Origin of the sequence: Sphingopyxis panaciterrae, from assembly GCF_011762125.1 — a bacterium.
GTDB lineage: Bacteria > Pseudomonadota > Alphaproteobacteria > Sphingomonadales > Sphingomonadaceae > Sphingopyxis > Sphingopyxis panaciterrae.
The window spans coordinates 627,631-742,973 of sequence record NZ_JAASQN010000001.1; the positions used below are offsets into that span (position 1 = coordinate 627,631).

The following is a 115,343-nucleotide window of genomic DNA, read 5'->3' on the forward strand; positions in this document are numbered from 1 at the left end:
TTGCGCCCGCCGGGATGACGCACTCGACCTTTCGCCAGCAATTGCCGGCACGGCTGGAGCCGTTGCTGGCGAACGGCTATCTGCTGGGATCGGGTAAGCCCGGCAAACCGGAACTGAACAGCTTCGCCCCCGCGGGCGGCCTGGCCGCGTCCGGCGCCGACCTGGGGCGCTTCATGATCGCGCACCTCGACAATGGCGGGGTATTGCTCAAGCCCGAGACCGCGCATCTGATGCACGACAGCATCACGAAAATGATCACGCCGCTCAACGGCATGGCGCTCGGTTTCTACGAACAGAATATCAACGGGCGGAAGGTGCTGTCGCACGCCGGCGATTCGATCGTCTTTCACAGCCAGTTGTGGATGTTCCCGGGCGAGAAGGTCGGCGTCTATATGTCGATGAATGCCGCGGGCGCTGAAAAGCTGTCGGCGGCGATCCGCAGCCATTTGTTCGAAGCCTTCGCCGATCGCTACTTTCCCGCGGTCCAGGCCGACGGGCGCGTCGATGCGGCGATCGCGCGCGACCATGCACGGATGATGGTCGGCACCTATAACAAGACCCGGCGGATCGAGACGAGCTTTCTGAAAGCGATGGAACTCACCGGGCAATATAAGATCGCGCTCGATGCCGACGGCGGCATCCTGTTCAAGGCGGCCCCGACGATTGGCGGCGCGAACCGCAAATGGGTCGAGATCGCTCCGTTCGTCTGGCGCGAAGCCGGCGGCAAGATGCGGCTGGCGGCGGAAGTGAAGGACGGCCGCGTCGTTCGTTTCGGAATCGATTCCTCGTCACCCTTCATGCTTTTCGATCCGGTCCCTTGGTACAGTTCGGCGGCCTGGCTCTCGCCCGCCTTGTTCGCCAGCCTTGCCGCGCTGACGCTGACGGCGCTGTTCTGGCCGGTCACCGCGCTGGTGCGGCATCATTATGGCGTCCGGCCGCAAAGGAGTGTCGCTGAATGGCGGGCCTATCGCCTGACGTGCCTGCTCGGCGCGCTGGCGGTGATCGTCCTCGTTGCCTGGTTGCTGTTCGCGAGCGCGCTGCTGTCCGACTTCTCGTCGATGAACGGCGAGCTCGACCCGGCGCTGATCGTGCTGCGCATCGCGACGCCGCTCATCCTCGGCGGGCTCGTGGTGAGCGCAATGTGGAACCTCGCGCTGGTCTGGAAGGGCGCGCCGGGAAAATTCGCGCGGTTGTGGAGCGTGGTGCTGCTGGCCAGCGCGGCGGTGCTGCTGTGGATCGCCACCGTCTTCCATCTGATCGGCATCGGCACGGCTTTCTGACCGGCCGGGTCATTTAGCGGCGCTCGACCGCAGAATTTTCTTGAAATTTCAAAAATAGAAAATTACTGACCTAATCAGGCTTCAAAGAGCATAGGCAGGATTGTCGCTTTGATGCATGAGTTGTTGGTTCTTGCAAGGTGAAGTCCGTGAACATCGAATCCTCTTTCAAAGTCTCCACCGGATCGCTGAGCTTGCCGCAGCCCTATCTGCTGTTCCTCGGCGACACGACGCAGCGCGGCTATGCCAAAACCGCGCTCGGTCTGCGTGACTGGGCGCCCGAAAAATGCGTCGGCGAATATCGCTTGCCGGGCGCGACGGTCAGCGCGGGTCTCGAACAACTTACTCCTGCGCAGGCAGAGGCGCGGGGCGCGCAATCGCTGCTGATCGGCGTCGCGAACAGCGGCGGCGTGATTGCGGACGGCTGGGTTCCTTCGCTGTTCGAGGCGCTCGAAGCGGGGCTCGACATCGTCAGCGGCATGCATATGCGGCTGGCCGATATTCCCGGCCTCGCGGTCCGGGCGCAGGAGCTTGGCAGGCAGTTGATCGACGTTCGCGATCCGCCGCGCGGACTGCCGGTCGGGACCGGACGCAAGCGTTCGGGCATGCGGCTGCTCACCGTGGGAACCGACTGCGCGCTCGGCAAGAAATATACCGCGCTGGCCATCGCGCGCGCCTTTGCCGCACGCGGGGTCGATGCCGATTTCCGGGCGACCGGCCAGACCGGTATCATGATTGCGGGCGGCGGCGTGCCGATGGACGCGGTGGTTTCGGATTTCGAGGCGGGCGCTGCCGAACTGGTGAGCCCCGATGCGGCGCCCGGTCACTGGGACGTGGTCGAAGGGCAAGGGTCGCTGTTCCACCCCTCCTATGCCGCGGTGTCGCTGGGCCTGCTGCATGGGAGCCAGCCCGATGTCATCGTCGTCTGCCATGAACCCGGGCGCGAAGAGGTGATGGGCCGGCCAGGTTACAAGCTGCCGAGCATCGAGGAGACGATCGAGCTCAACCTGCGTCTCGGCGCACGCACCAATCCGGCGATCCGCTGTGCCGGGGTGTCGTTCAACACCGCGCATATGGACGCCGATGAAGCGGCCGCGCTGATGGCGGCCGAAAGCGAGCGGCTGGGATTGCCGGTCGCCGACCCGATCCGCGGCGGCGAGGCGTTCGACCGCCTTATGGACAGCTGCCTCGCATGAGCGCGGGCGCGGCCACGGCGTCAGGGGCGGGACCGTCGTGGTTCCAGCGCTTCCTGTTGCCGGGCTTTGCGTTCAAGGCCGTCGTGATCGGCGGCGGCTATGCAACGGGGCGCGAGCTGGCCGAATTCTTCCTGCCCAGCGGGCCGTGGGGCGGGCTGGCGGCGATGCTGCTGGCGATGCTGCTATGGAGCATCATCTGCGCCGCGACCTTCGCCTTTGCACGCAAGATCGGGGCGTTCGACTATCGCAGTTTTTTCGAAGGACTGCTTGGCCGGGCCTGGATTTTGTTCGAGGTCGGCTACGTCCTTCTCGTGACGCTGGTGCTGGCGGTGTTCGGCGCCGCGGCGGGCGAGATCGGCGCGTCGATATTCGGCTGGCCGCCGCTGGCCGGAACCGCGCTGCTCGCGGCCTCGATCGCGTTGTTTGTGACCTTTGGCAATGCGTCGGTCGAGGGATTGTTCAAATATGTCTCCTTCCTGCTCTACGGCGTCTACGCGCTGTTCATGGTCTTCGCGCTCAGCAGCTTCGGCGACGAGATTGCGGCGCGCTTTGCGGTGCCGGCGCCGTCGGACGGCTGGATCCTCGGCGGGCTGACCTACACCGGATATAATGTCATCGGCGCGGTGGTGATCCTGCCGGTCATTCGCCATCTGACCAGCCAGCGCGACGCGGTGGTTTCGGGCCTGATCGCGGGGCCGCTCGCCATGGCGCCCGCCATCCTCTTCTTTGTGGCGATGATCGCTTTCTATCCCGGCATCATGAACGAGACGCTGCCGTCGGATTTCATGCTGCGGCAACTCCAGATGCCGCTGTTCCACCTGTTGTTCCAGTTCATGATCTTTGCCGCGCTGCTCGAAAGCGGGGCCGGGTCGGTGCACGCGATCAACGAACGCGTCGACGCGGCGCGCCGGGCAAGAGGCGGGGCGCCGCTCGGCAAAAAGGCGCGAGGGGCAATCGCCGCGGCGCTGCTGATCGGCTGCATGTTCCTTGCCGATCGCTTCGGGCTCGTGACGCTGATCGCCAGCGGATACCGCTTTCTTTCATGGGTTTTTCTGGCGGTTTATGTCGTGCCGCTGCTGACGGTCGGGCTGTTTCGCCTCGTCCGCAGCCAGAATATGGCCGAGGAGCTCCGGTCCGCCGTGCAGGGGAATGTCGAATGACGAAGGTGGCGGGCTGGGCGCGCTTCCGGCGCTGGCTGAAGCGCATATTTCTGGGCCTTCTTGCCCTCTTGATCCTGCTGGTCATCGTGGGCGCGATCTATGAGGCGCTGGGGCGCCGGAACGCGGCGGCCAACTATCCGGCGCCCGGCAAGCTGGTCGATATCGGCGGGCGCAAAATGCACATCGATTGCCGCGGCACGGGATCGCCCACCGTCGTTTTCGAATCGGGACTGGGTACCGGCGGTACTATCGACTGGACGCTGGTCCACGACCAGATCGCGCATTTTACCCGCGCCTGCGCCTATGACCGGGCGGGGATCATGTGGAGCGACCCCAAGGACACGCCGCAGCGCGCCGCCGCGGTCGCCGACGACCTGCATGCCCTGCTGAAGGGGGCCGGGATTTCGGACCAGCTCGTGCTCGTCGGCCATTCGATCGGCGGGCCTTATATACGGACCTATACCGGGCGTTATGGCGATCAGGTCGCGGGGCTGGTGATGGTCGATGCGTCGCATCCCGATCAGGTCGCGCGGCTGGGCAAGGTCGCCAATACCAATGCCCATCCCGGACAGGCGGCGTGGATCATGCACACCGCATCCGCGCTGGCGTGGACGGGCGCCGTGCGCCTGGCGATGGCCAATGCCGGGCAGGGCAAATTGCCGCGCGCCGCCGCGGCGCGAATGGCCGCTTATGCCAGCGCGTCGGTGAAAGGCGCGACCTCCGAACTCGACGGTTTCGACGCCACGATGGACGACGCGCGCGCGGTTCGCAGTTTCGGGAACCGGCCGCTGGTGGTGCTGACCGCGATGGCGCCCTTCAAGCCCGCCGAGCTCAAGGGGCTCGGCATCCGGGCCGAAGACGGGGCGCGGTTCAAGCAGGAATGGAAAGTGCTCCATGCCGAGCAGACCGCGCTTTCGACGCGCGGCCGCCAGCAGATCGTGCCCGACGCGGGTCATTATATTCAGATCGACCGGCCCGACGTGGTGATCGACGCGGTCCGCGAGGTCGTTGGCGAAGTTCGCGCCGACCGGACATCGGCCGGCAAAGGGACCATCCGCTAGCCAGGAATGAAATGGCCGGCCGTGCGCGCCGGCAGGGAGATGAGATGATGAAGCGTAAGATTTTCTTCGGTGCGGCGGCGATGCTGCCGCTGCTGCTCGCCGCCAACACCCCGGCGCCCGACTATGACATCGTCATTCGCGGCAGCCGCGTGCTCGACGGTGCCGGCAATCCCTGGGTCAGCGCCGATGTCGCGGTGAAGGATGGCCGGGTCGTCCGCGTCGGCCAGGTCGCCGGACGCGGGGCGAAGGAGATCGACGCGACGGGACGCTATGTGTCGCCGGGATTCATCGACATGATGGACCAGTCGGGCGGCGTGCTGCTTAAGAACGGCGCGGCCGAGAATAAGCTGCGCATGGGCGTGACGACGGTGATCGCGGGCGAAGGCGGCACGCCGGTGCCCGCCGCCGAGATCCCCTCCTATTTCGGCCGGCTGGAAAAGCAGGGCATTTCGATCAACTTCGGCAGCTATTATTCGGCGACGCAGGCGCGGGTGAAGGTGATGGGCGACGGCGCCGGATCGCCGACCGCGGCGCAGCTCGACGAAATGGGCCGCGAAGTCAAAATCGCGATGCAGAACGGCGCCTTCGGCATCACCAGCGCGTTGATCTATCCGCCGAGCAGTTTCCAGACGACGTCGGACCTTGTCACCTTGGCGAAGGTCGCGGCGCAGTGCGACGGTTTCTACGCGACGCATATGCGCGACGAGAGCGAAGGGCTGGTCCAGGCGATCGAGGAAGCGATCGAGATCGGCGAGAAGGGCGGGGTGAAGGTCGAGATCTTCCACCTCAAAGCCGCCTATGCGCCGGGCTGGGGCAAGCTGATGCCGCAGGCGGTCGCGACGATCAACGCGGCGCGGGCGCGCGGGGTCGATGTCGCGGCGGACATGTATCCCTACACCGCGGGCGGCACCGGGCTGGAGATTATCGCGCCGAGCTGGGTGTGGGCCGACGGGGTCGAGAAGGGAATCGAGCGGCTGCGCGACCCGAAGGTGCGCGAGCGGATGAAGAAAGAGGTCGCGGCGGGGTCGATGCCCGGCTGGTCGAACCTCGTCCATGCGTCGGGCGGTTTCGGCAACGTTCGCCTCGCCAATGGTTTCAGCGAGAAATACAAGCCCTATCACGGCAAGAGCCTGGCCGAGATCGGCGCGGCGCTGAACCGCGATCCCGCCGACGTCGCGTGGGACATCTTGCTCGAAGGCCTGCCCAACCGCTCGGTCGCGCTCTATTTCATGATGAGCGAGCCGGATATCGAGACGGCGCTGAAACAGCCGTGGACCAGCATCGGCAGCGATGCGGCGGCGTCGGAGAAATTCGGCGAGATGGACGCGCTCGGCCTGCCGCACCCGCGCGCCTATGGCACTTTTCCGCGCATCATCGCCGAATATGTGAAGCGCCGTCATGTGCTGTCGCTGGAGGAAGCGGTGCGCAAGATGACCGGCTGGCCGGCGCAGCGCATGGGGCTGTCCGACCGCGGGCTGATCCGTGACGGAATGCGCGCCGATATCGTCGTCTTTGACCTCGACAAGCTCGACGATGTCGCGAGCTGGGAGAAACCGACGGCGTCGCCGACGGGGATCGAAACCGTGATCGTCAATGGCGTCGTCACGCTGGCGGACGGCAAGCACAGCGGCGCCAGGGCGGGTACGGTGCTGCGCCACGGCTGCGCGGGAGCCGCCAAGCCATGACCGCGGCGCTGACGCTGGATTATAAGGTGGAAAGCTTCGCACTCGCGAAGCCGTTCCGCATTTCCGGCCATGTCTTCACCGACTCGCCGGTCGTCGTCGTTACCGTTTCGGACGGCATCCATGAGGGCCGCGGCGAGGCGGCGGGGGTCTATTATCTGAACGACGATGTCGCGGCGATGACCGTTGCCATCGACGGCGTGCGCGATGCGGTCGCCGGCGGCATGACGCGCGATGCCTTGCAGCGGCTGCTGCCCGCGGGCGGCGCCCGCAACGCGATCGATTGCGCGCTGTGGGAACTCGAAGCGCGGCAAAGCGGTACCCCGGTGCACGCCTTGGCGGGCCTGCCCGAACCCCGCCCGCTGCGCACCACCTTCACGCTTGGCGCCGACGATCCCGATGTGATGGCGGCGGGCGCGCGCGACTATGCGCAGGCGCGCGCGCTGAAGCTGAAACTGACCGGCGATCTCGACATGGACATCGCACGCGTCGATGCGGTTCGCGCGGCGCGGCCCGACTGCTGGATCGGCGTCGATGCCAATCAGGGATTTGCGATCGGCGACCTCGATGCGCTGATCACCGCGCTCGCCGCCGCCGATGTGAAGCTGCTCGAACAGCCGCTGGCGCGCGGGCGCGAGGCCGATCTCGACGGCTACCAAAGCCCGATTCCGATCGCCGCCGACGAAAGCGTGTTGACCCTCGCCGATGTCGATGGGCTCGCGGGGCGCTTCGACGTCGTCAACATCAAGCTCGATAAATGCGGCGGGCTGACCGAGGGGCTGGCGATGGCGCGCCGGGCGCGCGAACTCGGCCTTGGCGTCATGGTCGGCAATATGGTCAGCAGCAGCCTCGCCATGGCGCCCGCCTTCATCGTCGGCCAGCTTTGCGACATCGTCGATCTCGACGGCCCGATCTTCCTCGCCGCCGACCGCACGCCCGCGATCGAATATCGCCGCGGCGATGCCTGGTGCGGCGAGGCGATCTGGGGACGCGGATAAACGCACGGAAAAAACCCAAAGAAAAACAGGGGAGAGAAGGACATCATGAAGAAGATCATGCTTGCGGCGATGGCGTCGGCCATGCTGGCCTTGCCGGCGGCGGCCGAGCAGGCGGCAACCTATATTCATGCCGGGCGGCTGCTCGCCGATCCGGCCAGTGGCCGGGTCGAGACGAACAAGACGATCGTCGTCGAGGGCGGCAAGGTCAGCGCCATTCGCGACGGTTTCGTCGGCGAGGGCGCTGTCGTCGACCTGCGCGATGCGTTCGTCATGCCGGGCTTTATCGACAGCCATGTCCACCTGACCTTTGAATCGGGCCCGACGAGCCGGCTCGATGCGGTGACCAAGTCGGCGACCGATCAGGCGTTCGACGGCGTCGTCTTCGCCAAGCGCACGGTGCGTGCGGGGTTCACGACGGTGGTCGACCTGGGGTCGGAGACCGAGGCGATCAACGGACTGCGCGATGCGATCGCGACCGGCAAGGTGGTCGGACCGCGCATCATCGCCGCGGGCGGGGTCGCGGCGCACGGCGGGCATGGCGATATCCACGGCTATCGCCAGGAAATCCTCGACCTGTTCCGTGCCAAGACATTGTGCTCGGGCGCCGACGATTGCGCGCGCGCGGTGCGGCTGGCGGTGCAGCAGGGCGCCGACATCATCAAGACCGCGTCGACCGGCGGGGTGATGTCGAACACCGCCGCAGGTCTGGGCCAGCAGATGAGCGACGCCGAACTGGTCGCGATCGTCGAGACCGCGCACCGGCTGGGCCGCAAGGTCGCGGCGCATGCGCATGGCACCGACGGGGTCAACGCCGCGCTGCGCGCCGGCGTCGATTCGGTCGAGCATGGCACCTATATCGATCCCGAATCGATCCGCCTGTTCAAGGCGAAGGGCAGCTACCTCGTCCCGACATTGCTCGCTGGTCATACGGTGTCGGAGCAGGCCGAGACCGCCGACTGGATGCCCGATGCGGTCCGCGCCAAGGCGCGCACCGTCGGGCCGCTGATGGTCGACGCGCTGCGGCGGGCGCATGAGGGCGGCGTCAAAATCGCCTTCGGCACCGATTCCGCGGTGTCGAAGCATGGCGAGAATGCCCGCGAATTCGCGCTGATGGTCGAAGCCGGGCTGACCCCGCTCGACACGATCCGCGCCGCGACCGTCTGGGCCGCGACGCATGTCGGGCTGGAAAACGAGATCGGGACGCTCGGCACCGGCAAGGCGGCCGACATCGTCGCGGTCAGGGCCGATCCGCTGACCGATGTCCGCGCGCTCGAGACCATGGCGTTCGTGATGAAGGGCGGCGCCGTCGTCCGGGCTGCCGACGAATAATCCATCCGCCCGGTGCGCCCCAACCGGGCCGCCGGGCACAATATTTGGGTCGGGTGCGACAGGGCGGCCCGAAGAGACGAGCCGGGAGATAATCTATGCGATCGTTCAAGCAGTTTATGCTGTTGCCGCTCGTCCTGCTGCTGGGGATTGGCGCCGTGGGGCAGGCGGTTCCGCCCGCCTCGGTCGCGACGAAGAGCGCCCCGGCCGCAACCAACGCCGCCGCCGCCCCGACCGCGGGGCCGGCGCCAGTGGCGGCGCTGACCAAGCAGGACATCGATAGCTGGCTCGACGGCTATATGCCCTTCGCGCTCGAACGCGGCGACCTGGCGGGCGCGGTCGTCGTCGTGGTCAAGGATGGGCAGGTGCTGACCCAGCGCGGCTTCGGCTATGCCGACCTTGCCAAGCGGGCGCCGGTCGATCCCGAGCGCACGCTGTTCCGCCCCGGATCGGTATCGAAGCTGTTCACCTGGACCGCGGTGATGCAGGAGGTGGAGGCAGGCCGGATCGACCTCGACAAGGACGTCAACGCCTATCTTGATTTCAAGATCGCTCCCTATCGGGGCAAGCCCGTCACCATGCGCCAGCTGATGACGCACACGTCGGGGTTCGAGGAACATGGCAAGCGGACCATGTTCGAGGATCCGAAGTTCCAGATTTCGCTGGGCGATTATGTGAAGACGCCGCCGAAGCGCATCTATGCGCCGGGGACGACGCCGTCCTATTCCAACTATGGCACCGCATTGGCGGGCTATATCGTCGAGCGCGTGTCGAAGACGCCCTTCGACACCTATGTCGAACGGCGGATATTCCAGCCGCTCGGCATGACGCGGTCGACCTTTCGCCAGCCGCTGCCGTCGGCGTTCGCGCCGTGGATGGCGACGGGATATCGCAAGGGGTCGGCCGGACCCTCGAAATTCGAGATCGTCGGACCAGGACCGGCCGGGGCGCTGTCGGCGACCGGCGCCGACATGGGCAAGTTCATGATCGCGCATCTGGCGCAGGGGGCGGGGCTGATGAAACCCGAAACCGCGCGGATGATGCACGACACGCCGCTGACCATCCTGCCGCCGCTCAACCGTATGGAACTCGGATTTTTCGAAACCAACATCAACGGGCGCCAGGTGATCGCGCATCTGGGCGATACCCAGCTTTTCCACACCGCGCTTCACCTGTTCACCAACGAGAATATCGGCATCTATATGTCGTTCAACGCGACCGGCGAGCAGGCATCGGTCGGTCCGGTGCGCCGCGCGCTGTTCGAACAATTCGCCGATCGCTACCTTCCCGGCAATGAAATGCCCGCGACGCGGGTCGATGCGAAGACGTCGGCCGAACATGCCAAAATGCTCGCCGGCAACTGGCTCAACAGCCGCCGGGCGGAATCGAATTTCTATGCGCTGGCCTCGTTCATCGGCCAGATGACGGTGAGCGTCGATGCCAAGGGCAATCTGATCGTTCCGGCAGCGCGCGACCTGAATGGCGTGCCGGCGAAATGGGTCGAGACCGCGCCGTTCGTCTGGCACAATGCCAATGGCCATGGGCGGCTCGCCGCGCAGATCGTCGACGGCAAGGCCGTGCGCTGGAGCATCGACGGCATTTCGCCCTTCATGGTGTTCGACCGCGCCCCCGCGTCGAAATCGGCGGCGTGGTTGAAGCCCGCGCTCTACGCTGGTTTCGCGATATTGCTGATCACCTTGCTGCAATGGCCGGTGTCGGCGCTGATCCGCCGCCATTACAAGGCACCGCTGGCGCTGCAGCGCCGGTCGCTGCTGGCCTATCGCGGCGTGCGGGTTGCGGCGGCGCTGGTGCTCGCGATGATCGCCGGGTGGGTGATCAGCCTGTCGACGATGAAGGCGCTGCCATCCTTCGATCCGTGGCTGTGGTTCCTGCAGATCGCCGGGCTGATCGTGTTCGTCGGCGGCGTGGCTGTCGCGGTCTGGAACCTGCGCCTCGTCCGCCGGGAAAAGCGCGGCTGGTTTCGCACGCTATGGGCGGCGCTCATCCTGCTGGCGATGCTGCTGACACTGTACACCGCCTGGACCTTTGGCTTGATCGCGATGACGGTGAATTACTGATGGCACGCTTGAAACTCGGGGTTTCGGTCGAAAAGCTCAAACTGGCCGCGCCATTCCGTATCGCCAGCCGGACCTTCGACAGCGCCGATGCCATCGTCGTCACCCTCGACGACGGGTCGCATGTGGGCCGGGGCGAGGCGACCGGCGTCTATTATCTCGGCGACGATCTTGCCCATATGCTGGCGGCGCTCGAGCAGGCGCACGACGCGATCGAGGACGGGCCGTCGCGCGAAGAACTGCGGTCGATCCTGCCCGCGGGCGGTGCCCGCAACGCGGTCGACGCCGCATTGTGGGAGCTTGAATCGAAGCGCTCGGGCTTGCCCGTCTGGGCGCTGGCGGGCCTCGCCGCGCCGCGTCCGCTGCGCACGACCTTCACCGTCGGTGCCGACGAGCCGGCGCGGATGGCCGAAGCGGCGCGGGCCTATGCGCACGCCCGCTCGATCAAGATCAAGCTGACCGGCGACCTCGACCTCGACATCGCGCGGGTGTCGGCGATCCGTGCCGCGCGCCCCGATGTCTGGATCGGGGTCGATGCCAATCAGGGCTTCGCGATCGGCGACCTCGACGCGCTCGTCGCGGCGATGGTGGCGGCCGATGTGGCGCTGATCGAACAGCCGCTGGCGCGCGGGCGCGAGGCCGACCTCGACGGGTATCGCTCGCCGATCCCGCTCGCCGCGGACGAAAGCGCGCTGACGCTGGACGACGTCCCGGCGCTGAACGGCCGGTTCGACGTCTTCAACATCAAGCTCGACAAATGCGGCGGGCTGACCGAGGCGCTGATGATCGCAGAGGCGGCGCGCAAGGCGGACCTCGGCGTCATGGTCGGCTGCATGGTGTCGAGCAGCCTCGGCATCGCGCCGGGCTTCGTCGTCGGCCAGCATTGCGACATCGTCGACCTCGACGGGCCGCTCTTCCTGGCACAGGATCGCGCGCCCGGGCTCGTCTACCGCGACGGCACGATCTGGTGCGACGAAGCGGTGTGGGGCGCCCGCACGGCCGTCGCGGCATGACCACCGCACCGGAGCCGACCTGGTTCGGCCAGCCGCGCGGGCTGACCGTGCTGTTCCTGACCAATATGTGGGAGCAATTCTCCTACTATGGCATGCGCGCGCTGCTGGTCTATTATATGACCAAGGAGCTGCTGCTGACGCAGGGCCATTCGTCCTTCGTCTATGGCGCTTATACCGCCTGCGCCTATTTCACTCCGATCGTCGGCGGCGTGATCGCCGACCGCCTGCTCGGCAAGCGCCGCGCCGTCATCCTGGGCGCGACGATCATGGCGATCGGCCATTTCATGATGGCGTTCGAGCCGCTTTTCTATGCCGCGCTCGCGACGATCGCGATCGGCAACGGGCTGTTCCTCCCCAGCCTGCCGAGCCAGATCAACGACCTCTACACCGCCGGCGACGCCCGGCGCGGCTGGGCGTACAACGTCTATTATGTCGGCATCAACATCGGCGGTTTCCTGGCGCCCCTGATCTGCGGGACATTGGGCGAGCTTTACGGCTGGCATTACGGGTTCGGCGCCGCCGGCGTCGGCATGTTCGCGGGGCTGATCATCTATGTCTGGGGGCAGCGCTACCTGCCGCCCGAACCGCCGCGCGCGCCGACGGCCGACATGCCGCCGATGCGCTGGGCCGATCACAAGGGCACCTTCATGGTGCTGGCCGCCGTCGCGCTGTCGGTCACCGTCTTCCGCGGCGCTTATGAACAGGTCGGCAATACGGTCGCGCTGTGGGCCGACACCGGGCTCGATCGCGCGATCGGCGGGTGGACGATCCCGATGACCTGGTTCCAGTCGCTCAACCCGCTGCTCGTGATGCTGATGACGCCGCCGCTGCTCGCCTATTGGCGCCGCCGCGCCGATGCCGGGCACGATATGGCGCCGGCGCGGCGCATGGCGCTGGGCGCGCTCGTCGTCGCCGGCGCCTATCTGCTGCTCGCGGCGGTCGAATGGGGCAGCGGCGAGGCGAAGGCGCCCTGGTTCTGGTTCGCGATCTTTTTCGCCATCTTCACCTTTGGCGAGCTTTTAATCCTGCCGACCGGCCTTGGCCTCTTCGCGCGGCTGGCGCCGCCGCGGCTCGGCGCGACGACCGTTGCGGCCTGGTATCTCGCGATCTTCTCGGGCAGCCTGTCGGCGGGGCTTGTCGGGATGCTGTGGAGCCACACCGGCCATGCCGCCTTCTTCGCACTGCTGAGCGGTATCGCGGTCGCCGCGGCGCTGCTGCTGCGCTCGCTCGACCGCGCTGTCCGGCGGGTCGATCCGACGTGGGTTGCGAAGGCCGACTGACCGGCGCTGCCGGCGCTTTCGACTTCGCTCGATACGAACGCGATTGAGGATGGCGGGTATCGGCCGGGAGTTGCCGTCCCGTCCATCGTCACCCCGGACTTGATCCGGGGTCCCGCTGGACGTCGAAACCTGCGTTACCCTCAAAAAGCGGGATCCCGGGTCAAGCCCGGGATGACGAAGCTGTAGAAAGCGATGCCTGCTTCCCACCCCAAAGCGGCCGTCCACGGTGCGAACACAAAAAAGGGAGGCAGCGGCGGTACCGCGGCCTCCCGTCAGTAAGAGCGGACGATGTCCGTCGCTTCGTCAGAAATTGAGCTTCACGCCGCCCGAGACATAGCGGCCGATCACGTCATAGTTCGGCGTGATATAGGGGGTGAACGGCGGGTCGACGTCGAACAGGTTGTTGACGTTGCCGAACAGGGTGAACGGCCCCGCCTTGAACTGCAGCCCCAGGTCGACATAGGTGCGGCTGCCGTTGCGGTTGTTGACGATCGCTTCCTGCGTCGGGCCCAGCTGGGTGTTGTAGACGCCGCCGTCGACGTAACGAACGCGCAGGTTCGCGCCGATATCGTCGTTGTCGAAGGCGACCGTCGCCGAACCGCGCCATTTCGGGGTCGAGAAGGCGGTTTCGCCGCCGACGATGCCAGACACGTCGGTGCCGTTGATCTTCAGGTGGAAGACATGGTTGGCCAGCGCGCGGAAGGTCAGCTTTCCGTTGCCCAGCGCCATCCGGTACGATGCTTCGATATCGAGGCCGGTGGTGTTGTAATTGGCGAGGTTGCGATAGGTGTTCGTCATCGATTCGATGCTGCCGTTCGGCAGGCGGGTGATGACGCCGCCGCACGTCCGGTCGTTCGGATTGGCCGCATAGCATTGACGCAGCAGATCCTGCGCGGTCACCGTCGTGATCACATTGTCGATGTCGATCTCATAATAATCGACCGACAGGTTGAGCCCGGGAATATAGTGCGGCGAATAAGAACCGCCGAGCGTCAGCGTGTGCGAGATTTCGGGCGTCAGATTCTTGTTGCCGCCGCCATAGACGACGACATTGGCCTGCGGCGTGTTGACCGCGCCGCTGGCATCGGGGAACGGATCGATGACGTTGCCGATGTTGGTCGACCGGGTGAGGAAATATTCGGTGATGCTGGGCGAGCGGATGTCGCGCGAATAGACGGCGCGCAGCAGCAGGTCATTGACGACGCGCAGGGTGCCGCCGGTCTTCCACGACCAGATGCCGCCGCTGGTGCTGTAGTCCGAATAGCGCGCGGCGCCGTTGATATCGAGCTTCACCGTGCCGTCGACGTCGATCAGCGGCACGTTCACTTCGGCGAACGCTTCCTTGACGTTGAAGCTGCCGCCGGTGGCCGACGAATTGAGGGTTCCGAGCGCGTTCGCGAGCGACAGCGGATCGACATAGTTGGTCGTCTGCTTTTCCCAGCGCGCGTCGGCGCCGACCGCGATATCGACGGCGCCCGCCCAGGTCGAGAAGGGCTGGCCCGATAGGCTGGCGCCGACGGCGTCGAGCTTGGTCGTGGAGATCAGCTGCGATCCGCCGAAAGCCCAGGCAACCGCGTCGTCGGAGATATTGCCGTTGCCGAACAGGTTGATCGGCACGCAATTGGGATCGTCGTTGGCGGTCGATGCGTCGGCGTTGATCCGGCACACCGGCGCATTGTTCACCAGCACGGAATCGACACCCGCGTTGAAGCGCGCCTTGATCCGCTGGTTGTTCAGCCGCTGGTTGATCCGGATTTCGCCATGATCATAATAGGCATTGTAGCTCCAGCCGTTGCCGAATGTTCCCTCGAGCCCGATCGCGCCTTCGAGGTTGCGGCGGTTGAACTTGAATTTCAGCATCTTGTCGGGACCGACATCGTCGAGGACGCGGCCGAGGATGAATGGGCCGGTGACGCCGGCCGCCGCGAGCTGGTCGCGGTTCTGCTGGGTCAGGAAGGCGTTGTCGGGCATGATCACCGCAGTCGGCGTTTCAGGGAAGAAGCCGTAATTGCCGGTCATGCGATGATAGCTGAAATTGGCCCAGATCTTGAGCGAGTCGGTGATGTCGTAGCTGGCGCGGGCGAAACCGTTGATGCGTTCATACGGCGTGCTGACCGCGACATAGTCATAGATGTTCTGGCCGCCACCGCCGACGGTCGTCACGCCCTGGGTCACCTCGCCGAACGGAAATCCGCCGATATTGCCGTCGGGATTGAAGACGAGATTATAGGGGGCGCCGGTCAGGCCGAGGATCGAGCCGCCGTTATAGAGCTGGGTCGAATTGGGATCATTCACCAGTTCCAGCCGGCCGTCGGGGCGGAGAAATACGCCCGATTCAAGCTGCGGGCGGCTCTTGCGGTTGAGGATGCCGCGTTCGTTCATATAGTCGGCGGCGACCATGAAGTGGCCGCGGCCACCCGCGAAATCGGTGCCCCACGCGATATCGGCGCCATAGCGCGCGCCATCGCCGCGCGACGATACGCCGGTCTGCGCGCCCAGGCGCCAGCCGGTGAAATCATCGTCGAGGATGATGTTGACCACGCCCGCGACGGCGCCCGAGCCCCAGGCCGCGGAAGCGCCGCCGGTCACGACGTCGATGCGCTTGACCAGGCTCTGCGGTACGGTGTTGAGATCGGCGGCGCCCGAAAAGCGGTGCCCATCGAGCAACGTCAGCGTGCGGACCGGGCCGAGCCCGCGCATGTCGGCGGTCGAGACGCCGCTGCTGGTATTGCCGGTCGTCGTCGTCGGCGTCGATGTGGGGCGGAATTGCGGGGTATCGTTGAGCACCTGGGCAATGCTCGGGCGGTTGCCCAGCGCCAGTTCGGCCTCGCCGATCACCGTGGTCGGCGTCGGCGCGTCGAAGCCCGAACGCTGAATACGCGAACCCGTCACCACGATATCCTCGTCGCTGACCGCGAGCGGCGCTGCCGTTTCGGGCGCGGTCTGAGCATGGGCCGGGCTGTGGCATGCGATGGCTGTGAGCGCGGTGCTGGCGAGCCAGCCCAGTTGAACAATTTTCATAGAAATCCCCTTCACCGTCCTGGTGGCAACGCGGGCGAGCCCCGGCCGTGTCGTTTTTCCGAACGGTCCTGAATGAGACTGCTGCTTGCCGATATCCATAAGCGCAGACAAAATAGAAAATTTCAAGCCAGAAAGAGAAAAAATTTCAAAATCTGAAAAATCAGCGTTGCGAGATGGATATGGGCAAGCGGCGCGGGTTTCGCGCCGGCGCCGTCATCCTGTCGTCGATCGGGGACCCGCCGCGGTGGATGGGGTAGGGCCTATTCCTCGGCGAGGAGGTCGATTGCAAACCTAAATGAACAATGTCGGCTTTGGGGTGGGGAGCCGCCATTCGCTAACCATCCATAACCGTCGCCCCCGCGAAGGCGGGGGCCGCAATCGGCCGAGCGCAAGGCTGCCAGCGGCCCCCGCCTTCGCGGGGGCGACGGTTATTTGGCTAGCGTCCGCAATCGGCCGTCAGCAGACATTCCTGTCCCCGGTACACACGTCAGCGGAGGCAAGGTCCAAGTTGCTGTTTTTTATGTATGGCAGGTGACAAGTTTGACAAGTTTAGCAACACGCCGGACGTCGGAAGGGGTTGCCGCCAAGGCCGGATTGCTGATCGGTAATTTCCCGCCCATGTCGTCGACATATGACGGCCGATACAGCCGCTTCGCCGGCCGATGAAGGATCGCACGCCCTTGCCCAATTCCCGCGCCGACCTCGATGAACGGACCTGCCGGCTGATCTGCCCGATCGCCGCGGCGATGGTCGGGGTGTGCCTGACCGGCATCGGCATATTGCAGGTCAGCGTCAGCCTGGCGCGGCAGACGACGCTGGCCGACGACCTGCTGGCGATCGACGCGCTGCTGTTCCTCACCGCGATGCTGTCATCCTATTTCGCCTTGCGGCTCGATTCAGCGCGGCGGCTGCACCGGCTCGAACAGCTGGCGGATACCAGTTTCATTGGTGCGATGCTGCTCATGACGTGCGCCTGTTTCGTCATCACCTACGCCGTCCATATCTAGGAGACGACCGGCAGGGTCAGCCGGACGCGCAGCCCGTGCGGCGGATTGGGTCCGAGATGCATCGTGCCGCCGTGCAGATGCGCGATGGTTTCGACGAGCGACAGGCCCAGCCCCGCACCCGCGCCGCCGCGCGCCGGGTCGAGGCGGACAAAGCGCCGTGCCGCATCCGCTCGCTCGCGCTCGCTGAGCCCGGCGCCATCGTCGCTTGCGGTCAGGGTGATCCGGTTGCCGCCGATATCCTGCGCGTCGATCCGGATCGCCGATCCGCCGGCGGCATATTTGAGGGCGTTGTCGACGAGGTTCGAAAGCGCTCGCACCAGGAGTTCGCGGTGCGCGAAGATCGCCAGTTCGGACGGCGCATCGACGGCGATCGTAAAACCGCGGTCTTCGGCGAGGGGGCCATAGACTTCGGCCAGATCGTCGAGCATCGGGCGCAGCGCGAAGCGGGTGAACTGGTCGCGGCCGATGCCGGCTTCGGCACGGCTGATCTCGAGCGCCGTGTCGAGCAGCCGGTGCAGGCTGTCGGCCTCCTCAATCGCGTCGGCGATCGCCGCCTGCGCCGCGGGCTCGTCCGTGCGCCCAAGTCCTTGTTCGAGGCGGGCCTTCAGCCGCGACACTGGCGAGCGCAGGTCGTGCGCCATCGAATCGGTCACCATGCGCAATTCGCGCACCAGCCCGGCGATCCGGCCGAACATCGCGTTGATCGAAACCGCGAGCCGGTCAAAGGCATCGCCGGTTTCGTCGCGTTCGACGCGCGTATCGAGCTTGCCGCCGACGAATGCATGGGCGGCGCGTGAGAAGACGTCGATGCGGCGTGCCAGGATCCATGCGACGAGTATCGCCATCAGCGCCGCGATCACGATGCCGACGGCGAGGGCGTAGAGAAAGGCGGTCTCGCTGGCGCGCGCCAGTTGGCGCTCGGCGTCGAGTATCTCTCCGGTCAGCAAGGCGTAGCCGCCGGGCAGCCGCGTCGTCACCACGCCCAGCGATTCGGGTGCCGTCGCACCGGAGCGATAGAGCTGGATCCGCTGCCAGCGCGCGGTGTCGGCGACCGTGGACGGCCATTGGCGCAGATTGCCCGTCAAACGGCGGCCGTCGGGGCCCTTGAGCAGGACGATGAAATTGCGATCGTCGCGCGCTTTTAACCGATAGTCGATCGCCTCGACGAGGCCGGGCAGGCCTTGCTGGCGGTAATCGTCGACCAGATCGTCGCGGGCGACCTCGGCCGCCGTGCGCGCGTCGGACAGCAACGTCGCCGAGGTGAAGCGGTGGACGACGGTCAAACCGAGCGCCAGCGCTGCGACCTGCGCGAGCACAAGCAGCAGCGTCAGGCGAACGATCGTGCCATGGCTCCATCGCATCGCGTTCGGACCCTAATCCGGATGGCCGAGCATATAGCCGGCGCCGCGAATGGTGTGGACGAGCGGCTTGTCGAAATCATCGTCGATCTTGCGGCGCAGGCGGCTCACATGGACGTCGACGACATTGGTGCCGGGATCGAAATGATACTCCCAGACGCCCTCCAGCATCATCGTCCGGGTCACGACCTGGTCCTTGTGGCGCAGCAGATATTCGAGCAGCCGGAACTCGCGCGGCTGCAGCTCGATGCGCTTGCCGGCGCGGGTCACGCGCCGGTTGAGCAGGTTCATTTCGAGATCCTCGCATGCCAGCATCGTTTCGGCCGCGATGCCACCCGACGGACGCGCCATCAGCAGCTTTAACCGCGCGAGCAGTTCCGAAAAGGCGAACGGTTTGGTCAGATAATCATTGGCGCCCGAGGTCAGCCCCTCGACCCGCGCATCGACGGCGCCCAGCGAGGAGAGGATGATGATCGGGGTCGCGATATGGGCGGCGCGCACCGCGGCGAGGACCGCCATGCCGTCGATGCCCGGCAGCATGCGGTCGAGGACGATCGCGTCGTAGCTGCCGTCGGTCGCGTGGAACAGGCCGTCGCGCCCGTCGGCGACATGGTCGACGAGAAAGCCTTCTCCCGTCAGCCCCTTGCAGACAAAGTCCGCGGTCGTCCGGTCGTCCTCGATCACCAATATCTTCTGCGACATAGCGAAACTTTCCAGCCCGCAGGCATAGGTCCGGTTACTGTCTATAGCCGCTTGTACCGTCATGGCGAAGATGGCGCGGCGTGCGCGGGCTCGCGCGGCGTCCCGGCGGCGTCGGCGCGGCTCCCGCGGGCGCGAACCGGGCGCGAGACGATCTGGTGGAGCGCGGTCATGCCGCTGGCAAAGGCCATGCCGCGCGGCCCGGCAATATAGCGCGGTTCCCAATGGGTCGCGAACTTGGCCTTATAGTTTCTGAGGCCCTGGAAACCATAGAGCATTTCGCCATGCCGGAACAGAAAAGCGGCGCTGCGCGCCCAGGCCGGCGCCAGCCTGCGCCCGTCGATTCCGGCCAGCGGCGCGATCCCCAGGGTGAACCATCGATACGCCTCGGTCTGCGCGTGCTGGATCAGGCGAAGGAACAGGAAATCCATCACGCCATAGGGGACATCGTGCGCGTGGCGCATCAGGTCGACCGACATTTCCTCGTGGTTCGGGGTCGCGAGGATATTGGCAAAGGCGATGATGCGCCCGCCGACGCGCACGACGGCGCAGGGGAAATGCACCATATAGGCGGGATCGAAGCTGCCGAGGCTGAAGGCCTTTTCGCGCTGTTTCTTCGCCGCGAGCCATTCGTCCGACACGGCCTTGAGTTCGGGCAGATGCCGTTCGACCGCGGCCGGGGGGATGATCGCGAAGGTCGCGCCCGCCTCGATCGCGCGGCGCTCGGCGTGGCGCAGCGACTTGGCCTGCGGGCCCGCCAGCGAAAAGGCGGCGAGTTCGACGCGTGCTTCCTCGCCATATTTGACGATCGACAGGCCAAGGTCGATCGCCGGGGGCAGGCAGGCGGCGCTGATCTGATAGATCAGGATGCGGCCCTGCGCGGCATCGGCGCGTTCGCGCAATTTCCAGAGCAGGTCGGCCCAGCGTTCCTCGCGCCCCACGGGGTCGCCCATCACGATCCAGTTCGCGCCCTGCACCCGGTACATCAGGAAGGCGTCGCCTTCCTCGGCGAGCAGGAAATGCTTGTCGCCGGTGAAGGCGAGGAAGGCATCGCTATGGCCGGCGAGCGCCAAGGCCGGCGCGAGCCGGTCGAGCGCGACGCTGTCGTTACCCGCTGCACGCGAAGAGGGTATGAGCAGGCGCCAGAGCGCCAGACCGGCGATCAGCACGGCGATGCCGAACAGGGCACGCAGGAAGCGCGGGGCGTCGCCGTTCAGGCTGAACTGCCACCACAGGCTGTTGGTATAGGCGACATGCTTGTAAGCGAAGAAGCCTGCGAAAGCGGAGGAGAGCAGCGCGGTCATCGCGGCGACGGTCCAGCCGGTCGACAGCGGTGCGTCGAGCAGCGACGTGGTGCGATAGAAAGCGGGCCGGCTCCATTGCAGCGCGGCGCAGATTGCCGACAGGATCAGCGCTTCCTCATAATCGAACCCCTTGGCGAGCGAGAACAGGATGGCGGCAAGCAGCAGCGCGCGCGTCGCGGCGAAGGCGCCGTCGAGGCGGCGCAGCAATCCGGGCGCAAGGAAGAGCAGCAGCGCCCCCGACAGGCTGGCGGCAATATGCGAAGCCTCGACGAAGGGCAGTGGTACGATATGCCGCAAATCGTGCATGCGGCCCGTCTCGGCGGGGGTCGCACTCGACAGGAGCAGGATCAGCCCGCCGGCGAAGGCCAGCGCGGCGAGCAGCGGCGGTGCCAGTTCGCGAAGCAGCGACTGGCCGGCTTGCGCAACCTCCTTTGCCGGCCGCCGCCAGGCCTTGCCTTCGTGCAGCGCCAGCAGCAGCGCCGCGAGCAGGAGCGGCAGGAGATAATAGATCACCCGATACGCCAGCAGCGCGGCGAGCAGCTGCGCCTTGTCGCCGGGGACGGCCGCGATCACCACCGCCTCGAACACGCCGAGGCCGCCGGGCACATGGCTGATCAGCGCTGCGATGATCGCGAGTGCATAGCCGAGGAAGAAAGCGGGATAAGCCGCCGGGTCGGGGGCGGGAAGCAGGACGTAAAGCGCCGCGCTGGCGGCGGCGAGATCGAGCGCGGCGATGGCGGTCATCGCGGCGCTGCGCTTCAGGTCCGGAAGCGGGGTGCGCCAGCCGCCGATGGCGACCGCCTCGACCCCGAAATGACGCAGCAGCAGGGGGACGAGGCACAGGGTCATGACCACCAGGCCGGCGATATGCAGCCAGTGCAGCGACACGCCCCAATCGAAGAGCGGCAATATCTGCGTGCTCGTCATCGCGGCCAGCCCGGCGAGGAGGATGACGCCGTTCCAGAAGCTGAGGCTGGCGAGCGCGATCACGCTGCCGACCTCGCCGCCGCTGAGGCCCGCCGCGCGATAGATGCGATAGCGCGCCGATCCGCCGGTGAGCAGCGCCAGCCCGAGGTTATGGCTGAGCGTGTAGCTGGTGAACGAGGCGAGCGCATAGGTCCGCCAGGGCAGGCCCCGGCCGATGACCCGCAGCGCGAACCGATCGTAAAGGGTGAGCATCAAATAGCTCGCCGCGGTCAGCAGCAGCGCCGCGGCGACCTGTCCGGCCGAGAGTGCGTCGAAGGCGTGGCGGATCTGGTGCGGGCGAACCGAATGGAGCAGCTTCGACAGCGCGGTCAGGCCGAGCATGGCGACGAGCAGCGCCGCGCCGATCGACAGCAATTGCCGGTGGCGCCCGCCCCATGTCATGGCGTTCGTGAACATCGTCACCGCCGCGTCCACAACTGATGCTTGCAGATGAGACCGCCCAAGATGCAGCCCGATATGCGCAGGCTGTCCGGTGTTTTTTGTTCGATCGTGGAATAAAAGCGGCGCCCCTGATCGGGGACATAGACCTGTCCCGTCCAGTGGCCCGCACCGCTCGCGCGGTAATCGCTGAGCAATTCGGTGCCCACGAGCGCGGTCACCCCGGCGTCGCGTGCGTCGGCGATCGCCTTGGGACCGGCCCAGACGATATGGCCGCAGAGGAGCTGCCCGCAGCTGTGCGTGCGGACGAGGATCGTGCCCTTGGGATTCTGCCACAGCCCGAACGGCGTCGGGGCGGGCACCGCGCCGGCGCTGCCGGACAGCGCCAGAAGCAGCGCCATGGCCAAAAGCCTCATCTCATTCGCTCCTTGCTGTTCGGGCGTCGCGGATCGCGGGCCAGATCGCCGCATCGAGGGCGCGATCGTCCGAATTCAGCCGGTGTCCGCCCGGCAGGGTGATGCGCCGGACATTCGGCATCTGCAGTTCGGGGCACAGGCTTCCCGCTTCGTCGGCGCCGTGGACGCAGGTCACAGGCACCCAGCGGAGGCTTGATGCGGTGGGATAGGCGCGCTGGTCGGGAATCTCGAAGCCGGCAAGTTCGATCGGCGAGGCGCGAAAGATGATATCCTCGCCGGGTACGATCAGGATGACCGACCGGACCGGATGGCGTGCGGCGGCGGAGAATTGCGCGAGGCCTGCGTGCAGCATGTCGGCGCCGAACGACTGACCGATCAGCACGACATGATCGGTCTTCCCCAGCTTCATCGCATGCACCATGGCCGTCTTGACCAGTTCGGCGGCTTCCTGCGGCGTCCGGCGCGGCGAGAAATAGGTCAGCGAATTGACGGTGACGACGGCATAGCCGCGGGCGTGCAGCCGGGCCGAAATCCGGGGGGTCATGCCGACGCGGTTACCGAGGTCGCCCGACAGCATGACGATCGCGGGCCGCGATGGGCCGGGGGCCGCCGCCGCCATGTCGTGGAACAGCGGGCCGTTATAATAGCCGGCGTGCAGATAGGCGGCCGAAGCGACGACGAATGCGATGAGCAGGGCGATGAGCCAAGCCTTGCCGGCGACTCTCTTGCTGGGGATTTTCTTCGCGATCGGGATGGTCATCGCACCTGGCTTTCGCTTCCGGACGGACGGAAGATAGGCGGTTGCGTCCGGCCGGAAGCTGGCCCGAGGATTACGATATTGTCATGTTGCGGCCATGCCCCGGTTGGATCGCCGGTCCTAGAAGGAAGGGGTCCAAGGCGGGACCATCCCCCGGCTCCCTGTTGCCTCCGGCCTCCGCCTGGACAATCCGGTTCGTTCCGTCCGCGCTTGCGTGGATGCTATGGAGTAAAGAATATGGCACGCTTTCATACGCTTATCGGTCTCGGCATTGCATCGACGATGATGATCTCGGCGCCGGTCTTTGCCGCGACGTCCACGGCTCCGGCGACTGCCAAGCCCGCAACGCAGCAGGCCGCGGCTTCGAAGCACGTCGTGTCGGCACGGCACGCGCACCCCGCGAAGACCGCCAAGAAGGCCGCTCACTGACGAAGAACACGCAGCCTGCGAGGGCATGACCCCGGCACAAGCCGCCCTGAAGCAGTCCGCTGTCCGGCCAGTTTCCCGATCCCGGGGAACTGGCCGGTTTCGTATGTCGTGTCGAGATTAGATGGGGAAAGCCACTCGGGTCATTTCTTCGCGTCGGGTGCGGCAAAACTGCCGATGCCGAAAATCGAACGACCCGGATATTGCGGCATCCGGTCGACGAGCAGGTCGACGCCACGGTCACCCTTGTACCGCGCGAAATGGTCGCCCAGTTCCATCAGTCCGGGCGCGGCGGTGGCGAAGCGCGGCCAGTGCGGCAGGTCGCCGCCATTGGGGTCGCCGCGCTTGACGAAATTGACCCAATAGCCGGACATGCGCCGCGCAATCTCCCGATCCACATCCGTGAACGGGCGTCCGGGCGATGCGTGCAGGCTATCGAAGACATAGGGTATTTCGGCCGAATGAAAGGCGCCGAACATCGCCGACCCCGGCCCGGGTTCGGGATGGGTAAAATAATAAGCGAACAGCGGCGCGTGATGATCCGCCGCCCAGTCGATGACCGAGGCTTGCCCATAGAGGCGGGTCAGGCGGCGATTGGCGGCGATTGCCGCCCCATCGTCCGCTGGGGTCGTGCCGAGAAGCTGTGCCGCGGATGCGGTGTCGCCGGCCATCCGCGCCGCTCGCGCCGTCACCTCCGCCGCCGTCGTGCGGAAATAATCGGGGTTGAGGACGCCTTCGTCGGCGGTCAGCCCGACCATGACCGGTACGGCGCGCCGCCGGCCTTCGGCTTCGAGCGCGGCGATTTGTCCGGGGACGATCGTGCCGTCGACGACCGGGCCCAGCAGGGGCATGCCGCCGACGTCTGCGGTTCCGGCAAGCGGCCCGGCGTCGAGGAGCGCCATCACCTGTTCGGCGGGCAGCTGCCTGAGCGCGCCGACATCGGCAAGCTTGGCGCGCGCGAGCAGGTCGTCGCCGCGGCGATAGGCATCGTCGCGCTGCGGCAATGGCGTTTCGATGATACCGCTCTGTGCAATCGCGCGCGCGAAAAGGCCGTCGGCTTGCGGTGAAAGCAGCAGCATATGCACCGCCATCGCCCCCGCCGACTGACCCGCGACGGTCACCTGCCCGGGGTCGCCGCCAAAGGCGCCGATATTGCGCTGCGTCCAGCGGAGTGCGGCCAAGATATCCTGCAGCCCGAAATTGGTGCCGCTGCCCGGGTCTCCCGCCCCTGCGTGGAAACCCGCGAAGCCGAAGACGCCGAGCCGGTAATTGATCGAGACGACGACGATGCCCTGCCGCGCAAGCGCCGCGCCATCATAGATCGGGACCGAATTCGACCCCGACATGAAGGCGCCGCCATGGATCCACAGCATCACCGGCAGCGGCCGGGCGCCCCGCTTTTCCGGCGCCCAGACATTGAGCGTCAGGCAATCCTCCGAAACCGGAGCGGGGGTCACATATTCGCTTGTCCACGGACCGAAGCCGTCGGGGGTGATCGGCTGCATGCAGGCGGCGCCGTGCGTTGTTGCATCGCGGCTGCCCTGCCATGCGGGCGGCGCTTCGGGCGGGGCCCAGCGCCGTTCGCCGACCGGCGGCGCGGCATAGGGGATGCCGAGGAAGCGGACGACGCCATCGTCGACCGCGCCGTGCAGCGCGCCGCTCTCGACCCTGGCCTCCTGCGCATCGACGGCCGGCGCCAGCAGCCAGGCGCACGCGAGGAGGGTTAGCCGTACCGCTGTTCGCGCGCTCTTCATGGCTTGCTGGCCGCTTTGGCTGCGTTTGCCACGCCTTCGACGAAGTCGAGCCGCGGACGGATCGGGTCGGCCCGTTCGCGCGCGCCGGCGGCATCGAAGATCATGATATTATCGGCAGCCGGGCCGTAGCGCGCCCATGCTCCGCCCGCGGCTGAAGACGGCACGCCGGTTTTAGCGAAATTCACCCAATAATCATGGACGATCCGCGCCGCCGCGCGGTCGCGGTCGGTGGTTGCGGCGCCGTGGCGCACCTCGACGGTGTCGAAGACGAAGGGAAGTTCGCTGGCGTGTAGCGCGCCGGGCAGCTTGCTGCGCAGATATTCGGGGACATAGCCGAAGCGATAGGTGAAGACCGGCTGGCCGCGTCCGGCGATGATCTTTGCGACATGGCGCGCGGGTTCGAGGAAGGTGAGGTCGGCCGAAACCGCGACGCCGATGTGCGCTGCGTCCTGCTTCCCCTCGGGATCATAGACTTTCTCGGCGGCGGCACGCACCGGGGCGAGCGGCGCGTAAGCGGCGTCGATGCCGCCGCCGAAGAAGAAGCCGTCGGCGTCGTTGGCGCCGATGACAATCGGCACCGCCGCGCCGTCGCCCGCCGCATAAGCATCGTCGACCGACTTTTGGACGATCTGACCGTCGGCGAACAGCGGGGTGAAATCCTTCGCGCCGAACAGGCTCATCAGGTTGAGCCCGCTCATCACGCTGTCGGCGGGCAGGGCGCGCAGCGCCGCCAGCGCGGCACCATCGCTGCCCTCGACGCCCTTGGTGCGCGCGAACTCGCTGCCGGTCGCTTCGGCGTCGGCGGCGCTCTGCAGTGGACCCATCAGGTCGCGCCCGCCGCCCGACAGGACGATCGCCTTGTGAAACAGGCCGCGTGCGAGCGGGGTCGTCATCAGCGCATGGACCGAAGCCCCCCCCGCCGATTCGCCGAAAATCGTGACATTGTCCGGGTCGCCGCCGAACGCCGCGATATTATCGCGTACCCACTGCAACGCCGCGATCTGGTCGAGGATCGCGTAATTGCCTGATGGAGCGCCCGCCGCCTCCTGCGTCAAAGCGGGGTGGGCGAAGAAGCCGAAGCGGCCGAGGCGATAGTTGAAACTGACGAAGACGACATCGGCCTCGGCGAACTTTGTGCCGGCATAAACGGGCGGCGAACTGCCGCCGTTGACGAAGCCGCCGCCGTAGATCCACACCATCACCGGGCGCGGCTTCGCCGCGGAGGCCGCAGGCTTCCAGACGTTGAGATAGAGGCAATCCTCGGCCGGCTTCACCCCCAGCGGCGCGGCGTCAGCCTTATAGGGGATTTGCATGCAGTCGGGGCCATAGCGATCGGCGGCGCGGACGCCGGGCCAGCGGTCGACCGGCTGCGGCGCGCGCCAGCGCAGGTCGCCGACGGGCGGCTGGGCGAAGGGGATGCCCTTGAAAGCGAGCACGGCGCCTTCGGTGATCCCGGCAACGCGTCCGCCGTGCGTTTCGACCTCGGTCTGGGCCATCGCCGGATGGGTGATCGCCGAGGTCGCCAGCGCGGCGGAGATCAACATGGCGTGAAAGCGTCGCATCGTGTGACGATCCTTTTTCTGCGATTATCGGGGCGAGCGGGGGCAGGCGGGCTGATCGCTGCCGAGGTCGAGGCAATGGCCATCGGTCGCCGCGGCCGGCGCGACCCGCGCCAGCGCGGCCAGCGTCGGGGCAAGGTCAACGACCGCGACGGGCAGCGCGCGCTCCTGATGCGGCGCGCCGGGCCACCAGAAGAGCATCGGCACGCGGCGGTTGAAATCGCTCGGCCCCGAATGCCCCATCATGAACAGGCCGGGCAGCGGCGGCGCGGGCACCTTCAGCGGGTCGGCCGCAAGCAGGACGTCGCCGCTGCGGCCCGCAAAGACCGAGAGCGCCATCCGGTCCGCGACCGGCAGCAGGTCGGGTGAAACGCCGGCGGGCACCTTGCGCGCGGCAAGCTCGCTTGCGGTCCAAGCCGCCGCGATGCCGGGCAGGGTTCGCGCGCGCGCCGCCGCGGCGTCGGCGATCCGCTTCTTGAGCGCCTTGTCGGCAAGGGCGCGGCCGTCGGTGCCGATGATGACGAGTTGGGTTGGGTCGAAGAAGGCGGGGCGCAGCGCGTCCCAGTCGATCCCGGCGGCGGATCGCACCGCCGCATTGAGGTCGGCGAGCATCGCCCGGGTGTCGATCCGGCCCGCGTCGGCATAGCCGCGCGCCGCCAGCCGCTCGGGAATGTCGGCGCCGCCGTGGTCGGCGGTCAGCGCCACGACGAAGGGAATGCCGAGCGCCTCGACGCGCTTCAGCAGCCGCGCGATCTGGGCGTCGACGCGCGCCATCTGGTCGCACATTTCGGGACCCTGTGTCCCATAGGCGTGGCCGACCATGTCGGTCGCCGACAGCCCGACCGCAAGCAGATCGGTGCCCGATGCCCGGCCGAGCCGCTGGCCGTCGATCAGGTCGATCGCGGCGTCGACGGTGACGTCGTCATAATAATATGGCGGCAATGCCGGACCCGATGCCGCGGGCTGGCCGGGGATCGACGCCGGGGTGCCGGGGGGCAGCTGGGCGCGAAACACGCGCCCGCCCCCCAGCGGAAACTGCGCCTCGCGCACGCGGCAGCCTTCATTGGCATAAGTCCAGACGGGCGGCTTTCCCGCCAGCCGCTTCTCCAGCGCGGTATTGAGCGTGGCGAGCGGCGCGAGGCGGTTCTTGGCTTCCGCGACGCTTGCGCCCCAGCTGTCGAACCCCTGTTTGCCGTCGAACCAGTAGGCGCCGTCGGGCCGGTGCCCGCCCATCATGATCGCCGAGCGATCCTTGCCCGCGACCGAAAAGACTCGGTTCGCCGGCGAGGCGGCCTTGAGCCAGTCGCCGAGGGTCGAAACTTCGAGCATCCCTGGGCCGACGCCCAGCCTGCGCGTTGCGCGCGCCGCGACATGCGTGCCGTCGTCGGTGCAATAGCGGTCGACCGAGGCCGACTGGTCGTACCATTGGTTGGCGATGATCCCGGTTGCATTGGGATGCCGCCCGCTCGCGATGACGGCATGACCGGCGCAGGTTTCGGTGACGCCATGGACGTGGAAGGCGTTCGAATAGACGACGCCCTGCGACAGCGTGCGCAGCCCGCCGTGAAATTCGGCGCGAAAGCTGTTGAAGAGGTCGGCCGAAAACTGGTCGACCGAGATGAGGAGGATCAGCCGCGGCGACGGCGGGGCATCGTCGGCATGCGCGGCGGACGCGGCGGCGGCGATCGCGAGCGCCATCGCCGCCCCGGCAGCGCGGAGCCATCGCCGCGCCCCGCGCGCGCGGCGGGCATGGGTGCCGGACCGCATCCGGAACAGACCGCCCGGCACCCCGCCCACTAGAAGCGCCCTTCGAGCGACAGGCCGAGCGTCCGGAACGAGGACAGCCCGAACATATGATAATAATCGCCGCGCGATTGCGAGTTGGAGTTGATGAAGGTCGGCTGGCGTTTGTCGAAGCAGTTCCGGCAGAAGAGCGTCAGCTTGTATTTGTCGTCGATCTGCTTGATCCCGATGCTCGCGTCGAACAGCGAATAGCCGGGCAGTTCGGTGTTCGGATCCTCGGTCGAGCTGAAGTTCGATTTGGTGCGGGCATAAAGCGCGCCCTGCATGAACACCGCCATGCTCTCGCTGACCGGGGTCTCGTAGCGGCCGGTCAGGCTGACCGTCCATTTGGGCACGTTCGGCAGGCGGTTGCCCGAGGAATCGATCGTGCCGTTGGCGCGGCAACCCGGCTGGAACGGATAGCAGCGGTCGGCCTGGAAGTCCGAGAAATAGGCGTCGACATAGCTGACCCCCAGGTTGAACACGAGCCCCTCGGCGGGCAGCGCCGACGCCTCGATCTCGAATCCGCGCGACTTCAGCGCCCCCGCGTTGAGCAGCACATAACCGTTGCTCGCGGTATCGAACGCCTGCGCCTGGAAATTCTTGAAGGTCGAGGTGTAGCCCGAGAGGTTGAAGATCAGGTGGCGGTCGAGCAGCGTCGACTTGATCCCCGCTTCGTACGATGTCGGGATTTCGGGCATGATCAGCGGTGCGCGCGGATCGATCGTCAGGTTGAAGCCCGGACCCTTGTATCCGCGCGCGACCGAAGCATAGGCCATGACGTCGTCGGTGAGGTCATATTGCGCGCCGACGCGCCACGAGAAATTCTCTTCGCTGATCCGCTGGTCTCGCGAACCCGCCGCGCTGAGCGGGACGACAAAGTCGGAAACATCGCTGATCGAGCGCAGCTTGAGCTTGTCATGGGTATAACGGCCGCCAAAGGTGAGGCGGAGCGCGTCGGACAGATTGAGCGTGCCCTGGCCGAAGGCGGCATAGCTTTTCGAGGTCATCGACCCCGTCGAAACCGCACCGACCCACGCGTCGAAACCGGCGGGCGGCGGCGTGGTCAAGCCGTTGGCGCCAGCGGCCGTGATATCGGAATCGCTCTTCGCGTCATAATAATAGAGGCCGAGCTGATATTCGAAGAATTGGCCGGTAGGCGAAGCCAGCCGCAGCTCTTCGGTGAACTGGCTGATCGTCGAAAGCTGGTGGTTGGTGTCGAGCAGGTTGACGCGGTGTTTGTCCGAATCGAACAGATTGTCGGCGTCGAACTTCCGCCAAGCGGTGATGCTGGTCAGCGAATGGCCGCTCGCGAATTCATAATCGATATTAGCCTGCAATCCGCCGACGTTGAAGCTCGCGCGGGTCGGCGCACCATAGCTTGAATAGAAATTATCGGGCCCGGCGACGATGCCGAGGTCGGCATTTTCGGCGGCGAAGCGGCTGGTCGGCCGCACGATGCGATCGGCGCTGCCGCCCGATCCGACGCCCGACGAATGGGCGTAGTCGCCCGCGATGAAGATGCTGAGATCGGGGGTCGCCTCCCAGAGCAGCTTGGCGCGCAGGCTCGTCTGGTTCTGGCCATATTGGCTGCCGGGAACGTCGACCAGATTGGTGATGACCGGATCGGTGTGCGTCTGCGATGCGCTGACGCGCAGCGCCGCGGTCTCGCCCAGCGGTATGTTGACGATGCCCTGCAGGCGATAGAGCAGCCCGTCGCCCGGCACTTTCATCTGCGCGATTTCGCCCAGCACCTGCCCGTCGAAGCGGCCGAGTTCGGGGCGCCGCGTCGTGATGTTGACGAGGCCCGCCGAGGCATTCTTGCCGAACAACATGCCCTGCGGCCCGTTCAGTACTTCGATCTGGGCAAGGTCGAGATAGTTCATGAAGCCGAGCGACGGGTTGCCCATTACCACCCCGTCGATCACCGAGGTGACGCTTGCCTCGATCGTGTTCGAAAAACTGAGCGTGCCGACGCCGCGTACCGAGAAATTCGATGCGCCGAGCGCGGCATTGAAGCTTTTGACCTGCAGGCTCGGCGCGACCAGTTGCAGCTGCGACGGGTCGAAGATCTGCCGCGCCGCAAGCTGGTCGGCGTTCACGACGGTTGCCGATATCGGCACCTCCTGAAGATTTTCGGCGCGCTTCTGTGCGGTCACGATGATCTCGCCGAAACCGCCGCTGTCGCTCTGCGCTTCTGCGGTGTCCTGTGCGTAAGCGGGCGCGGCGAGCATGAGCATCGTCGTCATGGCCGCGGCCGAAGTCCAAATCCTGTTCATATCCATCCCCTTGTTTTGTCTTATTTTGCGTAGTTCCAGGTCCTTCCGGCGATCGGGACGCTGACGTCCTCCAGCAGCTCTTCCGACGACGCGCCGAGCGCGAAGCGATAGGTGCCGGGCGCGATGCTCCAGCCCTTCGGCGTCCAGTCGGCGAGCAGGCGCGGATCGATCGGCACCTCGATGGTGCGCGCTTCGCCGGGTTTCAGTTCGGCGCGCGCGAAGGCGACGAGGCGCCGCGTCTTGCCGCGCGGCGTTTCGACCAGATAGACCTGCCCGATGTCGGCGCCGCCCCGCGCGCCGCTGTTGCGCAACGTGAAGGTCGCGGCGGGTGCCGCGCCGCTGGTGACCGACAGGCCCGAGCGTTCGAAGCTGGTGTAGCTGAGCCCGAAACCGAACGGATAAAGCGGCTTTTCCGCCTTGCGCGCGAACCAGCGATAGCCGACGTCGGCGCCTTCGACATTATAGTCGATGTCGAGCGTCTGGCCGGGCTTGCCGTGGCCGGCGAAGCTCGGTTCGACTGTCTCGGCGCCGGGCAGGTCGGGGCGCGGCAATTGCGCGACCGACGCCGGGAAGGTGACGGGCAGGCGGCCCGACGGGTTCACGTCGCCGAACAGCACGGCGGCGATCGCTTCGCCGCCGCGCGCGCCGGGATACCAGGCCTCGACGATCGCCGCGACGTCGCTCTGCCATGGCATCGCGACGGGGCCCCCGGTTTCGAGAACGACGATCGTCTTCGGGTTCGCCTTGGCCACCGCCGCGATCACGTCATCCTGCCCCTGCGGCAGCGACAGGTCGGGGACATCCAGCCCCTCGGTCAGCCACTGGGTTCCAAAGACGATGACGAGGTCGGCATGTTTTGCCGCCAGCGCCGCCTCGGCCGGGTAACGGCCGTCGCGGAAGCTGACTTCGGCCTGCGGGGCGCGGGCGCGGATGGCGTCGAGCGGCGCGGAGCGATGGTAGTTTTGCGCCATCAGCGCCGTGAACAGGCCGTCCTTCATCGTTGGTAGCGAAACGGCGGGGCCGCCCTGGCCCTGCGCCTGCGACGATCCAGCCCCCGACAGGACCCCCGCATCGGCATAGCCGCCGACGACGAGGATTTTCTTCGCCGAGGCGGCGAGCGGCAGGATGGCATCGCGGTTCTGGAGCAGGACGATGCCCTTTTCGGCGATGTCCTGCGCCACTGCCGCGCCCGCGGCGACATCGATTGCGGCCTTGCGCGGCGGGTTCTTGTCGACCCCGACGGCATAGATCGACCGCAGGATGCGGCGGCTCATGTCGGCGACGCGGGTGCGATAGCGCTTGTCGCTGTTCGCGGCATCGAGCAGCGGCGCGCCGAAATGGACCGCGGCGTCGAGCTGCGACCCCGACTGCTGGTCGAGCCCGGCGAGCGCGAAATCGGTCGCGCGGACCGACCCCCAGTCGGACATCACCCAGCCCTTATATCCCCAGTCTTTCTTGAGGATGCCGTTGAGCAGCCGGTCGTTGCCGCATGCCTGCGCGCCATTGACCTTGTTATAGGCGCACATGACCGATCCCGGCTGTCCCTGTTCGATCGCGATTTCGAAGGCGAGCAGGTCGCTCATCCGCAGCGCGCTCTCTTCGAGGATGCCGTTGTGGAACTGGCGTCCGATCTCGGTCGGGTTGAGCGCGAAATGCTTGATGGTCGAAATGACATTCTGCGACTGGATGCCCGCAACGGCTGCGCCGCCGAGCAGGCCCGAATGCAGCGGGTCTTCGCCCAGATATTCAAAGACGCGTCCGCCGCGCGGGTCGCGGACGAGGTTGATCCCGCCGGCAAGCAGGACATTGAAGCCCTTGGCATGCGCTTCCGATGCGATCAGCGCGCCGCCCGCGCGCATCAATTCGGGGCTCCAGGTCGACCCCATCGCCATACCCGAGGGCAGGGCGGTCGCGCCATCGCCGCGCAGACCGCCAAGATAGGATACGCCGAGGCTGGCGTCGGTCTCGGTCAGCGCCGGGACGTCGAGGCGGGGGACGCCGGGGATATAGCCGGCGCCAAGCGGCGCGCCCTCCGGAATTTTGGTGTCGCCCAGCGGCATGGCGAGGATGCCGTTCAGCATTCCGACACGCTCGGCATTGGTCATCTCGGCTTCGGTGGTGGCGGCGCGGCGATCGGCATCGCTCGATGCATCGATGCCCGATCCTGTCTGAGCCAGCGCCTGCGTCGAACTGGCGGCAAGCAGCACCGCGCAGCAAAGCCACGATCTCATATCTCTCTCCCCTGTTTTGTCTGTTCTCGACTCGATAGCTATCTAATCATGTCAGCGCTGACAATGAGAAAATGTCAGCGCTGACATTCGGGGCTGGACTGGGTACGTATTCGGTGGCTAACAAGGTGCGATGAAGCCTATCGATACCGCCGTGAGAAAGCCTGCGACCCTGGACGATGTAGCGGCGATTGCCGGGGTGTCGGCGAAGACCGTGTCGCGTGTCGTCAATCGCAATGCCAACGTCAGCGCCGCGACGCGCGAGCGTATCGAGGCGGCGATCCGCGAAACCGGATACCATGTGAACCAGGCCGCCCGCTCACTCGCGGCGTCGCGATCCTTCCTGATCGGCGCCTTCATGCCGCATCTCTCATCCTTCTATTTCGCGGAGATTTTCCGCGGGGCGGCGAAGGCGTGCCGCCAATATGGCTATCATCTGGTCGTCGAGGAATTCGACCATGGCGTCGATACGATGGTCGACCGTTATGAACAGGGATTGCGCAGCGCCCGCTGCGACGCGCTGATCCTGACCCCGCCGGTCTGCGACGACGAAAGACTGCTCGCAGCTCTCGACCGTGACGGCATGCCCTATGTCCGGATCGCGCCGGGCATCCGCCCCGGCGTTTCGGCGGCGCTGAGTGCGGACGATGCCCAGGGGGTGCAGCAACTTGCCCGACATTTATGGGCATCGGGCCGCCGCCGCTTCGCGATCATCGCGGGACCCGCCGACCACGCCGCCGCCATGATCCGCGAAAACAGCTTCGTCGAGACGCTCGCCGGACTGGGCGGCGATCCCGAGGGGATATTGCTCACGCGGATCGAGTTGCACGAAAGCATTTCGGAATCCGGTCGCGCGGCGACGCTCGACCTGCTCCGCCGCGTCGATCCGCTGCCCGATGCGATTTTTGCGTTCAACGACGAAGTCGCGATCGGCGCCATGGCGGCGGCGCGCGAACTGGGCCTGACGGTTCCGGGCGATGTCGCGATCGCCGGCTTCGACGACAGCTATATCGCGCAGCTCGCCTGGCCGCCGCTGACCACGATCCACCAACCGATCGCCGATCTCGCATTTCAGGCCGTCGGTGTCGTGGCGAGTGGCGAGAGCTTCGCGGCCAGCCAGATATTGTTGCCTACCAGCCTCGTGGTCCGCGGGACGGCGTAGAAGCCGGAAGGACCGGCGCGGCCGCGACATCGCGCGCTGCGATCTTCACCATCATCGATGACCATCGGCCGCTTCCATAGGCCGGGCGGCGATCGGCGCCCGTCTGGCGGAAAGAAAAACCTGAAGGGGTTGTGATATGAGATAACGTCTCATATACGCCCGGCGTCCAGAGAAGAAAGGGGTTTTTGTGAAGTTTCGAGCTCTCCTCCTGTCCGCTGCGGTTCCGGCGGCTGTTCCATATGCCGCCATGGCAGCCGAATCGGTACCGCCCGTCCGGCATGCCGATCGCGACGCCGGTTTCATGCAGGCGGGCAGCACCGCCGACCCGGAAATCGTCGTATCGGCGAATGTCCTGGGGCTGCGCGCCGATGAAACGGCGACGCCGGTCATCACGCTGACCGGCGACGAGCTGGCTCATCGCCGTCAGGCGACGCTGGGCGATACGCTTGCCGGGCAGCCCGGCATCCATTTCGACAATTTCGGCGGCGGTGCGAGCCGCCCGGTGATCCGCGGGCAGACCGCGCCGCGGGTTCAGGCACTCTCGGATGGCGCGAGCATCCAGGATGCATCGGCGATTTCGCCCGATCATGCGGTCACGACCGAGCCGTTGCTGCTGCGCGGGATCGAGGTGCTGCGCGGGCCGGCGGCCTTGCTCTATGGCGGCAGCGCGATTGGCGGCGCGATCAACCTGCTCGACGAGAAGGTGCCGACCTCGATCCCCGAAGGCGGCATTGCGGGCATGGCCGAAGGACGGATCGGAACCGCCGATGACGAGCGGTCGCTCGTCGGCGGCATCACGATCGGCGGGCAGGGGCTGGCGCTACGCGTCGAAGGCGTCCACCGCTCGTCGAACGACTATCGCGTTCCCAAGGGTTTCGGCGAGCGCCATGTCGATGGATCATATAACGACACCTCGACCTTCAGCGTCGGCGGCTCATGGGTCGGCCCCGGCGGCTATCTCGGCGTCGCTTACACCCGCCAGCGCAGCGAATATGGCCTGCCGGGGCACAGCCATGACTATGAGGGCTGCCATCCCCACGGCAGCAGCCTGCACTGCGGCAGCCACGGGCACGACGACGAGGATCATGACCACGACCATGATCACGACCACGAACATGAAGAAGTGCCATTCGTGAAATTGCGGAGCGAGCGCTTCGACATCCGCAGCGAATATGAAGACCCGCTGCCCGGGTTCGAGAAGGTGCGTTTCCGGCTGTCGTTCACCGACTATGAACATGACGAGATCGAGCATGACGAGGTCGCGACGACGTTCAGCAACAAGGCGTATGACCTGCGCTTCGAACTCGCGCACAAGCCGATCGGGGGGCTGCGCGGCGTCGTCGGCGTGCAGCATTGGGAAAGCAAGTTCAGCGCCGTCGGCGAAGAGGCCTTTCTGCCCGCAAGCGAGACGCGCAATACCGCGCTGTTTCTGATGGAAACGCTCGATGCCGGGCCGGTGCGTCTCGAACTGGCCGCGCGTCAGGAATGGCAGCAGGTCGAAACGACGCTGAACCGCGAAGTGCGCCACAAGCCTTTCTCGATCTCCGGCGCGGCGATCTGGGACATCGGCGGAGACTATTCGCTCGCGCTGTCGATCGCCCGTTCGCAGCGGGCGCCCAATGTTCAGGAACTTTACGCGCGCGGCATCCACCTCGCGACGAACAGCTATGAACTCGGCACCGCGACGCTGGGCAAGGAAACCGGCAGGTCGGTCGACTTGACCTTTCGCAAGACGGCCGGGGCGACGACCTTCACGATCGGTGCCTATCATCAGGATTTCGACGATTATATCTTCGCGAACACGCTGGATCGGTTCGAGGATTTCAGGCTGATCCGCTATACCGCCGCGGACGCGACCTTCACGGGTGTCGACGGGGAAGTGCGCCATCGATTCGGCAATGTCGGGGTGTCGCTATTCGGCGACTATGTCCGTGCGAAGCTGAAGGGTGACCTGGGTAATCTGCCGCGAATCCCCGCCGGCCGTCTCGGCGCGCGCGCCGATGGGCAATGGGGCGCGCTGTCGGGCGACGTCGAATATTATCATGTGTTCGAACAGGACCGGATCGCGGCGTTCGAGACGCGGACGCCCGGCTATGACATGCTCAATGCGACGCTCGCCTATAAGCTCGAACTCGGGCCGAAAACCGGCGCCGAACTGTTCGTGCGGGCGAATAATCTGACGAACGAACTCGCCTATAATCACGCATCCTTCATCAAGAACGCATCGCCGTTGCGCGGACGGAATTTCGTCTTCGGCTTGCGGACGAGCTTCTGAACCAAAGGGGGCCGGAAAGGAGGGGCGCTCGGTTCCGCGCCCCTTCTTTCCGATATTCGTCCGTCAGGCGGGTTCGGCCGCCAGAACATAGTCGAAGCCATGGCGCAGGCTTCCCTCGCGCTCGATCCGGCCGAGTGCCCGGTCACGCAGAGCTTCGCCGTGGGCGGCCAGCGACCGGGCGAGGTCGCGGTCGGCGATCTTTGCGAGGCGCGGGGCGCACATGTCGATCTGGCTGTTCACGAACCGCTGCTTGTACCGGTTCGCAAAGCGCTTCGCCGCGACGACGCGATACCCCGATGCTTCCAGATGGTCGACGGTCCATTGCGCGGGATATTCGCGATAGGGCTGTTCGCCGGCCAACAGCAGGCAGGCGTCGCGAAAGCGGCCGATCTCCCGGATGATGCGGCTTTCCTCCGTGCCGGGATCGACGGTGACATAGGGTTCGAGCCCGACGATATAGAGGCGACGCCCGACCAGCGGCAGCAAGCGCGCGAACAGGCGGTGCTGGAAATAGGGAGCGAAACCGTCGATCGCGCCGAGCAGATAATCGGCGAGCACGGTGTCGTAGGTCTCACCAGCGAGAAGGTCCGGATCCTGCCAATTGCCGACGATGATGCGATCGCCCTCGCGGCGTCGCGGCGCAATCGCGTCCCGGACCTGAACGGCATGGGCCTCGGCGCCGGTCACCGCGGTCCATTGCTCCGTCACGAGGGATCCGACCCAGCCTATCGAATGCGTGCCGGTTCCGGCATCGAGCAGGCGACCCCACGGTTTTCCAGCCTGAATGGTCTCGATTTCCCGGAATAGCCCGGAAGCGGGTCGTCGTACTTCGGATTGATCGGTCATCGGAATGATATAAAGTATCATTCCGGCAATATCAAATCCTGTCCTCCGGGATACAGCGATCCAACGCTCGCCCCGGCTCGCTCGGCGACTCGCGCGGTGGTAAACCGGTGCGCACCCGCGGCCGTCAAAACCTGAACAGCGGCGTCGAGCACAGCCGAAACCAGCCCGGTCGAGCGACCCTGCTGCGGCTGTTTTCGCGAGGAAACCTTGGCGGTTCGGCGGTGAGGCACCGGATGCTCCGGAGAATGCGAATAGGAAATGCGACTGATTATTCGTATTTTCCCGGTCGGGCACCATTCCTTTGCCCGACCATCGGAGAAACCACATGACCACGCTTGTCAGCGCCCCCGTGGCGCCTCTTCTCGATCGCCTGTTTGACGAGGCCGATGCGGCATCGCCGCTCGCCAGCCCGGCCTTTGCGGCCCTGTCCGACGACCAGCGCCACCGGCTGATGCGGAGCAAGGAGGATTACCGCGAACTCTATGCGAACCTGAAAGACTATGCGCTGCCGGTATCGCGCGAAACCGGCCGCCTGCTCTATATGCTTGGCCGCGCGACGCGCGCGAAATCGATCGTCGAGTTCGGAACCTCGTTCGGTTTGTCGACCTTGCACCTGGCTTCGGCGCTCCGCGACAATGGCGGCGGGCGGTTGATCACCAGCGAGTTCGAACCGGCGAAGATCGCGCGGGCAAGGGAAAATCTCGTCGCCGGCGGTCTTGCCGACCTGGTCGAATTTCGCGAGGGCGATGCGCTTCAGACGCTCGCTGTCCAATTGCCCGAGAAAGTCGACCTCCTCCTGCTCGACGGCGCCAAGTCACTTTATCGCGATATCCTCGATCTGGTCGAGAGCCGGCTTCGTCCCGGAGCGGTGATCGTCGCCGATAACAGCGATTATTGCCCTGAATATCGGGACCATGTCGGCTCGATCGCGAACGGCTATATCACGATGCCCTTTGGTGACGACGTCGAATTGTCCATCTGGCTTGGCTGAGCCGGATTGTCTCCCATCGTCAGAAGGCCACGTCGATCCGGATCGTGTCGCTGTAGCTGCCGGCCGGCGGGGTGATCTGCCCGGGTAGAATCGCGGCGCGATAGGTATAGCCCTGCGTCGTCGTCGAATCATAGATGCCGGCATTGGTGTCGGCACTTGCGCTGCTACGCCGCGCGGTGCCGACGGCCCCCCAACGATCGGCGGACGCGGCGGTTTTGTAAAGTTCGTAGCGCAGATAGTTGGTGCCGCTGCGCATCCGCCGCACGCCATTGTCGGCGTTGTCGCCGTCATTGAGCCCGACGGTATAGGCCGCGCCCGCGCTGCAGCGGATGAGGATGGTGCGGGTGACGGGATTGAAGGCGCCGGCGAGCGGGGCCGAACCGAAAGCGACGTTTGGCGCGGTGATGATGCAGTCGTTCTGGACGGTCAGTTGGACATTGACGCGCACCGGGACCCCGGCTCCCCAGACCGTCGCCGGCCCCAGCAGCGGCCGGACAAAGCCCGGGCTCGACGAATAGGCAAGGCACACCGCGACGCCGAGCGAGCAGACCGAATAATACCAGCGAAGGTCGATGAAGCCATTGTAGGCTCCCGCACGCAGACCGGCCGCAGCACTGGTGCGAAAATAGATCGGCACGCTGTTGTTCGTCCCCGACAGCAGGCTGACGAGGCTGAGCGACGAGAGGTCAAGCACATTACCGACCGCCAGCGGCGTGCCGCCGGACGTGAGCGATGCGGTATAGGGGATCGTCTGCCCCGTCGGCCCGGTAAGCTGGAAGGTCGATGCCTCGACGCGCAGCCCGATATAATGGGTGGTCAGCGCCGCAAGGAGGATGTCGCACTGAAGGCCGGCCAATCCGCTGCCCTGCTGCGGTGTCGTGGCGATCGTATAGGAGCTGAAGCTGCCGAGATTCGTGTTCGTGGTGGCGGTGGTACAGGCGGACGCGGCCTCGGGCATCAGCATCGCGGCGGTGGACACCAAGGATGCGCGGACAAGGCGGGTCAGGGTCGGCATGTCAAATTCCCCAGTTCGATGATGTCGTCGGCCTTCGGGTCGGCGGTAAAAGCGGCGTGGCAGCTTCCGCCATCGGGCAGGCTGACCTCAACCCGATTTTCCGCCGCGGCCTGTTCGATAAAGAGCAGGCCGTCCCAGCCGACATAAGTCGATACGCTCTTGTTGATCGTCACCGCCGCGCCCGCCGGGATCACCGCACCCGTGGTGTCGCGGAGCGTCGCGCGCGCCGCCGCCCTGTGAGTCACGGGGAAACGGACGACATGCCCGCTGCCCGCGGCGATCGCGACGCGCTGGCTGACGAGCGGCGTCTGGACGTTCGCGGGCAGGTCGAGCGTATCGATGTCGTAGCGCGCGGGATAATAGGCGCTGGCCGAGGGGACGAGCAGTTGGCCCTTTTCGTTGGTCGTACCGATCAGCTGATTTTCATAGCGCACCGGAATTCCCGGCTCGCCATTGGTGCTGACGACGGCGAAGGCGTCGGAAACGCGGTTGGCGGCAAAGAGAGCGCCATCCATGAAGACGAGCGAGCCGCTGGCGCCGAACCAGCCGGTGATATCGCTGCGGCCATAGGCGCCGGCGCGCAGCTGGACCGGCTGCGTCCGCCAGATCACATCGCCGCGCAAATAGGGGCTGCGGCCGTCCTCGCTGACCGCGCTGGCGTTCCAGCCGAAGCCGCCTTCGGTCGGGACGGGCTGCGAATAGTCGGCGCGCGCGCCGGTGCGTCCCCTCGGATCCTGTGCGACGCCGGCGTTGAGCGTCCCGCCGCCGAGCGCAATGCTCAGCGTCAGTGCGCCCGACCAGCTGCGGTCGATGAAATCGCGCGACAGCGAGGCATAGACGCGGCTTTCGCCCCACAGCGGGATTGCCCAGGCGAGGTTCGCCAGCCGCGCATCGCGTCCGCGCTCCTGCCGCAGTTCGAAATAGCCGACGCCGAGTGTCCCCGCTCCGCCCAGCGAAATACTCGCTGTCGCGGCGCTCAGCCGTTCCCAGCCCACGTCGTCGCCGCGATCGAGAAGGCCGAGATCGACGTAGCCGCCGCCCCGCCGCGTGTGGCGCAGCCCGACCGAAAAGCCGCGCGCCTGATATTCATAGCCAAGGTCGAGCTGGCCGCCATCGGCATCCTTGCCGAAGCTGCGGCTATAGGCTGCGCTCACCGTCCCGAAATTGCCGAGCTTCACGACCGCGCCGCCGCCGGCGAGGCGCATGTCGTCGGCGACCTCGGCGCGCACCTCCAGTGTCACGCCGGGAGTCACGCCATGGCGCGCCGAGGCGCTGGCCGCGACGCCGCCATAATCGAAATTGCGGGTGCCGTAATTGCGGCGGAACACGCCCGCCGCGACCGAATAGTCGGTCAGGCCCGGGCGGAGCAGCGCGCTGCTGATATAGAAGGGCAGCGCCGTCGCGACGCTGCGTCCATGCATGTCGGTGACGATCAGATTGGCCTGGCCATAGCCGTTGATCGGCGGCAGCGTGCCGAGCGTGAAGGGGCCGGGATTGACGCGGCTGCCCGCGATCCGCTGACCATCGACGACCAGATCGACGGTGGAAGGCAGCGCGGCGTTGCCGGCGAATTCGGGAAGCGGGTAGGTGATGATGTCGGGCCGCACCGAAAAATCGCGCGACACCTGGATGCCGCCCAGACGGACCGCGGGCGCATAGGGCAGGGTCCGCGTGATGATGTCGCCCGCCTCGACGGTCGTCATGCTCCGCTCGTCGGACCAGCGCCAATAGCTGTCGAAGCGAACGTAGCGCTTCGCGCCGCCTGTCCGCAGCGCGCCGGTGGTCGAAAAAATGCCGGCGGGACCGAATACGCGCGCTTCGTGCCATAGCGATGCCTGCACCGGCCCCCGGTTGCCCCCGGTTACATAGACATCGTAATTGAGCAGCGCCCCCATATCATATTGTGCCGGCCGGAATTCGCGGCTGCCGCCGCCGATCCGCTGGATAGGCAGATATTCGGGCGACACGGTCAGGTGCAGTTGCTGGGCGAGCGCGTCATAGTCGGCGCGTACGCCGTCGAGACTGTCGATAAACAGCATGTCGCCGGGCGCCTTGAACAACAGCCCGGCGCGGTGCAGGTCGGCGGCGCGCATCTGGAACCTGCCGCCTTGCTTGACGACCGGCGCGACGATGCCGGTCCGCATGCCGTTGATGAAAAGTTCAAGTTCGAGCCGCTGGTCGGCGGTCAGATCGGCGATCTCGCTCCGCTGTGGCGGCGGGGGCAGGTCGGCATAGCCGTCGAGACGGGCATCGGCATATGCGGCAGATGCGGCACCGGGGAACCAGAGCGCCGCGACGAACGCCGGCGCCCAGCGAAGCCGCCCCGGCGAAAAGAGCGCGCGCGCCACCGCCCGTCATTCCGGCAGATGCTCGATACGCGCGCTCGTCTGTCCGTTCACCGCCGCCGACAGCTCGCCCGACGTCGCGGTTCCTTGCGGCAGCGGCCAGCGCATCGTGGCGCCGGGAAGCACATAGCCGAACAGCCCGTCGGCCAACGGTGACCGGCCGCTGCCGGTCACAAGGGCGACGTCGGTGAGCCGCGCGTGACCAGCGCCTTTGTTGCGGACCTCTATGAATCGGCCGCTTGCGTCCGAGCCGAGGCGCCAGCCGAGCGCCGGTTCCGGCAGGGCCGCTTTCGCCTTGTCCTTCCGGCGCGCGCCTTGGGCATAGGAGAAGAGCGGCAACGAATAGCGCATCCGGAAACTGACTGCGGCGCCGGGCGCGGCAGGCGCGTCGCTCGTCGGAATTTCGTCGACGATGACGCGATAGGGCTTTTCGGCGACGGCCGGCGGCGGTGTCGTGCGGGTCAGGCGGACCAGTTGCCGCTCGCCAGGCTGGATGCTGACGATCGGCGGCGTTCCGAGAACCTCGTCTTGCGGGGCATAGGCATCGCGGCCGTCCTGCTGCGCCCAGGCATAGACGCGAACCTGCAAGGTGACGGCTGTTTTGCCCGGATTTTCGAGCCACAGCGCAGCGGCGCGATCGTCGCCCTCGATCACCGGATTGATTGGCCAGATCAGAATCGAACCCGGCTGCTGCGCCGCAGCGGGACGGGGCGCGATGGCAAGCAATATGATCGCAAGGATCAACAGGACGGCGGGGAGCAAGGCGCGTTTCATGGACCAGTCCTTGAAAGGGGCGATCACCATGTCAGCGTGACCGTCAGCGTGTCGGTGTAGGGGCCCGGCGGCCGCGTTCCGGGCAAGGTGAGCGAGCCGTAGATCGGCAGCCGCACATCCTCGCTATTCGTTCCGGATACGGGGACCGCGTAGGCTGTTCCGATCGCGATCGGCTGGGTGCATCCGATGTCGCGACATAGACTATAGGCGATGCGCGCGCTGCTGTTGGCGCCGAGCTGGAGATTGCGGACGCCGACGGCGGCATGGCTGCCGCCGTCGATGCTCATCATCAGATTGGCGCCGGGGGTGCAGCGCAGGCGGATCGCCTGCCCGCCGGTGGTCGTCGCGGTGTGGGTTGCGGTCGAGAAGGTCGAATCGACGCCGAAATCGAGCTCCCCGATCCGCCCCGCATTGCCGCTGGCGCCGAGGCCATCGACGAGGCATCCGGCGGTGATCGTCGCCGATACGTCGAACTGCGCCGTGGTTTCGGCCTGGGCGGAGCCGCCGATCCCGCATGCGACGAGCACTGCGAGGGCCGCAAATGCAGTCGACGGGCGGGGGGCAGGCATGGCTGCGAGCCGGCGTCCGCCCTAAAGCTCGACCACCACCGTGACGACGTCGGCATAGACGCCCGGCGTCAGCCCGGCTTCGCCGAATGCGCGGCCGTAGACGTTGACCGTCTGCACCGATCCGTCACCGGCGAGGACGATATCCCCGCCGACCGGGATGATCGCCGTGCGACCCGCATCCGAATAGAGATTATAGGTCACGAATTGCCCGGCGGCGGTCTGATGTTCCATCGCGTGAAGGCCGGTGCCAGCGCCCGACCCGTCATTCTGCCCCGCGTTGAAGGACAGGGTGGGGGTGACGCCGTTGCTGCACTGGATCGTGAAGCCGGTCGCGCCGCTCAGCACCTCCGCATCGGTCTGCGTGAACAATGTGTTCTGGGTGCCGAAATCGAGCGTGCCGAAATCGACGCCGGTCGAACCATCGTCGTAATTCTGGCCGTTGATGATGCAGCCGGCTTCGAGCGTGATCGTCGCATCGATTGTTCCCGTGATATCGGCGTGCGCCGGGACCGAGAAAATCAGGGCGGAGAGACCAAGAAGGTAATAAAATTTCCTCTTTTGCACGATGACAACTCCTGAATTGCCCCTCTGTTTCGGAGAGAAGCTTTTTCCAATAAGCAAGATGCTTATACTATTGCGGAGTTAACAAGTTGCTATTTATAGAATAAATCATTTTTATAAGTAATAATGCTTAAACTTCGCGCATGATATTTTAAGTGTAGCCGATGACGCGAATTTGTCACGAGGAGACTGTTCCGATTCCGGAGGTTCTCCGATCGAAACGGGTGCGGAGAGAAGCGAGGGAGGAAGCGGGCTGTCCGCAACCGGACCACTCGAGCCTATCGAATAAGTCGCGTGATAACGGTCCGTAGCACGCCCGACTCGAGTTTGCGCTTCGTAACGGCCGCGTTCCACGCGAGCGATGACAGGATGACCAGAACCTCGTCGAGATCGAGCGGAAGCCCGGTCTGAGGGGGGAGCGAGCCGACGGCTTCCAATGCGCCGCGGACATAAGCACGGCGCTCTCGCAGGCCTTGTTGCAGGCGCTCATAGACGTCGGGTTTGGCGTTATACTCGCCGATCAGGAAGCCGATCGCAGGCGCGATGCGCGGGTCCGAGTAGGAGCGCTCGAGCGACAGCGCGAATTCGAAAAGATATTCGACCGGGTCGTTCGAATGCGGCGGGGAGTGGAATTCGAAGGCTGAGTTAATTGCCGCGGCGAGCGCCTCGGCCGGGCTCGGATAGCGACGGTAGAAGGTCGCGCGGCTGATACCGGCCCGCTCGCATATCTCGTTGACGGTGACGCCCGAAAAACCCTTCTCGGAGACGACGTCGAGCGTTTCCCGCTCGATGCGCCGGTCGACGTCCGCCGATCGCGGACGGCCCATTTGCGGCTTGTCCAACGCGTGTGGGCTTTTGGTCGTGGCAGCGGCGGTCCGGGGCATGGTGCCTTGTGGCGCAAGCGGTCGCCGAAGGGAAGTGTCAGGCGAGCGCGGCATAGACTTTGCGCTTCAGCCAGTCCTGGAAACCATAGGCTGTGGCGGGAAGGAGCTGGGTCAGAAACAGAACCGTGAGGTTGCGCGCCGGGTCGACCCACCAGATGGTCGTTGCGGCGCCGCCCCAGTAAAAATCGCCCTGCGCGGGAACACCTGCGCGGCTCTCGTCGAGCGTTGTCGCGAAGCCGAGGCCGAAGCCCATGGCCTCCGGGACAAGGCGAGGGTCCGCAATAAGCGCGAGGTCCTTGAGTTCGCGGCCGCCGGGAAGCTGGTTTGCGATCATTTGCGCGAATGTGTCTGCCGACAGGACCGGGCGGCCTTTCCTGCGAAGCATTTCGGCGAAGCGGCCATAGTCATCCATCGTGGAGACGAGGCCGCCGCCGCTGGACTCGAAGGCCGGCGAGGCAAGGTAGGTGCTGGTCGCCGGATCGTCGGCGAGCCGCATCGAGCCGTCCGGCGTCGTGATATAGCAGGCAGCAAGGCGATGCAGCTTGTTCCGGGGAACGTGAAAGCCGGTGTCTTCCATCCCGAGCGGCTCGAATATCGTCTCGGCGAGTTGCTCGCCCAGCGGCTTGCCCGCGAGGATCTCGACGACGGCGCCCACGATATCGGTCGCGACCGAATACATCCAGCGGGTGCCCGGCTGATATCGCAGCGGGAGGCGGCCGATCGCCCGGGCATAGGCCTGGAGCCCGTGAGCTGCGGCAATGTCGGCCGCCGCATAGAGCAGCGCGACGGGATCTTCGACGCGGGCGCCGCCGACGGCGGCGAGCCTCGTGCCATAGGTCAAGCCGGCGGTGTGGGTGAGGAGATGGCGGAGCGTGACCGGCCGGGCCGCGGGTTCGGTGATCGGATTTGAACCGTCGCCCGCCGTCCGGACGCGCTGATCGAGCCAGCCGGGAAGAAAATCCGACACCGGTTGATCGAGCCGCGCCGTCCCGCGCTCGATCTGCATCATCAGCGCCGCGGAAACGATCGGCTTGGTCATCGAGTAGATGCGGACGATCGCATCATCCCGCCAAGGGTGCTCGCGCTCGATGTCCATCATCCCCATGCAGCGGTCGAAGATCGTCTCTCCGTGCTGGACGATACGCAGATGTCCGCCCGGGAAGCGTCCGGTGGCGACAAAATCGGCCTCGATCGCTTGCGCGACCGAGGCCAGTTTCCGAGAGGAAAGGGTGGTCAGAAACCGGCCCTCAGGGTGATGCCATAGGTGCGCGGGGCGCCGAGAAAGGCATTGATGCTGCCCGACTGGAACGGGGCGTCGAAACTGTTCTGCATATACAGCTTGTTGGTGAGGTTGTTTGCCCAGAGCTCGATGCCCCAGTTCTTGTCCTCATCGCCGATGCCGATGCGCGCATTGATGACGGCATAGCTTTTCTGGAGTTTCAGCGGATTGAGGTCAGTGCCCGCATTATATGACGAACTGTAGCGCATGGTCGCGTTCGAACGCAGCAGCAGTCCGCTGCCGAGCGGAAGTTCGTGAGTCACCGAGAGCGAGGCCGACCACAGCGGCGCGAGGTTGAGACGCTCGCCGGGCAGGCGCGCGGTCGAAGGCGTCAGCGACAGGAGCGCACGGTTTTTCTCCGAATAGCGCGTGTCGGCATAGGTGACGCCGCCCTGCAGGGTGAAGGCGCTGCTCGGACGCCAGAGAATATCGGCATCGACGCCTTTCGAGATAACTTCGGGAACCGGGAAAACCGAGAAGAAGAAGCCGTTGAACGCGTTGAGCTGATAGTCGGTATAATCCTGGTAGAAGGCGGCGGCGTTCAGATAGAGGCGGCGGTCGGCGAGTGTCGATTTGACGCCGAGTTCGAAGCTGTCGACGAACTCGCCGGGAAAGCTGGTGTCGAGCACCGGCTGCAGCGAGGTGGGATTGCCGGCGGCATAAGGAAAAGCGACGCGGTCGAGGTTGAAGCCGCCCGATTTGTAGCCGCGCGAATAGCTCGCATAAGTCATGAACTCGGGCGAGAAGCGATAGGCAAGCTTCGCGGTGCCGCTCAGCGCATTCTCTGTCCGCTTCTGCGTGTTGTTCAGTCCGATGAAGTTCGAATTGAAGAAGGGATTGCAAAGCGCGCCGATGATCGCCGCCGATCCGGTCGCCTGCCCGGCATTGCAGAGCGCGCCGCCGTCGGTCGCACCGAACGCGGCGACGGCCTTCTTGCGGTCGATCGTGTAGCGGAGGCCGATGGTCAGCTCGAGCGCATCGGTGAGCTTCAGGCTGTTGTTCGTGAACAGCGCGAAACTGTCGCCCGTCTGCTTGTAGACGTCGCGCGACCCGGTGCCGGGGACGGCGAGGTCGAGGATGGGCTTCAGGAAAGCCGGATTGGTGCCGCCCGAGAAGAGGAGGCTCAGGAACGGTTGAAAGTCGCTGCCGTAAAGCTGTGCGACGCGGCTATCGAGGATTTCGTGGGCGTAGAAGCCGCCGACCGTATAGTCGAGATCGCCGCTGCTGCCGCTCGCGCGCAGTTCCTGGCTGAACTGGCGAAAGCGGTTCATCGTGCCGCCGTCGGCCTCGCGATAAAGGATGTCGGCACCGCTATAGTCCGAATCCGAACCCGTCACCCAGCGCCAGTCGCGCCAGGCGGTGATCGAGGTCAGTGTCGCATCGCCGAGGTCGTAGTTCATCTCGAGGCTGAGGCCGCCGTCGCGGATCTTCTGCGTTGTGTCGCGGTTCGAGAAGGCGAGGCGCCGACCCGGATCGGCGGGCGAGAGGACACCATTGCCGGACCCCGCGAGCGCATTGACGATTGCGGTCGTCGGTCCGTTGACGAGCTGGACCGCGACACAGCAATTCTCGTTGCGGCGGGTGATGTCGCCGATCAGCCGTGCGTCGAAGCCCGCGTCATTGGTGAAATAGAGCTGGCCGCGCAGCGACCAGAAATGGCGGTCGGCATCATCGCTGATCGCTCGCGGCCCGTTGCCCGTGACGACGTCATAATAGCCGTCGCGCTTGCGGTGTACGGCGAACAGGCTCGCGGCGAGGCGGTCGGCGACGATCGGGCCGCCGACCGAGATCGAGCCACCGGCTTCATCATAATTGGCAACCGTGAACTCACCGCGCGCATGGGGTTCGAAGCTTGGTTTCGCGGTCACGACGTTGATGACACCGGCCGACGTATTCTTGCCAAAAAGCGTGCCCTGCGGCCCCTTCAGCACCTCGACCCGTTCGGCCTGGCCGAGGTCGCCTAGCGCGACGCCGGTCCGCGGACGATATACGCCATCGATCACGACGCCGACCGAGCTTTCGAGTCCGACATTGCCCCCGGCAGTGCCGACGCCGCGGATAAGCGCGGTCGACTGGGTCTCGTTCGCGGTCGAGACGACGCTGAGTCCCGGGGTGAGGACAGTGAGGTCCTTGATGTCCTTGACCCCGGCGTCCTGCAACAGCTGCGCGCCGGCGACGGTCACGACGATCGGAACGTCCTGGAGCGACTGCTCGCGCTTCTGTGCGGTGACGATGATTTCGCTCGCATAGCCGTTATCCGCCGCGTCGGCCTGAGCAGCATCCTGCGCCGCCGCGATCCCCGGCAGCATCGAGCCGCCGGCCAGCAGGGCAAGTATCCGAATCGTGCGATGTGTCTTCATTGGTCCACTCCCTTCAAATTGCCGGCTTTTTGCAGGCAAGGGAACATGACCCTTGACCGCTCCTGCCGATCCATGGTCTATATACGATACAAAACGTATCGTTATGTCAAGATCGATTCAGGAGAGGCCAAAAATGGGATCAGGATGGGCGGCGCCACCGCAGTACCGATGCGGCGCCGGCAGCGGCGGGCGGACGGAGGATCAGGAGATCATCCTCGAAGCTGTAATCGCGGATCATGTCGATCCCGATCCAGTCGGGGATCCAGGCGGTCTCGACATGGTGGATGATCCGGCACCCATCGCGATCGATCGTGAATCGTCCGGCATATCCTATGTATCCGGAGGCTGTCGCGGCGAGCAGGTCGGGGGCGATCTGCGAAAGGTCGGGTCTCGCGCTGCCGAGCGGTTCGCGGTCGCGCCGCATCAGGTGCGCCGACATGAAGCCTGCCTCGGTATAGGTGCCGAGGCCGTAGGGCAGGGCCCCGAGCGGGTCTATCCGCTTACCGTTCGCGAGCGTCGTCACATAGTCGATCAGTTGCCAGTTGCCGATGAAGTCATCATTCATAATACGATACTCCTTGTTTCGTATTCAGTTAACATGGGAGCTGTGTGAATGGCGAGTCTGTTTGATGCATGGCGCCTCGACGGGCGCGTCGCCTTTGTGACCGGCGCCGGCGGTGCGATCGGCGAGGCGGTGGCGACAGCGCTCGCCGCGGCGGGTGCGCATGTCCATTGTGCCGACCTTCGCGCGGAAGCGGTGGCTGCGGTTGCGGCCCGGATCGGTGGCACGCCGGTGCTGCTCGACGTGACCGACCGGGCGGCGGTGTTTGCCGCTATCGATGCCGCCGCGGCCGATGGCGGCCTTCACATCGTTTGCAATCTCGCCGGTATCGCCGGCCGCTCGCAGCGCGTCGTCGATCTCGACGAGGAGGCGTTCGATGCGATGTTCGCGGCTCATTTCGGCGGCGTGCTCCACGGGTGCCAGGCGGCGCTACCGCATTTGCGGCGCGCCGGCGGCGCGATCGTCAACATGAGTTCGGAGGCGATCGATATCGCGCCGGCGACGATCGCGAGCTATGCGGTCGCCAAGGCCTCGATTTCTTCGCTTACCAGGATTTTGGCTGCCGAGGTCGCGGGTGACGGCATCCGGGTGAACGCCGTCGCGCCGAGCTTCATCCCGAGCGAACTCAGCCTGGTACGGTATGCGGGCGATCCCGAGGGACGCGATCGATATCTCGACTGGTGGCGCGCCAAGTCGCCGCTCGGCCAACTCTGCTCGGTTGATGATGTCGCGGCGCAGATCCTTTATCTCGCCAGCGATGCGGCGGGCTATGTAACGGGACAGACGCTGCGCGCCAACGGCGGGATATCGATGCCATGGTGATGGCGAATGTCCTCACACTGGCGCGGCGGCCGCGCGGCGTGCCTGTTCCGGCCGATTTCGCGATCGAGAGACGGATGCTTGATTGCCCGGCGGACGGGTTCGTTGTCGCGATCCTCTACGCGTCGATTGACCCGGCGATGCGAACCTGGATCAGCGGCGAGGATACCTATCGCCAGCCCGTCGCGATCGGCGAGGCGATGCCCGCGCTCGCCATCGGCCGCGTCATTTCGAGCCGGACCAGGGCTTTCCCGCCCGGCGCGCTCGTGCGCGGAGCTTTCGGGATCGCAAGCCATGCTGCAAGCTGCGGCGAACAGGTCACGCTGCTTCCACCGATGGCGATCGATGCACTGCCGCATCATCTGGGCGTGCTCGGCATCAGCGGGCTCAGCGCCTGGTTCGGCCTCGTCGATTGCGGCGCACTCCAGCCGGGCGACCGCGTGCTCGTGAGCGGTGCTGGCGGAGCCGTGGGCTCGGCGGCGATGCAAATCGCCCAGATCGCGGGTGCCGAGGTCGTCGGGGTGGCGGGCGGCGCGGAGAAATGCACCTGGGCCATGGAGCGTTTCGGGGCGCCGGTTCTCGATTATCGGGGCGGCGATCTGGCCGGGACGATGAGATCCGCGCTGCCGGGCGGTGCCGACCTCGTCTTCGACAATGTCGGCGGCGTCTTTCTCGAGGCGGCGCTCGATCACCTCGCCGAGGGCGCGCGGATCGTCGTATGCGGTGGCATCTCGCAATATGGCAGCGCCGAGCGTCATGGCCCATCCAATTATCTGAACCTTGTTGTCCGCCGCGCTTCGATGCGCGGCTTCCTGGTCCACGACTTCGCTCCGCGCTTCCCCGATGCGGTGCGGCGCCTTGCCCGCTGGCACCAGGAGGGCCGTCTGGTCGGTATCGTCGATATCGAGCGCGGGCTCGAGAATTTCTCCGGCGCCCTCGCCGGTCTGTTCAGCGGCACCAACCGCGGCAAGCGGCTGCTCGCCTTAAATCCGGAGCTTCTATGATCGAACGTCTTTCACTTGCCGGGCGCCGCGCCATCGTCACGGGTGCGGGTGCCGGCCTCGGGCGCGCGACCGCCACGCTATTCGCCGCGGCCGGCGCGGAGGTGCTCTGCGTCGACCGGAACCGCGATGCCGCAGCCGAGGCTGCGGAGGCGATCGGCGGATCCTTCGCTGCGGTCGATGTCATCGACCGGCTTGCTGTCCGCGAGGAGTTGGGCGCCTTCGCCGGTCATGGGGTCGATATATTGGCCAACATCGCCGGGGTGGCGAGTTCGGGCGAGCGTGTCGAGGACATGAATGGCGCGCGATTCGAGCAGATTTTCGCGATCAATTTCAAGGGCACGCTTTTTTGCATCCAGGCGGTTCTGCCCGCGATGATTGCCGCGCGCCGGGGCGCGATCGTCAACATGGTCTCCTCGGCGATCGACCTCGCCATCCCGACCAATGCGAGCTATTCGATTTCGAAGGCCGCGGTTGCGATGCTGACCAAGGTGCTCGCGAACGAGGTCGGGCCGGACGGCATCCGCGTCAATGCGGTGGCGCCCGGCTTCGTGCCAACCGCGCTATCGATGGAAGCCGCAGGCGCCGTCGCTGCCGATCGCACCGCCTATCTCGACCGCTGGGCAAAGAGTGCTCCGCTCGGACGCGTAGGATCGCCCGAGGATATCGCGCAGCAATGCCTCTATCTGGCTTCCGATGCATCGAGCTTCGTTACGGGGCAGATTTTGCGCGCTAACGGCGGAACAACGATGCCTTGGTGAATTGACGCTTCCATATATATACGATACATAATGTATCATAAATAGGAGAAGGCAAGATGCGAATCGCATGCATAGGCGGCCGGGCCTGGCTGGTGACCGCCAGCGGCAAGGGCGCCGATATCGAGCAGGCGTCGGACGGGCGCTTTTCCGCCGATCCGCAGGCGCTCTTCGGTTGCTGGGGCGATTTGCGCGCATGGGCGGCGGGCCTTGCGGATGACGCGCTTGAACCCGTTGACGCGTCTCTCTTCGAGCTTCCGGTGCCGCGCCCGCGGCAGATATTCGCGATCGGCGCAAACTATCGCGCGCACGCCGCCGAAGCCGGGGTCGCGCCGCCCGAGCAGCCCGTCATCTTCACCAAATTTCCAAGCTGCCTGACCGGCCCCAATGATGCCGTCGCGATCCGTCACGAACGGGTCGACTGGGAAGTCGAACTCGTCGTCGTCATGGCCCGGGAGGCCAGGGACGTGCCAGCGGCCGACGCATGGGACTATGTCGCGGGCTTGGCCGCGGGGCAGGATATTTCGGAACGCGCGATCCAGCGGCTCGGACCCATGCCGCAATTCTCGATGGCGAAATCGCTTCCGGGCTTTGGACCGGTCGGGCCTGTCGTCGTGTCGGTCGACGAGTTCGCCAATCCCGACGATCTTGAACTGGGGTGCGCCGTAAACGGCGAAACGATGCAGCGTTCGCGGACGAGCGACTTCATTTTCCCGGTCGGCGAACTCATCGAATATATTTCGCACCTCGTTCCCATCTACCCGGGCGATCTCATCTTCACCGGCACGCCCGAGGGCGTGGGCGCGACGCGCCAGCCGCCGGTCTTTCTGAAACCAGGCGATGTCCTCGCCACATGGGTCGAGGGCATCGGCACGCTCACCAATCCCATCACCAAGGAGCAAGCCCAATGAAGGTCGCCCGCATTTCGTCAGACCGCACGATCGAGGTCGCCGACATCGACGAACCGCCGGTCACGCCGGACATGGTGAAGGTTCGGGTCGAGCGCTGCGGCATATGCGGCACCGACCTTGTCGCCCGCACCAGTCCGAACCCGCGCTGGGCGGTCGGGAGTATATTGGGCCACGAAATCGTCGGCACGGTCGCCGAGGTCGGGGAGGGTGTTTCCGGCTGGGCTGCGGGTGATCGGGTCGCGCTCTATCATGGCAGTCCGTGCGGTCGGTGCGAGATGTGCTTGAGCGGCCGCGATTACCTCTGCCTCGATCATCTCGATTCCGCGCTCGGCCATGGCGTCGCGCAAGGCGGCTATGCCGAGCATATCGTCGTGAGTCCCGCCTTGCTGCACCGCATCCCCGACGAATTGAGCTTCGACCAGGCGGGGATCACCGAGCCGCTCGCGATCGCGTTTCACGGCGTCAACAAATCGACCGCGTCACCGGGCGATACCGTCTGCATCCTGGGTGCGGGGCCGATCGGGGCGATGACGGCGGCGGCTCTCAAGGCGCGCGGAATAGGCGAGATCGTCTTCGTCGATCCCAATCCCGCCCGCCGGGCGCTCATGGAAAAATCGGGCTACCGGGCTGTCGATCTCGCAGCGGTCAAAGACGGCGGCGCGGCGGCGCTGGGCACGAGGAGGCCGACCGCCATCTTCGAATGCACCGGCCATGTCGAGGCGGCGGGACTGGCCGTGGAACTCATTGCCTATAACGGGCGCATCGTGTTGCAGGGTGTGCCGAAGGCGCCCGTCCTGCTCTCGCAATATTCCGTCGTGCAGAAGGAGGTCGAGATCGTCGGTTCGGCGAGCTGTACCCAGGAGGAGATGGAGGAGGCCATCGGCCATCTCGCGGCGGGCCGCGTCCGGGCCGAAGACATTGTGACCGCGATCGTGCCGCTGGAGGAGGCTGATGCCATATTCGATGCGCTGCTCGATCCCGCGGGTAACCAGTTGAAAGTGCTGATCGCGCCGAACCTGGCGAATTGAGGAGACGATCATGGGTATTGCGGAACTGGGGCATGCCGGCCTTCATGTCGAGGACCTCGACACCATGCGCGACTTTTACGCGCGCGTGCTCGGGCTGATCGTGACCGACGAGGCGCCCGAACTTGGGGCAACCTTCCTGTCGTCGCGTCCCGACATCGAGCATCACGAGATGGTTCTCGCGAAAGGCCGCACCGCGGCGCGCGACGTCAGGCTCATCAACCAGATTTCCTGGCGCGTCGCCGACCTGCCGTCGCTGCAATCGCTGTATCGCGCGATCCTGGACTATGGTTCGCCGATCCGGATGGTCATCACCCATGGCAATGCGATCGGCGTCTATTTTTCCGATCCGGAGGGCAACCCCAACGAGATCTATTGGCAGACCGGGATCGACGTGCCGCAGCCGTTCGGCAAGCCGATCGATCTCACCATGAGCGCCGGGGAGATTATCGCCGAAAATGAGCGATTGATCGCCGAGGGCGGGCAGGCCCATTGAGCTTGTAACGATGGCTGGGGCCCCGATGACCGCGAATGACGATACGCCTGAAGGCCGATTGCCGGGCAGCGCGCGCGCGTGGGCGTTCTACGAAGGCGCCCGGACGCCCTATGTCATCCTGATCAAGGTCTATATCTTCATTCCCTATCTTGCGACGGTCCTCGTCGGGGATCCGGTCAGCGGACAGGCGCTCGTTGCCCGGCTCGTCATGGCTTATGGTCTGTTCGCGGCGTTGACCGCACCGCTCCTCGGGGCGACGATGGATCGTGCCGGCAAGCGCAAGCCGCTCCTCGCGGCGATCACTGCGGCGCTTGTCGTCTGCTGCGCCAGCCTGTGGTGGGCGACGCCCGCCGGCCTCGGCCTCGGGCTGACCTGCGCGATCATCTTTTTTGCCGGAATTCTCTTTGCTTACAGCGAGGTGCTTCATAACTCGCTGCTGCCTTTTGCCGCACCGCCGGGCCATATCTCTGCCACGTCCGGTCTTGGTCTGGCGCTCGGCAGCGCCATCTCGGTCGTCCTGCTGGCGTTCATATTGTGGGCCTTCGCGTTGCCCGCCAGGATGTCGGCGGACTGGCTTCCGGATGCGCCCCTTTTCGGGTTGTCGGCGGCAGCCCATCAAACCGACAGGATTGTCGGGCCGATCGTTGCGCTGATCCTCGGCTTTGGCGCTTTGCCTCTCTTTCTGTGGGGCCGCGATGCACCGCGGGGGGCTGGCGGCGGGATTGGCGAGAGCTTCGCGCAGCTGAAGATGACGCTGAAGAGCCTGCCGGCGAACCGTCCGATGGCGACCTTCCTCGCCTCGCGCATGATTTACACCGACGGCCTGACCGCGATCCTGCTCTTCATGGGCATCTATGCCGCCGGGGTCATGCGGTGGGGCGCGCTTGAACTGACCGCGCTTGCCATCATCGTCAGCTGCTTTCTCGCCATTGGCGGTCTTGTCGGCGGCCGTCTCGACCGGCTTGTCGGTCCGCGCCGCGCCATCCGGATCGAACTCGCGATCGTGGTCGCCAGCCAGTTCGCCTTGATCGGGATCGCACCCGATCGCCTCTTCTATATGGCCTTCAACGGATCGCCGCTGTGGGATGGACCGATGTTCAACACGCTTCCCGAGATCGCATTCGTCGTGCTGGCGTCCGTGAGCGCTGTCGGTATCTGCGGATGCTATGCATCGAGCCGGTCGATGCTGACGTCGCTCGCGACGCCCGAGACCGTTGGAAGCTGGTTCGGCCTCTACGCATTGTCCGGTTCGGTGACGATCTGGCTGGGATCTGCCTTGGTCGGGCTCGCTACCGCGGTTTGGGGAACCCAGCAGGCCGGGTTCGTCGCACTGATCGGCCTGATCGCGCTGGGGTGGTTCGGGATTGGCTTCGTCAAGAAAGAGCCGGATCCGGCATGAGGCGCCGGTCGATCCAGTCCGCGCGAATTTGGCCCGACAGCTAGGGTTCTGACCCTAGTTCAACTGCTCGATGATGACGTCCGCTTCGGCCAACTGGCGGAGTGCATCGGCCATGCCGGGTTCTGCGATGCAGCGAGCGAAACTCATTAGATTCTCGTCGATCGCCTCGCCGTCGTCCGGACGCATCTGCCGCATGATCGTGGCTACCGCGCCGCGCGGGCGTCCGGCGATCGCCTCTGCCCGTGCGATGGCATGCGAAACAGCGTCTTCGGCGACGGCATCGACGATTCCGAGCGACAGGGCATCGTGCGCTCCAAGGACGGTCCCTTCCAGAGTGAAGAGCCGGGCGCGGTGCAGGCCAATCAGCCTCGCCAGCCGCTGCGGACCGCCGGCGCCAGGCGGAATGCCAATGCGGATTTCGGGCAGGCCGATCGCGCTGGCCGAAGCGGCGGCAATACGCATGGTGCAGGCGAGGGCGATCTCGAAGCCGCCACCCATGCAGTCGCCGTTGATCGCCGCGATGATAGGTTTCGTTGCCGCATCGAGCATCGCGCCCAACGTTGCAAAGGCCGATGTCGTGAAATCATTCTCGGTCGCGGCGCCGCTGAGCAGGGCTTCGGCCGCGCGCGAAATCTGCCCAAGATTGGCGTGCCGGATGAAGATGCCCGCGCTCGCGCCAGTGAGGACGATTGCGCGAACCGCGTCGTCGGCCAGTTCGCGTTCGAAAATTCGGCCGAGCGTAGCGGCGCCCCTGTTGGAAATCGTTCCGTCGCGTGCTGGATGAAAAATGATGAGCGAGACCGCGCCTTGGCGCGACAATTGCGCCATCTCGCCGCCATCGGTCATCGCGCCGGGCTTTCGATCAGGCTCTCGATGCGGGATTGGACGAGCGGCAGCTGGTCGTTGCCGAAATACATATATTTCTTTTCGACGAAGAAGGTCGGCGACCCGAAGGAGCCGCGATCGATTGCTTCCTGCGTGTTTGCCCGCAGCCGGTCCTTGATGACCGGCGATTGTGCCAGCGCGCCGAGCGCCGCGCCATCGAGGCCCGCAGAATCGGCAATCGCGGCGAGGACCGACGGGTCGTCGAGATTTTGCTGATCGGCGAAATAGGCCTCGAAGGCGGCTTCCGACAGGCGGGTCAGCGCTTCCTGGTCATCTTCCAGCGCACAGCAAAAGCGCATGGCGTGCACCGATTTCAGCGGGTGGTGCCGCGACGGAAAGTTCATCGCGACCTCTGCAAGCTTTGCCCATTCCTTGAGCCAGACATAGGTCAGGCGGAATTTCGTATTGTCCGGATTGTCGCGCCCGGCGTAGACGCTGTCGTTGACCGCGTTGAAGACCCCGCCGACGAGGAAGGGCCGCCACGTCACCGCAATGTCCTTGCCCGCCGCCCATGACCGGAAATTGTGGAAGGCAATGCGTGTCCAGGGCGATGACAGGTCGAAGAAAATCTCGACTTCGGCGGTCATTCGGTTTCGTCCTTGATTCCGAACAACAGCTTGCGCGCCTCGGCGCTGTCCTGCGGGCGGCGGTTGATAAGCTGGCGCCCGAGATCCATCCCGCGCCGCAGGGCGGGGCGTTGCTTCAACAGATCGTACCAGCGTTTGACATGGACGAAGCCGCCCAGATCGATGTCCTGCGCCTTGTAGGTCTGGACCCACGGAAAGGACGCGATGTCGGCGATGCTATAGTCCTCGCCGGCCAGATAGGTTTGTTTCGCAAGCTGGCGATCGAGCACGCCATAGAGGCGGAGCGTCTCGTTCCGGTAGCGATCGGTGGCATAAGCGATGCGTTCGGGGGCATAGAGTTTGAAATGGCCGTGCTGGCCGAGCATCGGCCCGAGCCCGCCGACCTGCCAGAATAGCCATTCAAGCGCCGCCTTGTGGCCGCGGATGTCGGCAGGAAGAAACTGCCCGGTCTTCTCAGCGAGATAAATGAGGATCGCGCCGGTCTCGAAAATCGACAGCGGCTCGCCACCGTCGGCGGGCGCATGGTCGACAATGGCCGGGATGCGGTTGTTCGGACTGATCGCGAGGAAGTCGGGCTTGAACTGGTCGCCCTTGCCGATGTTGACCCAGCGCACTTCATAGGGAAGGCCGCATTCCTCGAGCATTACCGAGATCTTCCAGCCATTGGGGGTCGGCGCGGTAAACAGTTCGATCATGTCCGGTTCTCCGTCGCAGCGCGTTCGACCAGACCTGCCGCCTCGAGCAGTGCGGCGCAATCACGCTCGATCGGCTTTTCGGAGACGGTTTTCGGGATCGCGGCCAGCAACTGCCAGATCTCGGGCACCTCGCTGCGTTGCAACCGCTCGGCCGCCCATTGCCGCACCGTGTCGAGCGACCCGCCGGGCTCGAGGACAAGCGCCGCCACCAGCGTCCGCTCGCCCGCGACATTCGCTGGTGTTGCGACGCCATAGACATAGACGTCGGCGACCGCCGGACATTGTGCAAGCACCGTTTCGACCAGGGTCGCGTTGACGAAATCTCCATTGCGGCGAATACCCCCGCCGGCGCGGTGGAGGAAATAGAACCAGCCGCGCTCGTCGGCATAGGCCATGTCGCCCGAACGAAACCAGCCGCGCACGACCTTGTCGGCGCTTGCTTTTTCGTTGCGGAAATAGGTGATGGCGTCGGAAGCGCCATCTTCCTTGCGAAAGCAGAGGTGGCCGGGCTCGCCCGGCGGGCAGATTTGGTCGTCGTCGTCGAGGATCGCCGCGATCATGCCGGGCGGGGGTTTGCCCATCGACCCGCGCGGTCCCTCGCCCATGCGATTGATCAGCGTGCCGCCATTTTCGGTGCTGCCATAAACTTCGGTGACCTGCACCCCGAAGCGCGTTTCATATGCTTCCCACAATTTGGCCGGCATGCCCGATGCGATGACCAGGCGGACGGGGTTGTCGCGGTCGCCGGGTTGTGGCGGCACGGCAAAGACCTCGGGAATCATTCCGCCGAGCAGGGTGAACATCGTACAGTCATAGGCGCGGCAGATATCCCAGAGGCGGCTCTTGGTGAACTGGCGGCTGAACACCGTCGGCAGCTCGAGCGCGAGTCCGGCGGCGAGTGTCGAATGCGCATTGGTGTGGCAGAGCGGAAGGCCGGTGTAGAGCGTGTCGCCCGCGCCGACGCCCAGCGCACGAAGCCCCTTCATGCCGCGCATATAATTGGCATGGCTGCGTACGACGGCCTTGGGATTGCCCGTCGTTCCCGAGGTGAACATCAGATACATCGGCGCGGCGGGGTCGGGTATTTGCGGCGCCAGCCCGGCCGCGTCGGCCGGCAGGTCGGCGGCATAGGATGAGCCCGCATAATGTTCGGGCATACGCATGCTGTCGACGACGAGGAGCGGGGGCCGGCGGTCGAGCTGCGCCGCGACGGCGTCGAGCGCGGCAAGTGCCGCATCTTCCGCGATGATGGCCTTCGCCGCGACATGGTTGATCATATAGGCCAGCTTGTCGCCCATGCTGCGCGTGTCCAGCGGGACGAAGGCCGCTCCGGCCAGTGCCGCGGCGACCATTGCCTCGACGAACTGCGGGCGGTTCGTCATCATCAATATGATGCTGTCGCCGGGTTTGACGCCATAAGCCTGCAGCCAGGCGGCGAGGCGCTGCCCCCTGTCCCACAGGCTCCGGAAGTCCCGCGTCTCGTCTGACAGGCTGCCGTCGGGTTCGACATGAACGAAGGTCAGGATCGGAAAGTCGGGCCGTTCGGCCGCCTTTTGCTCGATCAGGCGGGCGATGTCGTTGACGCGTTGGCTCATGATGTCCCGTTCAGGCGGTCTGCGGTTGGTGGTCGGTCATTTTCGCCCCTCAGGCCGGAACGGCCTCGCGCAGCGTCAGGCGCACCGGCAGGCTCTTCAGTCCGCCGACGAAATTGGTCTGGATCCAGCGCGGGTCGCCATCGAGCTCGATGCTGTCAATGCGCGCGAACAATTCTTCGAAGAAGATGCGCATCTCCATCTTGGCCAGATGTTGGCCGAGGCAAAGGTGCGGGCCATAGCCGAAGGCGAGGTGGCGGTTGGGCGGACGGCCGATATCGAAGCGATAGGGGTCTTCGAACACCTCCTCGTCGCGATTGGCCGCGGGATAGCACATCATCATCGCCTGCCCCGCGGCGATGTTTTGGCCGCGAAGCGTATAATCCTCGATCGGCGTGCGGAAGAAATGGGTGACCGGCGATACCCAGCGCACCATCTCGTCGACGGCGGAGGGAAGCCGCGTCATGTCGCGGCGCAGCCGCTGCATTTCCCCGGGATTCTGGAGGAGCGCGAGCAGCCCGCCGGCGATCGAGGCGCTGGTCGTGTCATGCCCCGCCGTCGCCGCGAGGATGAAATAGGAAAGCGCTTCCTTCTCGCCGATCTCGGCACCGGCGAGCAAGGTCGCCAGATCGTCCGACGGCCGCGCCCGGCGCTCGGCGAGCAGGTCGCGAAAATAATCGAAGAAGCCGTTGACCGTCGCAATGACGTCCATCTGCTCGGTCTTGATCTCGGGATCTTCGGGACCGAACAACTGCTGCGTCATCTTCAGCATCAACGGCTCGTCGGCGGCGGGAACACCGATGATCCGCATGATGACGCGCAGTGGATACCAGCTCGCGACCGAGCGCATGAAATCGCAGCGTCCGCCATCCTGCAGCGCGCGATCGAAGAGGTCGCGGGCATAGCCGCGCAGCTCGTCTTCGAGCACCTTGATGCGCGCTGGCGCAAACCAGGCCTGGGTGAGCTTGCGGTGAAAGCGATGCTCGCTGCCGTCCATGTTGGGGAGCTGGTTGAGGAGGAAAGGCCGGCCGCCGGTGACCTTGCGGATCTGATCGTCGATTACGGTCTTGCGGAGCATCACGCGCGGGCCGTTGACGAACAGGTCCATCGATTTTTCGACGCGCATGATATCGGCATGTTTCGTGACGATCCAGAAGGGCGCATAGTCGTCAGGTTCGACCCAGAACACCGGCGCTTCGGCCCGCAAGCGGCGCAGCAATGCGTGATAGGCGGCCGGGTCGGCGTGAAAGGCCGGATCGACCAGCTGGTTGCCCGTTGTTCTTGCGTCCATTCCTCAATCCCATGCAGGTCTCGTGCCTATATCTTGTCATATAACAATATATGTATTATGTCAAATGAACGTCAGGGCTTGAGCGCGACGGGGAAATCCTGCCATAGATTGCGCGTCGCGCCACGGGCGCACGGGGGAAGAGATTTGGGCAGTAACAGAAATCCGCTGACGAAAGAGCAGGTCGTTGCCGCGGCCGTCGAATGCATCGAGCGTTTCGGCGTCGCGAAAACCTCCATGATCGACATCGCCCGCCTGCTGGGCGTGACGCGCCAGACGGTGCACCGATTGTTCGAGACGCGCGCCGCGCTGTTCGAGGCTGTCGCCGAAGAACGGATCGAAGCCGCCGGGCTGCGGCTCCGTTCGATTTTCGCCAGGTTCGACGATATCGAGGAAGCACTTGTCAGCGGCTCGCTCCAGTCCCTTGCGGTCGGTCGCAGCGACGACATTCTTTATGCGATCCAGCAGCAGGCTGATCATCAGGTCGATCAATATATGTTTCGCGGTTCGCCGCAAATTCAGGAAATGATGGTCGGGCTATGGGGGCCGGTGCTCGATCGCGCGCGTGCAGCGGGGCGGATTCGCGATGGCCTGGACAATGACAGGATCGTCCACTGGGTTCGCAACGTCCATGCGATGCTGACCATGCGCATCGACTATAGCGAAGAGCAAAAGGCACAGCTGCTCCGCGACTTCTTCGTTCCGTCCATCGTGAAATAGCCGCGCTGCTGGCCTATGATGCCAGATTGAGGTCGATCGAGCCGAGGTCCGCCATCGCGGCGGCGGTGCGTTCGACCAGCCGCCGCGTCGTCGTTTCGGGCTGCACCGCCTGGACAACGCTGTTGTGGCCGATGGTGAAGGCCCAGGCAAGAAAAGCGTAGGGCATGTTGGCGCGATACGCATCCCATGCCTCGTTCCAGTCGAGCGCGGGGCCGCCTGCCGCAGCCAGCTCGCCGAGATAAAGACGCAGCAGCTCTTCCTCCCACGCCCGGCGATCCTCGATCTCCAGCCCGGTCGACATGATGTAGCTGACGTCCCATGCCCAGGGGCCGCGCAGCATCACCTGCCAGTCGCAAAACCCCATCGCCCCGCTGGCGGTCCGGTACGTCTGCGCGATATGCGCGTCGCCGTGAAGCAGGGTGAAATTGCCGCGCGCCGCTTCCCGTGCATTGCGCCGGACGACGCCGTCCCAGAGCGCGTCGATGCGGCCGCGGACGGCGGGGGGAATGAGTTCGGGCGCCGCCTCCATGCCCAGCCCGGCCCAATAGGCCATGCGCAGGAAGCGATCATTGTCGCCGAGATAGGATGGCGTGCCGCGAAGCCAGCTATGCTCCGCGAGCGATGCATCCTTCCAGAAGCGCGCATGCAAGCGCGCCAGGCCGGTGAGCAGGCTCGCCATTTCGTCGCGGTTCACCGCCGCGCCGTCCATGATGAAATCGGCCTGCCGCGTCGCGACGACATCTTCCATTACGATCATCGACCGCATCGAGCGGGCATCGACGCACGCCCAATAGCCTGCGGGCGCCTCCATATCGATCTGCGGCCGGAAATCGCGGTAGAACCCGACCTCGCCGAACAGGCAGTTCGACAGGCCAAGCAGCAGGCGCTGCATCAGGATCGGGGTCGATTTGGTGAAGATCTGTGCCGGAACCCCCGCCGTGCGTGCTGCATCGTTGAGGTCGAGGATGAAGCCCTGCCGCGTCGACGATCCGACCGAACCACCGGCAGGCGTGACGCGCGTCACCTTGCCGCCCGGGACTTCGCGGCAGAGGGTCGCGGTCATCCATTCGGGCGTGATGGCTTCCCAGCTCCACGGGATGTCGTCGATCGTCCGCGCCGCCGGCCGGACCAGCTTGTCATAGTGTGCGTGCAGCGCGATTTCGGCCTTGCGGCCGGCGAGGAACAGCTTGGACAGCATCGGCGGACTCCTTTCCGGCGCGGGGTGGCTAGGGTCCTGACCCTAGAGGATCGAATAGCCTCCATCGACGGTGAGTTCGGTCCCGGTGACGTAGCGCGACGCGTCGGACGCGAGGAACAGGATGACCCCGGCGACGTCCTGCGTTTCGACCCAGCGGCCCATCGGAAACATCGACGCGACATAGGCTTTCGCTTCCGCCTCGCTGGCGAAACGCCCTGCCGTCACGCCTGGTTCAAGCCCGCTCCGGCCGAGATCGGTGTCGACCGGTCCCGGATGGACCGAATTGACGCGAATGCCGTTTCCCGCGCGCCCGAATTCGACAGCGACCGCCTTGGTCAGCATGCGCACCGCGCCCTTGCTCGCCGAATAGGCGGCCTGCATCGGCCCCGCGATCTGGCCGTAGATCGACGACAGATTGATGATCGAGCCGGCGCCGGCCTCTGCCATCAGCGGCGCTGCCGCCTGGACCCCGAACCAGATGCTCTCGACATTCACCGCGTGGACGCGGCGGAATTCTTCGATCGTGGTCGAGAGGACCGGCTTGTTGAGGATCATCCCGGCATTGTTGACGAGAATGTCGAGCCGGCCTTCCTCCGCTTTGATCGACGCGACAATGCGGTCCCAATGGTCGGGGTCGGTCACGTCCTGCTGCGCGAAACGGCCGCCGGGCGGTGCCGATCCCGAAGGGGCGATATCGGTCGCGACGACGGTCGCTCCCGCTGCCGCCAGCAGCCTGGCGGCGTGCGCGCCGATCCCTTTCGCGGCTCCGGTTACCAGCGCGACGCGGCCATCAAGCTCGAACATGCTTCAATCCTTTTCGTATCGGCAGCGGCGCGCCGGACTGCCGCGCGGAAACCGTCGGTTTCCGCGCGGTCTCCTTCGGCGTCCCGATAAGCGTCAGAAATCGACCGACAGCTGGGTACCCCAGGTCCGCGGACGTCCGTAGTTTCCGTAATAGGCGCCGGTGACGAGGTAGGTCGCATTCTGACGATAAAGCTGGTCGGTGACATTGTTCACGAACAGGCGCAGCCGAACCTTGTCGTCCCACGCGCCGAGCGTTGCCGACAGGTCAACCAGCTCATAGCCTTTCTGGATGTCCTGCGGCTGCCCGAAATAGCGCAGCACGGTCTTGCTGCGATAGGACGCATCGGCGCGCAGCGTCAGCGACGACAGGAACCCGCCCGACAGTTCGGCGCGATATTGCGCGCCGATCGAGCCCGAGAAATTGGGCGCGTGCGGCAGTTGCATTCCGTCGAGGTTGATCTGGCCAAGGCCGGGCCGGGCATCGTCGATCGACAGGAAATCGCGGAAGCGCGCGTGCAGCCAGTTGGCCGACGCATCGAGCGTGAAGGCATCGTTGACGCGGAATTTGATCTCGCCCTCAAGCCCATAGATCGTCGCGGGGGCATTCTGCACCAGCGTGACTGCGGGCGGGCGGGTTATGGTGACCTGCAGTCCCTGATAATCATAGTAGAAGCCGGCGAAATTCGCGGTCAGGCGGCGGTCGCCGGTTTGCGTCTTCAGGCCGATTTCGAACGCATCGAGCACTTCGGGCTGATAGATGGCGGCCGTCCCGAGCAGTTCGCCGCCGCCGCCGGGAAGGTTCGCACCGCCCGATTTGAAGCCGCGCGAATATTGTGCATAGGCCGATACGCCATCCGAAAAATCATATTGCAGATTGACCTTGGGAAGGAAGCGGTTGGCCTTGATCGACGAGGTGACGCCGGACGCGAGCGGCGCCACCGTCCCGTCGGGCAGGTTCAGGAACAGGTCCTGCGAGAAATCCTTCTTCTCATGATTGAAGCGGAGACCGAGGTTGATGCGGAAGGCGTCGGTAACCGAATAGGTCGCGTCGGCGAAGACCGCGATCGACTTGGTGTCGGTGTCGACGCTCTGCACCAATTGGGTGTCGGGCAGGACGCCGAAGCCGCCCGCCGCCGCCGAACCGATGCCGAGCGGCAGCGCATTGCCCGCCTTTTCGGTGAAATAATAGGCGCCGAGGATCCATTCGAGCGGTCCGCTGTCACCGATCAGCGACAATTCCTGCCCGAAGGATTCGGACGGGCGTTTGAAGTTGGTCGCGTAGAAAAAGGGCACGTCGGTCGCGTCGGCGTCGAAATCGACCCGGCTTTTGTGATCGACATAGCTGGTGATCGACCGCAGCGAGACGCTGTCCGACATTTTCCAGTCTATCTTGCCCGATGCGATGAAGGTCTGGGTGTCGAGGATATAGGGCCAGTCGCCATAAATCTGGTTGGGCTTGGTCGTCTGTCCCGTGGTGGGCAGGGCGGTTGGCGTGAACAACTGCTGATAGGCGCCGCCGCCATAGGATTCCTCGTAGCGCGCCCAAAGATCGATCGTCAGGTCGCTGCTCGGTTCGAACCGGATCGCGCCGCGAACATATTCGCTGTTCTGGTCGCCGATGCGGCCGTTGCCGGGCAGCAGACGGACGAAGCCCTTGTCTTCCTCATGCCCGCCGCTCAGCCGGACCGAGACGGTGTCGGATAGCGGTCCCGAGACGTAGGCGCTGGCGCCAAAGGCGCTGTAGCTGCCGGTTGACAGGTTGAAGCCGGCGCTGAAATCGCGGGTCGGCGCCTTGGCGATGAAGTTGATCGCGCCACCGGTCGCGTTGCGCCCATAGAGCGTGCCTTGCGGACCGCGCAGCACCTCGATGCGGTCGAGATCGACCGCGCGTAAATAGCCCATCGTCGCACGCGGCATGAAGACGCCGTCGACATAGGTTGCGACGGTCGGCTCGGTTACGCCCGAGTCGACGATCGAGCCGACGCCGCGGATCGAGATCAGCGTCGTGCCGGCATGTTCGCCGAAATCGAGGTTGGGAATCGCGCTGGTCAGGCTTTCGATATTGTCGATGCCCCGCGTCGCAAGGTCCTCGCCCGAGACCGCCGAAATAGCCGCCGGAATATCCTGAAGATTCTGGGCGCGCTTGAGCGCGGTGACGACGATCTCGCCATCGGTGGCCTCCCCGGCGGACGGCGGCGCAGCGGTCTGTGCGAAAGCGGGTGTCGTGAGGCTGGCCAGCAGCATGGCCGTGCCGGCGCGCAAATGCAGTTTGGTATTCATCGATACCCCTCCCATATGTTGTTGTTATATCATTTAATTTCCAAAGAGCGTTATTCGGCCGCCACCGCGTCCGGCCCCTCGCATTCTTCGCCTCCCAGCATGCGCCCCGGTACCGCGCCGGTGTGCTTGCCATCGATGAAGGTCGTGTTCCCGTTGACGAGGACGCGGGCATAACCCCCGGCATCGACGACACGGCGCCAGTCGCCGCCGGGAAGGTCGTTGACGATCCGATGCCGCCCGCGATCGAGATAAAGCGCATCGAGATCATAGATGATGATATCGGCAAAATTCCCCGGCAGGATCGCGCCGCGATCCTCGATCCCGAGCATGCGCGCGATCTTGAAGCTCAACTGATAATGCGCTTCTTCAAGGCTCATTGCCTTCTGCTCGCGCACCGTGCGGATCAGGAAATCGGTGCCATAGCAGCCGCTTGAAAACGCTTTGGTATGCGCGCCGCCGTCGGAGACGCCGCAGGCGACCGCCGGATGCGCGAGCAACCGCGCGCCAAGCGACGCATCGGTCGCCGAATAGGGCAATGATTTGATCTGGAGATTCAGGTCCGAACGGAGCGCGAGGTCGCATAGTGCCTCGACCACTGACAGGCCCAGATCGGATGCGATGCTCGCGAGATCGCGGCCGAGATAGGGCTGTAACTCAGGCGCATCGCCGACCTCGATGACGATCTGTCCTTCGAAGCCGCCGGCGCCGTTGGTCGGGCCGTTCCGGGCATAATCTTCGGCGAACTTCCGCACGAAATCGCCATCGCGGAGCAGGGCGCGAATATCGTCGTCGGTCTGTGCGGCGATCAGGCGGCGCACCCCCCACAGCTGGCCTGCGGCGGTGTCGAGGTCGCGAATTCCGGCCTCGACCCATCCGGCGTAAAGCAGGGTCGCCCCGCAGATGTCGAGGCCTTCGCCGCGCAGCGCGTCGAGCCATGCGAGATCAGCGTCGATGACCTCGGGCATCCCGTCGATCGCGAGGAAGATATTGTGGATGATCCGCACGCCGCTGCCCTTCGCCATACGCGCGACCTTCTCGGTCAGTGCGAGATTGCCGAAGGGGCCGATCTGGGCGAGCATCTGGATGATGCCTTCGCCGCGTTCGGCGAGCGCGCGGCAGATTTCGACGACATCGTCGTCGTGCATCACGTCGGTCGGCATCGCCGAGCCGTCGAAATCGACGTGCGAATTGCCCTCGACCCCCATCACCGACATCGACAGGCCGATCGCGCCCGCGTCCATCGCTTCGTTGATCAACCGGTGCATTTCGGCGATCTCGCCCGTCGTCGGACGGCGTGTCTTCGCGGCATCAACCCCCATCACATAGATGAGCAAGGGATTGAGCGGCAAATAGGTGAGGATGTTCACGCTCTTCGGCAGCGACCGCATCGTTTCGAGATATTCGGGAAAGCTCTCCCAGTTCCAGGGGAGGGCAAGGCGCTGTTGCTCGACCGGAATCTGCTCGGTGGTCGACAGCATCAGCATCGTCCGCTCGCGATCGCTTGCGCGGACCGGTGCGATGCTGAATCCGCAATTGGCATTGAGGATCGAGGTGACCCCATGCTCGCCCGAATCCATGCAAAAGGGGCTCCAGAAAATCGCCGCGTCATAATGGGCATGCTGGGTGATATGCCCCGGCGCAACGATACGCCCGGCGGCGTCGATCACTTCATCGGCGGGCGCGGCAGCAAGGTTGCCGATCCGGGCGACGCGCCCGTCGATGATGCCGATGTCGCCGCGACGCTCGGGCGCGCCGGTACCATCGATGATCCGGCCATTCCGGATGACGCAATCAAAGCACTGCATATCACTCTCCCAGGCCTCACCCTTCACAGGCGGTTTGCCGACTCATTGTCAGCAGTCATATTACACATTATGTTATGTGTCAAACAAGATGGCCCGGATTATGTTGCTCTGTTTGTTCGCCCCAGATGTGGGGCGTGTTGGCAGCAGGACGTACGTCGATGGCGATATGGCGGTGACGGGATGAACGCCTGGCATCGCCCCGGCTTGATCGTTACAGGCTGCCCGTGTTGCCGCGATGTCGGCCGCGTCGCCGGGCGCCGCAACAAAGCGAACGACGATGTCAGCCACGACCGCGGGCAATCAAGGCTTATCCCGGGTTGCGCGCGAATTGTGGCAGGCCGGCCGGTATCTCGACCCATGGCAGCGCTGACGAAGTCCAGACATGGATCGCCGGTGTGAACCGGCCGGGATCGTTGGCGGTTCCTGCCTTGACGATCGCGACTTTGGGCGACGCCGCCGACAGCGAACGGATCGGCGACCCGCAGGTCGCGCAAAATTGCCGCAGCACTGGCTGGCCGCTTTCGGTGTCATGGTCTTCCCACGTCGTGACTTTGCCCGTCATGGCCATCGCGCCGGTGCGCACGACGACATTGACCGAAAAGGCGCTGCCCGACTGGCGACGGCAGTTGGTACAATGGCAGACCGCGACCGCCAGTGGATCGCCCGTCAACCGGTAACGGATCGCGCCGCAGTTGCAGCCGCCTTCGACTTCCGACATCGCTCGTCTCCCATATCGCCTTTTCGTGCTTGCACTTTTATCTAACAATATTAGTTTGTGAAGTCGGCAGGTGATTATCGAGCCGACATCGATCGGCCGGCCAATGTGGAGAGGCAGAATGAGCGACAATTTCGCGATGACGATCGGCGGGCGCGCGGTGACCACCGCCGCGACGATCGAGGTCCGCAATCCGGCCACGGGTGAAGTCTTCGCTGCGGCGCCGGATGCCTCCGCCGCCGAACTCGACGCCGCGGTTGCGGCCGCAACGCGCGCCTTTCCGGCGTGGCGCGACACGCCACTCGCTGACCGCAAGGCCTCCCTCGTCAAGGCGGCCGAGGCCATCGAGACGCATGCCGACGAACTCGCTGCGCTGTTCGTCAGGGAGCAGGGGCGCCCACTCCCCGGCGCAAAGATGGAAATCCTCGGCGCCGCGATGTGGATGAAGGCAACGACGATGCTCGACCTGCCCGTCGACGTGACCGAAGACAGCGATACGCGCCGCGTCGAAGTGCATCATGTCCCGCTGGGCGTCGTGTGCGGCATCGTGCCATGGAATTTTCCGGTGCTGCTCGCGTCGTGGAAGATCGGTCCGGCGCTGATGGCGGGCAATACGCTGGTGCTCAAACCCTCGCCCTTCACCCCGCTCTGCACGCTGCGCATCGGCGAACTGATCCGCGACGCCTTTCCGGCGGGCGTCATCAACATCATCAGCGGCGGCGACGCGCTCGGCCCGATGATGACCGCGCATCCGGGCTTTGCGAAGATCAGCTTCACCGGATCGACCGCGACGGGGCGCCGCGTGATGGAATCGGCGGCGAAGGATTTGAAACGCATCACGCTCGAACTCGGCGGCAACGACGCCGCGATCGTGCTCCCCGATGTCGATGTCGACGCGGTGGCGGCGCAGCTGTTCGAGGGCGCGTTCCATAATACGGCGCAGGTCTGCGTCGCGACCAAGCGGCTCTATATTCACGTCGATATCTATGATGCCTTGCGCGACCGGTTGCACCAGCTTGCGAAGGAACTGCCCGTCGGGGACGGGGCGGAACAGGGCAATCGCTACGGCCCGGTCCAGAACGAGCCGCAATATCGCCGCGTGATGGCCTTGCTCGACGATGCGCGCGCGAACGGCCTGACCCTGCTCGAAGGCGGGGCGGTGCCCGATCGTGGCTATTTCGTGCCGCTGACCCTCGTCGATAATCCGCCCGAGGACAGCCGTGTGGTCGTCGAGGAAGCGTTCGGCCCGGTGCTGCCGCTGCTGAAGTTCACTGATGTCGACGATGTCGTCGCGCGCGCGAACGACAGCGATTACGGCTTGGCGGGTGCGGTATGGTCGGCCGATGTCGAGGCTGCGACCGCGATCGCGCACCGGCTCGACACCGGCACCGTCTGGATCAACCAGAATCTCCAGTCGACGCCCTTTACGCCGCTGGCCGGCGCGAAGCAGTCGGGGTTCGGACAGGAGAATGGCTTGCCCGGCCTGCTCGAATTCACCCGGCCCAAGGCGATCTTCATTCCGAAGGCAGCGTGAGGCGATGCAGCTGAGCCCTGACGATGAGGCGTTTCGCGACGAAGTTCGCACCTTTTTCGCGGCCGAGCTGACACCCGAGCTTCGCCGCGCGGGCAAGTTGATGACGTCGGTCTATGCCGACCATGACTCGCAAATGGCCTGGCAGGAAAAGCTCCATGCCAAGGGCTGGGCGGCGCCCGCCTGGCCGGTGGAGCATGGCGGCTGCGACTGGAGTGTCGTGCAGCACCATATCTTTGCGAGCGAGCGCGTCCGCGCGGGCGCGCCGCCGGTGTCGCCGATGGGGATCAGGATGTGCGGCCCCGCGATCATCGGCTTCGGCACCGACGAGCAAAAAGCCTATTTCCTGCCGCGCATGCTGAATGGCGAACATTTCTGGTGTCAGGGCTATTCCGAACCCGGCGCGGGGTCGGATCTCGCGGCGCTGCAGATGAAGGCGGTACGCGACGGCGACTATCTGGTCTGCACCGGCACCAAGATCTGGACGACGCATGCGAATGTCGCGAACTGGATTTTCTGCCTCGTCCGCACCGCGAAGAGCGAGCGCAAGCAGCAGGGGATCACCTTCCTGCTGATAGACATGACCTCGCCGGGGATCGAGGTGCGCCCGATCATCATGGCGTCGGGTGAGCATATCCAGAATCAGATATTCTTCGACAACGTCCGCGTTCCGGTCGCCAACGTTCTGGGCACAATAGATAATGGCTGGACCGTCGCCAAATATCTGCTCGAATTCGAACGCGGCGGCAGCGCCTATGCGCCCGAGATCGAGGTCGCGCTCGACGAACTGGCCGGGCAGGTCGCGGTGCAGTCCGAAGGGCCCGGCCGCGCCTTGCTCGATGCGCGGATTGCGGAGGCACGCATCCGCTGCGACATCCTCGCGCGGCTGGAGAGTGATATCCTCTCGCGGCTGTCGGCGGGGGCGCCCGCGGGTACCGATGCGTCGATGATGAAAATCCTCGGCACCGAATTGCAGCAGCGCGTGACCGAGCTTGCGCTCGAGGCCGCAGGACCGCTCGCCCGCGCCCTTCAGCCGGGCGTCGCGATGCCGGGCGGGCCGATCCCGGGGCATGAGTCCGACGATTATTGCAGCGGCGAAATCTGGCAGGCGATCGCGCCGCTGCGTTACCTCAACGAACGCGCGGGCAGCATCTACGCCGGAACGAACGAGATTCAGCGCAACATATTGGCGAAGGCGGAACTGGGAATCTAGATCCTCCCGATGGCTTCGGCACAGGGAGAAATGTCAAAGCCCCATATAGCGCGCCAGATGCTCGTCGCGCGTGCCATATTCGCTTTCGATCACGGTCAGCCGCTTGAACAGCGCCGATACCGGCAGCTCTTCGGTCATCCCCATCCCGCCGTGCAACTGCACGGCATTCTGGCCGACGAAGCGGCCCGCGTCGGTAATGGTGACCTTTGCGGCGCTGATCGCCTTTGCGCGCGCCGCCGGCGCAAGGTCGAGCGCGTCGGCCGCGAGCGAGGCGGCGGCGGCGGCGCGTTTCGCCTCGATATGCATGTCGACCAGCCGATGCTGCACCGCCTGAAAGCTGGAAATTGCCTGCCCGAACTGTTCGCGCTGGCGGCAATAGTCGCTTGTGTCGGAGACCAGCCGCGCCATGATCGCCGCGGCTTCGGCGGCGACGCCAGCCGCGCCAATGTCGAGCATTTCTGCGATATCTTCGGCTTCCACTAAAAGCCTTGCATCACTCGCCACCGTCACATCGTCGAGCAGCAGATCGGCGGCGCGGCGGCCGTCGATCGTCGGATAAGCTTTCATCGCCAGCGCCTCGCGCGGCAACAGGAAGGCGGCCGGGCCGTTGGTCGTCGTGGCCGTGACGATCACCGCATCGGCATCGGCTGCTCCGATCGCGAGCAGCTTGCCGCCCGACAGGCGCCAACCCGCGGCGTCGATCTCCGCGCGCGCCACGTCGCGGTCGTCGAGCGTCGCGAAAGCGAATGTCACTTTGCCCGCCGCGATGCGTGGCAACCAATTTGTCGCGGCTTCGCCGCCGGCGCGATCGAGCAATGTGCCGGCGAGCAATGTGCTTTCCAGATAGGGCAGGGCAATCGCGCGCGGGCCCAGCACTTCGAGAACCGCGAAACCATCGCGCGGAGCCAAGCCGAGCCCGCCATGCGCCTCGGCGAACGGTAGCCCGAGCACGCCGGCGTCGGCGAGTGCCTGCCAGCCGTCGCCGCCGGGTTTCATCCGGTCGAGCCGCGCCCCGAGTGCTTCTTTCAATTCCATATCCATGTCAGCCCGCTTTTTCGTTCGGCGCATCGCGCAGGATGATGTCGGCGGCGCGCCATGCCATCGCCATCGTCGGCCCGTTGGTGTTGCCCGACGGGATCACAGGCATGATCGAGGTGTCGATGACGCGGACCCGCTCGACGCCGCGCACCTTCAGCGCCGGATCGACCACCGATGCCGCATCCTTGCCCATCCGGCAACTTCCGACGGCATGGTAACCGCAGGTGCCAAACCGGTCATAGGCGGCCAATATTTCGCTGTCGCTGTCGAACGCCGGGCCGGGCAGCGTTTCCCCGGCGATCATGCTCGCAAGTGGCGCCTGCTTCGCATAATCGCGCATCACGTGCACCGCCCCGATCATCGCCGCGCGATCCTCATCATTGGCGCGGTAATTGGGTTTGAAGCTCGCCGCGACATCGGGATCGCGCGTCGCGATATGGATGCTGCCGCGTGAGGTAGGGCGCAGCGGGTAGACGACGGCATTCATGCCGGGGTGTTTTTCGAGCTGCGTGCGCTGCGTCGCCATGTCGAAACTGAACGGGGCGATCAGCATTTGCGCGTCGGGACGGTTGAGTCCCGGGCGCGTCTTGAACCAGCCACCGATCTCGTACGCCGCGGCTGACATCGGGCCGTCGCCGGTCAGATAATATCTGAGCGTCGCGAGCAGCAGCCGCCAGCCGCCAAAGACGCGGTTCTGCGACAGCGCCGCCTTGGTCAGCTTCCATTGCATGATAATGCCGCGATGCTCGATCAGCCCTTCGCCGACCTCCGCATTGTGATGGACGAGCGGAATATCGAGCGCGGCGAGGCGGCCTTCGTCACCGATTCCGGAGCGTTCAAGGATCGCGGGGCTCGCCATGGCGCCGCCGCAAAGGATGACTTCATGCGCCGCTTCGATCCGCTCGCGCTTGCCGCCGTGGAGGACCGCGACTCCGACCGCGCGCTTGCCCGCGAACAGGATGCGGTCGACGGTGCGGTCGGTCAGCACGGTCAGGTTCGCGCGCTTCTCGGCCGGGCGCAAGAAGGCCTGCGCCGCGCTTTGGCGCTTGCCCTTGAAGATCGTGCGCGGGGCATAACCGATCGCGACCTGATCGTCGGGCGCATTGACGTCGACCTTGTTTGCCCAGCCCATCGCTTCGCCTGCGGCCACCTGCGCATTGCTGATCGGCAGCTGCTGGGTCGGCATCGAAATTTTGAGCGGCCCCGCGTCGCCGCGCGTCTCGCCGGCGCCAAGCTCGTGATTTTCGAGCGCGCGATACGCCGCGCCGATATGCGTCCAGCCCCAGTCGTCGCTCGATTTCTCCGCGATCGCATCGAAGTCGGCGGGCTGACCGCGCACATACATCATGCCGTTGACCGACGACGATCCACCGAGCACGCGCCCGCGAACCCATGCCTCCGACTGGCCTGCGGTCGAATCCTCGGGCTCGCTCATATGGACCCACAGATGTTTCGGATCCTGCATCACCTTCGCGAGGCCCTTGGGCATCGAAATGAAGGGATGACGGTCGCGCGGCCCCGCTTCGATCAGCGCGACGCGGATCGCAGGGTCTTCGGACAGGCGATAGGCCAGAACACATCCCGCCGCCCCGGCACCGCAGATGATATAATCGAAGCGCATCCTCGTTTTCCTTCTGATCCGCCGCTGTTTTCGCGGGCTCTGCTGTATCGCATAAAAAACTATTGTCATTAGGTAAAGGGTGGAATAGGCTGATGGCAACGATAAGGAGAGGAATCTGCAAATGAGCGATGTTGCAGAAGTGGTACGCCCCGCGCGCAAGGTCACGACATTGGCGCAGCTGACGCCGAGCCAGATCGAGGCGATCCGCAAGATCCCGGCCGAAAAGGACGCGGTCGTGGTGCCGTTCGGCGCGACGCGTCCCAATGCGATCTTCACCGGGCAAGCGCGCTTCGATCTGGAGCAGGACAGGATATTCCGCCGCTATCCGGCGCCGGTGACCGTCTCAGCGCTGCTCGAACCCGGCAGCATCATGGCGAACGAGAGCTATGGCTTTCCGATGCTGGTCTCGCGTACCCGCGATGGCACGATCAAGGCGTTCGTCAACGCGTGCCAGCACAAGGGATCGAAGCTGCTCGAGGATTGCGCCGTCCATAAACAGGGCCGCGTGACCTGTCCCTATCACGCCTGGACCTATGGCATCGACGGCAAGCTGATCGGCGTGTCGCGCAGCGAAGCCTTTCAGGACTTCGACAAGAGCCAGCGCGGCCTCGCCGAACTCGAAGCGCGCGAATGGGGCGGTATCGTCTATGTCCAGCTAAATCGCGATGTTCCCGCCGACTGGTCGCAGCTCTCGCAGCAGGTGGCCGACGATTTCGACGCGATCGGTATCTCCTCGGCGCATGTCTACGGCCGCAAGGCCTTTGACCTCAAAGCCAATTGGAAAGTCGTCCTCGAACCCTTTCTCGAGGGCTATCATGTCCAGCGGCTGCACGCGGCATCGATCGGCGACAAGTTTCAGGACGCGCCGAACATCGTCGACATGTTCGGGCCGAACATCCGGCAGGTGTCAGGGCGCATCGGCTATATCCCCGAAATGCTCGACGAGGATCCGGCGGCGAATGTCCATAAACTCGTGACGCACGCCTATACGGCGTTCCCTAACTGCGTCGTCGTCACCAGCCAATATTATACCAGTGTCATGCTCCTCATACCGCGCGGCCCCGGCCGCACGACGGTCGAATATTTCATGCTGACGCCCGAGGCGGCCTCCACGCCAAAGGCCGAAGAAGTCTTTGCGCGCTCGTACGAACTTATTCTCGGTGTCTTTGGCGGTGAGGACTTCCGCGCGGCGGAGATCAGCCAGCAGGGGCTGAACGCGGGCGTTCCGGAGGAGACCGTGTATTGCGGTCTCGAGACGAATATCGTGCGCTATTATGAAGCGATCGAAGCGCTTCTGTGATTGTTGAACCGGCGGCAGACCGGATGGAGAGGGACTGAATGGCGCAGACATTGCCCGGCGCGATGGATTGGTGGGCGCGAATGCGGCCTACGCAGCCGGCAGTGGTGCTGGGCGGCGACCGGCTCAGCTACGCCGATTACAAGGCCTGGTCCGACCGGGTCGGGGCAATGCTGGAGGCCGACGGGCTGCAACCCGGCGACCGCGTTGCCATTTGCTCGACGAACAGCCTTGCCTATTGCGCGCTCTTGATGGGGATCATCCGTGCCGGCGGCATTGTCAATCCGGTCAATTTCCGTTTCACCCCGCGCGAAATCCGCGAGCTTTGCGAAACAAGCGAGCCGCGCTTCACCTTTGCGGCACCCGACTTCGAAGCCAATGTGACGGCGGCGGGGCTGACCCCGCGCGCGATGGCCGAGGTCGAGGTGCTGCGCCATGGCGAACCCGCGGCGGTCGCGCATGACCCCGAACCCGATGCACCGGTCGTCATCATCGCGACCAGCGGCTCGACCGCCAAGCCCAAGGGCGTCGTCTTCACCAATCGCTCGATGACCGCCTACGCCGCCAACTGGGCGGTCGAGGAAATCGCATCGTCGCCCGGATCGCGCATCATCAGCCTCGCGCCGCTCAACACTTCGGCGGGCTTCGTCCAGCTGATGCATTATACGGTGCAGGGCTGCACGATCTTCATGGAGCCGGTGTTCGTCCCCGACGCGATCCTGCAATTGCTGCAGGACGAAAAGGTCAATTGTTTCGGCGCGGTGCCGACCTTCTTCGAGGCGCTCGCGCGCTGTCCGGGCTTTGCCGATGCCGACCTTTCGTCGATCCGTCTAGCGACTGCGGGCGGCGCGCGGGTCAGCCGGCAATTGCTCGACGCGTGGAAAGCGAAGGGTATCACGATCCGGCAAATCTACGGCCAGACCGAGATCGGCGGCAATGCGACGATGATGCCCGAGCATCTGGCGATGGATGAGCCCGAGAAATGCGGCTGGGGCTGTGTTTTCATGGACCTGCGCGTCGTGCGCGCCGACGGCAGCGATTGCGATCCGGGCGAGCCGGGCGAGATCGTCATGCGTTCACCGGGAATGATGCAGGGCTATTGGCGCAACCCGGAGGAGACCGCCAAAGTCATTCGCGACGGCTGGCTCTGGTCGGGCGACATCGGCATGCTCGACGAGCATGGTCTCCTCACCTTCGTCGACCGGATGAAGGATCTGATCATCTCGGGCGGGCTCAACATCTCGGCGGCCGAGGTCGAACGCGTCGTGTGCGAATTTCCCGGCGTCGTCGAGGCGCTCGCGATCGCCGCGCCTGACGAGAAGTTCGGCGAGACACCGTTCATCGTCTATCATGGCGTTGCCGAGGTCGATGTCGCGGCGCTGATCGACCACTGCAACACCAACCTCTCGAACTACAAGGTGCCGCGCTATGTTGCCTTCTCGGCCGAGCCGCTGCCGCGCCTCGCCACGGGCAAGCTCTCGAAACCCGCGGTTCGCGAAATCTATGCCCGCGCGCATGAAACGATGGAGCGCGTCCGCTGATGCGCCAGGAGAAAAGCCTATGAACGCGCCCTTGGCTGTCGACGCCGCTGTGCTGCCGCATATCCCGCCGCACCTCGTCTTCGATTTTGACATCTACGCCGATCCGCGCATCGGCGAGGATGTGCAGGGAACCTATGCCGCCGCGCTCGCCGACGCTCCCGATATCTTCTGGACGCGACTCAACGGCGGGCACTGGATCGTCAAAAGCTTCGACGCGATCAGCAAGATCGTACTCGACCCCGAGCATTTTTCGGTGCGCGAGATGCAGATTCCGCGCGTCGAAAAACCACCCTTCTTCATTCCGCTCAGCCTCGATCCGCCCGAAAATCTGCCATATCGCAAGGCAATGATGCCGATGTTTGGGCCGAACGCGATCAAGGCGCTCGAACCACGCATCCGCGAATGGGCTGTCGAGCTGGTCGACGCCGTGGCGGCCAAGGGCGCTTGCGATTTCCAGGCCGATCTGGCGAAGCTGTTCCCCGTCAGCGTCTTCATGGAGCTGATGGGCATGGACCTGTCGCGGCTTCAGGATTTTCGCCATCTCGCCGAAGCATTCTTCTCGGCGCAGAATGACGAGGCCGAAATGGGGCGGCTCAGCGCTGCGATCCTTGGCGAGATGAAGGCGCTGATCGAAAAGAAAAAGGCCGCGCCCGACGACAAGCTGATGTCGCACTTCATTCAGGTCGATGTCGACGGCCGGACGATGAGCGACGACGAGATTCTTGCGATGAGCTTTGTGCTCTTCCTCGGCGGCATGGACACGGTGACGAACGTCACGGGCTTCGCGTTCCAGCAGCTCGCCCAGATGCCCGACGTGCAGGCGCGGCTCGCCGCCGATCCGTCGCTGATTCCCGCCTTTGCCGACGAAGCGGTGCGCCTCTATGGCGTCGTCAACACGCCGCGCCTGGTGGTGCAGGATCAGGCGATCGGGGAGGCGCAGTTTCGCGCTGGCGAGATGGTGCTCAACATCCTCTGCCTCGGCAGCCGCGATCCGGCGAAGTTCGAGCAGCCCAATATCTTTGATCTCGACCGCCGAAAGACCGCGCACCTGACCTTTTCGTCGGGACCGCATCTCTGCGTCGGTCACGTCCTTGGCCGCGCAGAACTGCGCATCCTGACTGAGGAGTGGGTGAAGCGTGTCCCGGCGTTCAATGCCACGCCGGGCGAACGGCACGCCTTTCGTATCGGCACGGTGATGGCGCTCGAAACGCTGCCGCTCGAGTGGACGGTGGCCGCCTGATATGGATGTGATTGACGGTGCCGACGCGCCCTATTGGAACGGATTGGTCGAAGGCCGCCTGATGCTTCCGCGCTGCGGCGGCTGCGGCGACTGGCTGTGGCCGGCGGTCAGCCGCTGCGGCAAATGTGGCAGCGAGGCGATCGAATGGACCGCGCGCGCGATGGCGGGCACGATCTTTTCGTGGACGCGGACCTGGCACCGCTTCGGCTTCACCGAAAGCCTCGACCTGCCGTTCGTCTCGATCGTCGCGACCGTGGATGATTGTGGCATCCGGCTGCTTGGTCGCCTCGACGATCCCGATCGGATCGATCCGGTAATGGGCGAAACAATCACGGGTCGGGTCGGTGCGACACGCGTCGAAAATCGCGACATTCCTACGATTATCTGGAGCCGCGGCTGATGCATCCGCTTTATGGAACCACCGCCGTCGCGGGTATCGGCATGCGCCAGTATAGACGCGGCGCCTCGCCGCTTCCCGAGCAGGGTGTGCTCGTCGAGGCGATCCTTGCCGCCTGCGCCGATGCGGACCTTGATCCCGCCGAGGTCGACGGTTTCGTCTCCTACGGCGACGACAGGAACGAGCCCGTCCGGCTGATGCCCGCGCTGGGCACGCGCGAACTCAAATGGTCGAGCGTCGTCTGGGGCGGTGGGGGAGGCGGCATCGCCGGCGCTTTCGGGTTGGCGGCGGCGGCGATCCTCTCGGGGCAGGCGCGTGCTGTGATCGTTTTCCGCGCGCTGGTCGAAGGGTCGAGTGGGCGGCTGTCGGCGGCCGTCATGGCGCATCACCTGAACGATCATATGCTCGCCGCCGGGATCGTCGCGCCCGCGCAGGTGTGCGCGATCCGCGCCAATCGGATGTACGAACATCATGGCGTGCCGAAATCGGTCGCTGAGGATCTGGTCCGCGCATCCTATTATCATGGCGCGCGCAATCCCGAAGCGGTGGCCTATGGCGACGACCTTGATGTCGAGGGGTTCCGCGATGCGCGCTGGATCGCCGAGCCCTTTCGCCTGTTCGATTGCAGCCGCGAGAATGACGGGGCGGCGGCTTTCCTGATGGTGTCGGCCGAACGCGCGCGCGACCTGAAGAAGGCGCCTGCCTATCTGCTCGGCTGCGCCAATGGGGCCGAGAAGGGGTGGGGTGACCTGCTCGAAAATGACGATGCGGTGCTATATCCGACCGCGGGTTTCCGCTCGATCGCGCGGCGACTCTACGCGGAAACCGGCTTGTCGCCCGCCGATATCGATGTCGTGCAGCTTTACGAGAATTTCAGCGCGCAGGGCGTCGCGTCGCTGATCGATCATGGTTTCTGCACCTATGAAAATGTCGCAGAGGTCGTGCGATTCGACAATCTGATTGCGCCGAGCGGAAAGCTTCCGATCAACACCGGCGGCGGTAATTTCGCGCAAGGCTTCATCCATGGCATCGGCACGGCTTATGAGGCGGTGAAGCAACTCCGCGGCGAATCGTCGAACCCGGTTCCGGATGCGAAAATCTGTCTGCTCGCGGGCGGGCCGGGCGCGCCGACGGTCAGTTCGGCGATCTTCGCGAACGAAATTCCGTAGTCGAGCGATTGATCAGTCGAGCGATTCGCCGATACTGTTCGATTTGATCCGTTCGCGCACGCCGACCAGGAACAGGCGCAGCGATTCGACGAACAATTGCTCGTCGTCGAACGGGTTGTCGGCGATCGCTTTGGCGAGGCTGGGATATTTCTCGCTGTCGACCGCCGGCATCGGTTCGATCCCGCGCGACCGCGCCGACGCTTCGAACAGCGCGGCGCCATAAGTGTATTTTTCGACCGCATCGATGACCGTCATCTGGATCGGCGTCGGATAGGGTTCTTCGGACGCCGCGCGGTCATAGGCGGCGAGCAGCATATGACGCGGGAAATAGCGCAGGATCAGCGGCGCCGCGCCGGGATGCTTGAGCAAGGTCTGGCGTGTCGCGACGCAGCGTGCGATGATCTGCTCCTCGAACGACTGGCCGGTCGCGCTGACCGCCGGCATCTTGACCAGCATGATGCGCGCCACTTCCTGAAGCAGCTCCGACTTGTCCTTGAAATGATGATAAAGCGACGGCGGGCGAACGCCGATCTTCTTGGCCACAAGGCTCAGGCTCAATTCCTCCAGCCCGTGCTCGTCGATGACTTCGAGTGCGGCTTCGGCCGCGTTGCTTCGCGAGATCAGCGGTTTTGAAGGTCGTGCCAAAGGAATATCCTGCTTTCTTCGTCGCTCATGGCAGCGCATCCTGCGAAGTTCCAGCCTAAAAGGATAAGGTTTTGCGTCATCGCAGCATCAGGCCGCCGTCGACCACGATCGATTGGCCCGTGATGTAGGAAGCTTGCGGCGAGGCGAGGAACAACGTTGCCGCCGCGACTTCGGCCGGGGTACCGAAACGGCGCACGGGAATCGCGCGCAGCGTATTGCCGCTCCTGCGTTCGTCGGCGCGCACGCCTGCGGTCATGCGCGTCTCGATGAAGCCGGGCGCGACCAGGTTGACGCGAACGCCGTCGCGCGCCCATTGATCGGCGACGGCACGCGTGAAACCGAGCAGGCCCGTCTTGCTCGCCGTATAGGCAGGAGCATAGCCGATAGCGATGAAGCTGGCGCACGACCCGATATTGACGATCGTTCCGCCGCGTTCGCTGAGGCCTGGAAAGCAAAGATAGCTGAGTTCGACGGCTGCAGAGAGGTTGACCTCGATGACCTGCGAATAGCCCTCCATCGAATATTCGTCAGCGTGCGACTGTCCGGCATTGTTGACAAGAATATCGATCGGCCCCGCCGCCTCGACCAGCCGGGCGCGGTCGGCCGGCACGTCCATCCGCGCCTGCACATAGGCAAAGCGCGCCAGATCGTCGTCATAGGCGTCGGCTGCGGTACGGGTTCCGCTGATGACGACCTCGGCGCCGCTGTCGGCGAACGCCGCGGCGATGCCCAGGCCGATACCTTGCGTCCCGCCCGTCACGAGCACGCGCTTGCCGCTGAAGTTGAGTTCGATCACGTTGCTCTCCCGATAAAACTATTGACGTTAGATAAGGCGAAGCGCAGGCTCTTGGCAAGCAGGAGAGGTTAGGCATGGCGAGCGGCTTGCAACGGACGGTCTATAATGCGCCCGACGGCGTCCGGCTGGTTGCCGATCGCGGCGGCGATCCCGGCGCGCCCGCCGTCATCCTGCTTCATGGCGGCGGCCAGACGCGGCATAGCTGGAGCCGCGCGGTCGATCGCTTGCTCGCCGAAGGATTCCAGGTCGTCAATTTCGACGCGCGCGGTCATGGCGAAAGCGACTGGTCGCCAGCGGGCGCCTATGGTTTGGATGATCGAGCGGCGGATCTGACGGCCGTAACCGAAAGCCTGACTGTACCGTTTGTCCTCGTGGGCGCTTCGCTGGGTGGCGCGACGTCGATCGTCGCTATCGACCGGGGACTCCGGCCGGCGGGATTGGTGCTGGTCGATATCGTACCCGAACCCGATGCGCGAGGCGTCGATCGCATCGTCAGCTTCATGCGCGGCAATCCCGATGGCTTTGCGACGGTGGACGAAGCCGTGTCGGCGGTCGCCGTCTATAATCCGGCGCGCGAACGCCCGGCGGACAGCCGCGGCTTGATGAAAAATCTGCGCGAAGGTGCCGATGGGCGGTTCCGGTGGCACTGGGACCCGCGCATCGTCGACGCCCCGCCCGAGGCGCTCCATCCGGTCGTCCGCCAAGCCGCCGAGCGCTTCGCGGCGCTCCCCGACCTGCCGGTCCTGCTCGTTCGCGGGCTGGCGAGCGACGTCGTCGGCGACGCGGGTATTGCCGCGTTTCGCAAACAGGTTTCGCGGCTCGAACTGCTCGACGTCGCGGGGGCAGGGCATATGGTTGCGGGGGATCGCAACGATGCTTTCAACGACGGGGTAATCGCCTTCGCCCGCCGGGTCTTGCGCGCCGCGTCGCGATGAAATCTCAAAAAATCATTCTATAACAATGATATAATATATGAGGTTGCAAACCTTACGGCGTTATATTTTCCGATTGACATTAAATCTAATGAGCATAGATTAATTGGCAAGGCTGCGGATGACGGCCTGCTTTTTGGAGAGGACCGTTATGGATCGCAGTGTTTCGCTTCGCGCTGTTCGCAATGCCTGCCTGGCTTCGGTCGTCGTTGCCGCCGGGATGGCTTTCCCGGCCCTGGCGCAGACGGCACCGGCCGACGCCGCGCCCGGGACCGACGAGACCGCGAATGTCCCCGCCGACGGCGAAATCATCGTCACCGCGCGCCGCCGCGATGAACGCCTGATCGATGCGCCGGTCGCGATCACTGCGCTCGGCGGTGCGGCGCTCGACAATTATGCCGTCACTGATTTCAGCGACATGGCCTCGCTCGTTCCGACGATGGTCGCGGGCAAGGCGGCATCGGGTTCGTCGGCCAGCATCTTCCTGCGCGGGGTCGGATCGACCGCGCTCAGCGCCGGCTTCGACCAGTCGGTATCCTTCGTTGTCGACGGTATGCCGATGAGCCGCGGCCGCGAGATCGGCCTCAGCCAATATGACGTCCAGCGCGTCGAAGTGCTCAAAGGCCCGCAGGCGCTGTTCTTCGGAAAAAATGCCACCGGCGGCCTGATTTCGGTCACCACGAACAGCCCGAAAGACGTTTTCGAAGCGGGATTCAAGGCGGGTTACGGTTTCGAGGCGAAAGAGAAATATGGCGAGGGCTATATCTCCGGCCCGCTCGCCGATGGCCTGCGCGCACGTCTGGCCTTCCGCGTTGCCGACAGCGACGGTGCGTTCACGAACAGCGCCGCGGCGACCTATCTCGATCCGCTCGGCATGGAGCGGCATCGCAACAGCAAATATCGCGGCGGCGGCCGGACCTACAGCGGGCGCGCGACGGTCGAGTGGGACGCAACCGACAATCTGACCTTCCAGGTGAAGACCGGCTACACCGACCAGAAGGATGGCGGGCCGACCGACATTCTCGAACGTCTCTGCGGCGGCGGGCGCACCACGCCCTTCTCACCCGACCCCTTTGGCTCGGGCACCGGCATCCCGCCGAGCCCCAATGCCGATTGCGCGATCGACGGCCGGGCGGATAGTTCGACACTGCCGCAGGCGGTGGCGGACGCCAATTTCCGCTACGCCGGCGATGGCCATATGTATTCGCGGTTGAAGTCGGGTTACGGCATCCTCACCGCGACGCTGACCAGCGACGTGTTCGACGTCACCTCGATCACCTCCTATTATCGCTTCAAGCAGACCGACCTCAACAATGTGTCGGGCGAAGCCTATCCGGCGAGCTTCTCGCAACTCGCCGATTACCGGCAGACGTCGGAAGAGCTCCGCTTCCAGTCGAAATGGGACGGCGCGGTCAACGTGCTGTTCGGTCTCTTTGCGTCGAGCAACAAGTTCATCTTCAACACCGACGCCTATATTTTCCCGGTGCCGGTCAGCCCGGTGACCGACACCTATGTCACCTTCAAACGTGATAACGGGTTCAAGGGCAGCTCAATGTCGGCGTTCGGCGAAGTGACCGCCAACCTGACGGATTCGATTGAACTCGCGGGTGGCGCGCGCTGGAGCTATGAATCGCGCGACAGCTATCAGGCGTCGTTGCCGGCGCATCTCGGCTTTGCGGCGGCGTTCCCGGCCGGGCTGCGCCTCGACGACCGCTATCGCGAAACCGACGTCTCGCCGCAGGTCACCCTCCGCTACAAGCCTTCGCGCGATCTGACCTTCTATGCCGCCTATAAGGAAGGTTTCAAATCGGGTGGGTTCAACATTTCGCAGACGCTGACCCCTGCGGCGACCGTCGGGGCGGGCGAATATGGTGCCGAACGCGCCCGCGGCGGCGAAGTCGGCGCGCGGGCTATCCTGATGGGCGGCGCGCTGTCGCTCAACGCCACCGCCTATTATTACGACTATCTCGATCTGCAGGTGCAGAATTTCGACCCCGTCACCATCGGCCAGGTCGTGGCGAACGCGGGTACGCTGCGCGTCAAGGGGATCGAGGGCGATTTCAACTGGCGCTCGGGCGGATTTTCGCTACGCGGCGCCGCGGCGTTCAACGACGCTTCGTACAAGGATTATATCGGCCAATGCTATGGCGGCCAGACGGTCGCGGCGGGATGCAACCTGCTCGCACCCGCGCCGGGCGCTGCCTTTACCAGCCAAGACTATGACGGCCGAACGCCGCCCAAGGCACCGCGCTTTGCCGGGCGGATCGGCGCGAGCTACGATATGCCGCTGACGGCATCGGGCTGGACGCTGCAACTGTCGAGCGACGTCAGCTACACGGGAAAATATAATTTCACCGACACCCTGCGTCCCGACGGCGTGCAAAAGGCTTACACGAAAATCGACGCGGCCATCCGCGTCAACGGACCCGACGATCGCTGGACCCTGGGCGTCATCGGCCGCAACCTGACCAACAAGCTGGTGGTCACGGCGGCAAATGATATTCCGTTCGCGGGGGGAACGGGGACGGGCACCGCCGAACCGGGCGTGCTTGCCGATATGTCGGCCTTTGTCGACAATCCGCGGGAAATCTATGTCGAGGTCGGCTTCAAATTCTGATCGAACAGTGTCGCCGACGGGAAGTTACGCATACGGCATGATCGACCTCGTGCCCGGACTCCGGGGCACGACCAAGGCTGGGATACCGGCCGGGAAGAGCATGTTCGCGCGAAACGCTCGTCGATGCCTGCTTCCGGTGAGAAGGAGCGTTGTCCGCGGGGCTGTTGATTCGCCGCGAATATGCCGATAGCAGACTGCCGCCGGCGAATGCGCGATCCGGTTTGTCGCACCGGCTGCCTGCAATAGGATATGCTGTCTTGCCAGGCGTTTCGGCGAGATGGGATTTGCTGGCTTCGCATGACACCGGCGGCGTCGGTATTCGTTCCGAAACAAGGTAGCGCGCGTGGATATTTCGCAACTCAAGACGATCATTCACGTCGCGGAACTGGGCAGTCTGAGCAAGGCGGCCGACCGCCTCAATATCGCGCAGCCGGCGCTGAGCCGTCAGGTCCGGCTGCTCGAATATGAACTCGGCACGCAATTGTTCACGCGGCACGGACGCGGCATGGTGATTACCGAGTCCGGGCAGAGGGTGCTTGAGCATGCCGTCCGCATCATGGCCGAACTGGATGCGATCCGCAGCGACGTGACCGGCGAGGGCAAGGGCTATCGCGGCATCGTGGCGCTCGGCATGCCGCCGACGGTCGCCGAGATCGTCACCGTACCGCTGGTGCGTAAGGTTGGCGAGGCCTATCCCGAGCTTTCGCTGCGCCTCTCATCGGCGTTCAGCGGGCATCTTGTCGACTGGCTGCATCGCGGCGTGATCGACGTCGCCGTCTCCTACGAGCCCGAATTGCTGCATTCGCTGCGCGTGGTGCCGGTCCTGTCGGAAGACCTGCTGCTCGTCGGCCCGGCGGGGCTGGGGCTCTCGCTCGAAACGCCGGTCGGTTTTCGCGATCTTGCCGGCCGCCGGCTGGTGCTGCCAAGCCCGGCGCATGGCCTGCGCATGCTGGTCGAGGACATTGCGCGGCGCGAGGATGTCCAACTCAGCACCGCCGTCGAGGCCGATTCCTTCGGTGCGATGATCAACCTCGTGCAAAGCGGGATCGGCATGACGATCCTGCCGCTTGCACCGATCTACGACAAGGTGCGCGCGGGTGATCTGTGCGCGGCACCGATCGTGTCGCCGACGCCGACGCGCCGCATCGTGATCGCCCATTCCGCCGACCGCCCGCTCAGCCCGGCGGCGCGCTTCGTCGGCGAGGCGTTTGTCGAGATCGTCGAGGAAATGATCCGGCGTGGCGCCTGGATCGGTTCGATCAATGCCGAGGCGGACGTCGCCTGACGGTGCGGCTATTGCATAGCTGATAGATTCAATCGTTGCTGGACGCTGCGCGCGCTGCCCGGAATGGACGTCGTCCTGAAAGGGTAGCCCGATGAACAACGCGCAAGAGAGTTTTCCGGAAATTCGCGAGGCGGTCCGCCGGCTCTGCGCCCGGTTTCCGGGCGAATATTGGCGGGAACTCGACCGGGAGCGTGAATATCCCGCCGCGTTCGTGCGGGCGCTGACCGAAGCGGGCTTCCTCTCGGTGCTGATCCCCGAGGAATATGGCGGTTCGGGCCTGGGCTTGCAGGCGGCGACCGCGGTGCTGGAGGAAATCCACCGTTCGGGGTGCAACGGCGGTGCCTGCCACGCACAGATGTACACGATGGGCACCCTGTTGAAACATGGATCGGAGGCGCAGAAGCAGGCCTATCTGCCCGCAATCGCTAGCGGCGAACTGCGCCTCCAGGCCTTCGGCGTGACCGAACCCACCGCAGGCACCGATACCACGCGTATCCGCACCTTTGCCAAAAGAGTCGGCGATAACTATATTGTCAATGGTCAGAAAATCTGGATCAGCCGCGCCGAGCATTCGGACCTGATGGTCCTGCTTTGCCGCACCACCCCGCGCGAGGAATGCGCCAAGCCTTCGGACGGCATGAGCGTGCTGCTCGTCGACATGTGTCGGGCCTTGGACAATGGGCTCACCATCCGTCCGATCCGCACGATGCTCAATCACGCCACGACCGAGTTGTTTTTCGACGACCTCGAAGTGCCCGCGGCCAATCTGATCGGCGACGAAGGTAAGGGATTTCGCTACATCCTCTCGGGGATGAACGCCGAACGCATCCTGATCGCGTCCGAATGCATCGGTGACGGCCGCTTCTTCATCGATCGTGCCGCCGCCTATGCGCGCGAGCGGAGCGTCTTCGGCCGGGCGATCGGCCAGAACCAGGGGGTCCAGTTTCCCATTGCGCGTGCCCATGTGCAGCTCGCCGCCGCGGCGGGAATGGTCGACCAAGCGGCGCGGATGTTCGACGCCGGGCTGAGCGGCGGCACCGAGGCCAATATGGCCAAGATGCTGGCATCGGAAGCAAGCTGGGCGGCCGCCGACATGTGTGTGCAAACCCATGGCGGCTTCGGTTTCGCCGAAGAATATGACATCGAGCGCAAGTTCCGCGAGACGCGCCTCTATCAGGTCGCGCCGATCTCGACCAACCTGATCCTCAGCCATGTCGCGACGCATGTGCTGGGGTTGCCCAAGAGCTTTTAGAGCCTCTGCCCCGCCGTCATGAAGAGAATTCCGCGCGCAGGCTCGCCCCCTGTTCGTCGAGCGCGGGCACGCGCGAGGGCAGGTCGCCGTCGCGCCCGGCGGGGCGGGGCAGTGTCGCTTCGCCGCCCGGAAGCGTGCAGGCAATGCCCCGCAGCGCGGCATGTCGAAGCACATCCGCGACCGCAGACACCCGTCCCCAGGCGATCTGGCAGCGCTCGAGCGCGTCGATCGCCTCGCCGCAAGTCCAGCCCGCGAAACGCGCGGCGATGAGGTCGGTCAGCGCGGCGCGATGCGCCACGCGCACGGGATTGTCGTGGAAACGGGGGTCCGTGGCCAGTTCGGGCTTCGCCATCACACCCGTGCAAAAGCGAACCCATTCGGCGGGGGATTGCACCGCAACGACCAGGTCGCCGTCACTGCAGCTGAAAGTGCCATAGGGAAAGATCGCGGCGTGGGCGAGCCCGCAGCGCGGCGTGTCGCGGCCGCCGTAAGCCTTGTGCAGCATCGGCACCGCCATCCAGTCGGCCATTCCGTCGAACATCGCGACCTCGATCGCGCGGCCGATGCCGCTGCGGCCGCGCGCGATCAGGGCTTCGAGAATCGCGGCATGGGCGTTCATACCCGCCCCGATGTCGGCAATCGAGACGCCGACCTTCGCCATTGCATCCGGCGTGCCGGTGACTGCGCAAATCCCGCTCTCCGCCTGCACGAGCATATCATAGGCTCGCATATCGGCGTAGCCGCTGTCCTGCGCATAGCCACAGACGTCGACTGCGATCAGGGCTGGAAAGCGCGCGTGCAACTGCTTCGCATCGAGCCCGAGCCGCGCGGCCGCGCCCGGCGCCAGATTCTGGACGAATATGTCGGCGCGCGCCAGCATCCGCTCGATCAAGCTGCGGTCGCCGGCATCCTTTACATCGGCGACGATGCTTTCCTTGCCGCGATTGAGCCAGGCGAAATAAGCCGACGTGCCGTGGACTGCCTTGTCATAGTGGCGCGCGGTCTCGCCGCCGGCGCGCTCGATCTTGATCACCCGCGCGCCGCCGTCGGCAAGCCGCGCGGTGCACAAGGGCGCGGCGACCGCCTGTTCGATCGATACGACGGTCAGTCCCTGTAGCGCGCCGGTCATGCGGCCTGCCCGGAGCGGAAAATCTGGTCGGGATGATCTGTCATGGCACCGCGCCATATAGATTAACCGCCGGCCTCACCATGAGGAAGCCGTGCTATCACCTATGCCCGGAAGACATAGCAGAAAGCGCCAATTGCTGGAGGTGGTAAGCAGGCGTTTGCTGTAGCCTGTGCGCATGTCGACCATGATTCAGGAACGAGCCGCGGCGCCAGCCGCGCTACACTGGCCGGACGTGCTCTATCAGAGCCTTCGCGATGCCGGGATAACCCATGCGAGCTATGTGCCGGACGCCGGCCACGCGCGGCTGATCGAACGCCTTCGTGCCGATCCCGACGTTTCTGCCACGGTGCTGACGACCGAGGAGGAGGGCATCGCGGTCGCCGCGGGCGCCTGGCTCGGCGGCAAGCGCAGCGTCGTGCTGATGCAGTCGAGCGGCGTCGGCAATTGCATCAATATGCTGTCGTTGCCGATGATCGCCCGCTTTCCGCTGCTGATGCTGGTGACGATGCGCGGCGAATGGGCCGAATTCAATCCGTGGCAGGTTCCGATGGGCGCCGCGACCGCACCCGCGCTGCAGGCCATCGGCGTGCGCAGCTTCCATGTCGAAACGCCCGAGGACCTGCTCGAAACGGTGTCGGCCGCGGCGATCGAGGCATTCGACGGCGATCAGCAGATCGCAATCCTGATCGGGCAGCGCATGCTGGGAGAAAAGAAGTGGTGAGCGGGCTCGACCGCAGACGCGTCGTCGAGGCGTTGCTTGCCGGGCGCGGCGACGCGCTTGTCGTGACCGGGCTGGGCTCGCCGAGCTACGACGTGCATGCGGCGGGCGACGTTCCGGCCAACTATTATCTGTGGGGCGCGATGGGCAGTGCGTCGCTCGTCGGGCTGGGACTGGCGCAGGCGCAGCCCGGCAAGCCCGTGCTGGTCATCACCGGCGACGGCGAGCAGCTGATGGGCCTCGGCGGGCTGGCGACGATCGGTATCGCGGCGCCCGACAATCTCACCATCGTCGTCATCGACAATGGCCATTTCGGCGAGACCGGGATGCAGGACAGCCATACCGGGCTCGGTATCGCGCTCGATCGCGTGGCGGCCGCCTGCAATTTCGCGGTGGCGCGCACCGCCTCCAGCCAAGCCGATGTCGATGCGATTTGCGCGGAAGCCGGCAGGAAGGCCGCAGGGCCGCGTCTGTTCGTGATCAAGGTGAAGGCGGAGAATTTGCCGCGATCGCTGCCGCCGCGCGACGCGGTGTTCATCAAGAACCGGTTCCGCGCGCATCTCGGCCTCGCGACGGCATGAGCGGGCTGGTCGACTTTCGCAACATCGTCGCTGGCCGCACCGTCGAGCCACGCGACTGGTTCGAGAGCATCGATCCTTATACGACAACGCCGTGGGCACGAATTCCCCGCGATGGTGCGGAGCAGGTCGACGCCGCGGTGGGCGCGGCGTCGATCGCTTTCCGAAAAGGGGAATGGGCCGAGCTGACGCCATCGAAGCGCGGCCTGCTGCTGCACCGCTTCGCCGATCTGCTCGCCGAGCGCGCCGGTGCGCTGGCGGCAATCGAGACGCGCGACAATGGCAAGCTGCTCGTCGAGGCGCGCGCGCAATTGCGCTACATGCCCGAATGGTTCCGCTATTTTGGCGGCCTTGCCGACAAGATCGAAGGCCGCATGCTGCCGATCGACAAGCCGGGCATGGTCGCCTTCACCCGCCGCGAGCCGCTCGGCGTCGTGGCGGCGATCCTGCCGTGGAATTCGCCGTTGCAACTGCTGAGCTGGAAGCTCGCGCCGCTGCTCGCCGCGGGCAATACCGTGGTGATCAAGCCGTCCGAACATGCCTCGGCCTCGACGCTCGCCTTTGTCGAACTGTTCGAAGCCGCCGGTTTTCCGCCCGGTGTGGTCAACACCGTCACCGGGCTTCCGGACGAGGCGGGCGCTGCCCTGGTCGCGCACAAGGACATCGCCAAGATCGCCTTCACCGGCGGCGAGGCGGGCGGCATCGCCATCTATCAAGCCGCCGCCGCCGCGCTGAAGCCAGTCACGCTGGAACTGGGCGGCAAATCGGCCAATATCATATTCGCCGACGCCAATCTCGATTCCGCGGTGAATGGCGTGGTCGCTGGCATCTTTGCCGCCGCAGGCCAGACCTGCGTCGCCGGATCGCGATTGCTGGTCCAGCGCCCGGTGCACGATGCATTGGTCGAACGCATTGCGGCGCTGGCGGCGCCGGCGCGGCTTGGGGATCCGTCCGATCTGGCGACGCAGGTCGGCCCGATCGCGACCGAAGCGCAATGGTCGCGGGTGAACAATTATGTCGACATCGCACGCGCGGAGGGGGCCGAACTGGTCCTTGGCGGCGCCTCGCCGGATCGCGCCGGATGGTTCGTCGCGCCGACTGTGCTGACCGGTGTGAACAACGGCATGCGCATCGCGCGCGAGGAAGTGTTCGGCCCGGTCCTGTCGGTGATCCCGTTCGACGACGAGGAAGAGGCGTTCGAACTCGCCAATGATTCGCCCTATGGCCTCGCGGCAGGCCTTTGGACCACCGACATGGCGCGGACGTTTCGCGGTGCCGAGCGGCTGCAGGCGGGCACGCTGTGGGTCAATAGCTATCGCGCGGTCAGCTATATGGCGCCGTTCGGCGGGTACAAGCGCAGCGGATTGGGCAGGGAGAATGGGCAGGAGGCGATCGAAGCCTATCTGCAGACAAAGACCGTTCTGATCGATCCGGATGCACGCGTCGCCAATCCCTTTTCTATCCGCTAGCGAACGGCCATGACCCGCGAACATCTGCTCATCATCGGCGGCGGTATCATCGGTGCGCTATCGGCGTGGTCGCTTCGGCAGGAGGGCTTTGCCGGGCGGATCAGCGTGATCGAGCGCGACCCGACCTATCGCTTCGCCTCGACCGCGTTGTCGGCCGCGTCGATCCGCACGCAATTCGCATGCCCGGTCAATGTCGAGCTGAGCCTGTTCGGCGCACAGTTCCTGAAAAATGTGTCGGGGTCGCTCGGGGTCGAGGCGGATATCGGCTTTGTCGAAAATGGCTATCTGATCCTCGGCGACGAGCGCACCCTGCCGGCGCGCGAACAGGCGCTTGATATGCAGAGAGCCTGCGGCGCCGCGGTCGAGCGGCTGGAGGCGCCCGCGCTGGCCGAGCGTTTCCCCTGGTTATCGACCGACGGCGTCGCCATGGCCACCTTCGGCACGCGCGACGAGGGCTGGTTCGACGCCTGGTCGCTGCTGCAGGCGGCGAAGAGCGCGGCGCAGGCGGCGGACGTCGCCTTCGTCCGGGCCGAGGCGACCGGTTTCACGACGCGCGGCGGCCGGATCGTGGCGCTGGAGACCGCTGGGGGCGAGATCGCGGGCGATTGGTTCGTCAACGCCGCCGGCGCCGCCTCCGCCCGCGTCGCGCGCTGGCTGGGGCGCGATTTGCCGGTGCGCGCGCGCAAGCGCACCGTGTTCCATATCAAGGCGCCGCTCGATAGCGAGCGGATGCCGATGCTGTTCGACGTCTCGGGGGCGTGGATGCGGCCCGAGCGCGACGGCTTCATCGCCGGCATCGCTCCGCTCGACGATTGCGACCCCGACGCCGATGGCGATTTCGAGCCCGATCATGCGCTGTTCGAGGAGGCGCTGTGGCCGATCCTTGCCGCGCGCGTGCCGGCGCTCGAAGAATTACGGGTGCAATCCGCCTGGGCGGGCCATTACGAGATGTGCCTGTTCGATCACAACGGCATTGTCGGCTTTGCGCCCGAGGCCGAAAATTACATCCTCGCCACGGGCTTTTCGGGGCATGGGGTGATGCATGCACCCGGCGTTGCGCGGGGCGTCGCCGAACTGGTCGTGCACGGCGCTTATCGCTCGATCGATCTTGCGCCGCTCGGTATCGAACGGATCATCGCCGGGCGGCCGATGCCCGAAAGCGCGATCTATTAGGAGGAATGGCATGCGGTTGAAGAACAGGGTGGCGGTCGTCACCGGCGCGGCGCGGGGGATCGGATTGGCCTGTGCCCGCCGCTTCGCGGAAGACGGTGCCCGGGTGGTGCTGTCGGACGTCAATGCGGAAGGGCTGGATGAGGCCGTGGCGCAGCTGGCGGGCGAAGGCCATGACGTCGCGGCGTTCGTCGCCGACGTCAGCGTGGTCGAGGAGATCCAGAAGCTGGTCGACTTCGCGGGCGCCAAGTTCGGCTCGATCGACATCATGCTCAACAATGCCGGCATCGCTCTGACCCAGGATTTCCTGACGATCACCGAAGCCGATTTCGATACGGTGATGGCCATCAACCTGCGCGGCGCCTTCTTCGGGGTGCAGGCGGCGGCGAAGGCGATGATCGCGCAGGGGCGCGGCGGCGTGATCATCAACATGTCGTCGATCAACTCGCGCATGGCGAACCCCAGCGTGGCGACCTATGCGATCTCCAAGGGCGGGCTCAACCAGGTGACCGGTACCGCCGCGGTCGCCTTGGCGCCGCACGGCATCCGGGTGGTCGGCATCGGCCCCGGCACGATCGCGACCGAAATGCTCAAAATGGGCTTTTTGACCAACGAGGCGCAGGGGAAGATGATCCTCTCGCGCACGCCGGCCGGGCGGCTGGGCGAAGCAAGCGAGGTGGCGGCGGTCGCGTCGTTCCTCGCCAGCGACGACGCGTCCTATATGACCGGCCAGACCCTCTATCCCGACGGCGGGCGGATGATCCTCAACTATGTGATGCCGGAGCCGGAGCAGTGACGCTTGCGCTGCCGGTCTTCCGCCGCCTCCACCATGTCTGCATCGTCGTGCACGATATCGATGCCGCCGAAGCCTATTATGAGGGCGTCGGGATCGGGCCGTGGCACGATTATCCGCCGCTCGACCAGTATACCGAACTCGATGTGCCGAGCCGCGAGGGGTTCCTCGGCATGAAATACCGCTTCTGCGATATCGACAATATGCAGATCCAGCTGTGCCAGCCGCCAGAGGTGGATTGTCCGCAGCGGCGCTTTCTCGAAGAGAAAGGCGAGGGCGTGTTTCACCTCGGCTTTACCGTCGACGATTGCGACGCCGCCGAAGCCGCCGCGCGCGATGCCGGGGTCCCGGTCCTGATGCGTGGCCGCCGGCCCGACCGCAGCGGCTTCACCTATTTCGACAACGCCGATCGCGCGGGCGTTGTGCTGGAAATCCGCCGCGCGGCCGGCGGCTGAGGAGATCGGAATGCGATCGATCGACCTCAATTCGGATCTCGGCGAAGGCTTTGGCCCGTGGCTGATGGGCGACGACGAGGCGATGCTGGCCATCGTCACCAGCGCCAATGTCGCTTGCGGCGGACATGCAAGCGATCCCGAGACGATGTACCGCACGCTGGCGCTCGCCGCGGCGCGCGGCGTCGTGGTCGGCGCGCATCCGAGTTATCCCGACAAGGAAGGGTTCGGCCGACGGCGGTTGCCGTTCACGCCCGCGGAGGTCGAGCGCTTCGTCGCTGCGCAGATCGGCGCGCTGGTCGCGGTGGGGGCGCTCGCCGGGCACCCGATATCCTATGTCAAGCCGCATGGCGCGCTCGGCAATTTCGCGACCGAGGACAGGCCGGTGGCGGAGGCGATCATCCGGTCCGTCGCCGCGGTCGACGGCAGCCTTGCGATCCTTGCCATCTCGGGCACCATGCTCGAACGCGTCGCGCGTGAAGCGGGCCTGATCGTGTTCAGCGAAATATTTGCTGACCGCGGATATACACCCCAGGGCAATCTGGTGCCGCGCGGCCAGCCCGGCGCGATGATCCACGACCCCGACGCAGCGGTGGCCCGGCTCTTGCGCTTCCTGGCGACCGGGCGGATGCCGACCGTCGATGGCGGCGAGGTGCCGCTCGATGCCCATTCGGTTTGCGTCCATGGCGACAGCCCCGAGGCGCTTGCAATGGCGCGCTCGATCCGCGCGGCCTTTGCCGCGGACGGGGTCGAGGTCGCGCCGTTTCTGGGGTGAGCACCGGCTTCCCCTTGGTCAGGCCGGTCGGTGCGGCGGCGCTGCTCGTCGAACTCGGAGACCGGATCGATGCCGGGATCAATGCGCAGGTGATCGCGCTCGACCGAACGCTGGCGGCGGCGGCACCGGCGGGGCTCGTCGAGACGGTGCCGTCCTATGCCTCGCTGCTTATGACCTTCGATCCTCTGGTCACCGATGGCGCGGCGCTCGCGGCAGAGGCGCTGCACCTTGCGCGAACACTGCCCGCACCGCAGGGGCAGGCATGCGAGCATATCGTCCCCATATGTTATGACGGGCCGGACCTGCCGGCGGTCGCCGGGCGCACCGGCCTCACCATCGATCAGGTGATCGCGGCGCATCTTGCCGGCGACTATCGCTGCTACATGTACGGCTTCGCGCCCGGCTACGCCTATCTCGGCGGCGTGCCGGAAGCGCTGCAGCTGCCGCGCAAGGGGAGCGCGGAGCGCGGCCATCCGGTCGGCAGCATCATCGTCGCGGGCGCGCAATGCCTGATTACCACCCTGCCGATGCCGACGGGCTGGTGGGTCATCGGCCGGACGTCGTTGCGCGTGCTCGATCCGCTTGGCGAGCGTCCGTTCCGGTTCGACCCCGGTGACCGCATCCGGTTCGAGCGGGTGGACCCGGTCGCGCCGGACAATTGAGATGACGGCCAGCCTCCACATCGAGAATGCGGGGCCGCTGACCAGCGTGCAGGATGGCGGGCGCCGCGGCCACATGCGGTTCGGCGTTCCCGCATCGGGGCCGGTCGACCGGTTCGCCTTCGCGGCCGCCAATGCGGCGCTCGGCAACGCGCCGGGTGCGGCGCTGCTCGAGATATCGGCGGGTGGCATTGCCTTGCGCTGCGCCGGCGAGGCGCTCGCTTTTGCGCTTTGCGGCGGCGATTTCACCGCCGAGATCGATGGCAGATCGCTCGGCGGCTGGCTCGTCGAGCGGCTTGAGCCGGGGCAGAGGCTGCGGATCAAGGGCGGCGCCGCGGGCAATTGGGCCTATCTTGCCTTTTCCGGCCGGATCGACACCGATGTTTGGCTGGGCAGCCAGGCCACCCATGCGCTGTCCGGGCTCGGCGGCGGCATATTGCGCCCGGGGGCCGCCATTGTCGTCGAGGATGTGCGCACCGGGGGACAGAGGCCAGGCCCGCTGCCCGCGATCGCAGCTTCGCCGATCGAGACGGCGCGGATCGTGCTCGGACCGCAGGAGCGCTTCTTCGCGCCCGCATCGCTGGAGCATCTGGCGAATACGACCTTCCACGCCGGTGCGGCGTTCGACCGCATGGGCCGCAAGTTCGAGGGTCCGGCGTTGCCGCCGCTCTCGCTCGATATGCCGAGCGAGCCTGCGGTGCGCGGCGCGCTGCAGGTGGATGGCGCGGGCCAGCTGACGCTGCTCCTCGCGGATCACCAGACGATCGGCGGCTATCCGAAGATCGCGGTGGTGGTGGAGATCGACATCGACCGGATCGCGCAGCTTCCGGCCGGCGCACCGCTTCGGTTCGAAATATTGTCGCAGGCGGAAGCGATCGCGCTGATGCGTCGGGCGGCGAGAGAAGAGGATCTGCTGAAGCGGATCGCAAGCCGCCCCGATCTCGATGAGCGCTTGCGCACCATCAACCTGATCGATGGCATGGTGGATGCTGGAAAACCGGACAGCGAGCTGCCGATCCCTTGAGCCGGGTTTGAACCGGACCTCAGATCACCGGTAAGCTGCGCCGGCGCAATTCGCTCGGCGAAGCGCCGAAACGGCGCTGCACGGCCATGGAGAAGCTGGAGGGGTGGCTATAGCCCACCGCGTAAGCGATCTGCGTGATCGACGTCTCGCGCTGTTGCAACAGCGCCAATGCATGCTCCATTCGCCTGTCGGTGATAAAGTCGTAAACCGTCTGCCCGGCGATCTGCCGGAAGCTGAGGCAAAGGTTGCTCCGGCTCATGCCGACCTGCTGCGCCAGGTCTTCAAGCGACGGCGGCGTCACGAAATTCTCGGTCAGCAGACGCTGCGCCTCGATCACGCTGCGCGTCGTGAGCGCCGAGGTCGGCGGCTGGCGCAGCCGCTCATCCTGCGCAAGCGCCTGAAAGGCGTGGCAGAGGATCTCGATCGCCTTGGATTTCAGAAACAGCCGCCGGCTCGCCCCTTCGAGGTCGCAGGCATACATGTCTTCCAGGCAGCGCTGAAGCCCGCGCACCAGCGGCAACCTTCGCGCGACGCTGCGCCGCAGATTGCCCGCGATGAAGTCCTGCACTTCGGCCGGCAGTTCTTCCGTGCCCTGCGCGTAAAGGCGCTTCAGAATATTGCGGTGGACGACAATGGTAACGCCATCGTTGCGGCCTCGAAACGCCGCTTCGGCGGGCGCCATTCCGGGCGGCTCGATGATGATCGAGGCTCCCGCGCCCCTGATATCTATCCTCTGGCCGTCTGGCGTCGCATATTCATAATCGCCGTCGCTGGCGATACGAACGCGCAGCATGTTCGGCGCGGCCATCGACGTTGCGCATGGCGCTGCAAAAGTGGTGCGCGCCAATTGCACGAACAGCCCGTCGGCGAGCCCGCAGAATTCGGAATAGCCGACGGCCCAGCTTTTGGCCGGGTTCACCCGGTAATGGCGGGGGTCGCCAAGGGGGACGAGCGTTTCCACCTGTGACGGAATTTCGTCCCCGGCGTCGAGTGCATAGGTGCTCGACGCGTAGGGCAGGGTAACCGGAAGAAAATGTTCGATCGCTGCGAAGCGGCGCAAACGCCCGGCATCGGCCGCGCCCTCCATCAGTTCGGATACCGGCGGAGTCTGGCGCCCGTGCGTCCGGTATCCCGCCTGCTCATGGTCCGATCGATGCACGGCATCCTCCTTCGCATCGTCGGTTTAGACGATTAGCGAACACTTCTGTACGCTGGACTATGAAATCGGTCCAGCGTTGCGGCTAGTCAAAGCCGTCGGAGGCGCACCGGACGCGTGCACACCGGCGGGCTCGATGGGAGGGCGGATGCTCTCCCAGGCCGGACAGAGGAAAGAACGACATGACCGAGACACTTCCCGCCGCACAGGGCGCCCGACCAAAATACCCTCAGGTGGAGCCGCGCCCGGAGACGGTCGAATTTGGGGGCATAAGCTATCAGGACCCTTTCCGCTGGCTGGAAGAGGATGCCGACCCCGCCGTGACGGCGTGGCAGGCCGCCCAGGATGCGCTGACGCAGGCGCATCTCGTCGGCCTTCCCGGCTTCGGCGCCTTTTCCGACCGGTTGGCGGTGATCGGAGCGAAGGAAGACCCGACGGTTCCTATCTTTGCCGGGGGGCGCTGGTTCAGAAAATATGTGCCGGAAGGCCAGAATCTCGCCGTGGTCGAACTGTCCGAAAGTCCGACCGGAGCGGGCCGGCGGGTCGTCGACCTGAATGCCATGCAGACGGGTGAACCCTTGCAACTCAGCACCTTCATTCCGTCTCCCGATGGGCGCAAGGCGATCTTCGGTTGGGCTGCGGGAGGCCGTGAAGAGCCGCACTGCCAGATCATCGACGTCGATACGGGCGCGGTACTGGTGGACGGTCTGCCGCAGAAGCAGCCGCTTTTCTTCGCCTGGCTGCCGGGTAGCAGCGCGATCGTCTATTCGGTCCTCGATCCCGCTTCCGCCGTTGCAAAATTGTTTCGATTTGTCCTCGACGCCCCGGAGCAGCCGACGGTCGAGCCCGTCGAATTCAATCATCCGGTCGTTCGGCCTGTCGTATCGGCCGACGGCCGCTATCTGCTGGCCTTCGTTGACCATCTCGCGCCGCGGCCCGATTATATTCTCGATCTTCAGGGTGACGGTGTTTGGCAGCCGTTCCTGAAGGATGTGCCGGGGATTTTCCGCGGCGATGTTCTGGAGAGCAATTTCATTGCCGTCATCGACGACGGTGCCTCACGCGGACGCGTCGTCTCCATCCCTCTGGCGACGCCGGACCGGCGCGAGACGTGGAAGGAAATCGTGCCCGCCTCGGACAACGTGCCCGGCGTGGTCCTGATAACCGGGGGACGCGCCCTTGTGCTCGATCTGGTCCAGAATTACGCCCGCCTTCGCGTGTTTGGAAAGGACGGCGATTTCGAAGGTGAAATCGAGCTGCCCGGACGCGGCGTTGTCAACAGTTTCAGCAACCTTGCCGTGTTGTTCAATATGATCGACCCCGTGTTGCGCGCAGAGGATGGCCGGGTGATTTTCGCCTTCTCGACCTTTGCGACAGCCCCGGTGCTTTGCATCGCGGACGTCGCGACGCGCAAGCTGACGGCGCTCGGCGAGCCGTCGTGGCAACTCGACGTTCAGGTGGTCGATCGCGTTGGCAAAAGCGCCGATGGGGCAAGCATCAGCTATCAGGTCGTGGCGCGCAGCGACCTTGATCTGTCGACCCGGCCGCCGACGGTGATCCACGGCTATGGCGGCTTCAACGTCGCGATGTTGCCGGGGTGGCTGGGCGCCCAGTGGGCGGCGTGGATCGAAGCGGGCGGGGTGCTCGCGCTCGCCCAACTGCGCGGCGGCGGCGAATATGGGGCGACCTGGTGGGAGCAGGGCCGGCTGAAAAACAAGCAGAACAGCTTCAACGATGTCTTCGCGGTTGCCGAGGATCTGATTGCGCACGGCATCGCCACGCCCGGCCGTCTGGGGGTGATCGGCGGGTCGAACGGTGGCGTCATGGCGGCCGTTGTGGCCGTCCAGCGCCCCGACCTGTTCCGTGCCAGTGTACCGCAGGTGCCGATCAGCGACCTGCTGGCGCGCGTTCGTGATCCGGTCACGATGGTGTCCACGCTGGACTATGGCGACCCGGCCGATCCCGAAACGGCGGCAAGTCTCTACGCCTGGTCACCCTATCAGAATGTGCGGGACGGCGTCGCTTATCCCGCCATGCTGATCGACTGCGGCGGCAATGATCCGCGCTGCCCCGCCTGGCATGGCCGCAAGCTGGCCGCTCGCCTCCAGCAGGCGTCGGGCAGCGACTTGCCGACCTTGCTGCGCGTCCGCGCCGAAGCGGGGCACGGCGCGGTCGGAAAGGATCAGCGACGGCACCAGTCTGCCGAGGTGCTCGCTTTTCTTGCCGGAGAACTCGGCCTCGCCGTCTGAAGCGGCCTCGATGGGATCGGCAGCGTTGAATCGCCGCCGATCCCGGGATCGGCACCGGATTTCCCATCCGTCACCAGGCGCCAACTGTTCGCCGGCTTTCGGCGATTGGAACGCAATTCGATCGGGCAAGTCGAGCGAGGTCGCCCTTCGTTCATCAATCCATAAGCGTCGGGTCGTTGGTTCCATCAGTGGCTTCAACGTTGCCGGACCGGATTCGATAATAGGCTAAGCTACCGGAATCCTGCGATTTCGATCATATCCGCATTTTACCGATGGCGGGGTCGGTGCGGCCGGGCCGGCCGGTCTCGACCTTGCCTGCAAAGCGGCGGAGGAATTTCGGATCGTGCGGGGTGCGGACGGCCAGGTCGTACCAATTGTCATGGCGGGCGAGGTGCCAGCGTTCGTTCCGGCTCGTTTCGGCCGGGACCCTGATCTTGCGCGAACGGCCGCTCTTCGCCGAATAGGCATCGTCGAAATCGACTTCGAAGATGACGGGTTGGTCGCTGCCATTCACGAATTGCAGTTCGACCGCATCTTTGGCGGGAAGATGCATCAGGGACGCTTCGATGCGCAGTCTCCCGACGAACGCCCCGGCATATCGCCGGTATAATCCATCGGGGCCCGTCAGCGTCAGATCATAGCCGTCGGGTGCACCGTCTGCTTCATGCCAAGCTTCGCTTTCGTGACTGGCATTGACTCCGATCGTGTAGTGCCAAGGCGACGCATGATGGCTGTTGTCATAGACCGTCAGTGCCGCGCCCGATCGTCCACGATTGACCATCTTCAACCGGAACCGGCCTTCCAGCGTAATCTGCCCTGAAATATCGAGCTCATAGGGAAGCGGTCGCGCGCGGCGCTGGCCCGGCATTTGCGCGGTGGGCTTCTGAACGGCGGGGATGACGTTGGCCGAGCCGGTTTTTGATCGGGCAACCCGTTCGAGGAAGTCATCGGTGCCGGGCAGCATGAGCGCCGCCCAGCCGCGGTTGGGGTCGGTGAAATCGAAGGCCGAGGTCAGGTCGCCGCAGACCGCGCGGCGCCACGCGCTGATATTGGGTTCGCCCACCCCGAAACGCCGTTCCATGAATTGCAGGACCGAGGTGTGGTCGAACAGCTCGGAGCAGACGAAGCCGCCGCGGCTCCACGGCGAGACGATGATCGCGGGCACGCGAACGCCGAGCCCGATCGGGTGGCGGCCGGGGTTGGCGACCGCGGCCGCGCCATAATCCTTGATCTCGCCATCGACCGGGACGGTGCTGTACCCCTGTGCCGCCTCCATCGGCGGGACGGGCGAGGGCATATGATCGTAGAAGCCGCCGCTTTCGTCATAGTTGACGATGAAGACGGTGCGCGCGAACATCTCGGGATGGTCGACCAGCGCCTCGATCAGCTTCGCCGCGACATGTTCGCCCTTCGACGGTTCGGCCTCGGGATGTTCGGACAGGTCTTCGGCGGTGACGATCCACGACACCTGGGGGAGCGTGCCGGCGGCGAGGTCCGCGCGAAACGCCGCGACCAGCTGTTCGCCGTCCGAGCGCGTGCGGTCGGCGCCGGTCTTGTGTTCGCTGACCCATGACCGGCCGCGGCGATACAGGTCCGATCCACGGTCGCAGGGGCGAAAGGCCGGGAAGATCGACAGCAGGTTGTCGCCGTAATTGTCGTACTCCTGATAGACTTTCCAGCTGACCCCCGCTTCCTGCAGCCGTTCGGCATAGGTCGTCCAGCGAAAGGCGTCGGGGCGCAACGGCAGGTCGGTCGCCATGTCGGCGCTGGGCGTTTCATCCTCGCCATAATTGGTCATTTCGGGATCGCCGCCGACCGTCCCGCCGCCGTTGCAGCCGCTGAACAGGTGCAGGCGGTTGGGATAGGTCTGGGTCAGGGTCGAGCAGTGATAGGCGTCACAGATGGTGAAGGCGTTGGCGAGCGCATAATAGAAGGGCAGGTCCGACGGCCCGTAATGCAGCATCCGCTTGTGTAGTTCGCGCGTCGCGCCCCAGCCGTCGCACCGCCCGCGGTTGAAGATGGTGAGGTTGGCCTGATGCCCCTGCGCCGACCCGTCGACGGTGAACGACTGGCTGCTTTTCGAATCGCCATGATAGGGAAGGACATAGCCGTCGGGATGTTCGTCGCTCGGCTGCGCCCAGATCGTCCGCCCGCCCGGGATCGGTACGGGCCGCGGGTCGCCGAAGCCGCGCACGCCGTCGAGCATGCCGAAATAATGATCGAACGAGCGGTTTTCCTGCATGAAGACGACGATATGTTCGACGTCCATGATCGTCCCGGTGGCATTGTTCGCCGGGATCGCCATCGCGCGTTCGATCAGGTGGGGGAGGAGGGCGATCGCCGCCCCGCCGCCCGCCGCCATCTGCAAGAAACGCCTTCTGTCCGTACCGCGCATCATCGAAGCTCCCATTCCGTCCTGTCGCCGTGGCGTCATAAATCTGGTATAGTCCAAAAAGACTACAGATTGACGACAAGGTTCGTCCGGCCCGGACGTGACAGGAGATGCAATGACTTTGGCAGTGATCGATGACATTTTTTCCATGTTCAACAGCCTGGGTGCGTTGAGTTACGGCGAGGACGTCACCCAGCTTGCGCATATCCTGCAGGCGGCCCATTGCGCGCGCGAAGACGGTGCACCCGATAGCCTGGTCGCCGCGGCGCTGTTGCACGACATCGGGCAATTCATGGACGACGCGGGAAATGCGGCGGAAAAGCGCGGGATCGATGCGCGCCATGAAGTCAGCGGCGCCGCGTTCCTGGCATCCTATTTCCCGGCCGAGGTCGTCGAACCGGTGCGCCTTCACGTCGATGCCAAACGCTATTTATGCGCGGTGGAGCCCGGCTATCTCAAGGGGCTGAGCAGGGCTTCGAAGATCAGCCTCGCGCTTCAGGGCGGGGTCTATTCGGCCGCGGAGACGGCGGCTTTTGCGGCGCGTCCCTATTCCGCCGAAGCCATAAGGCTGCGCCGTTATGACGATATGGGGAAGCGGCTCGATTGGGACGTGCCGGGTCTGGAAAGCTATCGCGATGTGTTGGAATCGCTGCTGATCGCGAAATAATATCATTTATATTTAAATGCTTGAATGTTTTTTCGCGCAAAAAATTCCTTGTCCGGACGCCTGTCACGCGCCTGTCATCGCAAACTGGTTTATACCAAATAATGGGCAAGCCCAAAAGGGCGTCAAAATATTGAAGCGAATCGACGCCACCTGCGGACCGCGATGACGATCTTCTCGCGGAACGGAGGAGGCTTGCCCGCGAACCGTCCCGATCGATCGCGTTCGGGAAGATCATCACACTGGATTATTGGGGATTTTCCTATGGCCACTTATCATCGGGCAGATCGCCGCCGAACGTTCCTCATGCTGTCGGCAGCCTCGCTCGCTATCACCCTTACGTGCGCTGCGCGTGCCGCTGAAGTCGATGAAGCCGCCGCTGCGGCGGTCGATTCGGCCGATGCCGACGCGCCCGACACGATTCACGTCTACGGTCAGCGGCTCAGCACCGCGGTGGCGATCGACGAGAAGCGCAAGGCCGACAATATCGTCGACGTCATTTCGGCGGACGATCTGGGCAAGCTTCCCGACGCCAATGTCGCCGATGCGCTGGGCCGCGTTCCCGGGGTGTCGGTGATCGTCAACCAGGACACGGGCGAGGGCGAATATGTCGCGGTCCGCGGCCTGTCGGGAACCTATAATGCGGTCAGCATCAACGGCGTCCGCGTGGCACAGACCGACCCCGACAGCCGCGACGTGTCGCTGAACGTCCTGCCGCCCAACGGGCTGGCGGCGATCCGCGTGACCAAGACGCTGACCCCCGACCAGGACGGCGATGCGATCGGCGGTACGATCGATTTCCGTACCCCGACCGCATTCGATTTCAAGGACCGGACGATCGTCCGGCTCTATGCTACCGGCGGCTTCAACGAACAGGCGCGCAAGGCCGACGAGGCGTCGTCGACCTATCAGGCGCAGGCCGACTTCGGCACGCGGTTCGCCGACGATCGCTTCGGCGCCTTTGTCTCGCTGAACTATGGCGTGTCGCACGGCAACGGCCAGGAAACCGAAAATGACGGCGAGTGGGAGCCGTATAAGTGGCGCAAGGATTCGGAGGAGCCGATCGACGAGCGCAACATGCACCTGCCGGGCATCGACCTCGATTACCGGCGGTTGAAGCAGACCCGCTATGGCGGCAATTTCTCGCTCGATTTCCGCGGCGATACGACCCAGCTTTATCTGCGCGGCCAATATTCGAAGCAGAAGCTGCGCGGGACCAACGACCTTACCGACTATAATAATATCGACACGCCGCGCTTTACCCAGGTCGACGAAGACGACACGGGGCTGGAGCAGCCCGAGGACATGATCACCGGCCGCGACAATCGCGGCGCCATCTATGGCTATACCGTCGGCCAGATCGTCGACGCCGACGGCGACGGCGTGATCACCGACGCCGACCGCGACGGCAGCGGTCTGTGGTCGCTGAACGGGCGGTCGGGCGTGTGGGATCCGCGCAATTTCGAGTTCGCGCGCAACTTCGAAACGATCGACCGCAACCAGACGCTCGCGACGATCAACTTCGGCGGCAGCAGCCAGTTCGGGCGGCTGAAGCTCGACTATGACGTCAGCTTCAGCGGCGGCGAACGCTCGTCGCCGGGTAGCTTCGAAGTCGCCTATGCCTGCGGCGAGGATCCGGTTTGCGTGACGCCGCAGACGGGAATCGACTGGGTGTCGAACGATCCGCGTTTCCCGCACGCCGGGCTGCCCGACTATGCCCAGTCGGTCGAGCGCGATTCGAGCCTGCTGGTGTTCGACGGCGCCGAATGGAGCCGCGACAAACAGACCGACAGCCGGATCGCGGCGCGGCTCGACGCGCGCTACGATATGGACGGGGTGCTCGATTATGTGAAGTTCGGCGCGAAGTTCACCCAGTCGCGACGCAAATATAACTACACCCCGATCTGGGAAGGCGACCTGCTCAACGCCGACCGGAATATGGCCGATTCGGGTTTGATCGACAAGGAAGTCGGCAGCATCCTGCGCGGCCAATATTATTATGGCGACGTGTTCGACCGCGACGCGGTCGAAGCCGCCATCCGCGCCGCGGCGGCCGACGGATCGGGGGCTCCGTCCGAGACCGACCTGCTCGAGGACGACAAGAAGAGCACCGAAAAAGTCTATGCCGCCTATGCGCTCGCCCATTTCAGCACCGGCCCGCTGCAGGCGATCGCCGGGATGCGGTTCGAACGGCGCGAGACGCATAACGAGTTCTGGATCGACGATGGCGACGACAGCGGGTTCGGCACGACCGATCGCGGTTACAACGTCTTCCTGCCGAGCGTCACCGCCATCTATCGTCCCGACGATCGCCAGGTCTATCGCGCCGCGATCTGGACCGGCTATTCGCCGCCCGAATATGGCTATCTGTCGGCGGGGCAGTCGATCACCCGCGAACCCGGTACGGGCGAGATCATCGCGATCAGCCAAGGCAATCCCGATCTGAAGCCGGCCAAATCGATCAACGCCGATATCTCCGCCGAATATTATATCGACGGCAGCAGCATGGTTTCGGCCGGCCTCTACTACAAGCATATCAAGAATTTCATCTTCACCAACGGCAGCCAGGTGAACGCCGACACCCAGAGCGGGCGGATCGAGATATCGCAGCCGCAAAATGGCGAAACCGCCGAAATCTATGGCGTCGAACTGAACCTGATCAAGAATTTCCAAGGCCTGCCCGCGCCCTTCGACGGCTTTGGTTTCGAGGGCAATGTGACGGTGCAGAAGAGCGCGGCATCGACCGGGCAGCCGTATCGCAACGGCGACAAGATCCGGTTCATCAACACCCCGCACCTGCTCTACAATGCATCGCTGACCTACCAGAAATACGGGATCGAGGCGAAGCTGTCGTATAATTACCGCGGCAAGTTCATCGAATCGCTCCGCGACAATGCCGTCGACAAATGGGTCCAGCCGAACCGGAGCCTCGACCTGCACACGCGCTATAATTTCACCAGCCAGTTCGCGGTCGACCTCGACGTTTCGAACCTGCTCAACGATTATAAATATTACACGACGAAGGGCGACAATCCGTCCTACATGAAGGATTATATGGAGCCGGGCCGTACGGTCCTGTTGCGCGCGAGCTATATCTTCTGACCGACGGGCGTTGACGCGAGGGGGCGCGGGACGGATCGGCCGTCCCGCGCCTTTCCTGCTTCTTGACCGGCGCGGGCAGGGCCTGTCATGACATGGCCAAGCCGCCTTCCTCCGCTTTCCGTTCCTCCTCTCCTCCGATCAGGCGTATGATGCCAAAAACAGCCGACTTCACTTCCTGGACCAGCACGGCGGATGCGGCAGACGGTCCGCAATATCTCGCGATCCGCAACCAGATCGCGCTCAGCATCGAGATGGGCAAGCTGGAGCCGGGCGCGAAACTGCCGTCCGAAAGGCAATTGCAGACGGGGTCGGGCGCCGCGCGCGGCACGATCCGCGAAGCATTGTTCCAGCTTGAAGCCGAAGGACTGATCTATCGCCGCGACCGCAGCGGCTGGTACGTGTCGCCGCCCGCGGTCACCTATGACCCGACGCGCTGGGCGGGGTTCATGACCTATGTCGCCGAACAGGGCAGGACGCCGGCGACATCGACGATCGGCAAGGAAAACCTGCCGGCCAGCTCGGCGGTCGCGGATATCTTCCGCGTCGCGCCGGGGACCCCGCTCCACCTGATCACGCGGCTGCGTTCGATCGACGGACGCCCGGTGCTGGTCGAACGGATTACCGTCGATCCCGCGCTCGCGCCCGGGCTGCTTTCGCATTCGCTCGACGGGTCGCTGACGCACATATTGACGACGCATTACAACGTGACGGTGGCGCGCAACCGGGTCGACATGCGCCCCTGTGCGCTGACCCGCGAGGCGGCGGATGCACTGGGCGTCAAATCGGGAACACCGGGACTGCTCGTCGTCCGCACCAGCTTCGACACCAGCGGGCGGGTCGTCGAATATGACCAGGAATATTGGCGGCACGACGCGATTCGCGTCCATGTCGACCTCGTCGTCCGGTGCTGACGGACTGACGGATCCTCAGCTTCCGGCGATGGCGGTGCCGCGGCGCCCCTTTCGAACGAAGGAGAGCGCCGAGCAGATCGTCAACAGGCCAACGATGACCGCGGTGGCATAGGCACAGAGGATATAGAAGCCCAGCCAGTCCATCGCCGGGGCGGCGATGCTGCGATAGAGGAGCAGCGCAACGCTGCCGGCGTAACCGGACGCATCGGCGATATAGATCAGAAAACCCGCATTGCCCGCTTTCCCGATCGCGGCGATCATCCGGTCGAACAGCATCGCATTGAACGGCGTGTAGGCGAGGTACAGTCCGGCGCCGGTCAGGATCATCCAGTCGAGCGGCGTCAGCCAGTGCGCCTGGAAGGCCAGCGTCGAAAGCCCGAGCAACAGCGCGCCGATGATGATGATGCCATGCATCGCGAGCAGCGCGCGCAGATTGTCGCGCACCAGCATCAGCGATCCGAGCGCGGCCAGGGCAATAACCGCCACCGGAATCTCGCTCTGGGAAAACACCGATGCTTCGCCGCCAAAGCCGAGCCCGATCCAGATCTCTGCCGCGAAATTGTCGCGGAAATCGCGCAGCGCGGTCAGCAGCACATATCCCAGTACGAGGAGGAGCATCGCCATGCCGTGATCGCGCAGGAAGGCGGCACGGTCCGCCCGCAACATCGGCTTGCGAACCGCACGCTCCGCCTCGTCGCGCCGGTCGGGCGGGGGCAGCATTTCGAGCGCCCAGACCGATATCAGCAACAGCGGGATGAACAGGCCGCCGGTGGCCGCGGGCATCCAGACGTCGCTGACGCCCGCCTGCATGAGCAGGACGGCAACACTCTTCACGACCCCGGAAGAAAGGATGAAGCTGGCACATAATAATGCGCCCATCACCTCCGACGTTCGCCGTCCCTCAAGATAGCTGAACACAAGGCCCCAGATCATGCCGAGCGGCAGGCCATTCAGAAACAGGCAGGCGACGTTCCACGGCGCGGGCAGCAGCGCGAAGAGGATGAGCGCCAGCCACGACATGCCGATCAGCCCGACGATGGCGATGGCGCGTCCCTTGCGGCCGATTTCGGCGATGACCCGGATGCCGATCATCTTCGACAGCGCATAACCGCAAACTTGGGCGATCAGGAGCGCCGTCTTGTAATCGACCGCGATGCTCCATCCCGCAACGTCGACATAGGTCGCCGCGGCAAAGGGCTTGCGGAACGCATACATCGAAAAATAGGCGAAAAAACCGGCAAGCCCGGCGAAAGTCGCAAAGAGCGGCGCGGGCCATCGCGCGATCAAAGAGGTGAAGCGGCGCACGAACATGGTCCCGAGATGAAGACGATCGCAGCCGGATGGCTGATCTCAAACTGGTATGGACCAGTTCTCGGACAAATTTGTGACGGACGAGCCGATTTTCGATATCCGGCACCGTGGTTGTTCATTCGAACGATGCGACCGCGAACAGGGCGAAATCCGTCGGATATCAAACCAGGGCCGCTTCACCGCTGGCTCGCAAGCCGACCGGCCGCTACCCGCCAGCAATCATAAGAAATGACCTGGATTATCGCAATCCGCGTAACATGGTCCTGATCGACATGGTCTTGAGTCCTTGCGTATCGCCCCATTCATATTCGGGTATGCTCGCTGACGGTGAACCCGCCGGTAGCAGCATCGGGTTGCGCGGGGCTCAGTTCTGAGCACCGCCGCACTGTGGAACGAGCGACCACAGCCAGAACTAGCCGAGGCGTGCTCATGAACTCCGATCGATGAGCGGTGAGGACGCGGTTAGAAATACGCTAGAAGGCGCGCGGCGCCGGCCGGCACTGACGCGCTAGACTTGCGCTAAGTGGTTTTTTCTGGAAGAAAATGGTGGACGCACTTTTTTTTAGGGCTCGAACCTAGGACCCGCTGATTAAGAGCGTGGCTTAAGCTCTTGTTATTGCTATTCATTTTGCGTCATTGTGACCCACGGAGCGCACGAAACCGTATCTTGGACCTGCTGATTTCCGAGCATATCGTCTCACGTCCGAGCATTCAATTTTAGTCGTCCGATACCCCCTTGGGACCCCAGCGGAAGATCGTCGTTTTTCCGGGTATCAGAGCGAAGGAGGATAGGCCCCGCGAGCGGAAAAGGCTCGAGCGGTCAGCAATGTCGTATCGCGGTGTGCGTTCGAAGTCAGGGTAAATCCCACGCGCTCGGGCGGCTAAATCTCACGCAGACTCATGATCGATAGAAAGATGTTTTATAAATCAATTTATGCCGATATTGTGATCGATAGAAAGGTGGCTGATCGATCATGCGCTGGAACTGGCAACGGCCGGAATGGCCAAATTTCCGATATGATGCGGCGCGTTTGCGCTCGGCGGAAACGCAGTTCCTTAAAGGGGCCGGTGTTGTCGTCGGCACCATGCATCATCTCGATGGCGAGGCCCAGCGCGGCTTAACGATCGAGATCATCTCGCAGGAAACGGTCGATAGCTCCGCGATCGAGGGTGAAGTGCTCGACCGTGCCAGCGTGCAGTCGTCGGTCGCAAAGCAACTCGGCTTCGCTGCCCCGGAGCGCCGGGCCAATGCGGCAGAGGCTGGCGCCGCTGAGCTCATGGTGGACTTGTACCAGAGCTACGCCCGGCCGCTGACCGATCAGCAGTTGTTCGATTGGCATAAAATGCTGATGCATGGCCGAAGAGACATCAAAGACATCGGTGCCTACCGGACGCACGCCGATCCGATGCAAATCGTGTCTGGCCCGCTTCACGCGCCGCAGGTCCACTATGAAGCGCCATCATCGGAGCAAGTACCGGCAGAGATGCAGGCGTTCGTTCAGTGGTTCAACGACAGCGCACCCAACGGCACCACGCCGCTTGCAGCGATCACACGGGCAGGGATTGCACACCTATGGTTTGAATCGATCCATCCGTTCGAGGACGGCAATGGGCGTATCGGCCGAGCCATTGCGGAAAAGGCGCTGGCACAGGCTCTAGAGGCGCCGACGCTGACCGCACTTGCCGAGGCGATCCATCGGCATCGCAAGGCCTATTACATGGAGTTGCATCGCGCGAGCGAGACAAACGAGATCGACGCTTGGTTAGAATGGTTCGCCAATATCGTTCTTGAGGCTCAGGCGCGGACGATCACACGCATCCGATTCCTTATCGAGAAAGCCCGCATGTTCGATCGGTTGAACGGTCGGATCAATATGAGACAGGAAAAGGCCCTTCTGCGCATGTTCGCCGAAGGGCCGGACGGCTTCGTGGGTGGGCTCAGTGCTCGCAACTATCAAACGATCACCGATGCGACATCAGCCACGACGACCCGCGATCTCGCCGAATTAGTCGAACTCAACGCGCTAAGACGTACCGGCGAACGGCGTTACGCGCGCTACAATCTCAACGTGGATATTGAGTGAGGATCGGCGGCATTCGATTTCGTGAGACCGCAAAATCCCAGAACAGTCGCACGCCACTTGGTCCGAACGTCGTCCCGAGACGTTGGTCTGAAACACCCCCCGGTCACATGGCGGCATAGCCATATCGCGCTGGGCTGAACTTTCCCGATGCAGGTCCTCCGCGCACCGGGAATTCCTTTGAGATCGCCGGATTTCCATGATTATTGAGGTGTCATTCGAAAGGATGGCACATGCAAAAAGCACTTACAGACAAAACGATCGAAGCCGTGAAGGCGGGACCGAAGCGACAAGAGTTTCACGATTTACGCTGCCCGGGAATGACGCTTCGCGTTGAGCGATCGGGCCGTAAAACCTTCTACATCAAGTTCCGATACGGGCTGAAACAGAAGCGGATGAAGCTCGGCGTTTATCCGCGAATGTCACTGGCAACCGCACGAGGAAAAGCGAACGATCTTCTTCGTCAGGTGGATGAAGGCGTCGATCCCACGAAGCGTATGCATTCGCCGGGGCGAACGACGCCCAGCCGCCGCAAAACGCGAATGTCGAGCGCCAGCACTTCCTCAACATTGCCAACATGCGTTGATCGCCGCGCACCCGATCCAATGCCGCCCATGAATTCCTCCTGCATCTCGGACGGCATCATACATCCGAAACCGTTCGGTCTCAGGCCCAGCCTCCGGCTCTGCGGAAGGCGGCTCCGTGCCTCTCAAGCTGGCTATTCAGCGAAATACTGTGGCTTGGGGTAGGTGCCCTGGCCCTAATCGAGCAGCCGCCCCGGCGTTACACCCAAGGCCGCAGCTAGCTTGTCCACTACGGTGATAGTCGGGTTGCGCGCGCCCCGTTCAAGGTCGCTGATGTAGGTGCGGTGCAATCCGGCCTCGTCCGCGAATGCTTCCTGCGACCAGCCCTTTTCCTGCCGTAGCAGGCGCAGGTTTCTCGCAAGACGTTCCCGAATATCCATCACTGCGACATGGACCGTCATGTAGCCAATCAGTCTACAGACGATCGGTTACAATTCACTTTGCCAGAGCGCCGCCATTTTCTTATCGATGTCACTTATCGACTACAGCGAGAGGTGGCTATGCATCGCCAAACAGACCAATGCCGTTAGGCACACTTCATACGGTTGAGGGGATCGTGCGCCATGAGCCGCGCCGCTTCATCCTCGCGGTTCATGGTGGCGGCGAATGGGAGCTTGAGCCGGATCGCCATGTCGTGCGGCACGTCGATTGTTCGGTCGTGATCGAGGGCGTTCGAACTGGTTTCAACCGGCTAGAGGTCGTGCGTATCAAACGCGAAGGGGAAGAATGGCCACCTGAACAAAGCTGGACGGCTTGGTTCAATCGCTGGCGGAAGCGATAGGGCCGGGGATGTATGAGCGTTTCAGAGGCAGCAACATCTGATAGCGCGGCTCAAACTGGTGGTAATGCTCGTAGATCAATTCGATTAATGCCGCCCCGTCGATCAGTCGCAAGTTCGGCTTGGTCTGCTCAAAGGTTCGTGCATCGGCCGAAAACGAACCGAGCGTCACGAACAGGCCTTTTTCCTCCCGCTCAATCGCGCCGAACAGCTTTTGCACATCCGGGCGGCCGATGGTGGACAGAATTTGCTTGCATTGCACCTTGATGATGGGCGGTTCGAAGCCGAGTTCGTCCCGGTGCGCGATTATGTCCACCCCGCCATCCGCCGATGCCTGCGTAACCCGCGAGTAATAGCCCATGCACTTTAGCAAGTGCGCGATGAAATGCTCAAATTGATAGGGTGTCTGTGATGTCTTCAGGCGCTTGATGATGAAGTCCTCGGTCGTTTCCTCCACCTGTTCGGAAACCCGTTCTGCACTCGCTTCGTCTATATCCGCAGGTTCAAAGGCTTCGCCTTGGGGCATTCATATGCGCCGCGATCACGGACTTGCTCCGATTGAGCAGGGCTATATCGCAATCGGCTGGCACGAAATGGGCGACCTGTCCCTCATCAAGCCGACGCGCGACGCATTCAAAGCCGAATATGAACGCGCTTATCCCGATGCTGGGCTGGGCAAGGTCCGCACGTCGGCGGGTGTCCCCTTTCGCTTTCTTGTGGAAATGAAACCCGGCGATATCGTCATCTTCCCATCTAAGCCCGACCGGATGGTTAACATCGGCGTGGTTGATGGCCCCTATCTCTACCAAGCGCAGGCACCGTTCGATTGCCCGCACCGCCGTGCTGTCAAATGGCTCAAGCACATCCCGCGCGCCGACTTCAGCCAGAGCGCGCTCAATGAAATCGGCTCGGCGCTCACACTGTTCAAGGTGGCGACTAACGCCGACGAGTTTCTTGCGGCGCTGGAAATCGTGCGGTCTGCCATCAAATGTCGCCCGTGTCGTTTTCAAAGGTTTTTATAATGGTCGTCATTCGATCAATGATCCGATCAATGATTTTCCGACGCTCAAGAATTCTTGGCTTGACTGTCAACGCATCTACTACGTCTTCACGCGGTGGCGCCTGTCCTGTGAAGTTATACAGCTCAATAAGATGGTCGAGTTGCTTACGGTCAATTCCCTCTGAAGCGCAAAGCGCGTCCAATGCATCTTCGCGCTCAACTTCCCAGTACGAACGGAACACAGCTTCGACATTATCGCCCTTGCCAATTTGAGGCATGTTTTGCTCAATAAATTTCTCAATCAGTTCGCGCTTACTCCGCAAAGATGGTTCCGATGACACAATGTCCAAAACGTCGGCGATCCGCTTGGTTCGGTCAGCCGCTTGCCCAGGGGCCGCGTTGGCGTCGTTCAGAAGCTGAAGAATATAGGCGACATTGATTTTGTCCTGCCGGATCAATTCCAGTTCAAAATCGATGTCGTTTATGATCGAGACAGCATCTCCCTCATCCTGCTTGCGCGTTTGATCATGAATATCGAGGTACTTGCTTTTGAAGTCATCGAACGTTTGAGAGTCAATTGCGAGGTCTGCCCAGTTGAATTGCGCAAAGACATCTAACACATTTTTGATGCGAGCAAGCTGGCGGAATGCACGAACGAATCTCAGGCGCTCATTCTCATCTGCTAGCGCATCTATGCTATCAACCGTTGGGGTTATGGCCAGTAGCAGAGCAACCGCATCATTGAACTTGGTAACTTGATCCTCGTAAGGTTCGATGAGGATCGTTTCGCTGGCATACTTGTCAGCGAATAAAGCTACGGCTTCATCCGTTGCCTTTTTTAGGTTGCGAAACGCGACGATATTGCCTTGCGACTTGACCTCGTTGAGGATGCGGTTGGTTCGAGAATAGGCCTGAATGAGACCATGATATTTCAGGTTTTTATCGACGTAGAGTGTGTTGACCTTCTTTGCGTCGAAGCCGGTCAAAAACATCGCGACGACCAACAGGATATCGACACGATCCTTATCGTTGAAGCTTTCGCGTTCGCGCTCTTTGATGCGTTTCCCGATGTCCTTGTAATAGTTGTAAAAACCCTGGCCGTCTCGGGTTGTGAAGCTGGTGCCGAACATCGCGTTGTAGTCCGCGATGTAACTTTCCAGCTTGTCGCGGGTGTGGCGGTGGGTTGGGGTATCGGTGGCAATATCGAATTCGGGTTCCGCGATAAGCCCGTTGGCATCCTTGTCGTCTTCATTCGCGGCAAACGTGAAGATGGTAGCGACCCGCAAATCGTGAAGGCCAGCCTCTCGCTTGGCGCGGAAGAACTCATAATATTGTGTCAACGCATCGACACTGCCGACCGCAAGGATTGCCGTGAAATCGTGCTCATGGGTTTTGCGACTGTGGTTGGCGACGATCCAGTCGACTACCCCCTCGATGCGATCAGGATTCTCAAAGAACTCCTTCGTGTCGATGCCTGCGACTTTTTCGTCAATCAGACTGCCGTCGCGCCGACGCAATTTGCCCCAATATTCGACCGAAAATCGCAAGACGTTTTCGTCGCGAATTGCATCGGTGATAACGTACCGGTGCAGGCATTCGCCGAACAAATCCTTCGTCGTCCGGGCAATCGCCTCGCTGCGGTTGGCGTTGACCTCAAGGATAGGGGTGCCGGTGAAGCCGAACATCTGGAAGTTGGTGAAAAAGCTGGTGATGCGCTTATGCGTTTCGCCGAATTGCGAGCGATGGCATTCGTCGAAGATGAACACGATCCGCCGTCCGCGCAGCGGTTCCATCCGTTCCAGAAACTGCGCCTTGGATATCGCTACGTTCAACTTCTGGATGGTCGTCACAATCAGCGGCGTGCTGTCGTCGGTGAACTGACGCACGAGAGTGTTGGTGTTGTGAGTCCCGTCAACGCTGCCTTCGCTGTAGGCATTGAACTCGCGGGTCGTCTGGTAGTCTAGGTCGGCGCGATCGACGACGAACACGACTTTCGCAACGTCAGGCATTTCGGTCAGAATCTGCGACGCCTTGAAGCTCGTCAGCGTCTTGCCTGATCCCGTCGTGTGCCAGACGTAGCCGCCCTTGGTACTGTTCTTTACCCGATCTATCAGCGCCTCAACCGCGTAAAACTGATATGGGCGCAGGACCATAAGCTGCTTGTCGCCCTCATGCAGCACCGTGTATTTAGCGATCATCTTCGAGACGTGGCACTTATCGAGGAAAGCTTCGGCAAAGTCGCTAAGCTGGTTCAGCGGCGTGTTGTCGATTCCGCTCCAAGTGAACGTTTGTTTGAAGCTCTGCTTGCGGTTGTTGGCGTAATAGCGCGTGTTGACGCCATTCGAGATGACAAAAATCTGTATATATTGGAAAAGTCCGCGACCAGTTGTGTAGCTGTGTCGGTGATAGCGGTTGACCTGATTGAACGCCTCTTTCAGCTCAAGCCCGCGCCGTTTCAGCTCGATCTGGATCAGCGGCAAGCCGTTCACAAGCAGGGTCACGTCGTAGCGGTTCTTGAACGCTCCATCCTGCGCAATCTGGTTCGTCACCTGATAGCGGTTTTGACACCATTCGCGGGTGTTCATGAATTCGATATAGCAAGTGCTGCCATCCTCTCGGATCAGGCCGAACCGATCGCGCAGCGTCTTGGCGCGATCGAAGACATTGCCCTTGTCGAGATGATTCAGCACGCGCGCAAATTCTGCGTCGGTCAACGTCACACCGTTCAAGCGACCGGCGTTGTGGGCTTCGAGCTGCACCTTGAGATTGGCAATCAGCGCAGCCTCGTTTTGCAGGGTCACGCGGTCCCACCCGCGCGCTGCCAAGCGGTCGATCAGGCTGTCTTCAAGTTGGGCCTCAGTCTGCGTCGCCATCGTCGCCCCCTTCGCTATTTTGGGCTTCGCGCTGGGCGTCGATGTAGGCCTCTAGCTCGATCAAATAGTCTTCATAATAAAGGCGATAAAGTGCGTCGCTGTAGAGCAGCTTGCCGTCGAGCGGGTACTGTCGGTCCAGCTCCTCGTTGAAGTCGGGGTTGTCGTCATACGGCGTGTCTGGAATCCCGCCCGGTAGCAAATCGGGTTGGTCCGCATCGTCCTCAGCGACGTCGGTCGGCACCGTTGGCGCGGTTCGGGCGAAATACGATTGCAGCATGTAGAACGCGACAGCGTCGGTCATCTGAAGGCACAGCCGCGCAAAGTCTCTGTCGCTTTCTTCGACCTTTGGGGCAGCCTTGCCATGCGATATATCGCCACGCGCGTTGCGAAGCGCGCCAAGCGAATGCGCTAGACCGCCCACGCGGTTGACGAAATGATCCTCGATAATGTCATCATTAGCGCGCAGCAGTTTAGCCGCCCACTTAACCAGCGGCTCAACCTCCTTTTTGTTGAGATCGTCGCGCGTTGCGGCCGCGTCGAGGCCAAGGATGATGGTCTTGGCGATCCCCTCCAATAGCGCCTTGCAAGTCTCGATACAGATATCGGGATGGACAGCGATGTTGCGACGCGCTTTTCCAAACAGCGGCAGGTAGTAGACGCAATCGGGGAATTGCGCCTGGTTCGCTTTGATCAACTTCGACGATCTTTGCACCCGCCGACCCTAAACGAACATCTGCTGCAACAGGCCTTTTTTGAAGGCCTGCATCGCGCGGATCTTGGCGGACACCGCGCCGATTCTGTCATCAACCGTACTTAGGAAAGCGGCAATTTTGCGCTGCTCATCGGGATGGGGCATGGTCGCAACGATCTTTGAAACCTCCGTCTTATTGATTTCCAAGAAGGTCGATCCTGCGGCCCAGCGCAGAAATTTCCTTTTGTGAAACACGGCCCAATAATACCAGAATTCATTATCGTGCTCAGGCTTTACGATCATCGCTTGAAAGCCCTGATTGGTCGAACATTCTTTTCTGGCAATGCCGACGTCGCCGACATTGGCGCGCGTCGAAAGCAGCAACGTGCCGATGGGCAGTAATTTCGCAGAAGATTGGTTTAGCCCCGCCAGCGTCAACTTGCGCTCGCTATCGTCGAGGTATTTTGATTTTATCTCGGTTGGCGTAAACCATGGAATATCACCGTCCCAATAGGACGGCTCGGTTGTGTCGGGAGTGCCACCACCGACGATTTGAGCAATTTCACCCAATCGCTTTTCCACCCAA

At 64.4% G+C, this 115,343-nt stretch carries 96 protein-coding genes (2 of these 96 only partly in view); 51 read left to right on the plus strand and 45 right to left on the minus strand.

Going from position 1 to position 115,343, the window contains the following annotated elements:
* From FHR22_RS02755 to FHR22_RS02800, 10 genes are all read left to right on the plus strand, one after another.
* On the plus strand, positions 1-1,280 hold the 3' portion of the coding sequence (locus FHR22_RS02755) for a serine hydrolase domain-containing protein (protein ID WP_166938684.1). It extends 682 nt beyond the left edge of the window; 1,280 of the gene's 1,962 nt are visible here — the last part of the coding sequence; the start codon falls outside the window, past its left edge; the stop codon is at positions 1,278-1,280.
* 146 nt (positions 1,281-1,426) lie between these two features.
* The gene (locus FHR22_RS02760) at positions 1,427-2,473 is read left to right on the plus strand and encodes a DUF1611 domain-containing protein (RefSeq protein ID WP_166938687.1); all 1,047 of its coding nucleotides are present in this window, start codon (positions 1,427-1,429) and stop codon (positions 2,471-2,473) included.
* Positions 2,470-3,633 carry a YkvI family membrane protein gene (locus FHR22_RS02765; RefSeq protein ID WP_166938690.1) on the plus strand — a complete coding sequence of 388 codons (1,164 nt, stop codon included), beginning with the start codon at positions 2,470-2,472 and terminating at the stop codon, positions 3,631-3,633. The genes FHR22_RS02760 and FHR22_RS02765 overlap by 4 nt, the downstream gene beginning before the upstream one ends.
* Positions 3,630-4,694 (plus strand): alpha/beta fold hydrolase, encoded by a 1,065-nt coding sequence (locus FHR22_RS02770; protein WP_166938692.1) that lies wholly within the window; start codon positions 3,630-3,632, stop codon positions 4,692-4,694. The genes FHR22_RS02765 and FHR22_RS02770 overlap by 4 nt, the downstream gene beginning before the upstream one ends.
* A 47-nt stretch (positions 4,695-4,741) precedes the next feature.
* Complete coding sequence (locus FHR22_RS02775) at positions 4,742-6,379, plus strand: N-acyl-D-amino-acid deacylase family protein (RefSeq protein ID WP_166940682.1); 1,638 nt, start codon at positions 4,742-4,744, stop codon at positions 6,377-6,379.
* Positions 6,376-7,374 (plus strand): dipeptide epimerase, encoded by a 999-nt coding sequence (locus FHR22_RS02780; protein ID WP_166938694.1) that lies wholly within the window; start codon positions 6,376-6,378, stop codon positions 7,372-7,374. Before FHR22_RS02775 ends, FHR22_RS02780 begins: the two co-directional genes overlap by 4 nt.
* 45 nt (positions 7,375-7,419) lie before the next feature.
* Entirely contained in the window at positions 7,420-8,703 is a 1,284-nt protein-coding gene (locus FHR22_RS02785; protein WP_166938696.1) for a metal-dependent hydrolase family protein, read from the plus strand.
* Between the two features lie 95 nt (positions 8,704-8,798).
* The gene (locus FHR22_RS02790) at positions 8,799-10,778 is read left to right on the plus strand and encodes a serine hydrolase domain-containing protein (RefSeq protein ID WP_166938698.1); all 1,980 of its coding nucleotides are present in this window, start codon (positions 8,799-8,801) and stop codon (positions 10,776-10,778) included.
* The gene (locus tag FHR22_RS02795; RefSeq protein ID WP_166938700.1) at positions 10,778-11,788 is read left to right on the plus strand and encodes a dipeptide epimerase; all 1,011 of its coding nucleotides are present in this window, start codon (positions 10,778-10,780) and stop codon (positions 11,786-11,788) included. Before FHR22_RS02790 ends, FHR22_RS02795 begins: the two co-directional genes overlap by 1 nt.
* Positions 11,785-13,068: a peptide MFS transporter gene (locus FHR22_RS02800; RefSeq protein WP_166938703.1), complete on the plus strand. Its 1,284-nt coding sequence runs from the start codon at positions 11,785-11,787 to the stop codon at positions 13,066-13,068. Before FHR22_RS02795 ends, FHR22_RS02800 begins: the two co-directional genes overlap by 4 nt.
* A gap of 303 nt (positions 13,069-13,371) precedes the next feature.
* Here the strand turns inward: FHR22_RS02800 and FHR22_RS02805 are convergent, their stop codons facing one another.
* On the minus strand, positions 13,372-16,089 hold the full coding sequence (locus FHR22_RS02805; RefSeq protein WP_166938705.1) for a TonB-dependent receptor plug domain-containing protein: 2,718 nt from the start codon (positions 16,087-16,089) through the stop codon (positions 13,372-13,374).
* Positions 16,090-16,769: 680 nt separating this feature from the next.
* Between FHR22_RS02805 and FHR22_RS02810 the strand changes: the two genes are divergently transcribed.
* Positions 16,770-17,096: a hypothetical protein gene (locus FHR22_RS02810; protein ID WP_243853425.1), complete on the plus strand. Its 327-nt coding sequence runs from the start codon at positions 16,770-16,772 to the stop codon at positions 17,094-17,096.
* Here the strand turns inward: FHR22_RS02810 and FHR22_RS02815 are convergent.
* Genes FHR22_RS02815 through FHR22_RS02835 form a run of 5 tightly spaced genes read right to left on the minus strand, consistent with a single transcriptional unit; the run spans position 17,093 to position 22,998 of the window.
* Positions 17,093-18,457 carry a sensor histidine kinase gene (locus FHR22_RS02815; protein WP_166938710.1) on the minus strand — a complete coding sequence of 455 codons (1,365 nt, stop codon included), beginning with the start codon at positions 18,455-18,457 and terminating at the stop codon, positions 17,093-17,095. The genes FHR22_RS02810 and FHR22_RS02815 overlap by 4 nt on opposite strands.
* Positions 18,458-18,469: 12 nt before the next feature.
* Positions 18,470-19,156, minus strand: coding sequence for a winged helix-turn-helix domain-containing protein (locus tag FHR22_RS02820; RefSeq protein WP_166938713.1), 687 nt, complete (start codon positions 19,154-19,156; stop codon positions 18,470-18,472).
* Positions 19,157-19,215: 59 nt separating this feature from the next.
* Positions 19,216-21,840 carry a bifunctional lysylphosphatidylglycerol flippase/synthetase MprF gene (gene mprF / locus FHR22_RS02825; protein ID WP_166940684.1) on the minus strand — a complete coding sequence of 875 codons (2,625 nt, stop codon included), beginning with the start codon at positions 21,838-21,840 and terminating at the stop codon, positions 19,216-19,218.
* A 2-nt stretch (positions 21,841-21,842) separates the two neighbouring features.
* Complete coding sequence (locus tag FHR22_RS02830) at positions 21,843-22,238, minus strand: DUF2147 domain-containing protein (protein WP_166938715.1); 396 nt, start codon at positions 22,236-22,238, stop codon at positions 21,843-21,845.
* Position 22,239: 1 nt separating this feature from the next.
* Positions 22,240-22,998 (minus strand): AcvB/VirJ family lysyl-phosphatidylglycerol hydrolase, encoded by a 759-nt coding sequence (locus tag FHR22_RS02835; RefSeq protein WP_166938717.1) that lies wholly within the window; start codon positions 22,996-22,998, stop codon positions 22,240-22,242.
* Between the two features lie 234 nt (positions 22,999-23,232).
* On the opposite strand from FHR22_RS02835, the gene FHR22_RS02840 reads away from it, so the two are divergent.
* On the plus strand, positions 23,233-23,424 hold the full coding sequence (locus FHR22_RS02840) for a hypothetical protein (protein WP_166938719.1): 192 nt from the start codon (positions 23,233-23,235) through the stop codon (positions 23,422-23,424).
* 140 nt (positions 23,425-23,564) lie between these two features.
* On the opposite strand, the gene FHR22_RS02845 is transcribed toward FHR22_RS02840, so the two are convergent.
* Genes FHR22_RS02845 through FHR22_RS02865 form a run of 5 tightly spaced genes read right to left on the minus strand, consistent with a single transcriptional unit; the run spans position 23,565 to position 33,026 of the window.
* Positions 23,565-25,175 carry a carboxylesterase/lipase family protein gene (locus FHR22_RS02845; RefSeq protein WP_166938722.1) on the minus strand — a complete coding sequence of 537 codons (1,611 nt, stop codon included), beginning with the start codon at positions 25,173-25,175 and terminating at the stop codon, positions 23,565-23,567.
* Positions 25,172-26,737 carry a carboxylesterase/lipase family protein gene (locus tag FHR22_RS02850; RefSeq protein WP_243853427.1) on the minus strand — a complete coding sequence of 522 codons (1,566 nt, stop codon included), beginning with the start codon at positions 26,735-26,737 and terminating at the stop codon, positions 25,172-25,174. Before FHR22_RS02850 ends, FHR22_RS02845 begins: the two co-directional genes overlap by 4 nt.
* 24 nt (positions 26,738-26,761) lie before the next feature.
* Complete coding sequence (locus FHR22_RS02855; RefSeq protein WP_166938724.1) at positions 26,762-28,501, minus strand: alkaline phosphatase family protein; 1,740 nt, start codon at positions 28,499-28,501, stop codon at positions 26,762-26,764.
* 29 nt (positions 28,502-28,530) lie between these two features.
* Entirely contained in the window at positions 28,531-30,795 is a 2,265-nt protein-coding gene (locus tag FHR22_RS02860; RefSeq protein WP_166938726.1) for a TonB-dependent receptor, read from the minus strand.
* Positions 30,796-30,815: 20 nt separating this feature from the next.
* Positions 30,816-33,026, minus strand: a complete 2,211-nt coding sequence (locus FHR22_RS02865) for a beta-glucosidase family protein (RefSeq protein WP_166938729.1) — start codon at positions 33,024-33,026, stop codon at positions 30,816-30,818.
* Between the two features lie 151 nt (positions 33,027-33,177).
* On the opposite strand from FHR22_RS02865, the gene FHR22_RS02870 reads away from it, so the two are divergent.
* Both FHR22_RS02870 and FHR22_RS02875 read left to right on the plus strand, forming a co-directional pair.
* Complete coding sequence (locus tag FHR22_RS02870; RefSeq protein WP_166938731.1) at positions 33,178-34,185, plus strand: substrate-binding domain-containing protein; 1,008 nt, start codon at positions 33,178-33,180, stop codon at positions 34,183-34,185.
* Positions 34,186-34,432: 247 nt separating this feature from the next.
* The gene (locus tag FHR22_RS02875; RefSeq protein WP_166938733.1) at positions 34,433-36,460 is read left to right on the plus strand and encodes a TonB-dependent receptor domain-containing protein; all 2,028 of its coding nucleotides are present in this window, start codon (positions 34,433-34,435) and stop codon (positions 36,458-36,460) included.
* 63 nt (positions 36,461-36,523) lie between these two features.
* On the opposite strand, the gene FHR22_RS02880 is transcribed toward FHR22_RS02875, so the two are convergent.
* Positions 36,524-37,168 (minus strand): hypothetical protein, encoded by a 645-nt coding sequence (locus tag FHR22_RS02880; RefSeq protein WP_208417459.1) that lies wholly within the window; start codon positions 37,166-37,168, stop codon positions 36,524-36,526.
* Between the two features lie 155 nt (positions 37,169-37,323).
* Positions 37,324-37,536, minus strand: a complete 213-nt coding sequence (locus FHR22_RS22480) for a TetR family transcriptional regulator (protein WP_166938735.1) — start codon at positions 37,534-37,536, stop codon at positions 37,324-37,326.
* Positions 37,537-37,631: 95 nt separating this feature from the next.
* Here FHR22_RS22480 and FHR22_RS02890 point away from each other — a divergent pair, with 95 nt between their 5' ends.
* The gene (locus tag FHR22_RS02890) at positions 37,632-38,297 is read left to right on the plus strand and encodes an O-methyltransferase (RefSeq protein ID WP_166938738.1); all 666 of its coding nucleotides are present in this window, start codon (positions 37,632-37,634) and stop codon (positions 38,295-38,297) included.
* Positions 38,298-38,316: 19 nt separating this feature from the next.
* On the opposite strand, the gene FHR22_RS02895 is transcribed toward FHR22_RS02890, so the two are convergent.
* The 9 genes from FHR22_RS02895 to FHR22_RS02935 form a co-directional block, all read right to left on the minus strand.
* Positions 38,317-39,312, minus strand: a complete 996-nt coding sequence (locus FHR22_RS02895; protein WP_166938741.1) for a Csu type fimbrial protein — start codon at positions 39,310-39,312, stop codon at positions 38,317-38,319.
* On the minus strand, positions 39,300-41,660 hold the full coding sequence (locus tag FHR22_RS02900; RefSeq protein ID WP_166938744.1) for a fimbria/pilus outer membrane usher protein: 2,361 nt from the start codon (positions 41,658-41,660) through the stop codon (positions 39,300-39,302). Before FHR22_RS02900 ends, FHR22_RS02895 begins: the two co-directional genes overlap by 13 nt.
* A 6-nt stretch (positions 41,661-41,666) precedes the next feature.
* On the minus strand, positions 41,667-42,431 hold the full coding sequence (locus FHR22_RS02905; RefSeq protein WP_166938746.1) for a fimbrial biogenesis chaperone: 765 nt from the start codon (positions 42,429-42,431) through the stop codon (positions 41,667-41,669).
* A gap of 23 nt (positions 42,432-42,454) precedes the next feature.
* Positions 42,455-43,000 carry a Csu type fimbrial protein gene (locus tag FHR22_RS02910; protein WP_166938748.1) on the minus strand — a complete coding sequence of 182 codons (546 nt, stop codon included), beginning with the start codon at positions 42,998-43,000 and terminating at the stop codon, positions 42,455-42,457.
* Positions 43,001-43,021: 21 nt separating this feature from the next.
* Positions 43,022-43,564 carry a spore coat protein U domain-containing protein gene (locus tag FHR22_RS02915; protein ID WP_166938750.1) on the minus strand — a complete coding sequence of 181 codons (543 nt, stop codon included), beginning with the start codon at positions 43,562-43,564 and terminating at the stop codon, positions 43,022-43,024.
* A gap of 275 nt (positions 43,565-43,839) precedes the next feature.
* Positions 43,840-44,403, minus strand: coding sequence for a TetR/AcrR family transcriptional regulator (locus FHR22_RS02920; protein ID WP_166938752.1), 564 nt, complete (start codon positions 44,401-44,403; stop codon positions 43,840-43,842).
* A 79-nt stretch (positions 44,404-44,482) separates the two neighbouring features.
* A complete protein-coding gene (locus FHR22_RS02925; protein WP_166940690.1) occupies positions 44,483-45,682 on the minus strand; it encodes a serine hydrolase in 1,200 nt (399 codons plus the stop codon).
* Entirely contained in the window at positions 45,679-48,084 is a 2,406-nt protein-coding gene (locus FHR22_RS02930) for a TonB-dependent receptor (protein WP_166938755.1), read from the minus strand. Before FHR22_RS02930 ends, FHR22_RS02925 begins: the two co-directional genes overlap by 4 nt.
* Before the next feature lie 139 nt (positions 48,085-48,223).
* The gene (locus tag FHR22_RS02935; RefSeq protein ID WP_166938757.1) at positions 48,224-48,649 is read right to left on the minus strand and encodes a lipocalin-like domain-containing protein; all 426 of its coding nucleotides are present in this window, start codon (positions 48,647-48,649) and stop codon (positions 48,224-48,226) included.
* Between the two features lie 48 nt (positions 48,650-48,697).
* On the opposite strand from FHR22_RS02935, the gene FHR22_RS02940 reads away from it, so the two are divergent.
* The 7 genes from FHR22_RS02940 to FHR22_RS02970 are packed head-to-tail and all read left to right on the plus strand — an operon-like array spanning position 48,698 to position 55,055.
* Positions 48,698-49,468 (plus strand): SDR family NAD(P)-dependent oxidoreductase, encoded by a 771-nt coding sequence (locus tag FHR22_RS02940; protein WP_166938759.1) that lies wholly within the window; start codon positions 48,698-48,700, stop codon positions 49,466-49,468.
* Positions 49,462-50,469, plus strand: coding sequence for an MDR family NADP-dependent oxidoreductase (locus FHR22_RS02945; RefSeq protein WP_166938761.1), 1,008 nt, complete (start codon positions 49,462-49,464; stop codon positions 50,467-50,469). Before FHR22_RS02940 ends, FHR22_RS02945 begins: the two co-directional genes overlap by 7 nt.
* On the plus strand, positions 50,466-51,227 hold the full coding sequence (locus FHR22_RS02950) for an SDR family NAD(P)-dependent oxidoreductase (protein WP_166938764.1): 762 nt from the start codon (positions 50,466-50,468) through the stop codon (positions 51,225-51,227). The genes FHR22_RS02945 and FHR22_RS02950 overlap by 4 nt, the downstream gene beginning before the upstream one ends.
* A gap of 56 nt (positions 51,228-51,283) precedes the next feature.
* Positions 51,284-52,135, plus strand: a complete 852-nt coding sequence (locus tag FHR22_RS02955; RefSeq protein WP_166938766.1) for a fumarylacetoacetate hydrolase family protein — start codon at positions 51,284-51,286, stop codon at positions 52,133-52,135.
* Entirely contained in the window at positions 52,132-53,163 is a 1,032-nt protein-coding gene (locus FHR22_RS02960; protein WP_166938769.1) for a zinc-dependent alcohol dehydrogenase, read from the plus strand. The genes FHR22_RS02955 and FHR22_RS02960 overlap by 4 nt, the downstream gene beginning before the upstream one ends.
* 10 nt (positions 53,164-53,173) lie before the next feature.
* Positions 53,174-53,656, plus strand: a complete 483-nt coding sequence (locus FHR22_RS02965) for a VOC family protein (protein WP_166938771.1) — start codon at positions 53,174-53,176, stop codon at positions 53,654-53,656.
* 25 nt (positions 53,657-53,681) lie between these two features.
* Positions 53,682-55,055: an MFS transporter gene (locus FHR22_RS02970; RefSeq protein ID WP_166938773.1), complete on the plus strand. Its 1,374-nt coding sequence runs from the start codon at positions 53,682-53,684 to the stop codon at positions 55,053-55,055.
* Positions 55,056-55,109: 54 nt separating this feature from the next.
* Here FHR22_RS02970 and FHR22_RS02975 read toward each other — a convergent pair whose 3' ends face one another.
* The 5 genes from FHR22_RS02975 to FHR22_RS02995 are packed head-to-tail and all read right to left on the minus strand — an operon-like array spanning position 55,110 to position 60,105.
* On the minus strand, positions 55,110-55,901 hold the full coding sequence (locus tag FHR22_RS02975) for an enoyl-CoA hydratase/isomerase family protein (RefSeq protein WP_166938775.1): 792 nt from the start codon (positions 55,899-55,901) through the stop codon (positions 55,110-55,112).
* Positions 55,898-56,527, minus strand: coding sequence for a 2-hydroxychromene-2-carboxylate isomerase (locus tag FHR22_RS02980; protein WP_166938777.1), 630 nt, complete (start codon positions 56,525-56,527; stop codon positions 55,898-55,900). Before FHR22_RS02980 ends, FHR22_RS02975 begins: the two co-directional genes overlap by 4 nt.
* Positions 56,524-57,222: a glutathione binding-like protein gene (locus FHR22_RS02985; protein WP_166938779.1), complete on the minus strand. Its 699-nt coding sequence runs from the start codon at positions 57,220-57,222 to the stop codon at positions 56,524-56,526. Before FHR22_RS02985 ends, FHR22_RS02980 begins: the two co-directional genes overlap by 4 nt.
* Positions 57,219-58,817, minus strand: coding sequence for an AMP-binding protein (locus FHR22_RS02990; protein WP_166938782.1), 1,599 nt, complete (start codon positions 58,815-58,817; stop codon positions 57,219-57,221). The genes FHR22_RS02985 and FHR22_RS02990 overlap by 4 nt, the downstream gene beginning before the upstream one ends.
* A gap of 49 nt (positions 58,818-58,866) precedes the next feature.
* Entirely contained in the window at positions 58,867-60,105 is a 1,239-nt protein-coding gene (locus tag FHR22_RS02995) for a cytochrome P450 (RefSeq protein ID WP_166938784.1), read from the minus strand.
* 144 nt (positions 60,106-60,249) lie between these two features.
* Between FHR22_RS02995 and FHR22_RS03000 the strand changes: the two genes are divergently transcribed.
* Positions 60,250-60,822 carry a TetR/AcrR family transcriptional regulator gene (locus FHR22_RS03000; protein WP_166938786.1) on the plus strand — a complete coding sequence of 191 codons (573 nt, stop codon included), beginning with the start codon at positions 60,250-60,252 and terminating at the stop codon, positions 60,820-60,822.
* Between the two features lie 13 nt (positions 60,823-60,835).
* Here FHR22_RS03000 and FHR22_RS03005 read toward each other — a convergent pair whose 3' ends face one another.
* From FHR22_RS03005 to FHR22_RS03025, 5 genes are all read right to left on the minus strand, one after another.
* Entirely contained in the window at positions 60,836-62,020 is a 1,185-nt protein-coding gene (locus tag FHR22_RS03005; protein ID WP_166938789.1) for a protein kinase family protein, read from the minus strand.
* Positions 62,021-62,062: 42 nt separating this feature from the next.
* Positions 62,063-62,824: an SDR family NAD(P)-dependent oxidoreductase gene (locus FHR22_RS03010; protein WP_166938791.1), complete on the minus strand. Its 762-nt coding sequence runs from the start codon at positions 62,822-62,824 to the stop codon at positions 62,063-62,065.
* Positions 62,825-62,917: 93 nt separating this feature from the next.
* Positions 62,918-65,104 (minus strand): TonB-dependent receptor, encoded by a 2,187-nt coding sequence (locus FHR22_RS03015; RefSeq protein ID WP_166938794.1) that lies wholly within the window; start codon positions 65,102-65,104, stop codon positions 62,918-62,920.
* 50 nt (positions 65,105-65,154) lie between these two features.
* A complete protein-coding gene (locus FHR22_RS03020; RefSeq protein ID WP_166938796.1) occupies positions 65,155-66,909 on the minus strand; it encodes an N-acyl-D-amino-acid deacylase family protein in 1,755 nt (584 codons plus the stop codon).
* 307 nt (positions 66,910-67,216) lie between these two features.
* Positions 67,217-67,627, minus strand: a complete 411-nt coding sequence (locus tag FHR22_RS03025; protein ID WP_166938799.1) for a GFA family protein — start codon at positions 67,625-67,627, stop codon at positions 67,217-67,219.
* Positions 67,628-67,745: 118 nt separating this feature from the next.
* Here FHR22_RS03025 and FHR22_RS03030 point away from each other — a divergent pair, with 118 nt between their 5' ends.
* Together FHR22_RS03030 and FHR22_RS03035 are read left to right on the plus strand one after the other, a co-directional pair.
* Positions 67,746-69,158, plus strand: coding sequence for an aldehyde dehydrogenase family protein (locus tag FHR22_RS03030; protein WP_166938801.1), 1,413 nt, complete (start codon positions 67,746-67,748; stop codon positions 69,156-69,158).
* Between the two features lie 4 nt (positions 69,159-69,162).
* A complete protein-coding gene (locus FHR22_RS03035; protein WP_166938804.1) occupies positions 69,163-70,368 on the plus strand; it encodes an acyl-CoA dehydrogenase family protein in 1,206 nt (401 codons plus the stop codon).
* Positions 70,369-70,401: 33 nt separating this feature from the next.
* On the opposite strand, the gene FHR22_RS03040 is transcribed toward FHR22_RS03035, so the two are convergent.
* Both FHR22_RS03040 and FHR22_RS03045 read right to left on the minus strand, forming a co-directional pair.
* Positions 70,402-71,409 carry an acyl-CoA dehydrogenase family protein gene (locus FHR22_RS03040; protein WP_166938806.1) on the minus strand — a complete coding sequence of 336 codons (1,008 nt, stop codon included), beginning with the start codon at positions 71,407-71,409 and terminating at the stop codon, positions 70,402-70,404.
* A 1-nt stretch (position 71,410) separates the two neighbouring features.
* Positions 71,411-73,027: a GMC family oxidoreductase gene (locus FHR22_RS03045; RefSeq protein WP_166938809.1), complete on the minus strand. Its 1,617-nt coding sequence runs from the start codon at positions 73,025-73,027 to the stop codon at positions 71,411-71,413.
* 121 nt (positions 73,028-73,148) lie between these two features.
* Between FHR22_RS03045 and FHR22_RS03050 the strand changes: the two genes are divergently transcribed.
* The 5 genes from FHR22_RS03050 to FHR22_RS03070 are packed head-to-tail and all read left to right on the plus strand — an operon-like array spanning position 73,149 to position 78,671.
* Positions 73,149-74,327 (plus strand): aromatic ring-hydroxylating oxygenase subunit alpha, encoded by a 1,179-nt coding sequence (locus FHR22_RS03050; protein ID WP_166938811.1) that lies wholly within the window; start codon positions 73,149-73,151, stop codon positions 74,325-74,327.
* Between the two features lie 38 nt (positions 74,328-74,365).
* On the plus strand, positions 74,366-75,865 hold the full coding sequence (locus FHR22_RS03055) for a class I adenylate-forming enzyme family protein (RefSeq protein WP_166938813.1): 1,500 nt from the start codon (positions 74,366-74,368) through the stop codon (positions 75,863-75,865).
* A gap of 19 nt (positions 75,866-75,884) precedes the next feature.
* Positions 75,885-77,105 (plus strand): cytochrome P450, encoded by a 1,221-nt coding sequence (locus FHR22_RS03060; protein WP_166938816.1) that lies wholly within the window; start codon positions 75,885-75,887, stop codon positions 77,103-77,105.
* Between the two features lies 1 nt (position 77,106).
* Complete coding sequence (locus FHR22_RS03065; RefSeq protein WP_166938818.1) at positions 77,107-77,505, plus strand: Zn-ribbon domain-containing OB-fold protein; 399 nt, start codon at positions 77,107-77,109, stop codon at positions 77,503-77,505.
* Positions 77,505-78,671 (plus strand): thiolase C-terminal domain-containing protein, encoded by a 1,167-nt coding sequence (locus FHR22_RS03070; protein ID WP_166938821.1) that lies wholly within the window; start codon positions 77,505-77,507, stop codon positions 78,669-78,671. Before FHR22_RS03065 ends, FHR22_RS03070 begins: the two co-directional genes overlap by 1 nt.
* 12 nt (positions 78,672-78,683) lie before the next feature.
* On the opposite strand, the gene FHR22_RS03075 is transcribed toward FHR22_RS03070, so the two are convergent.
* Positions 78,684-79,316 carry a TetR/AcrR family transcriptional regulator gene (locus FHR22_RS03075; protein ID WP_166938823.1) on the minus strand — a complete coding sequence of 211 codons (633 nt, stop codon included), beginning with the start codon at positions 79,314-79,316 and terminating at the stop codon, positions 78,684-78,686.
* Positions 79,317-79,392: 76 nt separating this feature from the next.
* Positions 79,393-80,112 (minus strand): SDR family NAD(P)-dependent oxidoreductase, encoded by a 720-nt coding sequence (locus FHR22_RS03080; protein WP_341786541.1) that lies wholly within the window; start codon positions 80,110-80,112, stop codon positions 79,393-79,395.
* Positions 80,113-80,186: 74 nt separating this feature from the next.
* Here FHR22_RS03080 and FHR22_RS03085 point away from each other — a divergent pair, with 74 nt between their 5' ends.
* From FHR22_RS03085 to FHR22_RS03100, 4 genes are all read left to right on the plus strand, one after another.
* Positions 80,187-81,047: an alpha/beta fold hydrolase gene (locus tag FHR22_RS03085; RefSeq protein WP_166938826.1), complete on the plus strand. Its 861-nt coding sequence runs from the start codon at positions 80,187-80,189 to the stop codon at positions 81,045-81,047.
* A 148-nt stretch (positions 81,048-81,195) separates the two neighbouring features.
* Positions 81,196-83,661, plus strand: a complete 2,466-nt coding sequence (locus tag FHR22_RS03090; RefSeq protein ID WP_243853433.1) for a TonB-dependent receptor — start codon at positions 81,196-81,198, stop codon at positions 83,659-83,661.
* 343 nt (positions 83,662-84,004) lie between these two features.
* Positions 84,005-84,946, plus strand: a complete 942-nt coding sequence (locus FHR22_RS03095) for a LysR substrate-binding domain-containing protein (protein WP_166938828.1) — start codon at positions 84,005-84,007, stop codon at positions 84,944-84,946.
* Between the two features lie 91 nt (positions 84,947-85,037).
* Positions 85,038-86,198, plus strand: coding sequence for an acyl-CoA dehydrogenase family protein (locus FHR22_RS03100; RefSeq protein ID WP_166938830.1), 1,161 nt, complete (start codon positions 85,038-85,040; stop codon positions 86,196-86,198).
* Between the two features lie 16 nt (positions 86,199-86,214).
* On the opposite strand, the gene FHR22_RS03105 is transcribed toward FHR22_RS03100, so the two are convergent.
* Positions 86,215-87,327, minus strand: a complete 1,113-nt coding sequence (locus tag FHR22_RS03105; protein ID WP_166938832.1) for a CaiB/BaiF CoA transferase family protein — start codon at positions 87,325-87,327, stop codon at positions 86,215-86,217.
* Positions 87,328-87,502: 175 nt separating this feature from the next.
* On the opposite strand from FHR22_RS03105, the gene FHR22_RS03110 reads away from it, so the two are divergent.
* Genes FHR22_RS03110 through FHR22_RS03150 form a run of 9 tightly spaced genes read left to right on the plus strand, consistent with a single transcriptional unit; the run spans position 87,503 to position 94,965 of the window.
* Positions 87,503-88,048 carry a thiamine pyrophosphate-binding protein gene (locus FHR22_RS03110; RefSeq protein WP_208417461.1) on the plus strand — a complete coding sequence of 182 codons (546 nt, stop codon included), beginning with the start codon at positions 87,503-87,505 and terminating at the stop codon, positions 88,046-88,048.
* Positions 88,045-88,626, plus strand: coding sequence for a thiamine pyrophosphate-dependent enzyme (locus tag FHR22_RS03115; RefSeq protein ID WP_208417462.1), 582 nt, complete (start codon positions 88,045-88,047; stop codon positions 88,624-88,626). Before FHR22_RS03110 ends, FHR22_RS03115 begins: the two co-directional genes overlap by 4 nt.
* Positions 88,623-90,092 carry an aldehyde dehydrogenase gene (locus FHR22_RS03120; RefSeq protein ID WP_166938837.1) on the plus strand — a complete coding sequence of 490 codons (1,470 nt, stop codon included), beginning with the start codon at positions 88,623-88,625 and terminating at the stop codon, positions 90,090-90,092. Before FHR22_RS03115 ends, FHR22_RS03120 begins: the two co-directional genes overlap by 4 nt.
* Before the next feature lie 9 nt (positions 90,093-90,101).
* Positions 90,102-91,265, plus strand: a complete 1,164-nt coding sequence (locus FHR22_RS03125; RefSeq protein WP_166938839.1) for an NAD(P)/FAD-dependent oxidoreductase — start codon at positions 90,102-90,104, stop codon at positions 91,263-91,265.
* A gap of 10 nt (positions 91,266-91,275) precedes the next feature.
* Entirely contained in the window at positions 91,276-92,058 is a 783-nt protein-coding gene (locus FHR22_RS03130; RefSeq protein ID WP_166938842.1) for an SDR family NAD(P)-dependent oxidoreductase, read from the plus strand.
* Positions 92,055-92,510: a VOC family protein gene (locus FHR22_RS03135; protein ID WP_208417463.1), complete on the plus strand. Its 456-nt coding sequence runs from the start codon at positions 92,055-92,057 to the stop codon at positions 92,508-92,510. The genes FHR22_RS03130 and FHR22_RS03135 overlap by 4 nt, the downstream gene beginning before the upstream one ends.
* A gap of 10 nt (positions 92,511-92,520) precedes the next feature.
* Positions 92,521-93,282: a LamB/YcsF family protein gene (locus FHR22_RS03140; protein WP_166938844.1), complete on the plus strand. Its 762-nt coding sequence runs from the start codon at positions 92,521-92,523 to the stop codon at positions 93,280-93,282.
* Between the two features lie 14 nt (positions 93,283-93,296).
* Positions 93,297-93,944, plus strand: a complete 648-nt coding sequence (locus tag FHR22_RS03145) for a 5-oxoprolinase subunit B family protein (protein ID WP_208417464.1) — start codon at positions 93,297-93,299, stop codon at positions 93,942-93,944.
* 1 nt (position 93,945) lies between these two features.
* Entirely contained in the window at positions 93,946-94,965 is a 1,020-nt protein-coding gene (locus FHR22_RS03150; protein WP_166938849.1) for a 5-oxoprolinase subunit C family protein, read from the plus strand.
* Between the two features lie 19 nt (positions 94,966-94,984).
* Here the strand turns inward: FHR22_RS03150 and FHR22_RS22635 are convergent, their stop codons facing one another.
* Positions 94,985-96,124 (minus strand): helix-turn-helix domain-containing protein, encoded by a 1,140-nt coding sequence (locus FHR22_RS22635; protein ID WP_166938852.1) that lies wholly within the window; start codon positions 96,122-96,124, stop codon positions 94,985-94,987.
* A 179-nt stretch (positions 96,125-96,303) separates the two neighbouring features.
* On the opposite strand from FHR22_RS22635, the gene FHR22_RS03160 reads away from it, so the two are divergent.
* Positions 96,304-98,370: a prolyl oligopeptidase family serine peptidase gene (locus FHR22_RS03160; protein ID WP_166938854.1), complete on the plus strand. Its 2,067-nt coding sequence runs from the start codon at positions 96,304-96,306 to the stop codon at positions 98,368-98,370.
* Positions 98,371-98,623: 253 nt separating this feature from the next.
* Here FHR22_RS03160 and FHR22_RS03165 read toward each other — a convergent pair whose 3' ends face one another.
* Positions 98,624-100,768 (minus strand): phosphocholine-specific phospholipase C, encoded by a 2,145-nt coding sequence (locus tag FHR22_RS03165; RefSeq protein ID WP_243853434.1) that lies wholly within the window; start codon positions 100,766-100,768, stop codon positions 98,624-98,626.
* Positions 100,769-100,877: 109 nt separating this feature from the next.
* Between FHR22_RS03165 and FHR22_RS03170 the strand changes: the two genes are divergently transcribed.
* From FHR22_RS03170 to FHR22_RS03180, 3 genes are all read left to right on the plus strand, one after another.
* The gene (locus FHR22_RS03170; RefSeq protein ID WP_166938857.1) at positions 100,878-101,429 is read left to right on the plus strand and encodes an HD domain-containing protein; all 552 of its coding nucleotides are present in this window, start codon (positions 100,878-100,880) and stop codon (positions 101,427-101,429) included.
* A gap of 261 nt (positions 101,430-101,690) precedes the next feature.
* The gene (locus FHR22_RS03175) at positions 101,691-104,528 is read left to right on the plus strand and encodes a TonB-dependent receptor (protein ID WP_208417465.1); all 2,838 of its coding nucleotides are present in this window, start codon (positions 101,691-101,693) and stop codon (positions 104,526-104,528) included.
* Between the two features lie 149 nt (positions 104,529-104,677).
* A complete protein-coding gene (locus FHR22_RS03180; protein ID WP_166938859.1) occupies positions 104,678-105,439 on the plus strand; it encodes a UTRA domain-containing protein in 762 nt (253 codons plus the stop codon).
* A gap of 15 nt (positions 105,440-105,454) precedes the next feature.
* On the opposite strand, the gene FHR22_RS03185 is transcribed toward FHR22_RS03180, so the two are convergent.
* Positions 105,455-106,744, minus strand: coding sequence for a DUF5690 family protein (locus FHR22_RS03185; protein ID WP_341786543.1), 1,290 nt, complete (start codon positions 106,742-106,744; stop codon positions 105,455-105,457).
* 980 nt (positions 106,745-107,724) lie between these two features.
* On the opposite strand from FHR22_RS03185, the gene FHR22_RS03190 reads away from it, so the two are divergent.
* Both FHR22_RS03190 and FHR22_RS03195 read left to right on the plus strand, forming a co-directional pair.
* Positions 107,725-108,834 carry a Fic family protein gene (locus FHR22_RS03190; protein WP_166938864.1) on the plus strand — a complete coding sequence of 370 codons (1,110 nt, stop codon included), beginning with the start codon at positions 107,725-107,727 and terminating at the stop codon, positions 108,832-108,834.
* A 230-nt stretch (positions 108,835-109,064) separates the two neighbouring features.
* Positions 109,065-109,580, plus strand: a complete 516-nt coding sequence (locus tag FHR22_RS03195) for an Arm DNA-binding domain-containing protein (protein WP_166938866.1) — start codon at positions 109,065-109,067, stop codon at positions 109,578-109,580.
* A gap of 11 nt (positions 109,581-109,591) precedes the next feature.
* Here the strand turns inward: FHR22_RS03195 and FHR22_RS03200 are convergent, their stop codons facing one another.
* Positions 109,592-109,816, minus strand: coding sequence for a helix-turn-helix domain-containing protein (locus FHR22_RS03200; RefSeq protein WP_243853435.1), 225 nt, complete (start codon positions 109,814-109,816; stop codon positions 109,592-109,594).
* Positions 109,817-109,935: 119 nt separating this feature from the next.
* Here FHR22_RS03200 and FHR22_RS22735 point away from each other — a divergent pair, with 119 nt between their 5' ends.
* Positions 109,936-110,196, plus strand: a complete 261-nt coding sequence (locus FHR22_RS22735; protein WP_425057410.1) for a DUF5818 domain-containing protein — start codon at positions 109,936-109,938, stop codon at positions 110,194-110,196.
* Here the strand turns inward: FHR22_RS22735 and FHR22_RS03205 are convergent.
* Entirely contained in the window at positions 110,174-110,719 is a 546-nt protein-coding gene (locus FHR22_RS03205; protein WP_243853437.1) for a restriction endonuclease, read from the minus strand. The genes FHR22_RS22735 and FHR22_RS03205 overlap by 23 nt on opposite strands.
* Positions 110,720-110,723: 4 nt before the next feature.
* Here FHR22_RS03205 and FHR22_RS03210 point away from each other — a divergent pair, with 4 nt between their 5' ends.
* Positions 110,724-111,215: a restriction endonuclease gene (locus FHR22_RS03210; protein WP_208417467.1), complete on the plus strand. Its 492-nt coding sequence runs from the start codon at positions 110,724-110,726 to the stop codon at positions 111,213-111,215.
* Here FHR22_RS03210 and FHR22_RS03215 read toward each other — a convergent pair.
* The 3 genes in view from FHR22_RS03215 to FHR22_RS03225 are tightly spaced (at most 27 nt apart) and all read right to left on the minus strand, a layout consistent with a single transcriptional unit that may run on beyond the window.
* Positions 111,178-114,066: a type I restriction endonuclease subunit R gene (locus tag FHR22_RS03215; protein ID WP_166938869.1), complete on the minus strand. Its 2,889-nt coding sequence runs from the start codon at positions 114,064-114,066 to the stop codon at positions 111,178-111,180. The two genes, FHR22_RS03210 and FHR22_RS03215, sit on opposite strands and share 38 nt — an antisense overlap.
* Positions 114,050-114,760: an abortive infection family protein gene (locus FHR22_RS03220; RefSeq protein WP_166938871.1), complete on the minus strand. Its 711-nt coding sequence runs from the start codon at positions 114,758-114,760 to the stop codon at positions 114,050-114,052. The genes FHR22_RS03215 and FHR22_RS03220 overlap by 17 nt, the downstream gene beginning before the upstream one ends.
* Positions 114,761-114,787: 27 nt before the next feature.
* Positions 114,788-115,343: the 3' portion of a restriction endonuclease subunit S gene (locus FHR22_RS03225; protein WP_166938873.1), read on the minus strand. Its footprint extends 659 nt past the window's final position; the window shows 556 of its 1,215 coding nt (coding positions 660-1,215); the start codon falls outside the window, past its right edge; its stop codon occupies positions 114,788-114,790.

Excerpts from the sequence above, each read along its gene's own strand:
- FHR22_RS02845 (WP_166938722.1), bottom strand. The coding sequence starts at position 25,175 with ATGAAGAGCGCGCGAACAGCGGTACGGCTAACCCTCCTCGCGTGCGCC.
- FHR22_RS03190 (WP_166938864.1), top strand. The coding sequence starts at position 107,725 with ATGCGCTGGAACTGGCAACGGCCGGAATGGCCAAATTTCCGATATGAT.
- FHR22_RS03105 (WP_166938832.1), bottom strand. The coding sequence starts at position 87,327 with ATGACCGGCGCGCTACAGGGACTGACCGTCGTATCGATCGAACAGGCG.
- FHR22_RS03150 (WP_166938849.1), top strand. The coding sequence starts at position 93,946 with ATGACGGCCAGCCTCCACATCGAGAATGCGGGGCCGCTGACCAGCGTG.
- FHR22_RS02775 (WP_166940682.1), top strand. The coding sequence starts at position 4,742 with ATGAAGCGTAAGATTTTCTTCGGTGCGGCGGCGATGCTGCCGCTGCTG.
- FHR22_RS03020 (WP_166938796.1), bottom strand. The coding sequence starts at position 66,909 with ATGCAGTGCTTTGATTGCGTCATCCGGAATGGCCGGATCATCGATGGT.
- FHR22_RS03205 (WP_243853437.1), bottom strand. The coding sequence starts at position 110,719 with ATGCCCCAAGGCGAAGCCTTTGAACCTGCGGATATAGACGAAGCGAGT.
- FHR22_RS03030 (WP_166938801.1), top strand. The coding sequence starts at position 67,746 with ATGAGCGACAATTTCGCGATGACGATCGGCGGGCGCGCGGTGACCACC.
- FHR22_RS02805 (WP_166938705.1), bottom strand. The coding sequence starts at position 16,089 with ATGAAAATTGTTCAACTGGGCTGGCTCGCCAGCACCGCGCTCACAGCC.
- FHR22_RS02930 (WP_166938755.1), bottom strand. The coding sequence starts at position 48,084 with ATGAAGACACATCGCACGATTCGGATACTTGCCCTGCTGGCCGGCGGC.
- FHR22_RS02800 (WP_166938703.1), top strand. The coding sequence starts at position 11,785 with ATGACCACCGCACCGGAGCCGACCTGGTTCGGCCAGCCGCGCGGGCTG.
- FHR22_RS02990 (WP_166938782.1), bottom strand. The coding sequence starts at position 58,817 with ATGAGCCAACGCGTCAACGACATCGCCCGCCTGATCGAGCAAAAGGCG.
- mprF (WP_166940684.1), bottom strand. The coding sequence starts at position 21,840 with ATGTTCACGAACGCCATGACATGGGGCGGGCGCCACCGGCAATTGCTG.
- FHR22_RS02830 (WP_166938715.1), bottom strand. The coding sequence starts at position 22,238 with ATGAGGCTTTTGGCCATGGCGCTGCTTCTGGCGCTGTCCGGCAGCGCC.
- FHR22_RS03100 (WP_166938830.1), top strand. The coding sequence starts at position 85,038 with ATGAACAACGCGCAAGAGAGTTTTCCGGAAATTCGCGAGGCGGTCCGC.
- FHR22_RS03210 (WP_208417467.1), top strand. The coding sequence starts at position 110,724 with ATGCGCCGCGATCACGGACTTGCTCCGATTGAGCAGGGCTATATCGCA.
- FHR22_RS03180 (WP_166938859.1), top strand. The coding sequence starts at position 104,678 with ATGCCAAAAACAGCCGACTTCACTTCCTGGACCAGCACGGCGGATGCG.
- FHR22_RS02975 (WP_166938775.1), bottom strand. The coding sequence starts at position 55,901 with ATGACCGATGGCGGCGAGATGGCGCAATTGTCGCGCCAAGGCGCGGTC.
- FHR22_RS02790 (WP_166938698.1), top strand. The coding sequence starts at position 8,799 with ATGCGATCGTTCAAGCAGTTTATGCTGTTGCCGCTCGTCCTGCTGCTG.
- FHR22_RS03040 (WP_166938806.1), bottom strand. The coding sequence starts at position 71,409 with ATGGATATGGAATTGAAAGAAGCACTCGGGGCGCGGCTCGACCGGATG.
- FHR22_RS03035 (WP_166938804.1), top strand. The coding sequence starts at position 69,163 with ATGCAGCTGAGCCCTGACGATGAGGCGTTTCGCGACGAAGTTCGCACC.
- FHR22_RS02785 (WP_166938696.1), top strand. The coding sequence starts at position 7,420 with ATGAAGAAGATCATGCTTGCGGCGATGGCGTCGGCCATGCTGGCCTTG.
- FHR22_RS03175 (WP_208417465.1), top strand. The coding sequence starts at position 101,691 with ATGGCCACTTATCATCGGGCAGATCGCCGCCGAACGTTCCTCATGCTG.
- FHR22_RS03005 (WP_166938789.1), bottom strand. The coding sequence starts at position 62,020 with ATGCTGTCCAAGCTGTTCCTCGCCGGCCGCAAGGCCGAAATCGCGCTG.
- FHR22_RS02820 (WP_166938713.1), bottom strand. The coding sequence starts at position 19,156 with ATGTCGCAGAAGATATTGGTGATCGAGGACGACCGGACGACCGCGGAC.
- FHR22_RS02940 (WP_166938759.1), top strand. The coding sequence starts at position 48,698 with ATGGCGAGTCTGTTTGATGCATGGCGCCTCGACGGGCGCGTCGCCTTT.
- FHR22_RS02945 (WP_166938761.1), top strand. The coding sequence starts at position 49,462 with ATGGTGATGGCGAATGTCCTCACACTGGCGCGGCGGCCGCGCGGCGTG.
- FHR22_RS03165 (WP_243853434.1), bottom strand. The coding sequence starts at position 100,768 with ATGATGCGCGGTACGGACAGAAGGCGTTTCTTGCAGATGGCGGCGGGC.
- FHR22_RS03160 (WP_166938854.1), top strand. The coding sequence starts at position 96,304 with ATGACCGAGACACTTCCCGCCGCACAGGGCGCCCGACCAAAATACCCT.
- FHR22_RS03050 (WP_166938811.1), top strand. The coding sequence starts at position 73,149 with ATGAGCGATGTTGCAGAAGTGGTACGCCCCGCGCGCAAGGTCACGACA.
- FHR22_RS02980 (WP_166938777.1), bottom strand. The coding sequence starts at position 56,527 with ATGACCGCCGAAGTCGAGATTTTCTTCGACCTGTCATCGCCCTGGACA.
- FHR22_RS02995 (WP_166938784.1), bottom strand. The coding sequence starts at position 60,105 with ATGGACGCAAGAACAACGGGCAACCAGCTGGTCGATCCGGCCTTTCAC.
- FHR22_RS02985 (WP_166938779.1), bottom strand. The coding sequence starts at position 57,222 with ATGATCGAACTGTTTACCGCGCCGACCCCCAATGGCTGGAAGATCTCG.
- FHR22_RS03090 (WP_243853433.1), top strand. The coding sequence starts at position 81,196 with ATGGATCGCAGTGTTTCGCTTCGCGCTGTTCGCAATGCCTGCCTGGCT.
- FHR22_RS02895 (WP_166938741.1), bottom strand. The coding sequence starts at position 39,312 with ATGCCGACCCTGACCCGCCTTGTCCGCGCATCCTTGGTGTCCACCGCC.
- FHR22_RS03170 (WP_166938857.1), top strand. The coding sequence starts at position 100,878 with ATGACTTTGGCAGTGATCGATGACATTTTTTCCATGTTCAACAGCCTG.
- FHR22_RS03045 (WP_166938809.1), bottom strand. The coding sequence starts at position 73,027 with ATGCGCTTCGATTATATCATCTGCGGTGCCGGGGCGGCGGGATGTGTT.
- FHR22_RS03065 (WP_166938818.1), top strand. The coding sequence starts at position 77,107 with ATGGATGTGATTGACGGTGCCGACGCGCCCTATTGGAACGGATTGGTC.
- FHR22_RS03195 (WP_166938866.1), top strand. The coding sequence starts at position 109,065 with ATGCAAAAAGCACTTACAGACAAAACGATCGAAGCCGTGAAGGCGGGA.
- FHR22_RS02795 (WP_166938700.1), top strand. The coding sequence starts at position 10,778 with ATGGCACGCTTGAAACTCGGGGTTTCGGTCGAAAAGCTCAAACTGGCC.
- FHR22_RS02770 (WP_166938692.1), top strand. The coding sequence starts at position 3,630 with ATGACGAAGGTGGCGGGCTGGGCGCGCTTCCGGCGCTGGCTGAAGCGC.
- FHR22_RS03015 (WP_166938794.1), bottom strand. The coding sequence starts at position 65,104 with ATGAATACCAAACTGCATTTGCGCGCCGGCACGGCCATGCTGCTGGCC.
- FHR22_RS22735 (WP_425057410.1), top strand. The coding sequence starts at position 109,936 with ATGCCGTTAGGCACACTTCATACGGTTGAGGGGATCGTGCGCCATGAG.
- FHR22_RS02960 (WP_166938769.1), top strand. The coding sequence starts at position 52,132 with ATGAAGGTCGCCCGCATTTCGTCAGACCGCACGATCGAGGTCGCCGAC.
- FHR22_RS03010 (WP_166938791.1), bottom strand. The coding sequence starts at position 62,824 with ATGTTCGAGCTTGATGGCCGCGTCGCGCTGGTAACCGGAGCCGCGAAA.
- FHR22_RS02965 (WP_166938771.1), top strand. The coding sequence starts at position 53,174 with ATGGGTATTGCGGAACTGGGGCATGCCGGCCTTCATGTCGAGGACCTC.
- FHR22_RS03200 (WP_243853435.1), bottom strand. The coding sequence starts at position 109,816 with ATGACGGTCCATGTCGCAGTGATGGATATTCGGGAACGTCTTGCGAGA.
- FHR22_RS02865 (WP_166938729.1), bottom strand. The coding sequence starts at position 33,026 with ATGAGATCGTGGCTTTGCTGCGCGGTGCTGCTTGCCGCCAGTTCGACG.
- FHR22_RS02890 (WP_166938738.1), top strand. The coding sequence starts at position 37,632 with ATGACCACGCTTGTCAGCGCCCCCGTGGCGCCTCTTCTCGATCGCCTG.
- FHR22_RS03125 (WP_166938839.1), top strand. The coding sequence starts at position 90,102 with ATGACCCGCGAACATCTGCTCATCATCGGCGGCGGTATCATCGGTGCG.
- FHR22_RS03055 (WP_166938813.1), top strand. The coding sequence starts at position 74,366 with ATGGCGCAGACATTGCCCGGCGCGATGGATTGGTGGGCGCGAATGCGG.
- FHR22_RS03140 (WP_166938844.1), top strand. The coding sequence starts at position 92,521 with ATGCGATCGATCGACCTCAATTCGGATCTCGGCGAAGGCTTTGGCCCG.
- FHR22_RS03085 (WP_166938826.1), top strand. The coding sequence starts at position 80,187 with ATGGCGAGCGGCTTGCAACGGACGGTCTATAATGCGCCCGACGGCGTC.
- FHR22_RS02815 (WP_166938710.1), bottom strand. The coding sequence starts at position 18,457 with ATGCGATGGAGCCATGGCACGATCGTTCGCCTGACGCTGCTGCTTGTG.
- FHR22_RS02950 (WP_166938764.1), top strand. The coding sequence starts at position 50,466 with ATGATCGAACGTCTTTCACTTGCCGGGCGCCGCGCCATCGTCACGGGT.
- FHR22_RS02970 (WP_166938773.1), top strand. The coding sequence starts at position 53,682 with ATGACCGCGAATGACGATACGCCTGAAGGCCGATTGCCGGGCAGCGCG.
- FHR22_RS02905 (WP_166938746.1), bottom strand. The coding sequence starts at position 42,431 with ATGAAACGCGCCTTGCTCCCCGCCGTCCTGTTGATCCTTGCGATCATA.
- FHR22_RS03060 (WP_166938816.1), top strand. The coding sequence starts at position 75,885 with ATGAACGCGCCCTTGGCTGTCGACGCCGCTGTGCTGCCGCATATCCCG.
- FHR22_RS03025 (WP_166938799.1), bottom strand. The coding sequence starts at position 67,627 with ATGTCGGAAGTCGAAGGCGGCTGCAACTGCGGCGCGATCCGTTACCGG.
- FHR22_RS02910 (WP_166938748.1), bottom strand. The coding sequence starts at position 43,000 with ATGCCTGCCCCCCGCCCGTCGACTGCATTTGCGGCCCTCGCAGTGCTC.
- FHR22_RS03120 (WP_166938837.1), top strand. The coding sequence starts at position 88,623 with ATGAGCGGGCTGGTCGACTTTCGCAACATCGTCGCTGGCCGCACCGTC.
- FHR22_RS02855 (WP_166938724.1), bottom strand. The coding sequence starts at position 28,501 with ATGCGGTCCGGCACCCATGCCCGCCGCGCGCGCGGGGCGCGGCGATGG.
- FHR22_RS02765 (WP_166938690.1), top strand. The coding sequence starts at position 2,470 with ATGAGCGCGGGCGCGGCCACGGCGTCAGGGGCGGGACCGTCGTGGTTC.
- FHR22_RS02835 (WP_166938717.1), bottom strand. The coding sequence starts at position 22,998 with ATGACCATCCCGATCGCGAAGAAAATCCCCAGCAAGAGAGTCGCCGGC.
- FHR22_RS02850 (WP_243853427.1), bottom strand. The coding sequence starts at position 26,737 with ATGCGACGCTTTCACGCCATGTTGATCTCCGCCGCGCTGGCGACCTCG.
- FHR22_RS02935 (WP_166938757.1), bottom strand. The coding sequence starts at position 48,649 with ATGAATGATGACTTCATCGGCAACTGGCAACTGATCGACTATGTGACG.
- FHR22_RS03130 (WP_166938842.1), top strand. The coding sequence starts at position 91,276 with ATGCGGTTGAAGAACAGGGTGGCGGTCGTCACCGGCGCGGCGCGGGGG.
- FHR22_RS02840 (WP_166938719.1), top strand. The coding sequence starts at position 23,233 with ATGGCACGCTTTCATACGCTTATCGGTCTCGGCATTGCATCGACGATG.
- FHR22_RS02875 (WP_166938733.1), top strand. The coding sequence starts at position 34,433 with ATGGCAGCCGAATCGGTACCGCCCGTCCGGCATGCCGATCGCGACGCC.
- FHR22_RS03070 (WP_166938821.1), top strand. The coding sequence starts at position 77,505 with ATGCATCCGCTTTATGGAACCACCGCCGTCGCGGGTATCGGCATGCGC.
- FHR22_RS03215 (WP_166938869.1), bottom strand. The coding sequence starts at position 114,066 with ATGGCGACGCAGACTGAGGCCCAACTTGAAGACAGCCTGATCGACCGC.
- FHR22_RS02955 (WP_166938766.1), top strand. The coding sequence starts at position 51,284 with ATGCGAATCGCATGCATAGGCGGCCGGGCCTGGCTGGTGACCGCCAGC.
- FHR22_RS02860 (WP_166938726.1), bottom strand. The coding sequence starts at position 30,795 with ATGAACAGGATTTGGACTTCGGCCGCGGCCATGACGACGATGCTCATG.
- FHR22_RS02780 (WP_166938694.1), top strand. The coding sequence starts at position 6,376 with ATGACCGCGGCGCTGACGCTGGATTATAAGGTGGAAAGCTTCGCACTC.
- FHR22_RS03110 (WP_208417461.1), top strand. The coding sequence starts at position 87,503 with ATGTCGACCATGATTCAGGAACGAGCCGCGGCGCCAGCCGCGCTACAC.